Origin of the sequence: Mangrovibacter plantisponsor (assembly GCF_003182475.1) — a bacterium.
GTDB classification, from domain to species: domain Bacteria; phylum Pseudomonadota; class Gammaproteobacteria; order Enterobacterales; family Enterobacteriaceae; genus Mangrovibacter; species Mangrovibacter plantisponsor.
The window spans coordinates 1-110169 of sequence record NZ_QGTS01000015.1; the positions used below are offsets into that span (position 1 = coordinate 1).

General features: G+C 50.1%; 108 protein-coding genes, 3 tRNA genes, 1 rRNA gene and 2 pseudogenes. 58 read left to right on the top strand and 56 right to left on the bottom strand.

The window, feature by feature from the left end; genetic code table 11:
- The 3 genes from DES37_RS20380 to DES37_RS20390 form a co-directional block, all read left to right on the top strand.
- A partial coding sequence (locus DES37_RS20380) for a fumarate hydratase C-terminal domain-containing protein (protein WP_211320572.1) occupies positions 1 to 129 on the top strand: 129 nt, incomplete at its 5' end.
- Positions 130 to 590: 461 nt separating this feature from the next.
- Positions 591 to 1397: a hypothetical protein gene (locus DES37_RS20385; RefSeq protein WP_110027608.1), complete on the top strand. Its 807-nt coding sequence runs from the start codon at positions 591 to 593 to the stop codon at positions 1395 to 1397.
- Between the two features lie 23 nt (positions 1398 to 1420).
- The gene (locus tag DES37_RS20390; protein ID WP_110027610.1) at positions 1421 to 2362 is read left to right on the top strand and encodes a GGDEF domain-containing protein; all 942 of its coding nucleotides are present in this window, start codon (positions 1421 to 1423) and stop codon (positions 2360 to 2362) included.
- 257 nt (positions 2363 to 2619) lie between these two features.
- On the opposite strand, the gene DES37_RS20395 is transcribed toward DES37_RS20390, so the two are convergent.
- The 7 genes from DES37_RS20395 to DES37_RS20425 all read right to left on the bottom strand — a co-directional run bounded on the left by DES37_RS20395 (position 2620) and on the right by DES37_RS20425 (position 9514).
- Positions 2620 to 3831: a Bcr/CflA family multidrug efflux MFS transporter gene (locus DES37_RS20395; RefSeq protein WP_051691264.1), complete on the bottom strand. Its 1212-nt coding sequence runs from the start codon at positions 3829 to 3831 to the stop codon at positions 2620 to 2622.
- Positions 3832 to 4101: 270 nt separating this feature from the next.
- Positions 4102 to 4611 carry a hypothetical protein gene (locus tag DES37_RS20400; protein WP_110027611.1) on the bottom strand — a complete coding sequence of 170 codons (510 nt, stop codon included), beginning with the start codon at positions 4609 to 4611 and terminating at the stop codon, positions 4102 to 4104.
- Between the two features lie 134 nt (positions 4612 to 4745).
- Positions 4746 to 5363 carry a LysE family translocator gene (locus tag DES37_RS20405; RefSeq protein WP_036104212.1) on the bottom strand — a complete coding sequence of 206 codons (618 nt, stop codon included), beginning with the start codon at positions 5361 to 5363 and terminating at the stop codon, positions 4746 to 4748.
- 96 nt (positions 5364 to 5459) lie between these two features.
- Complete coding sequence (locus DES37_RS20410) at positions 5460 to 6191, bottom strand: class II aldolase and adducin N-terminal domain-containing protein (protein ID WP_110027613.1); 732 nt, start codon at positions 6189 to 6191, stop codon at positions 5460 to 5462.
- 42 nt (positions 6192 to 6233) lie between these two features.
- Positions 6234 to 7070: an ABC transporter substrate-binding protein gene (locus tag DES37_RS20415; protein WP_110027615.1), complete on the bottom strand. Its 837-nt coding sequence runs from the start codon at positions 7068 to 7070 to the stop codon at positions 6234 to 6236.
- Positions 7071 to 7091: 21 nt separating this feature from the next.
- Positions 7092 to 7964 carry a phytanoyl-CoA dioxygenase family protein gene (locus tag DES37_RS20420; protein WP_110027616.1) on the bottom strand — a complete coding sequence of 291 codons (873 nt, stop codon included), beginning with the start codon at positions 7962 to 7964 and terminating at the stop codon, positions 7092 to 7094.
- 29 nt (positions 7965 to 7993) lie between these two features.
- Complete coding sequence (locus DES37_RS20425) at positions 7994 to 9514, bottom strand: amino acid ABC transporter permease/ATP-binding protein (RefSeq protein ID WP_110027618.1); 1521 nt, start codon at positions 9512 to 9514, stop codon at positions 7994 to 7996.
- A 514-nt stretch (positions 9515 to 10028) separates the two neighbouring features.
- Between DES37_RS20425 and DES37_RS20430 the strand changes: the two genes are divergently transcribed.
- The 6 genes from DES37_RS20430 to DES37_RS20455 all read left to right on the top strand — a co-directional run bounded on the left by DES37_RS20430 (position 10029) and on the right by DES37_RS20455 (position 15765).
- The gene (locus tag DES37_RS20430; RefSeq protein WP_036104226.1) at positions 10029 to 10949 is read left to right on the top strand and encodes a LysR substrate-binding domain-containing protein; all 921 of its coding nucleotides are present in this window, start codon (positions 10029 to 10031) and stop codon (positions 10947 to 10949) included.
- A 178-nt stretch (positions 10950 to 11127) separates the two neighbouring features.
- Complete coding sequence (locus DES37_RS20435) at positions 11128 to 12396, top strand: flavin-containing monooxygenase (RefSeq protein WP_110027620.1); 1269 nt, start codon at positions 11128 to 11130, stop codon at positions 12394 to 12396.
- Between the two features lie 33 nt (positions 12397 to 12429).
- Positions 12430 to 12864, top strand: coding sequence for a RidA family protein (locus tag DES37_RS20440; RefSeq protein ID WP_064596318.1), 435 nt, complete (start codon positions 12430 to 12432; stop codon positions 12862 to 12864).
- Positions 12861 to 13535, top strand: coding sequence for a DUF1028 domain-containing protein (locus DES37_RS20445; protein WP_110027621.1), 675 nt, complete (start codon positions 12861 to 12863; stop codon positions 13533 to 13535). Before DES37_RS20440 ends, DES37_RS20445 begins: the two co-directional genes overlap by 4 nt.
- Positions 13528 to 14691, top strand: a complete 1164-nt coding sequence (gene argE / locus DES37_RS20450) for an acetylornithine deacetylase (RefSeq protein ID WP_110027623.1) — start codon at positions 13528 to 13530, stop codon at positions 14689 to 14691. Before DES37_RS20445 ends, argE begins: the two co-directional genes overlap by 8 nt.
- Before the next feature lie 123 nt (positions 14692 to 14814).
- On the top strand, positions 14815 to 15765 hold the full coding sequence (locus DES37_RS20455) for a Gfo/Idh/MocA family protein (protein WP_110027625.1): 951 nt from the start codon (positions 14815 to 14817) through the stop codon (positions 15763 to 15765).
- Positions 15766 to 15798: 33 nt separating this feature from the next.
- Here DES37_RS20455 and DES37_RS20460 read toward each other — a convergent pair whose 3' ends face one another.
- The 5 genes from DES37_RS20460 to DES37_RS20480 form a co-directional block, all read right to left on the bottom strand.
- Positions 15799 to 17199: an efflux transporter outer membrane subunit gene (locus DES37_RS20460; RefSeq protein WP_110027626.1), complete on the bottom strand. Its 1401-nt coding sequence runs from the start codon at positions 17197 to 17199 to the stop codon at positions 15799 to 15801.
- Between the two features lie 3 nt (positions 17200 to 17202).
- Entirely contained in the window at positions 17203 to 20304 is a 3102-nt protein-coding gene (locus DES37_RS20465) for a multidrug efflux RND transporter permease subunit (protein WP_110027627.1), read from the bottom strand.
- On the bottom strand, positions 20304 to 23504 hold the full coding sequence (locus tag DES37_RS20470) for an efflux RND transporter permease subunit (RefSeq protein WP_110027629.1): 3201 nt from the start codon (positions 23502 to 23504) through the stop codon (positions 20304 to 20306). The genes DES37_RS20465 and DES37_RS20470 overlap by 1 nt, the downstream gene beginning before the upstream one ends.
- Positions 23501 to 24730 carry an MdtA/MuxA family multidrug efflux RND transporter periplasmic adaptor subunit gene (locus DES37_RS20475; RefSeq protein WP_036104259.1) on the bottom strand — a complete coding sequence of 410 codons (1230 nt, stop codon included), beginning with the start codon at positions 24728 to 24730 and terminating at the stop codon, positions 23501 to 23503. Before DES37_RS20475 ends, DES37_RS20470 begins: the two co-directional genes overlap by 4 nt.
- A 321-nt stretch (positions 24731 to 25051) precedes the next feature.
- On the bottom strand, positions 25052 to 25855 hold the full coding sequence (locus DES37_RS20480) for a class I SAM-dependent methyltransferase (RefSeq protein WP_425451729.1): 804 nt from the start codon (positions 25853 to 25855) through the stop codon (positions 25052 to 25054).
- Between the two features lie 124 nt (positions 25856 to 25979).
- On the opposite strand from DES37_RS20480, the gene DES37_RS20485 reads away from it, so the two are divergent.
- The 24 genes from DES37_RS20485 (at position 25980) to DES37_RS20595 (ending at position 48247) form a co-directional block, all read left to right on the top strand.
- Positions 25980 to 26759: a helix-turn-helix transcriptional regulator gene (locus tag DES37_RS20485; RefSeq protein WP_110027632.1), complete on the top strand. Its 780-nt coding sequence runs from the start codon at positions 25980 to 25982 to the stop codon at positions 26757 to 26759.
- 352 nt (positions 26760 to 27111) lie between these two features.
- Positions 27112 to 27498 carry a lipoprotein gene (locus tag DES37_RS20490; RefSeq protein WP_036104265.1) on the top strand — a complete coding sequence of 129 codons (387 nt, stop codon included), beginning with the start codon at positions 27112 to 27114 and terminating at the stop codon, positions 27496 to 27498.
- Positions 27499 to 27568: 70 nt separating this feature from the next.
- Positions 27569 to 28627: a class I SAM-dependent methyltransferase gene (locus DES37_RS20495; protein ID WP_110027634.1), complete on the top strand. Its 1059-nt coding sequence runs from the start codon at positions 27569 to 27571 to the stop codon at positions 28625 to 28627.
- Between the two features lie 72 nt (positions 28628 to 28699).
- Complete coding sequence (locus DES37_RS20500) at positions 28700 to 29422, top strand: beta-ketoacyl synthase chain length factor (protein ID WP_110027635.1); 723 nt, start codon at positions 28700 to 28702, stop codon at positions 29420 to 29422.
- Positions 29419 to 30222 (top strand): lysophospholipid acyltransferase family protein, encoded by an 804-nt coding sequence (locus tag DES37_RS20505; protein WP_110027637.1) that lies wholly within the window; start codon positions 29419 to 29421, stop codon positions 30220 to 30222. The genes DES37_RS20500 and DES37_RS20505 overlap by 4 nt, the downstream gene beginning before the upstream one ends.
- Positions 30203 to 30460 carry a phosphopantetheine-binding protein gene (locus tag DES37_RS20510; protein WP_036104525.1) on the top strand — a complete coding sequence of 86 codons (258 nt, stop codon included), beginning with the start codon at positions 30203 to 30205 and terminating at the stop codon, positions 30458 to 30460. The genes DES37_RS20505 and DES37_RS20510 overlap by 20 nt, the downstream gene beginning before the upstream one ends.
- 13 nt (positions 30461 to 30473) lie before the next feature.
- Positions 30474 to 30734 (top strand): acyl carrier protein, encoded by a 261-nt coding sequence (locus DES37_RS20515; RefSeq protein WP_036104276.1) that lies wholly within the window; start codon positions 30474 to 30476, stop codon positions 30732 to 30734.
- A 51-nt stretch (positions 30735 to 30785) separates the two neighbouring features.
- Positions 30786 to 31319: a COG4648 family protein gene (locus DES37_RS20520; protein ID WP_110027729.1), complete on the top strand. Its 534-nt coding sequence runs from the start codon at positions 30786 to 30788 to the stop codon at positions 31317 to 31319.
- On the top strand, positions 31316 to 32680 hold the full coding sequence (locus DES37_RS20525) for an AMP-binding protein (protein WP_110027638.1): 1365 nt from the start codon (positions 31316 to 31318) through the stop codon (positions 32678 to 32680). The genes DES37_RS20520 and DES37_RS20525 overlap by 4 nt, the downstream gene beginning before the upstream one ends.
- Positions 32667 to 33020, top strand: coding sequence for an ApeI family dehydratase (locus DES37_RS20530; RefSeq protein WP_110027640.1), 354 nt, complete (start codon positions 32667 to 32669; stop codon positions 33018 to 33020). The genes DES37_RS20525 and DES37_RS20530 overlap by 14 nt, the downstream gene beginning before the upstream one ends.
- Complete coding sequence (locus DES37_RS20535; RefSeq protein ID WP_110027642.1) at positions 33011 to 34702, top strand: glycosyltransferase family 2 protein; 1692 nt, start codon at positions 33011 to 33013, stop codon at positions 34700 to 34702. Before DES37_RS20530 ends, DES37_RS20535 begins: the two co-directional genes overlap by 10 nt.
- A 3-nt stretch (positions 34703 to 34705) precedes the next feature.
- On the top strand, positions 34706 to 35128 hold the full coding sequence (locus tag DES37_RS20540) for an acyl-CoA thioesterase (RefSeq protein ID WP_036104298.1): 423 nt from the start codon (positions 34706 to 34708) through the stop codon (positions 35126 to 35128).
- On the top strand, positions 35125 to 35730 hold the full coding sequence (locus tag DES37_RS20545) for an outer membrane lipoprotein carrier protein LolA (RefSeq protein WP_110027643.1): 606 nt from the start codon (positions 35125 to 35127) through the stop codon (positions 35728 to 35730). Before DES37_RS20540 ends, DES37_RS20545 begins: the two co-directional genes overlap by 4 nt.
- Positions 35717 to 38026, top strand: coding sequence for an MMPL family transporter (locus DES37_RS20550; RefSeq protein ID WP_425451730.1), 2310 nt, complete (start codon positions 35717 to 35719; stop codon positions 38024 to 38026). Before DES37_RS20545 ends, DES37_RS20550 begins: the two co-directional genes overlap by 14 nt.
- Positions 38023 to 38610: a DUF3261 domain-containing protein gene (locus DES37_RS20555; RefSeq protein WP_110027646.1), complete on the top strand. Its 588-nt coding sequence runs from the start codon at positions 38023 to 38025 to the stop codon at positions 38608 to 38610. Before DES37_RS20550 ends, DES37_RS20555 begins: the two co-directional genes overlap by 4 nt.
- A gap of 1 nt (position 38611) precedes the next feature.
- Positions 38612 to 39781, top strand: a complete 1170-nt coding sequence (locus DES37_RS20560) for a beta-ketoacyl-[acyl-carrier-protein] synthase family protein (RefSeq protein WP_110027648.1) — start codon at positions 38612 to 38614, stop codon at positions 39779 to 39781.
- Positions 39778 to 40254, top strand: coding sequence for a hotdog family protein (locus DES37_RS20565; protein WP_110027650.1), 477 nt, complete (start codon positions 39778 to 39780; stop codon positions 40252 to 40254). Before DES37_RS20560 ends, DES37_RS20565 begins: the two co-directional genes overlap by 4 nt.
- The gene (locus DES37_RS20570; RefSeq protein WP_110027651.1) at positions 40251 to 40982 is read left to right on the top strand and encodes a 3-ketoacyl-ACP reductase FabG2; all 732 of its coding nucleotides are present in this window, start codon (positions 40251 to 40253) and stop codon (positions 40980 to 40982) included. The genes DES37_RS20565 and DES37_RS20570 overlap by 4 nt, the downstream gene beginning before the upstream one ends.
- The gene (locus tag DES37_RS20575) at positions 40979 to 42208 is read left to right on the top strand and encodes a beta-ketoacyl-ACP synthase (protein ID WP_110027653.1); all 1230 of its coding nucleotides are present in this window, start codon (positions 40979 to 40981) and stop codon (positions 42206 to 42208) included. The genes DES37_RS20570 and DES37_RS20575 overlap by 4 nt, the downstream gene beginning before the upstream one ends.
- Before the next feature lie 384 nt (positions 42209 to 42592).
- Complete coding sequence (locus DES37_RS25530; RefSeq protein WP_036104321.1) at positions 42593 to 42685, top strand: YoaK family small membrane protein; 93 nt, start codon at positions 42593 to 42595, stop codon at positions 42683 to 42685.
- A gap of 308 nt (positions 42686 to 42993) precedes the next feature.
- Complete coding sequence (locus tag DES37_RS20580; protein WP_110027655.1) at positions 42994 to 46173, top strand: HD domain-containing phosphohydrolase; 3180 nt, start codon at positions 42994 to 42996, stop codon at positions 46171 to 46173.
- A 175-nt stretch (positions 46174 to 46348) separates the two neighbouring features.
- The gene (locus DES37_RS20585; RefSeq protein ID WP_245930150.1) at positions 46349 to 46801 is read left to right on the top strand and encodes a cyclophilin-like fold protein; all 453 of its coding nucleotides are present in this window, start codon (positions 46349 to 46351) and stop codon (positions 46799 to 46801) included.
- Positions 46802 to 46973: 172 nt separating this feature from the next.
- Complete coding sequence (locus DES37_RS20590) at positions 46974 to 47465, top strand: (R)-mandelonitrile lyase (RefSeq protein ID WP_110027657.1); 492 nt, start codon at positions 46974 to 46976, stop codon at positions 47463 to 47465.
- Positions 47462 to 48247, top strand: a complete 786-nt coding sequence (locus tag DES37_RS20595) for a carboxymuconolactone decarboxylase family protein (protein ID WP_110027658.1) — start codon at positions 47462 to 47464, stop codon at positions 48245 to 48247. Before DES37_RS20590 ends, DES37_RS20595 begins: the two co-directional genes overlap by 4 nt.
- Before the next feature lie 306 nt (positions 48248 to 48553).
- On the opposite strand, the gene ymcF is transcribed toward DES37_RS20595, so the two are convergent.
- Positions 48554 to 48736: a cold shock small protein YmcF gene (gene ymcF / locus DES37_RS25945; protein WP_110027660.1), complete on the bottom strand. Its 183-nt coding sequence runs from the start codon at positions 48734 to 48736 to the stop codon at positions 48554 to 48556.
- Between the two features lie 19 nt (positions 48737 to 48755).
- A complete protein-coding gene (gene cspE / locus DES37_RS20605) occupies positions 48756 to 48968 on the bottom strand; it encodes a transcription antiterminator/RNA stability regulator CspE (RefSeq protein WP_036104338.1) in 213 nt (70 codons plus the stop codon).
- A 323-nt stretch (positions 48969 to 49291) separates the two neighbouring features.
- Between cspE and DES37_RS25950 the strand changes: the two genes are divergently transcribed.
- Positions 49292 to 49483 (top strand): YnfU family zinc-binding protein, encoded by a 192-nt coding sequence (locus tag DES37_RS25950; RefSeq protein ID WP_110027661.1) that lies wholly within the window; start codon positions 49292 to 49294, stop codon positions 49481 to 49483.
- A 100-nt stretch (positions 49484 to 49583) separates the two neighbouring features.
- Here DES37_RS25950 and DES37_RS20615 read toward each other — a convergent pair whose 3' ends face one another.
- Entirely contained in the window at positions 49584 to 49976 is a 393-nt protein-coding gene (locus tag DES37_RS20615; protein ID WP_110027663.1) for a YybH family protein, read from the bottom strand.
- Positions 49977 to 50024: 48 nt separating this feature from the next.
- Positions 50025 to 50915 carry an oxidoreductase gene (locus DES37_RS20620; protein ID WP_110027665.1) on the bottom strand — a complete coding sequence of 297 codons (891 nt, stop codon included), beginning with the start codon at positions 50913 to 50915 and terminating at the stop codon, positions 50025 to 50027.
- A 295-nt stretch (positions 50916 to 51210) separates the two neighbouring features.
- Between DES37_RS20620 and DES37_RS20625 the strand changes: the two genes are divergently transcribed.
- Positions 51211 to 51363 (top strand): DUF1427 family protein, encoded by a 153-nt coding sequence (locus DES37_RS20625; RefSeq protein ID WP_110027667.1) that lies wholly within the window; start codon positions 51211 to 51213, stop codon positions 51361 to 51363.
- On the opposite strand, the gene DES37_RS20630 is transcribed toward DES37_RS20625, so the two are convergent.
- Both DES37_RS20630 and DES37_RS20635 read right to left on the bottom strand, forming a co-directional pair.
- A complete protein-coding gene (locus DES37_RS20630; RefSeq protein ID WP_110027669.1) occupies positions 51360 to 51836 on the bottom strand; it encodes an NUDIX hydrolase in 477 nt (158 codons plus the stop codon). The two genes, DES37_RS20625 and DES37_RS20630, sit on opposite strands and share 4 nt — an antisense overlap.
- 116 nt (positions 51837 to 51952) lie before the next feature.
- Positions 51953 to 52894: an AraC family transcriptional regulator gene (locus DES37_RS20635; protein WP_110027670.1), complete on the bottom strand. Its 942-nt coding sequence runs from the start codon at positions 52892 to 52894 to the stop codon at positions 51953 to 51955.
- Between the two features lie 159 nt (positions 52895 to 53053).
- Here DES37_RS20635 and DES37_RS20640 point away from each other — a divergent pair, with 159 nt between their 5' ends.
- Positions 53054 to 53887 carry an oxidoreductase gene (locus DES37_RS20640; protein WP_110027672.1) on the top strand — a complete coding sequence of 278 codons (834 nt, stop codon included), beginning with the start codon at positions 53054 to 53056 and terminating at the stop codon, positions 53885 to 53887.
- A gap of 112 nt (positions 53888 to 53999) precedes the next feature.
- On the opposite strand, the gene DES37_RS20645 is transcribed toward DES37_RS20640, so the two are convergent.
- A complete protein-coding gene (locus tag DES37_RS20645; RefSeq protein ID WP_110027674.1) occupies positions 54000 to 55394 on the bottom strand; it encodes a glycoside hydrolase family 28 protein in 1395 nt (464 codons plus the stop codon).
- Between the two features lie 333 nt (positions 55395 to 55727).
- On the opposite strand from DES37_RS20645, the gene DES37_RS20650 reads away from it, so the two are divergent.
- The 4 genes from DES37_RS20650 (at position 55728) to DES37_RS20670 (ending at position 58686) form a co-directional block, all read left to right on the top strand.
- The gene (locus DES37_RS20650) at positions 55728 to 56174 is read left to right on the top strand and encodes a hypothetical protein (RefSeq protein WP_110027676.1); all 447 of its coding nucleotides are present in this window, start codon (positions 55728 to 55730) and stop codon (positions 56172 to 56174) included.
- 54 nt (positions 56175 to 56228) lie between these two features.
- On the top strand, positions 56229 to 56690 hold the full coding sequence (locus DES37_RS25770; RefSeq protein WP_211320571.1) for a transthyretin-like family protein: 462 nt from the start codon (positions 56229 to 56231) through the stop codon (positions 56688 to 56690).
- Positions 56691 to 57037: 347 nt separating this feature from the next.
- The gene (locus DES37_RS20665; protein ID WP_110027679.1) at positions 57038 to 57517 is read left to right on the top strand and encodes a hypothetical protein; all 480 of its coding nucleotides are present in this window, start codon (positions 57038 to 57040) and stop codon (positions 57515 to 57517) included.
- Between the two features lie 491 nt (positions 57518 to 58008).
- Positions 58009 to 58686: a hypothetical protein gene (locus DES37_RS20670; RefSeq protein ID WP_036104394.1), complete on the top strand. Its 678-nt coding sequence runs from the start codon at positions 58009 to 58011 to the stop codon at positions 58684 to 58686.
- A gap of 272 nt (positions 58687 to 58958) precedes the next feature.
- Here DES37_RS20670 and DES37_RS25685 read toward each other — a convergent pair.
- The 5 genes and pseudogenes from DES37_RS25685 to DES37_RS20695 all read right to left on the bottom strand — a co-directional run.
- A pseudogene (locus DES37_RS25685) lies at positions 58959 to 59090 on the bottom strand (type II toxin-antitoxin system YafO family toxin); the annotation flags it as partial.
- 214 nt (positions 59091 to 59304) lie between these two features.
- Positions 59305 to 59790, bottom strand: coding sequence for an Hcp family type VI secretion system effector (locus DES37_RS20680; RefSeq protein ID WP_110027681.1), 486 nt, complete (start codon positions 59788 to 59790; stop codon positions 59305 to 59307).
- An 18-nt stretch (positions 59791 to 59808) separates the two neighbouring features.
- Positions 59809 to 60141, bottom strand: a complete 333-nt coding sequence (locus DES37_RS20685; RefSeq protein WP_064596412.1) for a DUF1493 family protein — start codon at positions 60139 to 60141, stop codon at positions 59809 to 59811.
- A complete protein-coding gene (locus DES37_RS20690) occupies positions 60135 to 60593 on the bottom strand; it encodes an STM2901 family protein (protein WP_110027731.1) in 459 nt (152 codons plus the stop codon). Before DES37_RS20690 ends, DES37_RS20685 begins: the two co-directional genes overlap by 7 nt.
- Positions 60594 to 60886: 293 nt before the next feature.
- Positions 60887 to 61450, bottom strand: coding sequence for a recombinase family protein (locus tag DES37_RS20695; RefSeq protein WP_110027683.1), 564 nt, complete (start codon positions 61448 to 61450; stop codon positions 60887 to 60889).
- 247 nt (positions 61451 to 61697) lie between these two features.
- Between DES37_RS20695 and DES37_RS20700 the strand changes: the two genes are divergently transcribed.
- Together DES37_RS20700 and DES37_RS20705 are read left to right on the top strand one after the other, a co-directional pair.
- On the top strand, positions 61698 to 62138 hold the full coding sequence (locus tag DES37_RS20700; protein ID WP_110027685.1) for a hypothetical protein: 441 nt from the start codon (positions 61698 to 61700) through the stop codon (positions 62136 to 62138).
- Positions 62135 to 62503, top strand: a complete 369-nt coding sequence (locus DES37_RS20705; protein WP_110027687.1) for a hypothetical protein — start codon at positions 62135 to 62137, stop codon at positions 62501 to 62503. The genes DES37_RS20700 and DES37_RS20705 overlap by 4 nt, the downstream gene beginning before the upstream one ends.
- Positions 62504 to 62541: 38 nt before the next feature.
- Here the strand turns inward: DES37_RS20705 and DES37_RS20710 are convergent, their stop codons facing one another.
- Positions 62542 to 62928, bottom strand: coding sequence for a hypothetical protein (locus DES37_RS20710; protein ID WP_110027688.1), 387 nt, complete (start codon positions 62926 to 62928; stop codon positions 62542 to 62544).
- 596 nt (positions 62929 to 63524) lie between these two features.
- On the opposite strand from DES37_RS20710, the gene DES37_RS20715 reads away from it, so the two are divergent.
- Positions 63525 to 65819 carry an AAA family ATPase gene (locus DES37_RS20715; protein ID WP_110027690.1) on the top strand — a complete coding sequence of 765 codons (2295 nt, stop codon included), beginning with the start codon at positions 63525 to 63527 and terminating at the stop codon, positions 65817 to 65819.
- Positions 65820 to 65910: 91 nt separating this feature from the next.
- On the opposite strand, the gene DES37_RS20720 is transcribed toward DES37_RS20715, so the two are convergent.
- The 4 genes from DES37_RS20720 to proB all read right to left on the bottom strand — a co-directional run bounded on the left by DES37_RS20720 (position 65911) and on the right by proB (position 70495).
- On the bottom strand, positions 65911 to 67851 hold the full coding sequence (locus DES37_RS20720) for a site-specific integrase (protein WP_110027692.1): 1941 nt from the start codon (positions 67849 to 67851) through the stop codon (positions 65911 to 65913).
- A gap of 87 nt (positions 67852 to 67938) precedes the next feature.
- Positions 67939 to 68014: transfer RNA gene (locus tag DES37_RS20725), tRNA-Thr, on the bottom strand.
- Between the two features lie 113 nt (positions 68015 to 68127).
- Positions 68128 to 69381, bottom strand: coding sequence for a glutamate-5-semialdehyde dehydrogenase (gene proA / locus DES37_RS20730; RefSeq protein WP_110027693.1), 1254 nt, complete (start codon positions 69379 to 69381; stop codon positions 68128 to 68130).
- A 10-nt stretch (positions 69382 to 69391) separates the two neighbouring features.
- A complete protein-coding gene (proB, locus tag DES37_RS20735; protein ID WP_110027695.1) occupies positions 69392 to 70495 on the bottom strand; it encodes a glutamate 5-kinase in 1104 nt (367 codons plus the stop codon).
- A gap of 287 nt (positions 70496 to 70782) precedes the next feature.
- Here proB and phoE point away from each other — a divergent pair, with 287 nt between their 5' ends.
- Positions 70783 to 71862 (top strand): phosphoporin PhoE, encoded by a 1080-nt coding sequence (gene phoE / locus DES37_RS20740; RefSeq protein WP_110027696.1) that lies wholly within the window; start codon positions 70783 to 70785, stop codon positions 71860 to 71862.
- A gap of 99 nt (positions 71863 to 71961) precedes the next feature.
- Here the strand turns inward: phoE and crl are convergent, their stop codons facing one another.
- The 3 genes from crl to gpt form a co-directional block, all read right to left on the bottom strand.
- Complete coding sequence (gene crl / locus DES37_RS20745) at positions 71962 to 72363, bottom strand: sigma factor-binding protein Crl (protein ID WP_036104434.1); 402 nt, start codon at positions 72361 to 72363, stop codon at positions 71962 to 71964.
- 57 nt (positions 72364 to 72420) lie between these two features.
- Positions 72421 to 73665: an esterase FrsA gene (gene frsA, locus DES37_RS20750; protein ID WP_110027698.1), complete on the bottom strand. Its 1245-nt coding sequence runs from the start codon at positions 73663 to 73665 to the stop codon at positions 72421 to 72423.
- Between the two features lie 111 nt (positions 73666 to 73776).
- Entirely contained in the window at positions 73777 to 74235 is a 459-nt protein-coding gene (gene gpt, locus DES37_RS20755; protein WP_036104439.1) for a xanthine phosphoribosyltransferase, read from the bottom strand.
- Between the two features lie 267 nt (positions 74236 to 74502).
- On the opposite strand from gpt, the gene pepD reads away from it, so the two are divergent.
- Positions 74503 to 75960, top strand: a complete 1458-nt coding sequence (gene pepD / locus DES37_RS20760) for a beta-Ala-His dipeptidase (RefSeq protein ID WP_110027700.1) — start codon at positions 74503 to 74505, stop codon at positions 75958 to 75960.
- Positions 75961 to 76204: 244 nt separating this feature from the next.
- Here pepD and dinB read toward each other — a convergent pair whose 3' ends face one another.
- From dinB to DES37_RS20800, 8 genes are all read right to left on the bottom strand, one after another.
- The gene (gene dinB / locus DES37_RS20765; protein WP_036104445.1) at positions 76205 to 77260 is read right to left on the bottom strand and encodes a DNA polymerase IV; all 1056 of its coding nucleotides are present in this window, start codon (positions 77258 to 77260) and stop codon (positions 76205 to 76207) included.
- 445 nt (positions 77261 to 77705) lie between these two features.
- Positions 77706 to 77930 carry a (Na+)-NQR maturation NqrM gene (gene nqrM, locus DES37_RS20770; RefSeq protein ID WP_170123802.1) on the bottom strand — a complete coding sequence of 75 codons (225 nt, stop codon included), beginning with the start codon at positions 77928 to 77930 and terminating at the stop codon, positions 77706 to 77708.
- A 14-nt stretch (positions 77931 to 77944) separates the two neighbouring features.
- Positions 77945 to 79168: an NADH:ubiquinone reductase (Na(+)-transporting) subunit F gene (gene nqrF / locus DES37_RS20775; RefSeq protein WP_110027702.1), complete on the bottom strand. Its 1224-nt coding sequence runs from the start codon at positions 79166 to 79168 to the stop codon at positions 77945 to 77947.
- Between the two features lie 12 nt (positions 79169 to 79180).
- Positions 79181 to 79777: an NADH:ubiquinone reductase (Na(+)-transporting) subunit E gene (gene nqrE / locus DES37_RS20780; protein WP_036104456.1), complete on the bottom strand. Its 597-nt coding sequence runs from the start codon at positions 79775 to 79777 to the stop codon at positions 79181 to 79183.
- Between the two features lie 6 nt (positions 79778 to 79783).
- Positions 79784 to 80422, bottom strand: a complete 639-nt coding sequence (locus tag DES37_RS20785; RefSeq protein WP_036104458.1) for an NADH:ubiquinone reductase (Na(+)-transporting) subunit D — start codon at positions 80420 to 80422, stop codon at positions 79784 to 79786.
- Complete coding sequence (locus tag DES37_RS20790; protein WP_110027703.1) at positions 80415 to 81209, bottom strand: Na(+)-translocating NADH-quinone reductase subunit C; 795 nt, start codon at positions 81207 to 81209, stop codon at positions 80415 to 80417. Before DES37_RS20790 ends, DES37_RS20785 begins: the two co-directional genes overlap by 8 nt.
- Entirely contained in the window at positions 81202 to 82440 is a 1239-nt protein-coding gene (locus tag DES37_RS20795; RefSeq protein WP_110027704.1) for an NADH:ubiquinone reductase (Na(+)-transporting) subunit B, read from the bottom strand. Before DES37_RS20795 ends, DES37_RS20790 begins: the two co-directional genes overlap by 8 nt.
- A gap of 2 nt (positions 82441 to 82442) precedes the next feature.
- Positions 82443 to 83786, bottom strand: a complete 1344-nt coding sequence (locus DES37_RS20800) for a Na(+)-translocating NADH-quinone reductase subunit A (protein ID WP_110027705.1) — start codon at positions 83784 to 83786, stop codon at positions 82443 to 82445.
- Between the two features lie 508 nt (positions 83787 to 84294).
- Here DES37_RS20800 and dpaA point away from each other — a divergent pair.
- A complete protein-coding gene (gene dpaA / locus DES37_RS20805) occupies positions 84295 to 85032 on the top strand; it encodes a peptidoglycan meso-diaminopimelic acid protein amidase (RefSeq protein WP_110027707.1) in 738 nt (245 codons plus the stop codon).
- Here the strand turns inward: dpaA and DES37_RS20810 are convergent.
- Together DES37_RS20810 and lpcA are read right to left on the bottom strand one after the other, a co-directional pair.
- Positions 85003 to 85770: a class II glutamine amidotransferase gene (locus DES37_RS20810; protein WP_110027709.1), complete on the bottom strand. Its 768-nt coding sequence runs from the start codon at positions 85768 to 85770 to the stop codon at positions 85003 to 85005. The genes dpaA and DES37_RS20810 overlap by 30 nt on opposite strands.
- A gap of 81 nt (positions 85771 to 85851) precedes the next feature.
- Entirely contained in the window at positions 85852 to 86433 is a 582-nt protein-coding gene (gene lpcA, locus DES37_RS20815; RefSeq protein WP_036104476.1) for a D-sedoheptulose 7-phosphate isomerase, read from the bottom strand.
- A gap of 226 nt (positions 86434 to 86659) precedes the next feature.
- Here lpcA and fadE point away from each other — a divergent pair, with 226 nt between their 5' ends.
- Positions 86660 to 89104, top strand: coding sequence for an acyl-CoA dehydrogenase FadE (gene fadE, locus DES37_RS20820; RefSeq protein WP_110027711.1), 2445 nt, complete (start codon positions 86660 to 86662; stop codon positions 89102 to 89104).
- A gap of 135 nt (positions 89105 to 89239) precedes the next feature.
- Entirely contained in the window at positions 89240 to 90013 is a 774-nt protein-coding gene (locus DES37_RS20825; protein WP_110027713.1) for an amidohydrolase, read from the top strand.
- A 45-nt stretch (positions 90014 to 90058) separates the two neighbouring features.
- Here the strand turns inward: DES37_RS20825 and uraH are convergent, their stop codons facing one another.
- From uraH to DES37_RS20845, 5 genes and pseudogenes are all read right to left on the bottom strand, one after another.
- Positions 90059 to 90394, bottom strand: coding sequence for a hydroxyisourate hydrolase (gene uraH, locus DES37_RS20830; protein WP_036104483.1), 336 nt, complete (start codon positions 90392 to 90394; stop codon positions 90059 to 90061).
- Positions 90391 to 90888 carry a 2-oxo-4-hydroxy-4-carboxy-5-ureidoimidazoline decarboxylase gene (uraD, locus tag DES37_RS25955; protein WP_281271493.1) on the bottom strand — a complete coding sequence of 166 codons (498 nt, stop codon included), beginning with the start codon at positions 90886 to 90888 and terminating at the stop codon, positions 90391 to 90393. The genes uraH and uraD overlap by 4 nt, the downstream gene beginning before the upstream one ends.
- Positions 90889 to 90900: 12 nt before the next feature.
- Positions 90901 to 92133: pseudogene (hpxK, locus tag DES37_RS20835) on the bottom strand (allantoate amidohydrolase); the annotation flags it as partial.
- Between the two features lie 11 nt (positions 92134 to 92144).
- Entirely contained in the window at positions 92145 to 93389 is a 1245-nt protein-coding gene (locus DES37_RS20840) for a pyridoxal-phosphate-dependent aminotransferase family protein (RefSeq protein ID WP_110027714.1), read from the bottom strand.
- Between the two features lie 212 nt (positions 93390 to 93601).
- Positions 93602 to 94441: a MurR/RpiR family transcriptional regulator gene (locus DES37_RS20845; RefSeq protein ID WP_036104487.1), complete on the bottom strand. Its 840-nt coding sequence runs from the start codon at positions 94439 to 94441 to the stop codon at positions 93602 to 93604.
- Between the two features lie 113 nt (positions 94442 to 94554).
- On the opposite strand from DES37_RS20845, the gene DES37_RS20850 reads away from it, so the two are divergent.
- From DES37_RS20850 to hpxZ, 4 genes are read left to right on the top strand one after another with little or no spacing between them, the layout of a single operon-like run.
- Positions 94555 to 96141, top strand: coding sequence for a gamma-glutamyltransferase family protein (locus DES37_RS20850; RefSeq protein ID WP_036104489.1), 1587 nt, complete (start codon positions 94555 to 94557; stop codon positions 96139 to 96141).
- Positions 96142 to 96150: 9 nt separating this feature from the next.
- Complete coding sequence (hpxX, locus tag DES37_RS20855) at positions 96151 to 96339, top strand: oxalurate catabolism protein HpxX (protein ID WP_110027716.1); 189 nt, start codon at positions 96151 to 96153, stop codon at positions 96337 to 96339.
- Positions 96336 to 97733, top strand: coding sequence for an AtzE family amidohydrolase (locus tag DES37_RS20860; RefSeq protein ID WP_110027717.1), 1398 nt, complete (start codon positions 96336 to 96338; stop codon positions 97731 to 97733). Before hpxX ends, DES37_RS20860 begins: the two co-directional genes overlap by 4 nt.
- Complete coding sequence (gene hpxZ, locus DES37_RS20865; protein WP_110027719.1) at positions 97720 to 98103, top strand: oxalurate catabolism protein HpxZ; 384 nt, start codon at positions 97720 to 97722, stop codon at positions 98101 to 98103. Before DES37_RS20860 ends, hpxZ begins: the two co-directional genes overlap by 14 nt.
- A 42-nt stretch (positions 98104 to 98145) precedes the next feature.
- Here the strand turns inward: hpxZ and puuE are convergent, their stop codons facing one another.
- From puuE to DES37_RS20880, 3 genes are read right to left on the bottom strand one after another with little or no spacing between them, the layout of a single operon-like run.
- Complete coding sequence (gene puuE, locus DES37_RS20870; RefSeq protein ID WP_110027721.1) at positions 98146 to 99102, bottom strand: allantoinase PuuE; 957 nt, start codon at positions 99100 to 99102, stop codon at positions 98146 to 98148.
- 17 nt (positions 99103 to 99119) lie between these two features.
- A complete protein-coding gene (locus tag DES37_RS20875) occupies positions 99120 to 99872 on the bottom strand; it encodes an aspartate/glutamate racemase family protein (RefSeq protein WP_036104501.1) in 753 nt (250 codons plus the stop codon).
- Positions 99869 to 100588 carry a GntR family transcriptional regulator gene (locus tag DES37_RS20880; protein ID WP_110027722.1) on the bottom strand — a complete coding sequence of 240 codons (720 nt, stop codon included), beginning with the start codon at positions 100586 to 100588 and terminating at the stop codon, positions 99869 to 99871. The genes DES37_RS20875 and DES37_RS20880 overlap by 4 nt, the downstream gene beginning before the upstream one ends.
- A 145-nt stretch (positions 100589 to 100733) precedes the next feature.
- Here DES37_RS20880 and DES37_RS20885 point away from each other — a divergent pair, with 145 nt between their 5' ends.
- Together DES37_RS20885 and DES37_RS20890 are read left to right on the top strand one after the other, a co-directional pair.
- Positions 100734 to 102218: an NCS1 family nucleobase:cation symporter-1 gene (locus DES37_RS20885; protein ID WP_036104506.1), complete on the top strand. Its 1485-nt coding sequence runs from the start codon at positions 100734 to 100736 to the stop codon at positions 102216 to 102218.
- A 239-nt stretch (positions 102219 to 102457) separates the two neighbouring features.
- Positions 102458 to 102838: a hypothetical protein gene (locus tag DES37_RS20890; protein ID WP_036104508.1), complete on the top strand. Its 381-nt coding sequence runs from the start codon at positions 102458 to 102460 to the stop codon at positions 102836 to 102838.
- A gap of 322 nt (positions 102839 to 103160) precedes the next feature.
- On the opposite strand, the gene DES37_RS20895 is transcribed toward DES37_RS20890, so the two are convergent.
- Positions 103161 to 103237: transfer RNA gene (locus tag DES37_RS20895), tRNA-Asp, on the bottom strand.
- A 124-nt stretch (positions 103238 to 103361) separates the two neighbouring features.
- On the bottom strand, positions 103362 to 104090 hold the full coding sequence (gene dnaQ / locus DES37_RS20900; RefSeq protein WP_110027737.1) for a DNA polymerase III subunit epsilon: 729 nt from the start codon (positions 104088 to 104090) through the stop codon (positions 103362 to 103364).
- On the opposite strand from dnaQ, the gene rnhA reads away from it, so the two are divergent.
- On the top strand, positions 104044 to 104616 hold the full coding sequence (gene rnhA, locus DES37_RS20905) for a ribonuclease HI (RefSeq protein ID WP_170123803.1): 573 nt from the start codon (positions 104044 to 104046) through the stop codon (positions 104614 to 104616). The genes dnaQ and rnhA overlap by 47 nt on opposite strands.
- On the opposite strand, the gene DES37_RS20910 is transcribed toward rnhA, so the two are convergent.
- Positions 104595 to 105335, bottom strand: coding sequence for a class I SAM-dependent methyltransferase (locus DES37_RS20910; protein WP_036104512.1), 741 nt, complete (start codon positions 105333 to 105335; stop codon positions 104595 to 104597). The two genes, rnhA and DES37_RS20910, sit on opposite strands and share 22 nt — an antisense overlap.
- 37 nt (positions 105336 to 105372) lie before the next feature.
- Between DES37_RS20910 and gloB the strand changes: the two genes are divergently transcribed.
- Together gloB and mltD are read left to right on the top strand one after the other, a co-directional pair.
- Positions 105373 to 106128: a hydroxyacylglutathione hydrolase gene (gloB, locus tag DES37_RS20915; protein ID WP_110027726.1), complete on the top strand. Its 756-nt coding sequence runs from the start codon at positions 105373 to 105375 to the stop codon at positions 106126 to 106128.
- Positions 106129 to 106197: 69 nt separating this feature from the next.
- On the top strand, positions 106198 to 107562 hold the full coding sequence (mltD, locus tag DES37_RS20920) for a murein transglycosylase D (RefSeq protein WP_036104516.1): 1365 nt from the start codon (positions 106198 to 106200) through the stop codon (positions 107560 to 107562).
- Positions 107563 to 107651: 89 nt separating this feature from the next.
- On the opposite strand, the gene DES37_RS20925 is transcribed toward mltD, so the two are convergent.
- Positions 107652 to 108458, bottom strand: coding sequence for an endonuclease/exonuclease/phosphatase family protein (locus DES37_RS20925; RefSeq protein WP_036104521.1), 807 nt, complete (start codon positions 108456 to 108458; stop codon positions 107652 to 107654).
- Between the two features lie 210 nt (positions 108459 to 108668).
- On the opposite strand from DES37_RS20925, the gene yafC reads away from it, so the two are divergent.
- Positions 108669 to 109601: a DNA-binding transcriptional regulator YafC gene (gene yafC / locus DES37_RS20930; RefSeq protein ID WP_110027727.1), complete on the top strand. Its 933-nt coding sequence runs from the start codon at positions 108669 to 108671 to the stop codon at positions 109599 to 109601.
- A 136-nt stretch (positions 109602 to 109737) separates the two neighbouring features.
- On the opposite strand, the gene DES37_RS20935 is transcribed toward yafC, so the two are convergent.
- Together DES37_RS20935 and rrf are read right to left on the bottom strand one after the other, a co-directional pair.
- Positions 109738 to 109814: transfer RNA gene (locus DES37_RS20935), tRNA-Asp, on the bottom strand.
- Positions 109815 to 109896: 82 nt separating this feature from the next.
- A 5S ribosomal RNA gene (gene rrf, locus DES37_RS20940) occupies positions 109897 to 110012 on the bottom strand.
- Positions 110013 to 110169 lie beyond the last annotated feature (157 nt).

The following is a 110169-nucleotide window of genomic DNA, read 5'->3' on the forward strand; positions in this document are numbered from 1 at the left end:
GAACTGGGTATGGAAGCTATCTGGAAAATCGAAGTGGAAGATTTCCCGGCGTTTATCCTGGTGGACGACAAAGGTAACGACTTCTTCCAGCAGATCACCAGCAAATGCAATAACTGTGGAATGAAGTAACCCACAGGGCAAAGCGTTCATGGCTCACTACGGTGAGCCATCAGATTGATGAAAAAGAAGGAAAAAACGTGGTTTTTCCTGCTTTTTAGTTAGCAGCCGAAAATCAATAAATTGATTTTCCTGGTTTTTTATTGGGTGACATCCTCTCGTTCTGTGCGGACATAAGGTTTGTCATCAGACTCATGGCTCACTACGGTGAGCCATATTTTTGGGGAAAACAGGCAAGGCAAATCTGCGAGAAGGTTATTTCACTGCGCGTCATCAGGCAAACCACAAGACGTACTAACGCCTTTATTTTTATCAATATTTAACACTATTCACCCATCCTGCCTATGGCTCTACTATTTCCGCCACGGCATAATTTCCCTCACGCCACCTGACAATACTAATAACAGGCTGGAACACGCTTTGCCTGCTCACCAATTCACCTGCTACATCAGCAATAATGGATAATACAAACCATGTCTGACGCACACTTCGCTCCGCCCTTGTTTATTCAGGAAAAAAATGAAGAAGACATCAATCTCGCTCTGACTCCCTGGTTTTGTAACACGCCCAATGGGCCAGTCTGGGTTGCCGAACCCGCTCCCGAAATAGTGCGAGTGGAAGCTGCGCCTGATAACCCCGCAACTGCCATTGGCACACCTTATGTGGTGGCGGATATTGTGAAAGTGACGCCAAACCCACCCTGGGGCACAGAAACACAGTTAGGATTTAGTGCAGCAGAAGTGGTTTTTGAACCTTTTTGGGCAACCCCGGCGATTGCAGCTGCTTTTGGTGCAACGCTGATTCAACCAGGGCAGGCGATTCAGATTTCCAGCCCGGTAAGCCCATTACAATATGTAGAGTATGATTATGGTGTATTTGCCGGCCACTGGTCACCGTATCAGGGCACAGGGAATACCTTACTCACTGTTTCCTGTACCGACCTTGAACACCACGATTTTCCCCATGTATTCGCTTCAACAGACCCGCTACAACCTCTGGTGGTTTCAGTAGGCCGTTACTGGCCTGAACAATCTATTATCCGTGTCGCAGACCTGTGGGTAAAACAGGGCGACGCATTGTATATTCCTCCCAAGCCAGCACTGCCGAATCAGGTTTGTCTTGATTTGCATAATAACCGTAACTCGGCACTGGCATGCTGGGGTAATATTCAGCAAAACAGCATAACAACTCACACGCTATTACAACAAAACAACGGGTACTTCTACTGGTACTGGAACGCTCTGGCAACAGTACACAGTCGTCCGGTAATGCCCGGTTAATTTATTTTTTTGGAGAGTGTTTTATGGCAGACATCAGTGAACTCACCAGCGATAACGCAGTATATAAAACGTTACTGGAATCGACTCTGGCTATCCCGTGGAAAATAGACTGGTCAACCATGTCATTTGCCTATATTGGCCCACAAATTGAGCCGCTGTTAGGCTGGGAACAAGCCAGTTGGGTTTCAGCCGAAGACTGGGCGACGCGTATTCACCCTGAAGACCGGGAGCGTGTGGTCAACTTCTGCATTGCCCAGTCTCAGGCTGGCGTGGATCATGAAGCTGATTACCGGGCACTGACAAAAGATAACGGATACGTGTGGATCCGCGATGTTGTGCATGTGGTGCGCAAGGAAAATGGCGATCCAGACAGCCTGATTGGCTTTATGTTTGATATCAGTGAACGGAAGAAAACAGAAGAAAAGCTCATCGCGCTGCAAAAAGAGCTCGAAGCCTTATCTTACAAAGACGGTCTTACTGGTATTGCCAACCGCCGCCGCTTTGACGCCACGCTCGCCGTGGAGCTGGAAAGCGCCCGCCGCAGCAAAGCGCCTTTGTCACTGCTGATGATGGATATCGACTTCTTCAAACAATTTAATGATATGTACGGCCACATTCAGGGAGACCAGTGTTTGATCCGTGTAGCGCAAACCCTGAGCCTTGCCCTTGAAGGCCCGCGTGACCTGGTTGCCCGCTATGGCGGTGAAGAGTTTATTATTATTCTGCCTGGCGCTGATGCTGTTATGGCAGGCAATATTGCAGAGCGCTGCCAACGGCTTATCGCTAAACAGGCCATTGAACATAAAGGTTCACCACACCAGGAGCTTGTTACCACCAGCATTGGTTGCCTCACTGCTATGCCAGATGAATCATTAAAACCAACAGAGTTCCTGCGCAAGGTGGACCAGTTACTCTACAAGGCCAAACAAAATGGCCGTAACTGTATTGAAAAACAGTCGCTGTAACTCATGAAGGCCACACTATGTGGCCTTGGGTCGGAAGACAAACCTCATGTCCGCACAGAGCGAGAGGATGTCACCCAATAAAAAACCAGGAAAATCAATTTATTGATTTTCGCCCGCTAACTAAAAAGAAGGAAAAACCACGCTTTTTCCTTCTTTTTCATCAATCTGAAGGCCACACTATGTGGCCTTTTGGCATTAACGGCGAGCAGCCTGCTCGCCTTCTTTCTGACCAGCAATGCCCTGTGCGTAATTGCCACTCAGGCAGCCGTACGTTTTGCTTTTGCAGGTAATACCACCAGAAAACTGGCAAGCGTGAACAAGGCAATAATCCAGGCCATTGTCCAGGGTGTGCCATCGCGGAAGAAAGCCAGTAACAGTGATGAAATAATACCGCTGCCATATTGCAACGCCCCAATCAAAGCAGAGGCGGCACCAGCGATATGTGGCACTTCATCCAGCGCAGCCGCTGTGGATGTTGCCGCGATTATCCCGTTCATAGAAAAGAAGATAAAAACGGTAATCACAATACTGGCTACCCCGCCAATATTCAGCTTTACCAACACAGACAGCGCGATTGTCGCGATCACAGCAATTACACTGGCTCCTTTCAACAGGCTCTCCAGAGAATGGCGGACAACCAGGCGGCGGTTCACCACGCTCATGGCCATAACACCCAGAATGTTCACCGCAAACAACCAACCATAGTGCTGTGGGTCAATGCCAAAGTAATGGATATAAACAAAGGGTGATCCGGTAATAAACGCGTAAGCCGCCACGTAATAAAAGGTAAGGCTCAGGGTATAACGCATAAAAGCGGTGTTTTTCAGTAACGAGAAGTAGTTATGAAAAGCATTCCCCAAAGAAGCTCGGGTGCGTTTTTCCGGACTGAGGGTTTCTGGCAACCACACCAGTGAAACGAACATCACCCCACCAATCACCGCAAGTAGCCAAAAAATGGAATGCCAGGTACTAAAGCGGATAATTTGACCACCCAGTAATGGTCCGGCAATAGGTGCTACAGCCATGACCAGCACCAGTGTCGATAACATTTGAGCGGCCTGGGTTCGGGTAAACAAATCACGAATCATAGCCCGGGCCAGCATCGGGCCGGTACAGGCTCCCAGCGCCTGAAAAACACGCCAGAACACAATCTGGGTAATATTTTCTGACATAGCACAACCGACGGAACCCACAGCGAACAGCACCATACCAATAAACAACGGCAGGCGGCGCCCGAAATGATCGCTAATTGGCCCCCAGATCAGTTGTGCGATGGTAAAGCCCACTAAAAAGCCGGTTACAGTAAGTTCAGCATCACCCTGTAAGTCCCGCGCCATTTGAGGCATTGCAGGCAGGTAAATATCGGTTGAAAGCGAAGTAAAAGCCATTAATGCGCCAAGAATGGCAATAAAGGCGACGGGTGTTTTTGCGGGGGAAGCAGTGCCCACCACAGGTTTTGCATTCATCATTATCTCTGTTTTATTTTCAAAAGCAGGTGATGCCCCGGGCCTGCAACAATAATAAACGGGCACAGCGCTATTGTACGTATTCATCCCTGGTGGATAATCCAGGGAAATCAACATGTGATTATGAATTTAAATCATTAATCTGGCTGCCGAAGGGAGTGAATGGTTAACAGAAAACGCCCGTAGCCAGTGACGGCACCAGACAGGGCGTTGCCCTTTGGCTATGGAGAAAGAGGAAAAAATACAAAAGAAAGGGATGGTATGCTACAACGGTTAACTGAACCATGCAGACACCCCGGCGACAACGGCCAGGGAAGCAGGAACAATAGTTAGTATCAGCACCGTTTGTTTGTGTATAGCCTTATGTAACATACCCGAAAACTCACCACGAAAACCGTTTATTTCACCGCGCATGGCGGCCATTTCGCCACGCAACTCCTCACGCAACTCACCCATTTCACCGCGCAACTCCTCACGCAGCTCACCCATTTCACCGCGCAACTCCTCACGCAGCTCACCCATTTCAGCACGTAACTCCTCACGCAGCTCACCCATTTCAGCACGTAACTCACCACGCAACTCGGTAATATCAGATTTAGTAGCAAACTGTTCAGAGCGTGTGGTTAATGCTGCAAGGTTTACACGGATATCGGCGACATCAACTTCGAGCTTCCCCACCCGCAGGCCGAGATTCTGCAAAAAATAATCCCGTGAGCCCTGATGTGGGTAGTGATTTTTGACACGACAGACACGCACACTGGTGATTTTGGGCGTAATACTCATACGTTATGTTTCCTTACCTGAACACACTCTTCCTGTTAAAAGGAATTATCCCCTGTTTCTTGACAGGGGAAAATAGTGCTTCGAATAACTCTGCAATTCTCATCGCAGAAAAAACACGCAAGAATGAAACAGTTTCAGGAAGATGCAGCGAGACGCGCAGCAAACAGCAAAAACAAACCACCGGTAATGCGGTTAAGCCAGCGAGCCACAACGGGCTTTTTCAGGATATGGGCCACACGGCGTGATGCATTAATAAGCGTGAGTGACCAGAGTGTCCCCAACACCACATGAATGGATACCAGCAAGAAAGTCCACTCTACCGGATTGTGCCCCGCCGGGATAAATTGCGGCAAAAAAGAGACATAAAACACACCGACTTTAGGATTCAACACGTTGCCCAGCATCCCACGGATAAACCAGTTACTGTGCCGGGCTGTTCCCTCACCTTCGTTTAATTGAGGCGTTACAGGAGTACGTAACATATGAAAAGCGAGCCAGCATAAATACACCGCACCGGCCCACTTCAACAGCATATAAGCCAGTTCAGAAACAGCCAGTAATGCCGCCAGGCCAAATGCGACCATCGCGCCCCAGATAAAGCACCCAGTATTAATCCCCAGCGCGGCCATAAACGCTTTCCGGCCACCTTCAAGGGTTGCAGTGCGTAAAATCAGTGCGGTATCAAGACCAGGCGTGATTGTCAAAAGTGAGGCGGCAAGGGAATAGGCAAGAAGGGAATCAGTGACCGTCATTTTCGAGCTCCGAAAGAGTGGAAATTACATAAATCCCCCCGTACAGACAAGCTCTTTATACAAAAAAATCTCACGCCCTTCCATGGGCCGCGATAATCAATCAAGCAAAGATGGGTCCTGGCGAATCATCAGTTGTTTCATTTCTTCAAAATGCTGGCGTGAAAAATCGGCAATTTTCTCCCAGTCTTGTGCTGTTTTTTCCGCAACTTCATCAGCAAGTACGCACAGCGGTTGCCCGGTGGACCAGGCGGTAACCAAAATCTGGCAGGCCCGCTCAAGTGTCCAGATATCATCAAATGCTTCGCCAATATCCGGCGCTGTCACCAGAACGCCATGGTTGCCCATCATCAGGCGCTTGTTACCTGCCAAAAGCCCGGCCAGGCGTGCGCCTTCCTGTACTGTATCAGCCATGCCACCATACAGTGAATCGAAAGAAACACGGTTAAAGTAACGCGCCGTATTCTGGTCGATTGGCGGAATATGCGGGTGCGCCAGGCAGGCAACACTGGTGGTGTAGACCGGGTGTAGATGCAATACCACTTTGACATCAGGCAAACGCTGGTGAATTTGCCCATGAATAGCCCACGCCGTTGCATCCACATCCTCACGCTGTGCCGCTTGCGGGTCATCAGCATGTAATAACAGCAAGTCACTGGCCCGAATGCGGGAAAAATGCATCCACTTCGGGTTCAGTAAAAACTGTTTTCCATCTGGCGATAACGCCGCACTGAAGTGATTGGCAACCGCTTCATGCATACCTTCATGCGCAATGATACGGAATGTGGCAGCCAGGTCGATACGCGTTTGTTCTTCATGAGAAAGCGCCATAAATTACCTCACCTTACAGGAAACGAAGAAAACCGGGAGCTGTTATTGAGCCTGTGGCATCAAGGTGTTCAAGTCTTCTTCCGTAGGGGCCTGGAAGTTATATTTTTTGAGCAATGCAGCGTACTCCGGTGTTTTTTGATATGCCGCCAGCGCTTTTTCCAGTGCCTGTTTGACTTCCGGGTTGCCTTTTTTCACACCAAAACCATTCAACACTGGGTAGATAAGTGTGTCGGATGAGATAACAATACGATTACCCAGTTTGGCCGTAACACCACGGGCCACAGCCGCATCTGTTATCTGCGCCTCAACAGCATGAGATAATAACGCCTGGGTGGTTTGTGGATCGGTGGTGAATTCGCTCAGCGCAATAGGTTTCAGCCCTTTTTTCACGCAATAGTCGTCAGACAGCTTATGTAACTGCTGGAGCCAGGAAGTGGCTCCCATTGAACCAATTTTGTGACCACAAAAATCCTCAGGTTTTTTAGGCTGATAACTGCTGCCTTTCAATGCAAGAATGGACTCACCACTTTTAAGATAAGGCACCATGTCAATAACTTTCAGGCGTTCAGCGGTGATATACATTGACGAGTTGGTGATATCAAAACGCCCTCCCTGTAAACCGGGGATCAGGTTAGGGAAACGGGTATCCAGGTTTTCAGCCTTGCGCCCCATCACTTTCGCCAGGCCATTAAGAAATTCAATATCAAACCCGGCCGGATGGTTATTTTCCATGTATTCATAGGGGTAAAACGTCATGTCGGAACCCGCAATAATTTTCCCTGGCTGCATAAATGCCAGTGAACTGAATGACGCCATAGCGGTGGCCGCGCCAACCAGGCATAAAACAACAGGGCGAAGCGAAGTGCGTAGCTGTTTCATAAAACCTCCAAAGATAAAATATCAGGCACTGGCAAGATCGTTTCCGGCCTGTTGAACAAAAAAGGATGCGCCACGGGGTTTTTGCGGCAAACGTAACTGGTTGTCTGTACTGCGAATCAGGCCGCTTTCTTCACCCGCAACCAGTGTGCCGGTATGAATACTGGGTAACGGGTTTTCGCCATAAGGCAACGCATCTTCAGCGGCGTATACCGTAATGAATAACGTTCGCGGGTGTTCCGTTTCATTCGGGCTTGATGCATGCAGCAACCGGGTGTGCATAAAGCACACTGAGCCAGAGGGGCCAAAGCAAGCTACAGGCTCCTGGCAATGTTGTGCGACAACGGTCTCTTCCACAGCCCCGGTAAATTTTCCATTCTGCCAGTGAGACCAAAGCGGGCCATTGTGGCTGCCAGGGATCACGTTAAGCGGGCCGTTTTCTGGCGTCACATCGCTGACCATCAAAAGCGCCGTTATCAGGCTGTCATTGCTATGAGGCGTAAATAAAAAATCCTGATGCCATTTCACCTGTGTCGCAGTGTGCGGCAATTTGGAATTGATTTTGCTGTGATGAAACCGCGTGCCGTTATGGCCGATTAACTGGGCCGCAATCTCTGCCATACGTGACTTCAACGCAGTTTGCAGGTAAGACCCGGAAATCTCGGTTGGTGATGTTACCCGGCGTAAAGAAGGGTGTTCCGGGCTATGGTCACTTTCCAGGTCAAAGCGAGCTCGCCCATCCAGTGTCTCTCCCCAGGCATTATCATGATGACGGCTGTCTTCCACCCAGTTATCAAAATCTTTTTGCAATACATTGATTTCACTGGCGGTTAATACGTTTTCGACTACCAGAAAACCTTGTTGATGAAACTGTTCAATTTGCCACTGTTCAATCACAACATGTTCCTCTCAAAATACAGGGTTCATTAAGCAAGGGAGACATCTTTCAGGAACGCACCAACACGTGGGTTCTGCCCCTCACGCAATACGGCAGGTGTGTCATCGCAAACCACACGCCCTTTCTCCATAAAGACAATTCGGTCAGAAACTTTGAACGCAAAATTCATTTCGTGGGTCACGATAACCATCGTTATCCCTTCATGGGCGAGAGCTTCAATAACCTGTAAAACTTCGTTAACCTTTTCGGGATCAAGTGCCGATGTAGGCTCATCAAACAGCATGATTTGAGGGCGCATCATCAGCGCGCGGGCAATCGCCACACGTTGTTGTTGCCCGCCAGAAAGTTGGTGAGGGTATTTCCACGCGTGTTCCAGCATGCCAACTTTATTCAGCAGTTCGCAGGCACGTTGTTTTAATTCAGATTCAGGGGCCAGGCGGTGATAACGTGGCGCCAGCAACAGGTTATTCATCACAGACAGGTGCGGAAACAGGTTAAAGCTCTGGAACACCATACCGATATTCAGGCGGTGTTCAGCATGCTCTGTAAAACGCGGTTTCTGCCGGTTACTCCGGTCAAGATGAATAAAGGGCTGGCCATTGATTTTAATTTCCCCGTTATCTATCTGTTCCAGGCCGTTCAGCAGGCGAATAAGAGTGGTTTTCCCGGAGCCTGACGGGCCTATGACCGACACCACTTCACCCGGGTGAATGTTCAGGCTCACGGCCCCCAACACTTCCACATTGTTGTATGCTTTTTGCAGTTTGAATGCCTGCAAGGCGGGCCCGTCTGTTGCACTGACCGGGCGATTTACGCTACCCGCCTGCTGTGTTGCCAGTGCCAGCATGGAGGCATCAACTTCACGGCTGGTATTGCGCTGGGTAACATCCAGGTAACGCTCCAGTTGTTTCAGCAGGAAATCAAATACCGTAACAATCAGCACATAATAAAATGCAACCGCTGCCATGGTTTCCATCACCAGGAAGTTCTGCGAATAAAGCCGCTGCCCTACCATCAGGATTTCGGTCAGGGAAATAACCGACACCAACGAACTGAGCTTAACAATCGCGATATATTCATTTGCCAGCGCGGGTAATGCCACGCGCAATGCCTGGGGAATGACCACGCGCCATTGAATACCGGCATAACGTAACCCCAGAGCCCTTGCAGCTTCACTCTGCCCTTTCGGAATAGACAACAACCCACCACGATGAATCTCAGCCACATAAGCGGCTTCACTCAGGACCATAGCAATCAGACCAGACCAAAATGGGTCACTGAGAACCACGGAAGACCCGGGAAAAGCCTGAGGCAGGTTGTAGACAAAAATAAGCAATACCAGTAACGGCATACTGCGAAATAACCAGATATACCCCCGTGCAGGCAGGCGTAAAAATAAATGAGAGGATTGTTTCGCCAGGGCAAGAAGAAAACCAAATACAATACTTGCCCCCCAGGTCAAAAGACTGAGCTTAATAACAGTCCAGGTGGCTCGCCAAAAGTCTGCATCACTGAACAGACTCAACATGTAGTTCCAGTCAAAAGTCATGGGCTATTTCGCTCATTTAAAATAATGGAATTACGCGATACCCCATGGGCAATAATGGGGCATTTACCGTAATCAGCTTTGAATTACACTATGTCGGCACTCCTGCGATGGTGGCAACTAGTAAATTTTTTGCCTTTAACTTTAAAAAAACTATGCAGACTGGTTAACACGTAGAAAACAGGCAAATATTTACACCCACACATAATCAACAATAAAAAAACAATTACACACATAAAAAAACGCATACCCTAATTAAACATTAAAACGCACAACCAGGGTGCAATTAATGAATCAAATAAGGGCATGCGTATTATTTTAGTGCAAAATAAAAAATAACCTTGAGAAACCACCTCCTCAATTACGTTCACCACGTAAAAAGGCCAGAGAAAGTAATGTATTCATAAGCCAGAGAATAATGGTGGCGGTATGTTCACTGGCATGATGCTTGCAAGACTGGTTAGCCTGAAACTATACCGATTAAGTCAGTAACAATATTTAATAAATGGTCCCTGCTATGACACGTTTTACACTTAAGCAACTGAAGTATTTCGTCACTGTCGTTGAGACAGAGAGCATCGCCGAAGCTTCACGACAACTACATATCGCTCAACCTTCCATTTCCATCGCGATTAAAAATCTGGAAGATACTTTCGACCAGCAACTGTTTATTCGCCACCATGCACAGGGAGTATCCCTGACTTCTGGCGGTCGCCGTTTTTATGAAAAAGCCAGAGAGTTACTCCGCCTTTCTTACGAGTTTGAGCAGAACTCCCGGGCAGATAAGGATATGGTTTCCGGTACTATTTCAGTCGGTTGTTTTGAATCTGCAGCCCCCTTGTATATGCCCAAACTGGTGGCAGGCTTCACCAAAATCTATCCGGAAATTACTATTCAGTTGTATGACGGTGAGCAACATGAATTAATGCACGGTCTGCACCGTGGGCGCTTTGACCTGGCATTTTTATATGATCTTGAATTAGGCAACACCATTCACAAAGAAGTGCTGAATGCGCCACATAAACCTTACGCTCTGCTTCCTGAACGCCACCGGCTGGCAAACCGCAAAAGTGTTACTTTGCAGGAATTAAGCCGTGAACCCATGATTTTATTGGATGCCGTACCCAGCAAAAATTATTTTATCAACATCTTCAAAGAAAAAGGATTTAACCCGGAAGTCGCTTACAGCTCACCTTCAATTGAAATGGTGCGCTGTATGGTCGCCCAGGGGTTGGGTTTTTCCGTGCTGGTTACCCGGCCTTGCTCAGATATCACTTATGACGGAGAACGCCTGGTACAAATGGATATTGATGATGAAATGCCAGCCTCTACACTTATCATGGCCTGGTTACAAAATAACGAACCCACGCGCCCGGCACAGTTATTTATGGATTACTGCCGTAACGCTGAATTACAACCGGCGCCCACCAGCCACTAAATAAATGACGATTAAATAGATACGTCAGCGCTGGCGTATTTATTTACACCTGATTGCCTCATAAATTTCTATTCAGACACTCGTTTTATAATAATTTACCGTAACAGCTGAGTTACATACTCTGGTTTTTATCAACATCGGCCAGGTTGCCGATTCATGGTAATTGAAGGACCCAGAGATGACAGAAAACGTAATAACAACAGATACGCTGGTTGTAGGCGCAGGCCAGGCTGGCGTGGCAATGAGTGAACATTTAACCCGCCTGGCAATACCGCACCTGGTTGTGGAAAAAAACCGTATCGCAGAAGCCTGGCGCAGTGGGCGCTGGGATTCTCTGGTCGCCAATGGCCCCGCCTGGCATGACCGCTTCCCGGGGATGACCTTCCCCGGCAGCCACCCGGACAGCTTTGTCGCTAAAGAACAAGTGGCTGACTACTTTGTCGCTTATGCCGACAAATTCAAAGCGCCCATTCGCACTGGTGTGGAAGTGTTCAGTGCCACACGCCTTAAAGGGCGCCCGGGGTTCAGGGTTGAGACATCGCAAGGCATTATTGAAGCACAGCGTATTGTCTCGGCTACCGGGCCTTTTCAGCGGCCGGTTATCCCCGCCATCGCGCCGCAAGACAGCGCACTCCTGCAACTCCACTCAGCTCAGTACCGTAACCCGGAACAACTGCCAGATGGCGGTGTGCTGGTTGTGGGAGCCGGTTCCTCCGGGGTGCAAATTGCCGATGAACTGAACCGTGCCGGGAAAAAAGTGTGGCTCTCCGTTGGCGCACATGACCGGCCACCACGCACCTACCGTGGCCGGGATTTCGTATGGTGGCTGGGCGTGCTGGGCCTGTGGGATGCAGCAGCAAACCAGCCCGGCAAAGAGCATGTCACCATTGCGGTGAGTGGTGCCCGCGGCGGGCATACCGTCGATTTTCGCCAGCTTGCTCACCAGGGCATTACCCTGGCGGGCCAGACTGAAGGTTTTAATCAGGGTGTGGTGGCTTTCCAGGATAACCTGGCAACACATATCCGCACAGGTGACGAATCTTACCTCGCCCTGTTGGATGCCGCAGACCTGTATATTTCCCGCCACGGGCTGGACTTGCCGCCAGAGCCAGAGGCCCGCTATTTCATGCCAGACCCGGATTGCATGACTCACCCGGTACGTACCCTGAATCTGCAACAAGCCGGTATCAGCACCATTATATGGGCAACAGGCTACGCCACGGATTTCAGCTGGCTCAAAGTGGGCGCCTTTAACCAACAAAACCAGCCTCAGCACCACCGGGGGGTATCCAGCGAGCCAGGCGTGTATTTCCTGGGGCTGCCCTGGTTGTCCCGTCGCGGTTCCACTTTTATTTGGGGAGTGTGGCACGACGCGAAATATATTGCCGACCAAATCGCCATTCAGCGCCAGTACCAGCACTATCGCCCGGATGATACCGAGGCCTGAGCCCCTTTACCCTTTGTGAACAGGAAAACTATCATGCCAACACATACACGCATCCGGATGTTTAACACGAAAGAAACCTACCCAAACCAGGTTTTGGATAATGACCTGTGCCAGGCAGTGCGCGCGGGCAACACCATTTATGTACGCGGCCAGGTCGGAACAGACTTTGCCGGTAACCTGGTTGGGCTGGGCGACCCGCGTGCCCAGGCTGAGCAGGCGATGAAAAATGTGAAGCAATTGCTGGCAGAAGCTGGCAGTGATTTGTCACACATTGTGAAAACCACCACTTATATTACTGACCCGCGTTACCGTGAAGCCGTCTACCAGGAAGTGGGCAAATGGCTGAAAGGTGTGTTCCCGATTTCTACCGGCTTAGTGGTTGCAGGGCTTGCCCAGCCACAGTGGTTGATGGAAATAGATGTCATTGCCGTTATTCCTGAAGATGAAATGGCACAGGAGGTGAAATGACACTCTCAATCAGCGCGCGTTGCCCGGAAACCGGGCAACTGGGCATTGCCATTAGCTCATCAAGTATTGCCGTCGGCTCCCGTTGCCCCTGGTTGTTGTCGGGCGTGGGAGCGGTATCCAGCCAAAACATTACCCTGCCCTCGCTGGGGCAACAGATCCTGGCAAAACTGTCAGAAGGCCTGGCACCAGAGCAGGCCATGCGGCAAACCCTGGCTGAAGACCGCTTTCGCGAATATCGCCAGGTCGCCGTGATCGATGCCAGCGGTACAACAAGCGTATTTAGTGGCGAGCAAACTTTAGGCATTCACCACACGGTTCAGGGAAACAACTGTGTTGCTGCCGGCAACTTGCTGGCCAACCCGCAGGTTATCAATGCCATGGTAGAAGCATTTGAATCCTCCACCGGGGAACTGGCCGCCCGGCTGATTACCGCGCTTCAGGCAGGTATCAACATAGGTGGCGAAGCAGGAAGTGAGCACTCAGCAGCCGTTAAAGTGGTGGATGATTACACCTGGCCGGTGGTGGATTTACGGGTGGACTGGGCAGAGCAGGCACCGGTAGAAGAATTGCTGGCGTTGTGGCAGGCCTGGGAGCCACAAATGGATGCCTACATTACCCGGGCGCTCGACCCGCGTGAAGCGCCCAGCTACGGTGTGCCTGGCGATGAGTAACCCGATGCGGGAAATTTTGTCCCAATTGCTGGCTTTCGATACCACCAGCCGGGAATCCAACCTTGCGCTGATTGGTATGATTCGTGAGTTTTTGGTAGCTCGCGGGGTTGCGGTTCAGTTGTTCACTAATGAAAGCGGGAGCAAGGCCAACATGTATGCACGTATCGGCCCGGACGGCCCTGGCGGTGTGATGCTTTCCGGCCATACCGATACCGTGCCGGTGGACGGGCAGAACTGGTCGGTTCCGCCATTTATGCTGACAGAACAAAATGGCCGCTACTATGGGCGTGGCAGTACCGATATGAAAGGTTTCCTCGCCTGTATGCTGGCCTCTGTTGATACCTTTTTATCTTCGCCATTACGCATGCCTTTACACCTGGCCTTTTCCTACGACGAGGAAGTTGGCTGCCTGGGCGTTCGCAGCCTGGTGGACTGGCTGCGTAATGCACAGGACCGCCCCGCAATGTGTATTATTGGCGAGCCAACAGAAATGCAGCCGGTATACGGGCACAAGGGGAAACTGGCAATGCGTTGCCAGGTTCATGGTCATGCCTGCCACTCTGCACAGGCACCCGAAGGGGTAAACGCCATTAGTTATGCCGCAAAAGTTATTGCCCACCTGGGAGAACTGGGTGAGCAACTGGCATTACACCAGGACAACCGCTTTTCCCCGGCATTCAGTACTGTGCAGGTGGGTACCATTCAGGGTGGCAGCGCGCTAAATATCGTACCGGAAAACTGCGCTTTTGATTTTGAAGTACGCTATTTGCCTGGTGTTCAGGTGCAAACCGTAGCGGAGAAACTGCAGGCATGGACCAGGCGCACGCTGGTTCCGGAAATGAAGCAGGTGGCAGGCGACAGTGAGATAACCTTTCACACCCTGAGCCATTACCCCGGCCTGCTGGCAGAGACCCAGTCTGAATTTGCCCGCCTGCTGTCTGGCTGGTGTGGCAGTGAGTCTTTCTCAACTGTCGCTTTTGGTACAGAAGCGGGTTTATTTCATGAAGTGGGTATCGCCACACTGATTTGCGGCCCGGGCAGTATGGCACAGGGCCATAAAGCCGATGAGTTTGTTGCCATTGAACAACTCGATAACTGCATGCTGATGCTGAAAAATCTGTTCGACTGGATGAAGAACCCGGACGCATCTCCTTAACCTGCACCACAAACCTGTATGACAGCTTTTGTAATTTTGCTTAAGCTGTCACATAGCTTTTCTCTTCAGACCGCTAAACTAACGCCAAATATTGTCACGCTCACTGACACAGGAGTCTGTTTCATGTCTGGTCTGGTTAACTGGGGCATTCTGGGTTACGCCCGCATCGCAAGAAATTCACTTATTCCGGCTATCAGCCGCGCCGCTAATGCACATTTATACGGCGTAGCTTCGCGTAACAGTGCGCAACTTCCCGATGGCGAGTGGGATAAAAGCTACCCGGATTACGCCAGCCTGCTGGCCGATGAAGCAATTGATGCCGTATATATTCCCCTGCCCAATTCACTGCATAAAACCTGGGTGATACGCGCACTGGAAGCCGGGAAGCACGTTCTGTGTGAAAAACCGTTAGGCCTGACCGCCGAAGAAGGCAACGCGATGCACAAGGCCGCGCAACAACATGGTCGCATCCTGATGGAAGCCTTTATGTACCGCTACACTCACCGGATGCAGGCGGTAAAATCCGTGCTGGAGAGCGGTGTGCTCGGCGATATTCGCCATATCAATGCCACTTTCCGTTTCCTGTTAAACCGGCCTGGCACCATAAAAATGCAGCCCGCTTTAGGTGGCGGTGCCCTGTACGATGTGGGTTGTTACCCGGTGAATTTTGTCGGTATGGTCACCCAACGGGTACCGGTTCGTTGTGAAGTATTATGTGAGATGGACAACGGCGTGGACACACAACTGTCGGCGCTTTTGCAATATGACGACGGGCTGATAGCCAATATTCACTGCGGGTTTAACAGTTTTGGCAGCAATTTTGCCGAAATTATTGGCACTAAAGGTTTACTGCGTATTGACGACACATTCCAGGACAATGCCGGCGATATTTGGCTACATACCGACGAAGGTAGCCGCGCAATCCCTGTTGAGGAGTCTGACCGTTATCTGGCGGAAGTCAGCCAGTTTTCAGCCACTGTGCTGAAGCAGCCTGCGCATTGCCTGTCCCTGGAAGAAAGTATCCGTAACCTGCAAGTTCTGGATATGATCCGGGCAAAAATGCCCGGTTCATAAGAGAAAGTGACGACATCAGGTGGAAGTGAAGGTTCATTGTGTAGCCTGCCAACCACCGCCCAATGCGGCTATCAGCGCCACGCTGGCAACCCACTGGGTGCTTTGCAAAGACAGCAGGCTTTGCTGTTCAGACAGACTACTGTTTTCTGTGGTGGCGACATCCAGGTAGTCAATCATGCCAGCGTCATACTGGTTGCGTGTTACCCGGGCTGATTCCTTCGCGGCGGCTGTGGCGTTCTGTTGCGCCACCACTTCCTGCTGCAATGTATTCAGTTCAACCAGGTAATCCTCAACTTCCTGCATACCTTCCAGCACGGCCTGGCGGTAGTTTGCCACGCTGGCGTCATAGGCTGCTCTGACCTGGTCTACTTGTGCCGATGTCGCGCCAAAATCCAGTAATGTGCCGCTTAACTCCGGCCCAAGGGACCAGACCCGGTAAGGTAAAGCAAACAGGTTGTGGAACACCGACGACGACGTGCCGCCGCTGGCACTCAGCGTCAGGTCTGGGAAATAGCCCGCAATCGCCACGCCCACCGCGGCATTGGCTGCTGCCATTTCCCGCTCTGCATATGCGATATCCGGGCGGCGTTGCAGTAATTGGGACGGCACCGCCTGGGGCATCGCTGGCAAAGTGGCATCCAGTTTTGCCACCGGCAGGTTGAACCCGGCTGGCGCTTTGCCCATTAATAATGCGATAGCGTGCTCAAGCTGAGCACGCTGCCACTGGTAATCCAGCGCGGAAGCCCGGGCGCTTTCTAATTGCATTTGCGCCTGTGCCAGAGTGGCGCGTGATTCCGTCCCGGCACCATATTTGTTTTCGATCACAGTAAGATAACGCTGGTAAGCCGCCACACTCTGTTGGTACAGAGCGATTTTTTCATCCATTACCCGCAACTGAAAATAATCCTGCGCCAGTTCAGACTGGGCACTGAGTGTCATGTTCGCCAGTTCGGCTGCGCTGGCCTGGGCACTTGCTTTGTTCTCTTCCAGCGTGCGGCGCAGTTTGCCCCATATATCCAGTTCCCAACTGGCGCTCAGCTCCGCCTGATGGCTGTTGCTGGTGGTGCGTTGCCCGGTAGTACTGGAACGGCTGCCGCTACGGGTTGAGCTGGCATCATAGCTTACCGAAGGCAATAGCTCGGCGCGCGACTGTGCCGCCAGCGCCAGCGCTTCACGGTACTGCGCTGCATAACTGGCAATATTCTGGTTGGAGATAACCACCTGAGTCAGCAGCCCGTCCAGTACCGGGTCATGGTATACCGACCACCAGGCACCTTTGTTTTTATCATCCTGCGGCGCGGCCTGTTGCCACCCCTGCGCTTCTTTATAATGCAGCGGCATGTTGACTGCCGGGCGGTGATAATCCGGGCCCACAGCACAGCCGCTTAACACCAGCGATAACGCCAGAGCAGTGATTCGCAACGTTTTTTTCATCAATTAAGGTTCCACATGGCGTAAACGGTGCCATCTGCGTTTTGTGGCACGGCTGAGGCTGTCCAGCCAAAGATAAACCACCGGAGTGGTAAACAGGGTTAATAGCTGGCTGAGTGCAAGCCCACCGGCAATTGCCAGCCCCAGCGGGCTGCGTAAATCGGCATCTCCACCGCTGCCCAGCGCCAGGGGTAACGCGCCAAAAAATGCAGCCAGCGTGGTCATCATAATGGGGCGAAAACGCATCAGGCACGCCTGGGTTATCGCCTGCTGGGGGGTTATGCCCTGGCGTCGTTCAGCATCCAGCGCAAAATCAATCATCATGATGGCGTTTTTCTTCACAATGCCTATCAGCAAAATTATCCCAATCAGCGCTATCACGGTGAGTTGTGTATTGGTCAGCAGAAGCAGCAGCAAAGCCCCTACCCCTGCGGAAGGCAGTGTGGACAGAATCGTCAACGGATGAATATAGCTTTCATACAATACGCCCAACACGATGTAGACCGCCGCCAAAGCAGCAACAATTAACCACGGCATGGTGGCGGTCAGTTCACCAAAAGCTTTTGCCGTTCCCTGGAACCCGGCCTGAATGGAAGACGGCAAACCAATTTTCGCCAGAGCCTGTTTAATCAGCACCTGAGCCTGTTCCAGTGACACACCATCATTAAGGTTAAACGCGATAGTACTGGTGGCAGACTGGCCCTGGTGAGCAACAGAAAGTGGCGCATTTCCACCGACAAATTTTGCAAAAGCCGATAACGGCACGCGGTCGCCGTCGTCGTTCACCACGTACAGTTCTTTGAGGATCTCCGGGTCGCGGGTGTAGTCATCAGCCAGTGTCATCACGACATGGTACTGGTTCAGGGTGTGGTAAAGGGTGGCTATCTCGCGCTGGCTGAAGGCATTATTGAGCATGGTATCCAGCATACTGACATTAACCCCCAGGCGCGTTGCCTGGTCACGGTCTATCTGAATCACCACTTCCTGCCCACCGGTTTGTGAGTCTGAATCAACACTATTCAGTTGTGGAATAGCTGCCAGCGCGGCCTGCACTTTCGGCGTCCAGGTGCGTAGCAGATCCAGGTCATCGGCCTGTAAGCTGTACTGGTATGAGGCATTGGCACTCCGCCCGCCAATATGCAAATCCTGCGCGGCCATTAAAAACAACTGTGCACCGGGAATGTTACGGGTTTTGGCGCTCAGCCTGTTTGCCACTTCTGTCGCCGTGGCAGAGCGTTTATCAAAATCTTTCAGGCGCACAAAGAAGTTAGCGGAGTTACGTGAACCAAACATGCCACCACCCATAGATGACATCACGCTTTCTACTGCCGGGTCTGATTTGATGATATTGGTGAACATCAGCATTTTGGGCTTCATTGCCTGGAATGAGATGTTCTGGTCTGCCCGCAGTGCGCCCATCAGCAGGCCGGTATCCTGGTTGGGGAAAAACCCTTTTTGCACTACCGAATAGAGAAACAGGTTCAAAAGTACGGTGAGTAATAAACTCAGCATGGTGAGTTTCTGGTGTTTCATCACCCAGTCCAGCCCGCGCGAATAGGCAGCAAGCAGGCTGTTAAGCTGGTTTTCAATAAACTGGTAAACCGGGTGCGGGCGCTTTGTGACAGCAGGTTTGGCTTTCAGCAGACGCGAGCACAGCATGGGCGTCAGGCTGAGGGAAACAAACATCGAAATCAGCAATGAGACCGTCAGAGTAACGGCGAATTCCCGGAACAGGCGGCCCACAATGCTGCCCATCAACAAAATAGGAATAAATACTGCCACCAGCGAAACCGTCATAGACAACACAGTAAAGCTGACTTCTTTAGCGCCACGCAACGCCGCACGCAACGGGCTCAGGCCAGATTCAATATGCCGGGCAATGTTCTCCAGAACCACGATGGCATCATCCACAACAAACCCGGTGGAAATGATTAATGCCATCAGTGAGAGGTTATCCAGGCTGTAACCCAGCATATACATCACCGCACAGGTGCCTATCAGGGAGACCGGCAGAGCCAGAGCGGGAATGATAACTGCCTGAACATTACGCAAGAACACAAAGACAACCGCTATCACCAGTAACACAGCTATCAGCAGGGTTTCTTCGGTGTCATACAACGATGCCCGCACGGTTGGCGAGCGGTCCACCACCAGTTGTAACTGGGTATCTGCTGGCAGGTCTTTACGCAGGGCGGGCAGCTTCGCTTTAATGGCATCAATCGTTTCCAGCATGTTAGCCCCGGCCTGGCGGGTTATACCCACCATCACCGACGGCGTGGCATTCAGGAAACCCGCCTGGTATTTGTCTTCCACTGAGTCATAAACACGGGCGACATCACTCAGCCGTATCGCCTTACCATTCTGATAACTGACTACCAGGTCGCGGTATTGCGCGGCTTTATCTAACTGACCATTGCTGTCCACCACCCAGGACTGGGTTTTGCCCTGTAACATGCCTTTTGGCTGGTTGGTGGTGCTGTTTGCCACCGCCTTGCGCACGGTATCAAGCGAAATGCCGAAGTGGGTCAGTTGCTGGGGTTGCAGGTCAATACGTACTGCGGGTAACGCACTGCCCATCAGGGAAACCTGGCCCACCCCCTGAACCTGGCCCATTGCCTGCTCAATTTTACTTTCGGCCAGGTCGTAGAGCTCACCCGGGCTGCGGCTGCTGGAGGTTAAAGCCAGCATCACAATAGGCGCATCGGAAGGGTTGGCTTTGCGGTAAGTCGGCAACGATTCCATGCTGCTGGGCAGTAAACTGCGCGAGGCGTTAATTGCAGCCTGGACATCACGCGCCGCGCCGTTGATATCGCGATCCAGTTCGAACTGCAAAATAATATTGGTTGACCCCTGAGAACTGCTGGAAGTCATCTCCGTGATACCGGCAATTTGCCCCAGAGCACGCTCCAGTGGAGTGGCAACCGTTGCCGCCATGGTTTCAGGGCTGGCACCAGCCAGGCTGGCGCTGACCATGATGGTGGGGAAATCCACCTGGGGCAATGGAGCCACCGGCAACAAACGGTAACCCAGCCCGCCCAGCAGGAGAATAGCCAGAGTGAGCAACAACGTTGCCACCGGGCGGAAGATAAAGAGCCGTGTCAGGTTCATTATTCGCCCCGGGCCTGTTGCTGGCGGCGTTTAACCCAGGCAGAACCACGCTGGGCAAGGCCATCAAACCACAGGTATATCACTGGCGTGGAAAACAGCGTCAGTACCTGGCTGACAATCAGCCCGCCAACAATAACCAGCCCCAGAGGCTGGCGCAGTTCAGCCCCGGAGCCAGATGCCAGCATCAGTGGCAGTGCGCCCAGCAATGCCGCCATGGTGGTCATCATAATAGGGCGGAAACGTAACAGGCATGCCTGATGAATCGCTTCCCGGGGGCTCAGGTGCTGGTGGTGTTCGGCTTCCAGCGCGAAGTCGATCATCATGATCGCATTCTTTTTCACAATGCCTATCAGCAGAATAACCCCGATCAGTGCTATCAGGCTGAACTCCGATCCTGCCAGGATCAGGGTCAGTAATGCCCCCACGGCGGCAGACGGCAGTGTGGAAAGAATCGTGACCGGGTGAATAAAGCTTTCATACAGGATGCCCAGCACCACATACATGGTCAGTAACGCGGCGAGGATCAACCACAGTGTATTGCTGGTTGCACTCTGGAACGCTGCGGTTTCTCCCTGGTAACGCAAGGTGATTCCGCCGGGCATCTGGAGTTGCTGGCTGGCATCGCTGATAGCCTGTTGTGCATCATCCAGCGAGTAGCCTTTGTTCAGGTTAAACGACACCATCACCGCCGGGAACTGATTAAGGCGCATGTGCATCAGTGAACCAGTGCGTTCATGAATGGTAGCAATGGATGTCAGTTTCACCATTCCCGTGGTGCTGGTACTGGTATCACTGGTTGAATCACTACTGGAGGACGAACTGCTCGTTGAGCTGGTGCTTCCAGAAGTGGTGTCGGAGGTGGAAGTCGTTGTGGACGGCTGCAACCAGATGTCATCAAAAGAGGCCGGTGATTGCTGGTATTTCGGCGCCACTTCCAGCACCACACGATACTGGTTCGCCTGGGTAAAAATGGTAGAGACCAGGCGCTGGCCAAATGCATTGTAGAGCGCGGTATCCACATCGGAGGCGGTAATACCGTAACGGGCTGCTTTGTCGCGGTTCAGTTCAACCCAGGCAACACGCCCCTGGTCCTGCAAATTACTGACTACACCATTAAATTCCGGGCGTTTTTGTAATGCTGCCACCAGTTTGGGTGTCCAGTCCGCCAGGTCTTCACTGTTGGCATCATCCAGCGTGAACTGATACTGGCTGGGTGTTACCTGGTCATTGACTGTCAGGTCCTGAGCCGGTTGCAGGTAGAGCTGGATCCCGGCTACTTGCTTCGCAGCCTGTTGCAACTGGCTAATCACCACATCAGCTTTGTCATCCCGCTCATCAAAGGATTTCAGGTTAATTTGAATACGCCCGCTGTTCAGGCTGGTATTACTGCCATCAATCCCAATAGTGGACGATAAACTTTCCACAGAAGGATTTTGCAAAATGATTTTCGCCAGTGCCTGCTGGCGTTTTGCCATTTCATTGAATGATACATCCTGAGAGGCGACTGTAACGCCCTGGATCAGGCCGGTATCCTGGGTGGGAAAGAACCCTTTAGGAATCGCGATATACAACACCGCCGTTAGCACAAAGGTTCCAAGTGCAACCAGTAAAGTCAGTTTTTGGTGGTTGAGCACCACAGTCAGTAACCGGTCATAGCCCCGAATCAGGCTGTCAAAAACTTCACCACCTTTGCGGGAAAAGCGCGATTGCTGTTCCGGGGGAATATGGCGCAGCAGGTAGGCACACAGCATTGGTGTCAGTGTGAGTGACACCAGCATGGAAACCAGAATGGAAACCGCCAGCGTAATGGCAAACTCGCGGAATAACCGGCCAACCACATCGCCCATAAACAACAGTGGGATCAGCACGGCAATCAGGGAGAAAGTCAGTGAGATGATGGTAAAGCCGATTTGCTGCGAACCTTTCAGTGCCGCCTGCATTGGGGTTTCCCCCTCTTCAAGGCGCCGGGAAATGTTTTCCACCACCACAATGGCATCATCAATAACAAACCCGGTGGCAATAGTCAGCGCCATCAGCGACAGGTTATTCAGGCTGAAATCCGCGAGGTACATCACCCCGAAGGTGCCCACCAGCGATAACGGCACCGCCACACTGGGAATAAGCGTGGCAGCGACATTGCGCAGGAACAGGAAGGTCACCATGACCACCAGCGCTATCGACAGCATCAGTTCAAACTGCACATCATGAATAGATGCGCGGATTGTCTGGGTGCGGTCAGACAGCACGGTCATCTTCACGCCATCAGGCAACGCGGCCTGAAGTTTGGGTAACTGAGCTTTGATGTTATCCACAACCTGAATAACGTTAGCGCCCGGCTGGCGTTGCACACTGATGACAATGGCCGGGTTGTTGTTCGCCCAGGCGGACTGAAACGTATTCTCCGGCCCTTCTTCAATATGCGCGATATCTTTCAGGCGCAACGCCGCGCCGTTTTGATAAGTGAGGATCAGGTTGCCGTATTCTGCCGCCGTGCGCAGCTGGTCGTTGGCGTCAATAGTCACTGAGTGATATTTACCGTCAAACCCACCTTTCGAGCCATTCACATTACTGTTGTTAATCAGTGTGTTGACATCTTCCAGGGTCAGCCCGTGGGCAGCAAGCGCTTTGGGATCCATCTGCACCCGGATGGCAGGCTGATGCCCGCCAGCCAGTGTCACCATCCCCACCCCGGAGATTTGTGACAACTTGAGTGCCACACGGGTATTCACCAGGTCCTGCACGGTGGTCAGCGGCAGTGAATCTGAGCTGGCAGCCAGGGTGATTACCGCGCTGTCTGCCGGGTTTACCTTTTTGTAGGTTGGTGGGTTAGGTAAATCGCTCGGTAACAGATTATTCGCCGCATTGATAGCAGCCTGAACTTCCTGCTCCGCAACATCCAGCGACAATTCCAGGCCGAATTTGAGCGTGATTATTGACGAACCACCAGAGCTGGTGGAAGTCATCTGGCTCAGGCCCGACATTTGGCCCAACTGGCGTTCCAGCGGAGAGGTCACCGACGAAGCCATCACATCCGGGCTGGCACCCGGGTAGAGTGTGGTGACCTGTATCGTGGGGTAATCCACCTGTGGTAACGCAGAGGTGGATAAAAAGCGGTAGGCAAAGATCCCGGCAATCAACACCCCTACCATGATTAACACGGTAGCGACCGGCCGCAGTATAAACAGGCGTGACGGATTCATTTGGCCTCAGGCGCGGTTTTGGTTTGTGCTTCATCCACCACGGAGACTTTGCTGCCGTTAGTCAGACGATCAATCCCTTCGGTAACAACCCGGTCTCCGGGCGAGATACCTTTCAGTATCGCCTGCTGGTCATCATTCACTTGTGGCCCGGCGGTCACCGCTTTGCGTGTAACGGTATTGTCTTTGTTGATAACAAAGACAAAATAGCCTTCATTACTCAACTGTAATGCCTGGCGTGGGATCACCGTAGCACCTTTAAGCATGCTGGTTTGCAGGCGCAGGTTCACAAACTGGTTGGCGTATAAACTTTCATCCTGATTAGGGAAAATAGCTTTCAGTTCAACGGTTCCGGTACTGGTATCAATCTGGTTGCTGATAAATTTAACCTCGCCGGTTCCCAGTGCCGTGGTGTTATCCTGGTCAAACGCCGTTGCCGGCAAACTTTGGCCGTTATGCAGTGCTTTGACCAGTACCGGGATATTGCTTTGCGGCACACTGAATGTCACCGCTGCGGGTTGCATTTGAGTAATAGTAACCAGGCCTGTGCTACTGCTGCTTTCCACCATGTTACCCGGGTCTACCAGGCGCAACCCCACGCGGCCACTGACTGGTGCGGTAATGCGGGCATATTCCAGATCCAGTTTGGCGCTCGCTATTTGGGCTTCATCTGACGCAACCGCCCCCCGGTATTGCCCAACAGTCGCTATCTGGCTGTCGAGGTCCTGGCGGGCCAGTGAATCCTGCGCATAGAGTTTGCGGTAGCGGGCCAGAGTCAGTTCTGCGCTGTTTAATAACGCTTTATTTTCGCTGAGCTCTCCCTGGTACTGGTTCAGTGTTGCCTGGTATGGCCGCGGGTCTATCTGCGCCAGCAACTGCCCGGCAGCCACTTTCTGGCCTTCGGTGAAATAGACTTTTTCCAGTTGCCCGTCTACCCGGCTGGTAACAGTAACAGAAGCATTAGGAATCACTGTTCCCAGTGCATTCAGGTAGAGCGGCACATCGGCGCTGGTTGCCACACCGCCATGAACCAGCGTGGTACCACCGCCCATCATCCTCATTCCCGGGCCGCCTGGCCCACCAGGACCACCAGCCCCACCTGGCCCACCAACGCCTTTGCCACCAGGGAGTAAACGCCAGACAACGCCAGCAACGATTAACACCACAATCAAAATAATCAGCCATTTCAGCCAGCGTGCGCTCGCAGACCGGGAAGTATTCGTTGTCATTGGACTCTTCAGGTGAATGAAAAAGGAATATGTGTTGGAAAAACAGCGAAAAAGTTTATCACTCGAACCTTATTCACTGCACAATCTATATCGACCAGATTTGTCCTGGTTTCAGTGGGAATTTCATAGAGGAAAATCTGAAGAGCATTAAGCACAAAACAATATCCCCCTTAAATTACACATCACTTAAGCCAGACTGCACCAGATGTGGGCCAGTGTAAATCAGGGGGCTACTGTTACAGGAAACTTTGAAGTTAATTAGCTCCTGAATATTTCAAAATAATTCAAAAAACAACAAAAAGTAACTCACAGAGATAACCGTCAGGCACTGGTCTGCGCCATGAACATAATGGTGTCTGAGGTAAAAGAGCCGTCATCCTGAAATGCAAAATGCTGGCGGACTTCTTCCGGAGCCGTGACCTGCATTGCACGAATGGCGTCAGATAACACCGGTGGCGTTTTCATGCGCGCAATCCAGGTGGTAAATTCCAGCGGCAGGCGGTCACACACCAAGTGTTTGGTCATCAGCCCACTTTCACTGGCAAACTGCATCCATTCACTTTGGCTGTAATTACGCACATGAGACGGATCACGCAGAATTTCGATAGTCTGCAACCAGGTATCCAGTAACGGTGAGCCAGGCGAGACGATATCCATCATAATAAACATACCACCGGGCTTCAGCACCCGTTTTACTTCCCGCATCGCTTTGCCGACATCGTGCCAGTGATGAGCGGAATAGCGGCTGATGACAACATCAAAACAACCATCACTGAATGGCAGTACTTCCGCCATTCCCTGGCTTACCTGAATATTTCCCAAACCACGGGCACGGGCTGCCTCGCTTACCACTGCCAGCATTTGTTCTGATAAGTCATAAGCAGTAACCTGCGCCACTTTTTCTGCTGCCACAAAACTGGCGTGGCCTGCGCCGCAACCTAAATCCAGCACACTTGCCTGGTTTTTTTCTGCCAGCCACTCACCCAGGCGCACCAAATCCGCACCGGCAGAATGTACCTGGCTGGTTAAATATGCCTGAGCCTGTGAGCCAAATTGTTGGCCGGTTAATACATGATGTTTTATCGCCATCGCTATTACCTTTTTGATTGTATGTGTACAGGTCATTACTCCAGTTACCCACAAAACCGCATGTGCAAAACGCGTTATCTCAGGGGTTGAGGTCACTATAGAGAAGTGTTTATATTGGTACAATATTGCCATTTATACTGGTATTAACAGGTACTACTTAATGCAAAACACGTTATTTTCAGGGCCAAAAGCACTGGGGGCATTTCTGCGTTCAGTGAGGGAAAACACCGCCCCGGCAGATATTGGCCTACCGGCCATGGGGCGGCGGCGCACCAAAGGGTTGCGCAGGGAGGAAGTGGCGCAATTAAGTGGTATCAGTACCACCTGGTATACCTGGATTGAACAGGGCCGCGATATCGTTGTGTCCGCACAAACCCTGGCTAATATTGCAGAAGTGCTGAAGATGAAGCCCTCTGAGCGCCAGTATTTATTTCACCTGGCACTAAAAAGCGACCCACAGGAAGAACAGATTCAGGTAGTAGAAGAGGAAGTGCTGGCATCTGTGCACCAGGTGGCCTCACCCTGTTATTTACTGGATATCACCTGGAATATGCTGGCATGGAACAGTGCGGCGCAGGTACTGTTTACAGGCTGGCTGGGCTCAGAGCCACGGCCCAACATGATGACGTTTATGTTCCAGCACCCGTTGTCTCAAACGCTGGTTTGCAACTGGGAAAACCGGGCCAGCAGAATAGTGGCAGAATTAAGGGCAGATACCATGCATTACCAGCATGACCAGGGGCTGAATGCCTTTGTCAGCCGCATGAATAATGAAAGCGAAACCTTCCGTGAATACTGGTCACGCCAGCAGGTTGTGGTACGTGAAGGCGGTGAGCGCACATTCCGTAATGCGCAAGGGGGCTTGCAGCAGTTCCGCCAGGTTTCCTGGCAATTAACCAGCAACCGCTCAGTAAAAATGATTATGCTAATGCCGGAATAAGCCAGTATTATTTTCACAGGCCAGGGGAAAGCATCTTCGCCTCGCCAAATAACGCTATTTGCCCGGAGACCCTGTGCTGCTTTCAATGTTCCCCCTTACAAATACTTAATAAAAAAACTTTCTCTCCCGTTTAGTTATTTTATATCAATACACTTTGTGAATTAATATCATAGCGGGGCAATTTCATTTTACCTTTCAGCACAGATACACTCGCCAGTCACCTACTAAATATAGCACTCACAGAATAAACCTTTCTGCCGATATGATTATCCAGGATTATAAGTGCCGATTACTTTGCTAATCAGGCCATATCATTACCATATTATTTTTTGATTCTATTAATGGGGTTCGCATGAAAAAGATCGTTAAATGGTTAACTGCTTTTGCAGTTATTGGTGCTCTGGCAGGGTGTGCCCGTACTGCGCCAATTGATAATGTCAATGCCACCGTCAGCGCCGGTCATTCGGCTGAACAAGTCAAAAGCGCTATCTTGAAGGCTGGCATTCAGCGCCAGTGGGTAATGAATGAGACTTCACCTGGCGTTATCACTGCCCGCCAGCAATCCCATGGGCATGTTGCAGAAGTGCGTATCACCTATTCCGCAAACAGTTATGCCATTAATTACGTAAGCAGCATTAACCTGCGCGCATCCGGCGGAAGAATTCATAAAACCTATAACCGTTGGATCGGTAATCTGGACCAGGATATTCAGTTAAACCTGGCCGGCAGTGCTATGTAAGCACTGACAGACACTAACCGGGCACACTGCCCGGTTGTCTACTTTGAGACTGTTTACAAGGTTATTCTTGATGTACGAGCAGGATACACTCAGCGCGCTGGATGCCATTACCGAAGCACAACGGATAGCTTTTGCTCCCATGTTATTTCAAACCGCATTATGTTTGCGTAATTCGGGGATCCTTGCCTTGCTGGATAAACAAGGACCGGCAGGGGCAACACTGGAAAAAATTGTTGAAGAGAGCCCACTCAGTGAATATGCGGTCAGCGTTTTGCTGGATAGTGGCTTAAGTGGCCGGATTATTACCCGCAAAGCATCCTGCTATTACTTATCTAAAGTTGGGCATTTTCTGCTGCACGACCCAATGACCCGCATCAACATGGATTTCACTCAGGATGTCTGTTACCAGGGCATGTTTTATCTTTCCCAGGCGCTGGAAGAGACACAACCTGCAGGCCTGAAAGTGTTCAGTGATGAACCAACGATTTACCCGGTGTTATCTCAACTCCCCTCGCCTGCCCGGGAGAGCTGGTTTGCGTTTGACCATTACTACTCAGATATCGCATTCAATACCATTCTGCCGCTCATTTTTTCCGCAAAACCACGTACCTTATTTGATATCGGCGGAAATACCGGAAAACTGGCGATACGTTGTTGTGAATACGATGAAAATATCGCCGTCACTATTTTGGATCTGCCACAACAAATTGCGCTGGCACGCAAAAATATCGAAAAAGTGGGATTTTTCCATCGGATTCATTGCCACGAAATTGATATGCTCAGTAACCAGCCCCTGCCTGATGGCGCAGATATTTGGTGGATGAGCCAATTTCTGGATTGTTTTTCACCCGAACAAATTGTTGCTATTTTAAGCAAAATAGCCCGAATAATGAAGCCGGGTGCGCAATTGTATATAATGGAACTGTTTTGGGACGTACAAAAATTTGAGGCCGCAGCCTTCAGCCTGAATGCCACTTCGTTATACTTCACCTGTATGGCAAATGGTAACAGCCGTTTTTACAGTTTCGAAAAATTTAATCACTACCTTGAGTTAGCAGGGTTCCAGGTAAAACAACGCCATGACAATTTGGGTATCGGGCATACCTTATTGATATGCGAACCTTTTTAATACCTTAATACGCGGCAGGCTTTGAGAATGGTCTGACCTACCAAATAACAGTTTTATCGCAGAAGCGCGTTGATGAAATTTGCACTTGATATTATTGACTGGCAGGCACGGGCACCAGGGCTTAGCGAAGCAGCAGAGTGGTTACACTGGGCACAGCACCCCTGTGGCATAGACCCGAACGCGCCCCAGGCAAAACTCACCGCATTACCCATGATGACCGCCAGGCGCCTGAATTCCGGGAGCAAACTGGCGGTTGAATGCGGGCTTAACATGTTAAGTAAGCACAGCATTGACGCCGTGCTTTATACCAGCCGCCACGGCGAACTGGAGCGCAATTACCGTATTCTGAATGCGCTGGCAGATGGCCAACCCGTCTCGCCAACTGATTTTGCTATGTCTGTTCATAATTCTGCGGTTGGTAATCTGACTATTGCTGCGCGCCAACCCGCTGTAACATCTTCATTATCTGCCGGTATGGATACTTTCCAGCAAGGGTTGTGTGAAGTTATCTGCCTACTGCAGGCCAGTTACCAACGCGTATTGATTGTCGATTTCGATGGTGCTTTGCCGGAGTTTTACCACCCAGGTATGCCTGCCACGATGCCATGCTGGGCATTTGCTACCGCACTGGTGATTGCGCCGGGGCAAGAACTGTCCTGCGAAACAACCTGCGATGCTGATGGCTCCGAAGCCGCGTTACCGCAAAGTTTACAATTTCTGCAGCATTACCTGCGTGGCGAACCCGAATTCAACATACCTGGTGAGCGCTTAACCTGGCACTGGAGCCGTTCATGAAATGGCTGAACCAGGCCTGGCGGCTGGTGACAACCGGGTTGTGTTTTGCACTGTTTGGCCTGGGTGGCCTGGTGTTGTCTTTAGTCTGGTTTAATTTGTTGTTGATTGTTGTGCGTAACAAAGACCAACGACGCAGTCTGGCCAGGCGCAGTATTTCTGCCTGTTTTCGTTGTTTTTTATTCATAGCAAAATACACCGGCACGCTAAATTATCGCATCGAAGGTGCCGATATATTAAAACAGGAGCGCGGTTGTCTGGTGGTAGCAAACCACCCAACACTGATTGACTATGTTTTGTTGGCGTCAGTAATGCCGGAGACTGACTGTCTGGTTAAAAGCCGGTTATTGAAGAACCCCTTTGTCAGTGGTGTAATTCGGGCGGCTGATTACCTGATTAATAGCGAAGCAGACACGTTATTGTCTGAAAGCCAGAAGCGGCTGGCACGGGGAGAAACCTTGTTGATTTTTCCTGAAGGAACCCGCACGCGGCAAGGGCAGGACATGGTGTTACAACGTGGTGCCGCAAATATTGCTGTACGTTGCCAGTGTGATTTACGTGTCGTGACAATCCATTGTAGCGAACACCTGCTCGATAAGCAGAGCCACTGGTATAACGTTCCGCCCACAAAGCCCGAATTTACCGTATGGGTAAAAGAACGCATTGCGGTAAAACCCTTTACTCATGCCGATGCTCAAGTGCCAACACGGGCTGTAAGGCAACTTAATAAGCACCTTTTACAGAAATTACAATTAGTTAATGATCCATTTTTGGGGATGAATGATGCAAGCGCTTTACCTTGAGATTAAAAATCTCATTATTAATACACTGAATTTAGATGAACTCACAGCCGACGATATTGATACAGAAGCCGCTTTGTTTGGTGACGGTCTTGGCCTTGATTCTATTGATGCACTGGAGCTCGGCCTGGCGGTAAAAAACCAGTACGGTGTCGTATTGTCTGCTGAAAGCGAAGAAATGCGCCAGCACTTCTATTCCGTCGCGACCCTGGCCGCGTTTATCAATTCCCAACGTTCCTGAGAATGCATTCATCATGACTGAACAAACTGACCAGAACGCAATCTATCAGGAAGTTTCGGCACTGCTGTGCAAATTGTTTGAGATAGATGCAGACAGTATCACCCCTGAAGCCCGCCTGTACGAAGACCTTGAGCTCGACAGCATTGATGCCGTTGACATGATTGTGCATGTGCAGAAAAAAACGGGCAAAAAAATCAAACCGGAAGAATTTAAGGCTGTTCGCACGGTGCAGGATGTTGTTGATGCCGTTGAACGGTTAATGAAAGAAGATTGATTTGCCGTGCGGCATTTTTATCAACGGTTGCTGGTGCTGATAACGGCATTAATGCTGCTGGCATGGCCTTTTCTCGTCTGGTTTGGTCTGGCACATAACGGCCTGCACTGGTTGCTACCCGTAATGGCATTACTGTTAGTTTTTCGCCTCAGGCAAGTCCGGCGAAGAACAGGCCCTCTGCGCCTTGTGGCACTGAGTGTAGCCGCCGCCGGGTTAGTGCTGTGCGTTGCCAGTTTTGTGTTACGCACTCACCAGTTACTGCTTTTCTACCCCGTCGTTGTCAACCTGGTCATGCTGGTGCTGTTTGGTGGTTCACTTTTTACAGCCATGCCGCTGGTTGAGCGCATTGCACGCCTGAAAGAGCCTCAATTGCCGCCGGAAGGGGTACGGTACACTCGCCGGGTCACACAAATCTGGTGCGTATTTTTTGTCGCTAACAGCAGCATCGCGCTCGGTACAGCGCTGTCAGGGAACCTGGCGCTCTGGACCACCTGGAACGGGCTAATTGCTTATTTTCTCATGGGCGGTTTAATGGCTGTTGAGTGGCTGGTGCGCCGCAGGGTAATGAAACGAGAAAGACCATGACACACACACTTCCCTTGTCTCAGTGGCTGGGTAATACGCGTGCTGACGCAACCCTCATTGCCTGGCTCGGCGATAATACCTGGACACAAGCCAGGCTGCGCTACGATGTCGCACTGCTACTGGCCCAGCTCAATAACCACCCGGGTGAGCGCTGGGCTCTGTGCTTTGAAAACAGTTACTTGTTTATTGTTGCGTTACTGGCAACGCTCTGTGCGCGAAAGATTCCGGTTATTCCCGGCCATTCCCGTGTCGCATTGCTGAAAGAACAGTGTGTGTTTTTTGACGGGATACTGAGCGACAAACCCCTGTCATGGCCTGAAAACTTGCTGGTTGTCTCCTCGTCTGGTGAAGCAACGATTACACAGCAACCACCACTTCCCATTATTGATGATGACCAGTTTCTCGAGCTGTTTACCTCAGGCTCAACCGGGCAACCGAAACGGGTTGTAAAGCGTATTGCCACACTGGACCAGGAAGCCCGTATCCTTGCGGCCCGGTTCGCGCCACATATGACAGATTGCCGGGTTGTTGCATCGGTGGTTCCTCAGCATTTATACGGCCTCACCTTTCGTATTGTTCTGCCCATGGCGTTAGGCCTGCCACTCCATGCAGCCATGCTGTATTACGCAGAGCAACTGACGGCGTTAAACCCGCAGTACCGTTATGTATTTATCAGTAGCCCGGCATTTCTTAAACGCCTGGATAACCAGTTGCCCGCACCACAAGTGGCAATGACGTTTTCCGCTGGCGGCATGCTGCCCTGGCATGATGTGCAATATACCCGCGACTGGCTGGGTCAAACTGTCGATGAAATCTATGGCAGTACGGAAACCGGGATTTTAGCGTGGCGGCACAGAGAACAGGACCAACAACCATGGGTTCCCTTCCCGGGTGTTTATTTTGCGCATCAGGCCGAGAAATACATTGCCCATTCCCCACTGATTGACAACCCGTCAGGACTGATACTGGACGATATGCTGGCACTCAATGATGACGGCAGTTTCCAGTTATCCGGACGGCGGGGCCGGGTAGTGAAAATCGAAGAGAAACGGGTTTCATTAACCGAGGTTGAGCAGCGCCTGCTGGAACTGGATGGTGTGAAAGATGCCGCTGTAATCCCGGTATCCCGGGGTGGCCGCCAGGGCATTGGAGCCTTGCTGGTGCTGGATGAAGAACATGGTTCGTTATGGTGTTCATCCAATAAAAAAACGCTGGAATTCGCCTGGCGGCAGGCTTTATTGCCATGGCTTGAACCGGTTGCCATACCGCGTTACTGGCGAGTGATTCAAGAAATTCCGGTCAACAGCATGAATAAACGTGTCTACGGGCAGTTGCAGGAGCTATTCCATGAAACCTCGTGAAATTGCACGCACGGCTGTACAGCCCAATGAGAAAGAGTTTGTGCTGGCCCTTGACCCTGAACTGTTTTGGTTTCGCGGGCATTTTGCCATACAACCTTTATTGCCAGGCGTGGCCCAACTTGACTGGGTGATGCATTACGCCATAACAGAACTGGCTCCTGGCTTTCGTTTTCTCAGCATTCAGAATGTGAAATTCCAGTCGCCACTGCTACCTGGCAACATTGTCACCCTGGCTATTCGCTGGCTTCCTGAAAAGCAAATGCTTACGTTCAGTTATCACCGCCATGATGGTGATGAACGCCATGCAGCCAGTAGCGGGAAGATAAAACTATGCCGTTAGACTTCTCACCCTGCGTTGTCATTCCTTGCTATAACCATGGCGCAATGATGCCGGGAGTATTGTCGCGTCTGGCTCCTTTCGCTCTGCCCTGTTTTATTGTGGACGACGGAAGTGATTCTGCCACACAGAGCCAACTGGAATCGCTGGCGAACGACAATAGCCATGTGCAACTGATTCGCATGCCACAAAACGCAGGCAAAGGCGCGGCCGTGATCCACGGCTTAACTGTGGCGGCACAACAAGGTTTTACCCACGCGGTACAAGTCGATGCCGATGGCCAGCACGCCATTGAAGATATTCCTGCACTGCTGGCGCTGGCGCAGCAATATCCGGGCGACCTGATTTCCGGAACGCCCATTTATGACAACTCCATTCCCCGTTCGCGGCTATATGGCCGCTGGATAACCCACGTATGGGTTTGGATAGAAACCCTGTCGCTGCAACTGAAAGACAGCATGTGCGGGTTCCGCGTTTACCCAATTGCCCCAACGTTACGCCTGGCAAACCAGGTGACGTTAGGCAAACGGATGGACTTTGATACAGAAGTGATGGTTCGCCTCTACTGGCAAGGCCACAACAGCCATTTTGTCCCAACCCGCGTGACCTACCCGGAAGATGGGTTATCCCATTTTGACGCGTTTAAAGACAATGTGCGTATCTCGTGCATGCACACGCGCCTGTTCTTTGGCATGTTGCCACGCTTTCCTGCCCTTCTGCTGCGCCAGCGCCGCACCCAGCACTGGGCAAAACAACAGGAAGTGAGTGGGCTGTGGGGAATGCGTATCATGCTGAAGGTTTGGCAGTACCTTGGGCGCAACGCGTTCTCGGTTTTGCTGTGGCCGGTGGTCGCGGTTTACTGGCTGCTGGCGCGCCGGGCGCGTGCTGCATCGCAGCAGTGGCTGAGCCGGGTAAGAACACGCCTGGCGGAACAACAACGCCCGGAGCCGCCGCGCCTTAACAGTTATTTTCACTTTTTGCGCTTCAGCCAGTCCATGCTGGATAAAATTGCCAGTTGGCGAGGTGAATTGCAGCCAGGTAAACAGATTCAGTTCGCCCCCGGCGCGCAGGAACACCTGGACTTAACCTCACCTCAGGGCAAATTATTACTGGCCTCCCATTTGGGCGATGTTGAAGTCTGCCGGGCACTGGCTCAGTTGCAGGGTGACAAAACCATCAATGCCCTGGTCTTCCATGAAAATGCACAGCGGTTTAAACAAATCATGGAAGAGATGGCGCCTCAGGCGGGGCTGAACCTGATTCCGGTCAATGATATCGGGCCAGAAACCGCCATGCTGCTCAAAGAAAAACTCGACCAGGGTGAGTGGGTTGCCATTGTGGGTGACCGCCTGGCCGTTAACCCACAACGTGGCGACTGGCGGGTCACCTGGAGCAACTTTATGGGGCATCCGGCACCCTTTCCGCAAGGGCCATTTATTCTGGCTGCCATTATGCGCTGCCCGGTTTTCCTGCTGTTTGCCCTGTCGCAACACGGGCAACTGTGCATCCACTGTGAACCATTCGCCAACCCGCTATTGCTCCCCCGGGGCAACCGCCAGCAGGCATTACAGCAGGCAATTGACCGTTACGCTGAGCGGCTGGAGCATTACGCCCTCCTGTCGCCACTGGACTGGTTCAACTTTTTTGATTTCTGGCGCCTGCCTGACGCCGACGATAAGGAGTAACAGGTGTTAAACAACCCACGTTTCACCACGGAAGTCACGCTGACCATTCCTTTTCATGATGTCGATATGATGGGTGTGGTGTGGCACGGAAACTATTTTCGGTATTTCGAAATTGCCCGGGAAGCGTTACTCAACCAGTTCAATTATGGTTACCGGCAAATGAAGGAGTCCGGTTATGTCTGGCCCGTGGTTGATACCCGGGTGAAATACCGCGATGCACTGACTTTCGAGCAAAAAATTCGCGTGCGGGCCCAGGTAACCGAATACGAAAACCGCCTGCGCATCGACTACCAAATTTTTGATGATGCATCAGGGAAGCGCACCACCACGGGCTATACCATTCAGGTTGCCGTAGAAGAAGCCAGCCGGGAAATGTGTTTTATCAGCCCGCCGGTGCTGTTTGAACGTATGGGAGTTACGCAATGAAATACTGGGCACTCGTCTTCATTCTGTTCAGCCATTTTACCTGTGCCATTACGCTGGATGAGCTACAACAGCGTTTCACGCAAACGCCGGTTATCCGTGCGCATTTTCAGCAAACCCGTACCATCAAAGATATGCCACAGCCGTTGTTATCTCAGGGTGACATGCTGATTGCCCGTGACCAGGGGTTGTTATGGGACCAAAAATCGCCCTTTTCTATGTTACTGATGCTGAACAATACCCGTATGGTGCAAATCATTAACGGGCAGCCACCACAAGTGGTTACGGCTGAAAATAACCCGCAAATGTTTCAGTTCAACCATTTGTTGCGCGCACTGTTTCAGGCCGACAGAAGCGTACTGGAACAAAACTTCCGCCTTGATTTTCAGGATAAAGGCCAGGGGCGATGGTCATTACGCTTGCAACCCATCACTACACCGCTGGATAAAATTTTCACCTCAATTGACCTGGCCGGGCAGACCTGGCTTGACAGTATCCAACTCTACGACAAGCAAGGCGACCAGACCCGGATTGTGCTTTCTGACCACCGTTTAACGCCCGCAACATTAACCGATGAAGAGCGTAAACGCTTTGACGAACACTAATTCCCGCGCCCCGGCTTACTTGTGGGGGGCGTTGTGCCTCGCCATGCTGGCGGTATTACTCTGCATTCTGCCGGGAGCCAAAATAAACAGCAGCGTGCTGGCGATGCTGCCAGAACAGGCCACTGGCAATATGCCACCGGCACTGAACGATGCATTTGTCACGCGCCTCGACAGGCAACTGGTGTGGTTGGTAAGCCCGGGCAAAGCAGCGCAGCCTCAGGCCGCCCGGTTCTGGCTGAATGCCCTGCAACACAACCCGTTATTCAGCAAGGTAAAAGGGCCAATGGACGCGGCCAGTCAGCAAGCCTGGGGCACGTTTTACTGGCAACACCGCAATGAGCTGATTGACAGTGCGACAAGGCAACGCCTTGAGCAGGGTGGCAGCGCGCAGGCGCAGTGGGTACTGGCACAGCTTTACTCGGCATTTTCCGGGGTCAGTGCCAAAGAGTTGCATAACGACCCACTGATGCTGATGCGTGGCGCGCAGTTAGCACAAGCGCAAAGCGGCCAGAAACTCCGCCTGATGGATGGCTGGCTGGTTACCCAGGATGACCAGGGGCGTTACTGGTATTTACTACATGGCGAACTGGCAGGCCACGCTTTTGATATGCACCAGAACCACCAGCTTGTCACCACGCTGGCGGCACTGGAACAACAGTTGAAAGCCGCTTACCCCGATGCCCGGCTGCTCTCCCGGGGCACCGTCTTTTACAGTGATTACGCCAGTCAGCAAGCCAAACGGGATATGTCCTCTCTGGGCACGGTGACCATTATTGGTGTGTTACTGCTGATTTTTGCCACTTTCCGATCACTACGCCCATTACTGTTATGCCTGCTCTCCATTGCCATGGGTGCGTTGGCCGGCACACTGCTGACCCTGCTTATCTTTGGTGAGTTACACCTGATGACGCTGGTAATGAGCATGAGCATTATTGGGATTTCAGCTGATTACTCGCTCTATTATTTAACTGAGCGCATGGTGCATGGCGAAACCGTAACCCCATGGGAAAGTCTGGCCAAAGTGCGTAATGCCCTGCTGCTGGCATTATTGACCACCATTGCCGCATACCTGCTGATGATGCTCACGCCCTTCCCGGGAATACGCCAAATGGCGGTGTTTGCAGCTGCTGGTTTAAGTGCATCCTGCCTGACAGTTCTGTTCTGGCACCCGTGGTTAAGCCAGCGGCTGCCTGTTCGCCCGGTGCCTGCGATGGCGTTGTTGCTGCGCTGGCTGGCTGCATGGCGGCGCAACAACATACTGCGCATTGGGCTGCCTTGCGGGCTGTTTTGCCTGTGTCTGGTGGGCCTCAGCCAGGTGCGCATCGATGATGACATCACGCAACTCCAGGCGCTGCCACAGTCATTACTCACTCAGGAAAAAATCATTACCCGGCTAACCGGGCAAAGTCTCGAACAAAAGTGGTTTGTGGTTTATGGCAAAAATGCCCAACAAACACTGGAACGCCTGGAAGCCCTGAAGCCCGAACTGGATAAAGCCCGGCGACAAGGGGTTATTCACCAGTATCGCACTGTTGGCCTGAATTCATTAAAGCGGCAGGCTGCAGATTTAGCGCTGCTGCACCAGGCGGCACCCTCGGTAGAAAAGGCGCTAAGCCAGGCGGGGATTACGTCGTTCACGCCAGACCTGACGCCCATGCCGGTTACCGTACCTCAATGGCTGGCGAGCCCGGCAAGTGAAGGCTGGCGGTTGATGTGGATGACGCTTCCTGACGGAACCAGTGGTGTTCTGGTACCGGTAGACGGGGTGGATGCCCAAACGAGTGTGGTTATGGCAGGCATTGCACAGCAATTACCCGGTGTGAGCTGGGTGGACCGTAAAGTGGCTTTCGATACGCTATTTTCCCATTACCGCACGGTGCTTACCCGCTTATTACTGGTGGCGCTGGCAGTCATTGCAGCCAGTGCGATACTCCGCCAGGGGTTACGTAAAGGCCTGGTCACCCTGGTTCCGTCGGTGCTGTCGTTAGGCTGTGGCCTGGCCGCACTGGCGTTCAGCCAGCATGCCGTAAACCTGTTTTCATTACTGGCCCTGGTCCTGGTTCTGGGGATTGGGATTAACTACACCCTGTTTTTCAGTAACCCGCGCGGCACCCCGGTAACCTCATTGCTGGCAATCACGCTGGCAATGCTGACCACATTATTAACCCTCGGCATGCTGGTTTTCAGCACGACGCAGGCCATCAGCAGCTTTGGTATTGTCCTGGTCAGTGGCATTTTCTCAGCATGGCTGCTCTCCCCACTTGCCATGCCCCATAAAAAGAGAAAAGTGAAATGATTAAACCTGTGTTGTTCTCTACCTTCTTGTGCCTTGCCACCACGTTAATCAGCGGGTGCAGCTACCACAATAACGCAAGTGTTGCCGGCCGTCCTCAGGCCTGGCTGGAGCCAGGTACCCGTATCACGCTACCCGCGCCGGGCATTTCTCCGGCAGTTAATTCCCAACAATTGCTCACCGGGTCTTTTAACGGGAAAACTCAGTCACTGTTGGTGATGCTGAATGCTGACGATAAAAAAATCGCGCTGGCAGGGCTGTCATCTATTGGTATTCGTTTATTTTTAGTGACCTATGACAAAACAGGGTTGCATACCGAACAGTCGATAGTGGTTCCACAATTGCCGCCGGCAAGCCAGGTACTGGCAGATGTTATGCTCAGCCACTGGCCACTCAGTGCATGGCAACCACAATTACCCCGCGGCTGGACACTGCAGGACAGTGGCGATAAACGCGAACTGCGTAACGCTAAAGGGGCATTAATCACCGATATTACCTATATACAACGCAAAGGCCGCCGTGAGCCAATAAGCATTGAGCAACACGCGTTTAAATACCACATCACCATTCAATACCTGGGCGACTGATATGATTTATATTTCTGCCATCGGTGTGATTAATGCACTGGGGAATACCGCAGCCGAGGTGGCACAACACCTGGTGCTGGGTAAATCCCCCGGCATGCGCCCACGTGACGGGTGGTTGTCCGGCCACCCGCAGGCGGTGCTGGGCGGAGTGGACGGTGAGCTGCCAGTCATTCCCGAGACATTCCATGCGCATCACACCCGCAACAACCAGTTGCTGCTGGCGGCACTGGCGCAAATCCAGCCCACCGTTGACCAGGCTATAGCACAATACGGACTGGAACGAATTGCTATTGTGATGGGTACCAGCACATCCGGGCTGGATGAAGGTGACCAGCATGTGCGCCTGAGCCGCACAGGCCAGCCCAGCGAGCACTGGCGTTACCCACAACAAGAGCTGGGTGACCCTTCGCGCTTTCTCAGTAAATGGCTTGGGACCACAGGCCCGGCATTTACGCTGTCCACCGCCTGTTCGTCCAGCGCACGGGCTATTATCAGCGGGCAACGCCTGCTTGCGGCGGGCCTTGCCGATATTGCTATTGTTGGTGGTGCTGACACGCTGAGCCGTATGCCGGTTAACGGGTTCCATAGCCTTGAATCGCTCTCACCAACGCTGTGCCAGCCATTCAGCCGTGACCGAAGCGGCATCACCATTGGCGAAGGTGCGGCACTGATGGTGCTGACCAAAACACCACAGGATCTCGCATTACTGGGGGTTGGGGAATCCAGCGATGCCTGGCATATTTCCGCGCCGCACCCGGAAGGAAAAGGTGCGATTCAGGCAATCCAACAGGCACTGGATAATGCCGGGCTGTCTGCAAATGAGATTGGCTATATCAACCTGCACGGTACCGCCACCCGTCTTAACGACCAGATAGAATCGCGGGTAGTACATGATTTATTTGGCGACAAAATACCCTGCAGCTCCACCAAACACCTGACCGGCCATACGCTGGGAGCGGCAGGCATTACTGAAGCAGCACTGAGCGCCCTGATTTTGCGCCAGAGGCTGCCTTTACCAGCCCAGAACTTTACGCTTTCGCCACTCGACCCGGAATTACCGCCCTGTGGCATTCTGCGGCAGTCACAGCCTCTGGTACGCCCCATCATCCTGTCGAACTCTTTCGCCTTCGGAGGAAACAACGCCAGTATCATTTTAGGGAGAACCTCATGAACAGCTACCAGCCACCCGGCAACTATCTGCCGCATGAATCCCCCATGATGCTGTTGGATGAAGTAGTCAGCGTGACCGATAACAGTGCCGATTGCCGGGTCGCTATTCATTCGGCAGGGGTTTTAGCGCCTTTTCTGACTGAGACGCACACCCTGCCGGGTTGGTACGGGCTGGAGCTGATGGCACAAACCGTTGGGGTCTGGTCTGGCTGGCACCGCCAGCAACGTGGCCAACAAAGCATTGCGCTGGGTATGGTGCTGGGCGCTCGCGAATATACCTGCCCGGCAGGTGAATTCCCGGCTGATGTGATACTGGATATCCATGTCAGCCTGCTGATGCAGGATGCCCGCTTCGGCAGTTTTGAATGCACTATCCACCACCTTAATCAAAACCTGGCTACCGGGCGCATTAATACTTTCCAGCCCGATAGCCAGGAATTAGCTTCACTTTTTCAACAGGGAAATACGCCATGAAACGTTCCGTGCTTGTCACTGGTGCCAGTAAAGGCATAGGCCAGGCCATTGCCCGGCAACTGGCGGCAGATGGTTTTATTGTTGGAGTGCATTATCACAGCGATGCCTCTGGCGCGCGTGCCACGCTGGATGCCATTGAACAGGCTGGCGGCCAGGGGCGGCTTTTATGTTTTGACGTTGCCAACCGCCAGCAATGCCTGGAAATCATTGAACAGGATATTGAGTCTCACGGTGCCTGGTACGGGGTGGTGAGTAATGCCGGGATCACGCGGGATGGCGCGTTTCCCGCCCTGAGCGATGACGACTGGGACCGTGTTATCCATACCAATCTGGATAGCTTTTACAATGTTATCCACCCCTGCATTATGCCTATGATCAGTGCCCGCCAGGGCGGAAGGATCATTACGCTGTCTTCAGTTTCCGGGGTGATGGGCAACCGTGGGCAAGTGAATTACAGCGCCGCAAAAGCAGGTATTATTGGCGCGACCAAAGCCCTCGCCATTGAGCTGGCAAAACGCAAAATCACTGTCAACTGCATTGCTCCCGGTTTGATTGATACGGGAATGGTCGCACTTGAAGAAGCCGCCATGAAAGAAGCCATGTCCATGATCCCCATGAAACGAGTGGGGCAAGCCGAAGAGGTTGCCGGGCTGGCCAGTTATTTAATGTCTGATATCGCTGGTTATGTCACTCGCCAGGTGATTTCTATAAACGGAGGTATGTTATGACAAGACGTGTTGTCATTACTGGCATGGGTGGAGTAACCGCGTTTGGGGAAAGTTGGGCAAGCGTTGCCAGCCGCTTACTGGCAGGCAAAAATGCAGTACGTAAAATGCCGGAATGGCAAGTTTACGACGGGCTGCATACCTTACTGGGTGCGCCAATCGATGATTTCACGCTGCCAGACCATTACACACGTAAACGCATTCGCGCCATGGGGCGGGTTTCACTGCTCTCTACCCGCGCTACTGAACTGGCACTGACTGAAGCCGGGCTGGTTGATGACCCGGTACTCACCAGTGGGGAAACCGGCATCGCTTACGGCTCATCTACCGGGAGCACCGGGCCAGTGAGTGAGTTCGCCACCATGCTCACAGAAAAGCACACCAATAATATTACCGGCACCACCTATGTGCAGATGATGCCACACACCACCGCCGTGAATACGGGGTTATTTTTTGGCCTGCGCGGGCGCGTCATTCCCACCTCCAGTGCCTGTACATCGGGCAGCCAGGCCATTGGATATGCCTGGGAAGCTATTCGCCACGGGTACCAGACCGTTATGGTGGCCGGTGGTGCTGAAGAGTTGTGCCCATCTGAAGCCGCGGTCTTTGATACGTTATTCGCCACCAGCCAGCGTAATGACGCGCCGCATACCACCCCTTCCCCATTTGACCAAAACCGCGACGGGCTGGTCATTGGTGAAGGTTCAGGCTCGTTGATTCTTGAAGAACTGGAACACGCCAAAGCCCGCGGTGCCACCATTTATGGTGAAATTGTTGGGTTTGCCACCAACTGCGATGCGGCACATATCACTCAACCGCAGAAGGCCACCATGCAAGTGTGTATGGAAAAGGCATTAAATATTGCCGGATTATCTGCCAGCGATATTGGCTATATTTCTGCACACGGCACAGCCACAGACCGTGGGGATATAGCTGAAAGCCAGGCCACCGCAGCAATTTTTGGAAATAAAACGCCGATTTCATCGTTAAAAAGCTATTTTGGGCACACCCTTGGCGCATGTGGTGCACTGGAGGCCTGGATGAGCCTTGAGATGATGCGGGAAGGATGGTTTGCACCAACCATTAACCTGCACCAACCAGATGAGCAGTGCGGTGAGCTTGATTACATTATTGGCGAAGCCCGCCACATTGATTGTGAATACCTGCAGAGCAATAACTTTGCCTTCGGTGGTATCAACACATCCATCATCATTAAGCGCTGGGCCTGATTGTGTTGCGCACCCGGGTAATGGTTCGCCGGGTGTGCCACCAACGGAATAAGCATCCCTTATTAAAGACATGCCCCGGAGACCGCGTGGCTATCCTCAGACATACGAAAGCGGGTAATAAGACCACTTTCTATGCAGATATCGAGTACAAATTCAGTTTCAGTCAGCTTCTGCGTTTTTTTAACGCGTGATGCAAGCTCACCAATAGCAACCAACGGTGCTGTTTTAGCAGGTTTTTGAGAGCAACTGGCACGCCACCCAACACACTACCCAATGTAGATGATTGCCATCCTGATATGCGCAATTTATTCTGGTAGAATGTAACTGTCATTTAACAATAAATGGCCGTTACCACACTGACTTCATTTACGGGGAGATATCGGTATGAAAATTGGGATACTCTTCCCGATTGCTATTTTTTTCGTGGCTGTCGTTTTTATTACCTGGTTTGTGGCAGGCGGTTACGCCACCTCATAAAACCGGTCACCACAGCTTTGCCCTGCACTGCGGGGCAGAGTTATTCCCTTCTGCATTTCCCGCGTTGTAATTGACTACCCGCTGAGTCACAAGGCTTTTTTTGCTACATCACCCATATGCGTGATGGTATCCGCGCTGAACTCATCTACAGTTAAATAGTGAGCTGGTAATAAACAGCCAGTTACCACGGCGCGTTCCCCTCAGCAAAATTAACTACCCAATATCATGGGTGTATCAGCCATGCTGTCTGCCGGGCTGAATGCACGAAATGAAAATGGATAAAACAATGCGCAAGAAGGCTACGGACTATGCTTGAAAAACTTCGTCATGCCAAATTCAGCATGAAGCTAACAGTTGTCACTATTTTTGTTGCGTTATCGCTGTTAATTATTGCTGTTGCCCTGGCAATGCAGTTTTATTTTGCCCAGTCGTTTGCCAAGGATGCCGCCCGGACTTTATTTACCCATACTGCACTTAATGTCAGTGATAAAATACATTCACTGGACAGCGAAACCAGCGGCCTGACCACGCTGTTTGCACAATTTCCGGGTCTGGAAAAGCAAGACACATCCCAGCCTCTGCGCCCCATCACACCAGCCATGGCCCAGGCAATACGCCAGCACCCGCAGGTTTATGCCATTTATATTGGCTATGGCAATGGCGATTTCTATGAATTAATTAATCTCAATAGCAGTAAGAATTTACGCACTGTATTAGGGGCAACGGCAAAGGACCGCTGGCTGATAGTCAATATCCGCAACACGCCTGCAGGCGGGCAGCAACAATCCAGTTTTTATGACGATGCTTTCACATTAACTCACCAGAAACAAAGCACCAGCCAGTATGTCGCAAATTCCCGGCCCTGGTATCTCAATGCCATGGCAAGCGGCACCACAATAAAAACTGAGCCTTATGTATTTCATACTACGCAATCTTCCGGAGTGACGTTTGCCCGGCGTATAGGTACCAGCCAAAATGTCCTGGCTGTCGATATTTCACTGGATACGTTATCGGTCTTTCTGCAAAACAACCGCTTATTTAAACACAGTGAAACCTTTATTTTTGACAGTGATGGTAATGTCTCTGCGCAATCACTCAGCCTGCAACCCGGGCACACAGCAGAGCAGGCCAGCCCCATTCCCCTTACGCCTGAAGAAACTCAGGCAGTAGCCCAAATGGGCACAGTACGCGTAGCTAATGAGCTTGACTGGGCACCTTATGACTTTTCCTGGAGCGGCACACCTCAGGGCTATGCTATTGACCTGATGAACATGCTGGCGGCAAAAACCGGGTTAAAGCTTGAATATATAAACGGTTTTGACTGGAACACTCTGACTATGATGTTCCAAAAGGGTAAGCTGGATGTGATTCCTGCTATTTTCCAGACACCCCAACGAACAGAATGGGGGTTGTTTACCCAATCCTGGCAGACAGCACCACCGGCATTAATTACCCGGGTCAATGCCCGGCAGCTTAATACACTGCCGCGGTTACAGGGCAGGACGCTGGCTATACCTGCGGGCTGGTCGCTGGCAGAAGAGGTGCTCACTCACTTTCCCCAAATAAAGCTGATGAGCGTGGAAGATTCACTGGCTGCCTTACAGGCTGTCGCCGACGGGCAGGCCGATGCGGCGCTGGAAACCCGGGATGTCGCCCGTTATCTTACCGGGCTGTACAGCATTCCGGGGCTGAAAATTCATAACCCGGTGCCGTTATTTTCTGGCAGCAACAGTTCCGCGTTGTCGATGCTGGTAAGCGCCGATAAACCACTATTACGTGATGTACTGAATAAAGCCATTCAGTCTCTTACTCCGGAAGAAAAAAACACACTGGCAAAACGCTGGCTGACCGACAGCCCCTCTTCGGCAATGCAACGCACTCTGGTTGCCGGTATTGTGCCCTCACCTGCGTTTGTGAGCCTTGCCGCACAGGCAAACAATACCCACACGGCAGTATCACAAGACGTGGTTATCGATGGCAGCCGCTATACGCTGTTTGTACAGCCCGTTGTATCGAATGCCGGGCAGAATCACTACCTCGGTATTATGGTGCCAACAGACGTGCTGCTCGGCCCTTACATGAAAAAAGTGTACCTGTCCCTGGCAATCACGTTGCTGTGCCTTGCTTTGTTGGCGCCAGCAATACTGTACCTGGCAAGTATGATTGTCACTCCGGTACGCCTGCTGTCTCTGGAAAATAAAAAAATTCGCCAGCGGCAATTTCGCGATGTACGCCCGGTACCGAGCCGCATTAATGAACTGCACCATTTATCTGACTCGATTTACAACATGGCGCTCTCTCTGGAAGCCTATCACGCCAACCAACGGGCGCTGATGGATGCCTTTATTCAGTTAATTGCCAAAGCCATTGACCAGAAATCCCCCTACACCGGGGGCCACTGCGCACGGGTGCCGGTTATCGCCATGATGCTGGCTGAATCCGCCGATAAAAGCCAGCTCCCGGCCTTCCGGCAGTTTCACTTTGCCAATGAAGACCAGTGGCGTGAATTCAGAATCGCCGCGTGGTTACATGACTGCGGGAAAGTGACCTCCCCCGAACACATCATTGATAAAGGCAGTAAGCTGGAAACTATCTTCAACCGCATTCATGAAATTCGTACCCGGTTTGAAGTGTTATGGCGCGATGCAGAGATCCGCTACTGGCAGGGCAAAGCGGCGGGCGAGCCAGAAGACGCGTTACAGGCTGCCCGGCAGGCCCGGCAACAACAACTGACGGACGACTTTGCGTTTATCGCCCAGAGTAATATCGGTTCAGAATTTATGAGTGACGATAAAATCACCCGCATTCGTGAAATTGGCGCGCAAACCTGGACCCGCCACTTCAGCGACCGGGAAGGCCTGTCACCAGAGGAGTCAAAACGCCTGGCGCATATAGCTGAAAAGCCACTGCCCGCTGAAGAAAAACTGCTGGACGATAAACCAGAACACCTCTTTCCCTGGATAAAAGACCCGGCCATTTTACTGAGCAACGACATGAAAATGACCGCGCCCCCGATGCAGGCCAACCTCGGGGAGATCCATAACCTGTCAATTCAGAAAGGCACGCTGACAGAAGCAGACCGCTACCGGATTAACGAACATATCATCGCCACAATACGGATGCTGGAATCGTTACCTTTCCCTAAAGAGTTGGCGCGGATCCCTGAAATTGCTGGCGGCCACCATGAAACATTAAAAGGCACAGGTTACCCGAAAAAACTGACGGCGGAGAAGTTGTCACTGGAAGCCCGCATACTGGCTATTGCCGATGTCTTTGAAGCACTGACTGCCGGAGACAGGCCTTACAAAAAAGCCAAAACACTGAGTGAAGCCATCAATATTTTGCACATGATGGTGAAAGATGAGCACCTGGATAAAGACCTGTTTGAATTGTTACTCTCCAGCGGTATTTATCAGCGCTATGCCGAACAATACCTGGAGCCAGGCCAGTTAGATGACGTAGATATTCAGCGTTACCTGAAAGCGTAATTCACCGCTGTGGAAGGGTTCTCCACGTGGCCTGACAAGCCACGTGAACCTGCATGGGCAGGCAAGCCAATTCATGAAATTCCTTCATTATTCTATTCGTATATCTGCTATTCATTAAATAAACCTGCCCTGTTTACAATGGCTCATTGTTAACCGGCACCAGGCAGGAGTTTTAATGCGGCTGTTAACCACCATGGCTATTTCCCACCTGCTACTGTCCTGGCTGTTCATAGCACTGCCAGCCAGCGCATCCACCACCTTGCAAGGGGATACCATGAAATTACACATTATTACTAATAACCAGCTGATTACCGCCACCCTCAACACAACACCGGCAGCGCAGGCATTTGCCAAACTTCTGCCACTCACACTGACACTAAAAGATTACGCTGGGGAGGAGAAAATCAGTGACTTACCTGTTCGCCTGCCCACAGACGGTTCCCCTGCGGGTACTGCGGCCCACAAAGGCGACATCATGGTTTACGCCCCCTGGGGAAACCTGGCGCTGTTCTATAAGAACCATGGTTACGCAGCAGGCCTGGTGAAATTAGGGCAGCTCGATAACCCTGACGAACTACCGGCTAAACCGGCCTCTTATACAGCCAGGTTTGAACTGGCTGGCGAATAAAAAACACACGAGTCTGCAAGAACAAGGTTGTTCTGCATATCCGTTGGTGAACGAGCACCATCAGAATACTGGCACAGCCTACATGCTGGTCAGAATATTATGGGGAATCATTAGGTTACCCCGTTTCGCGAATCAAACAGAACTGACGTTCTTTTCATAACAGGAGAGTATGATGATCCGCTTTACCTCTGCAGTAGCTGCACTTGTTATGTTCGCTGGCGTATCTGCCCATGCAGAAACATCGCCACATATGTCCATCTCATCGAGTGGTAGCCGGGCATATATTGCCGGCCCTGAAGCCACCTTCACAGGCAAGGCCTGGATAGACCCGTTATTCCTTTCCCCTAAAACTCCGCAACGTGCCAGTGCAGGTTTAGTCACCTTTGAGCCAGGCGCACGCTCGGCATGGCATACCCACCCGCTTGGGCAAACACTGGTCATTACATCTGGCACTGGCTGGGTTCAGGAATGGGGTGGCGAGAGAAAAGTGGTGCATGCTGGCGATGTTGTGGCATGCCCGCCAGGAGTGAAGCACTGGCATGGTGCTACCGACAAAACCGGCATGGCGCATATCGCCATTCAGGAAATAGATGACTCGGGCAAGAATGTTGAGTGGCTGGAAAAAGTCAGTGATGAACAATACAACCCGGTGGCCGCCCAATGAAAACCGTCACAGCCATGTTATGCATAGCCATGCTGGGCCTGGCGGGGTGTGCCCCAAAAGACACAAGCAGGAGTTCTTTACCTATGACAGATAAAACCCAACAGGCCGTTGCTGAAGTTGCACCTGCAATGGCGGCTTATTCAGATAAATTTATTCAAGATTTATGGAACCGCCCGGCGTTATCGCACCGCGACCGCAGCCTGGTAACACTGGCAGCGCTAATTAGCCGGAAAGACACCGCAGAGCTACCCCATTACCTGAATGTAGCGCTGGACAGTGGTGTAACGCCAACGGAAATCTCAGAGACTATCACTCACCTGGCCTTTTATGCAGGCTGGCCCAATGCGTCTTCTGCCGCCGTTGTCACTCGTGACGTTTTTCAACAACGCCATATTGATACCTCCAGCCTGCCGGGCGCAGACGTTGCGTTCCTGCCACTGGATGAAGTAACCGAGAATAAACGCGCCACGATGGTTGAGGCCAACTTTGGCAAAGTATCTCCGGGTGTAGTGCAGTACACCACGGATGCCCTGTTCCGTAACCTGTGGCTGCGCCCGGGCCTTGCTCCGCGCGACCGTAGTCTGGTTACCGTGAGTGCGCTGGTTACCGCGGGGCAGGTGGCGCAAGTGCCTTACCACCTGAATAAAGCCATGGACAACGGACTGACTGAAACCCAGGCCTCAGAAGTGCTGACTCAACTGGCCTTTGTTGCCGGCTGGCCGAATATTTTCTCCGCCCTGCCGGTATTTAAAGACGTTTTTGCATCACGCCACGCGGCATAACCCCGCGTAATTAACTGGCCGGGGTATCGTTCGTTCCGGCCGGTTTTCCCGGGACACCACTACCTCTCTGCAACAGTGAAACAGCACAGCCTTTTCACTGGTAAAAAACACTCACCCGCCTGATACGGGCAATATAGCGATGATCTTAGGGAAAAAACCCAGGCAGAGTAAGGCGCAATACGCGAATAGAGTAATGAGATAGTTTCATTAATCAGGCTGTAGCAGAAGAGAGAAAAAAAGCTCAGGAACCCGCAGAATTGCGGTATAGCAGGCATTAAAAAACCCGGTATCAGAACCGGGTTTTTGCTATTGGTGAATATTGACCTGTGCTGCGTTCACTTTATTGATAAGTGAACAAACAGTTGAGCCAGACACCATATCCGCTTTGCAAAAAATGCATTTCGCACCAAACGGGTTGCCGTGTTTAACATCGAAAGATGACACACGATACTGCGAACCCTGGCAGCGTGGGCAACGGAGATGCCCCAATACAGGACGAATGATGTCCTTAGAGTGCTACCACGTTTACAGCAGACGGGCCTTTCTGGCCATCTTCTACTGAAAACTCAACTTTCTGGCCTTCAGCCAGAGTACGGAAGCTGTTGCTCTGAATTGCGGAAAAGTGTACGAATACGTCTTTGCTGCCATCTTCAGGAGAAATAAAACCAAAACCTTTAGTTTCGTTGAACCATTTAACGGTGCCGATAATTTTGTTAGACATGTTTTTTACCTTATTAATTAAACATTTTACTTAAATGATTTAATTACAGATATCAATCGGCGTGTTACAGAGAAGACTCAAGAAGAAGGGGTACTCGCAGGAATACACTTTAGAAATGAGGACTACTTTTCGAACGACTTATAATGATTCTGTGTATCAAATCGGTGCTGATTAACGCATACATCTTCCAGGATAACAAGGGTTATTTTTTTATTTACACTTGATTGACTGTTTCACAGGCAAAACAAATATCTGCACAAACTTCTGGGATTACACAGGCCAAACACGTTAAGCTGTAGGCAGTTAATCACAGAAGAAAATCTATGCAAAACATTAAAAAAAACACTCAAAAATCCTTCCTGGTCTCTATCGAATGCCCAAAATGTGCTGAAAAATCAGAGCACAGCACAGCCCGGGTAAATAAAAAGAAAACGCTTATTTGCCCATTCTGTAACGCTCTTTTCCTGCCACCTGAAACTCACTCAAGGCCCGCGGTTTTTTCCCTGAAAAAATAATCTGATGCAGTAAAATTTGTTGCCATAAACTGGCGGCTGACGCCTGCCTGTTATTTATACAGGCAGGCGCGGATTTAACCGGCCAGATTCCCGGCGATAATCAGCCCAACAATGCCGTACCGTAAGAATTATCAATGGTACATAGCCAGTTTTCTGCTCCATACTGGCGAAAAACGTAGGTTGCACGCCGGCTTTCGGTTACGGTGTTGCCCGCTGAATCCGGGTAATGCAGCACCGTTTCCATAATCACCAGAGCGTCACCACCGCCTTCAATAACCTGCATATTGCCCTGCTCCACCGTCAACTGGTGGTGAAAGTGTTCGGCAATCGCAATAAACGCCTGTTTTATTTTTTCTTTACCCTGAACCACCATACCCGGCTTAATCACCAGCGTTGCGTCATCGGCATAGTAATTCATCAACACATCAAAATTACGTTCAGAAATTGCCTGGTCGCAGGCTTTGATAATGCGGCGTAACGGGTGCCTGTCCATACTTATTCTCCCTGGTTGTTATCTACTTCCCCTGGCAACACTTGTGTATTAGCCCGGCCCGTCGCTGCCTGCAGCCAGAAGCGGCACAATCACGTCGCTTATCGGCGTGGGGATACCATGAACCCGCCCATAACGCTGTATCACGCCATTGCGGATATCCCATTCGAGAGTTTGCCCGGCCACCCGGTCGGCCAGAATAGAGGTGCCTAAATCAGCCGGGGCATTTTGAAAGCGCGCGACTATTTCCGCCGGTACCTCATCGCTAAGCTGTGCGCCTTCGGCACGCGCCACCTGCAGGCACTCACGCAAATAGGCATATGCCAAAGCGGTGATATCGGGCCGGGTGAACATACCCGCCCGGCGGCCAGACAGCACCATCAACCCGGCAACGGCATTCTGCAGCAATTTACGCCAGGCAATAGTGGTGAAGTCTGCCGCGACATCCACCTCGCACCGCGTCCCTTCCAGTGCGGCCAGCACTACAGCCGTGTGCGGTGTTTCTGGCAGCGTCAGGCGTGGTTTTGCCCGCAACCAGACCGAGTAATCAGGCTCACGCTGAGCAGGGAACCACACAACCGATGGCAGCACCGCCACCCCGGGCAGATATTCAGCAAACTGCGTTTTCTGCTCAACCCCATTTTGCAGCGCGCAAACCACCGTGTTTTCATCACACAGGGCAGACAACCACGGCGCTGTTGCAGCCATTTGTGTGGTTTTCACCGCAACAAACACCAGCGAGAAAGGCTGTTTCACCTCTGAAGGGTTGGTTAATACCGGGCCAGGTACGACAACCTGCCCGTCGTCAGTACGCAAAGTGAGTTGTGCATGGGCAGTACGCCCACAAATAACGGGTGTGCGCCCCACTTCATGGAGTGCTGCCGCAACAGTGGTGCCAATTGCGCCAGGGCCGATAAGTGCAATACTGGATTTGGCTGACATCCTCTTCTCCCCTGATTATCTGCCACCGCGCAGGTGGTCTGAGCGATATAAAACCATCTATACCACGGGAAGATGACAAAAACGATGCTCCTATTCAGCGTTCAGTCACCGCATTATGTTAGTAACTATGACAACAACGCTTTCTGCTGGCATTTTGAACCCCCATATCAACGGCAACTTCCGTTGCAGAGAAGATTAACTACTGGAAGTTGGAGAATGCAAAAACACGCAGTTTTATAGCGGCACAACTGGACACCTTCCTGAATGCTGTTTACCGCCGCCTGGGAGAATAACGATGGAAAACCTTTGGGCGCTGTTAGCAGGGCTAATCATGGGGGGCAGTTTCGCCTTTTTAAAACTGCCCATTCCTGCCCCACAAAACCTGCCGGGTATTTTAGGGGCTTTTGGCGTATTTATTGGCGCCGTGCTGGTTCAGCACTTTCGCTAATCCCCCTGCCGGGCACCCAACGGGGGGAACACACCGGCACCAGACAGGATTTGGATAATGTCTGCCGGGTAGATTATTTCCGGGCTGCCAGCCAGCGCCTGCATACTCCACCAGCGGTGTTGTTTCATGACTTGCTGTTCGTGGTGGCTCCAGCCTTCATGGCTGATTTCGCTGTTACCTGCCCGTATAACAAAAAAGCATTCATTTGCCAGAACACGCTCCCCACTGGGTAACAGCATTTCGAAAGCGCTTTGTGCAACCGGCTCGCCAACGGTGTCCCGTATTATGCCGGTTTCTTCGCGCAACTCCCTGACTGCGGCCTGGGCAAAAGACTCCCCATCTTCAACACCACCGCCAGGTGTGGCCCAATAGCCCTGCCCTGCAAGGGCATCATCGTTGTGCTCGAAACGAAACAGTAAAACCTGATGGGCCGGGTTGATAATTAACAGCCGGGCAGAAGGCCGGGTTCGCATAACAGCAATATCCTTAATCACCAGAGTTATTTTCAGCCCCGAAAAACAGCATTCAGCACTTTTCAGAAAAGGCGCGCGGGTAAACCGGGGATACTCAGTTTACGCAACCGGTGGGGTTAATGTGAAGAGACAAAGACCGAAGGCGTGGCCGGTGCCGGCAGCGCAAAATTGTGCTTCATCCGCGCTATCTCATGGCTGGGCGACAGGCCAAACAGGCGTTTAAATTCGCGGCTGAATTGTGACAGGCTTTCATACCCAACCTGAGCACAGGCAGCAGATGCAGTCAGGTTGTTTCTCAGCATCAGCAGCCGGGCCTGGTGCAACCGGGTTGATTTCAGGTACTGCATTGGTGAGGTATCTGTTACGGCCTTAAAATGGCTGTGAAAGGTTGGCTGGCTCATACCCGCTTCTTTCGCCAGTGCCGCCACATCCAGGCGCGACGCATATTCCGCATGGAGTTTGCGTAACGCTTTCGCCACTTTACCAAACTGCCCCTGCATGCCCAGTGCACTGCGCAACGTTTCCCCCTGCGCGCCGGTAAATACCCGGTAATAAATTTCTCTCACCATCGCCGGGCCAAGAATTTCGGCATCCAGCGGGGAAGACATCACCTGCAGAAAACGTAACACCGAAGCGCTCAGTTGTGAGTCCATGGGGCTGGACACCATACTGCGCGGGGGAGCCGCCGGGCTTTTCCCCCGGCCATCAAGCGCCAGCATCAGCTCGGCCGCCAGGCGGAAGTCCAGCCGCATATAAATCGCCAGCATCGGCTCTTCAGCACTGGCATCGGTTTCCATCGTAAAAGGCACTGGCACGGACACCATCAGGTAGTGCCGGGCATCATATAAATAGACATCCCGCCCCAGGAAACCACGCTTGCGGCCCTGGACAACAATCACAATACCTGGCTCATATAACACCGGTGTACGCAGAAGCGGGCGGTTGGACCGTAAAAACCGCACGTCGCCCAGCGGCGTGATGTTGTAGCCTTCCTGCGGCGTTAACTGGCCCAACAGCGCCACCATCTGGCGGTTTACTTGTGCAGAAGTCATGGTCATAGCAAAGCCCTGGCAACGTGACGGGTATTCAGCATCTCATTCAATGGCTGTTGGTGTCCAGCCAGGTCAGAGGAACAGGCAAACCTTACAGAGGAACCGGGATACCGCTGCGATGCTCTGAATTCTATCCTGTGTATCCCTTTTGACCAGGAGCGAACCATGAACTCAGCAAAATTACTTTTTATTACCGGTGTGAGTAGCGGCTTTGGGCAGGCGCTTGCCAAAGAAGCACTTAAAGCCGGGCACCGTGTGGTGGGAACAGTACGCACTGAGCAGGCAAAACAGGCATTTGACGCCCTGGCCCCGGGCCAGAGTTTTGGGCATATTCTGGACGTAACCAATGTCGCGGCCATTGGCACACTTGCCACCACGATTGAACAGGAAATCGGTGCGGTTGATGTGCTGGTGAATAATGCCGGTTACGGGCATGAAGGCGTGATGGAAGAATCACCGCTGAGTGAAGCCCGCCACCAGTTTGACGTCAATGTCTTTGGCGCTGTCGCAGTGATTAAAGCGTTTCTGCCTTATTTCCGGGCGCGCCGGGCGGGGCGCATTCTGAACATTACTTCGATGGGCGGTTTTATTACCATGCCAGGCATCAGCTATTACTGTGGCAGTAAATTTGCCCTGCAGGGGATTTCTGAAACCCTGAGTAAAGAGCTCAAGCCATTTAATATTTTCGTGACTGCGGTTCAGCCGGGTTCATTTCGTACTGACTGGGCGGGGCGTTCGATGGTGCGTTCTGCGCGCACCATCAGTGATTACGACGCAAGCTTTAACCCAATACGGGAAACGCGTGAAAAACGCAGTGGGCACCAGCCTGGAGACCCGGCAAAAGCCGCCAGCGCGATGTTGCAGTTAATTAACAGCCCTGAGCCGCCGGTTTCACTGCTATTGGGCAGTGATGCCGTACAACTGGTGCGGGAGAAGCTCCAACAAATGCAGCACGATATTGACCACTGGGAAGCATTAAGCCGCTCTACAGATGGGTAACTTCCCCCATAAAGCTGGGGTGGCTCAGGTTGCAGAATAACCGGACGCCAGCCCCGTGGCGGGCATGGGCATGATACACTCCGCCCGCCACTGAACCCGGCCTGTCAGGGCGTTACTCTGTGATTTTGGTACCGGCATCCTGTTTGATAGCGGGGCCAGTTTTCACGGTAAGCACTAACCCGGATGTCGCCAGCTCTGCATTACGAACTCGCAGGCCCTGGTCTGCAGTAATATTCACATTCACAAAGTGGAAACCGCTTAAAGGGGCTTCCGGCGTGCCAATAATATACGCCGCTGCGTGGCTGTTCCCTGTCGAAGTCAGGTTCTCCACCGTAATATTGCTGAAGTGAGGTGTTTTGTATTTATCAAAGGGTTGCTTTGGGTCAGTATCTGGCGGGTAAATCTGCTCGCCCAGGGTAAAGCCCCCGGCTTTCAGCATTTCATCCACTTCGGTTTGCACAATTGGCGCAGCTTTGTAATACGCAGAGAACACCAGAGGCACTTCGACATCATGCATACGGGTATTCCGGTAAGTGACATTTTTTACTTCGCCACCTTTGCCGCGCGGGCTCTTAATACGAATACCGTACATTGAACCTTCAAAGGTATTATTTTCCACCAGAACATTATTAACACCGCCCGAAGTTTCACTACCAATGGATATTCCACGCCCCTGTTTAAGGGTATTATTCGCGATATAAATATTATCAATCACGCCATCCGGGAAGCGGGGATCCGGTTTCTCTGCTTTGATCGCAATATGGTCATCGTTGCAATCAATGTAATTGTTAGTGATCCGGATATTGCGGCTGTTTATTGGGTCAATGGCATCGGTGTTTGGTGCATGCCATGGCGATAAAATATGCGTGCCATTCACGGTGATATCATGGGAATAACGCATCACAACATGAAAGCTGGGCGAGTGAGTCAGCGTTACGCCATCAATCAATACCTGGCTGGCGTTTTTAATATAGATAAGCCTTGGGCGATCTGTGCTGCCTTTTTTCCCGGTTTTACGGATATTCTCACGCCAGCGTTCCCACCAAACTGCGCCCTGCCCGTCGATAGTGCCTTCACCGGTAATAGCCACGTTTTCAGCATCCGCAATACTAATGAACGGCAACCAGCCATTCTCCGCTTCGGCATACTTTTGCTGTGGGTTTGCCCGGTAAGCCTCTGTCTCTGTAGAAGCAACCAGCGTTGCATCCTTCATTAGCTTTAACTGGATATTACTTTTCAAAAATAGCGGGTTGGTCAGGTAATTTCCGCGGGGAACCAGCACTGTACCGCCCCCGGCCTGCGCACAGTCATCAATCGCTTTCTGAATCGCTTCTGTATTTAACGCAATTTGCAGGCGCTGCCCCTGAGCACCATATTGGGTTATATCACAGACTTTATCCGGGAATGTTAAGGCAAGTACCGCAGGTTGCGCAGCCAGAGAAGAAGGCAGGTAAGCTGAACCCGCCATACACACAGCAAGTAATGGTAACGCCATTTTGTTATGCATACATAAATCCATTATTGAAATTAAGTTTCAATAAAATAACACCTTAATTTTAATATTATACCCAGCGGATCACTCTTTATTCAGATTTGTTATTTTCCCTAACCACAGGATAAAAACTGTGAGCGATATAACTGGCTTTTTGGGCAATTGCCTATGGATTTTTCAATAAAAATAAGACTATGCCTGGCTGGCTTACCCGGATGATACCTTCCCTTTCAGGGCGTTGCGGGCCATAATTGCAGTTATCATACACAGTGCTGGCGATGCCCGGTTCATTACCTGAATACACTATTCAGATGCCGCCAGTATATTTCCAGTTATACAAGGATGTTGATGAATAAGTTTTTAGAAAATAAATGGAGTTATGCAGGCATGTTGTTGGGTGCCTGTGCGCTGATACTCAGTATTTTTCATTTCACCGCAGGGCCGTTTACTTCCCCCGCGCAGTCACTTGAACGCACGGTTGCCGAGAAAGTCTCTGCCGTTAAAAGTGGGATAATCGCTGGCCTGAAAGGGCAAGAGCCCCCCGCCCCCGCCAAAAAACACTGGCCCAATATTGATACAGTGCTGACTAACGCAAGCATTGGCCTGGCCGCGGTTGCGCTGCTGTGTGCCTTTATTGGCGGGCTGTGCAAAGAGAGTTCCTGGTGCGTGAACGGTGCACTGTTTTTTGGCAGCAGTACGCTGGTGTTTTACGCCTTTCTGGTATGGGCTGCGCTGGTATGCACGCTATTGATCTTGTTTATTATTGTTTCCTTTTTTACTGGCCCACCATGCTGACCAGTATATAGCCGCCTGTGACAGAACATTTCACCGTTTGCTAAAGGATTTGCCATGCCCGCCACCGCCATATTGCTCTTCAGGTATGCCGTGCTGATTATTGCCAGCCCACTGTTACTGAGCGGCTGCCTGCACCACCAATATACCAGCCCACAAATTGAAGGCACGCTAAGCCATGCCGGGAAACCGTTAGCCGGAGCCACGGTATCTGTCACTGATTTTGGTAAGAAAATTGTTTCGTCGCAAACCGATGCCAACGGGCATTTTGCCCTGCACCCGGAAGGTAACTGGCAGGTATTTATTCCCATTGGGCCACAGGATTTGTATCTTCACTGGACTTTGGTACTGGATCAACCTGAAGGGGAGCTTAGCCTGTACGATGGTTACCGCGCAGGTGGCGTGTTCGATGGCTATTCAAAAAGTGATAACCTGGTATTGGCCTGCGACACCGCAAAGCCCGTCGACAACCCACTGGAGCCTGAAGCCAAAAACTATTGCCTGCCAGTCTCTCCATAACACCGCCAGGCCTTCTGGCCTGAATTACATGTAATTTCAGCAAGTTTTGCGAGCATGGCCGCAGGCGTTTGCTTGCCAAAAATCAGCAAAAACAGTATTTTTCCCCGGCACCTGCATAATCAGGTGCCGGGATTGGAACCCCGAATTGCCAAAGAGCACAAGTCACGTTTTACGTGTTACTCTGTGTCGCGCTCGCTCGCCCTCATTATGGTGAGTTGGGCAGGGGAACCGAAAGGTTCGCCGGGTTCTTTGGTGTCCGGTAGTTCCAACCCTGCTCAGCTCACCACCAGCAGAGATTGGAACCTCTCGGTGGTGTAAAGGTAATAACCACCAAAGAGGATGCCCTTATGGCTACAACCCCAGCTTTTACTCACTCTTTACTTACCCTGCCCGTTAGCGACCAGACAGAGTTCACCGTACTGGCACGCCACTGTGAACACCTGGCAGATACCCTGCTGGAATGTGCTGATCCACTGTTACGCCTGGCACTGTGTGAAAGGCTGAATACCAGCCTCAGCCTGTTACGCCCCACATTGCTGGAACCTGTTCCCGAACATTTGGCTTACTGCCTGACAACAGACAGTATGGCAACAGAAAACCCGGAGCCAGCCGCTGCCGGTTTCGTGCCAGACAGCGAACAACTGTGTGATTATGCACTGGCGTTATCGCAACTGCTGGCATGCCATACACTGCCACCAGGTTGTACACAGCCACTGCACGGGTTACTAAACGATGTGGTCAGCCAGTTCGCCAGCCTGTTATGCGCCCCGCGCTGGCGCAACACGCCACAAGGCAGAGAGTGGATTGACGCACCTGGCAGCGAATAACACCTGTTGCTCGTGCAGGTAAAATAATAGATAAAACAGGGCTGCGTAATAGTGGCCCTGTTTGTTACCTGGCAGCTTTATGTATTCTTAATATCAACAGAACTCTTGATATATATACCACCTTCATCCGGATGCTACATATATGCTGGTGCGGGGATTTAATCACCTCTTGTTTTAGATAACATTTATTATCTGAATATAAATTTTAACAGCAATAGCTGCCCCCCTGCGCTAAACAACAATTACCAACTAACAGCGATTAACAATAAAAATTTAGCTTTGGATAATTTAAACAACCAATTAGCCGTTCAAAAAAGAACAGTGATATAAAATAGCCTGCCATTCAGGAAAATTTTTCATATCGCTAAAAACAGATTAAAGATATCGCCATTCTAACCGTTATACATACGGTACTCCCGGCTCAGGGAATAACATCACTGGCAATATTGATAATAACAATCATGCTGTCATTTATATAGGGAAAGTAACAAGTGAAAAACAATCTATTAATAACCGGCGTGCTGTCTTTAGCTTTTCTGACCGGATGCGCAGGGAATCTTCACCCACATACAGTACAAGCGGCTAACGGTAGTTCCGTGCAAGTGGCGACTATCTTTGTACCAACGGAATTGAACAATAACCGCTACGCAGATACCGCATTGCGTGAAGTGACTCCAGCTCACGCGGGCACCGGAATGGGGCTAGCAATAGCCAGTGCCATATTGGGTGGTGGTATCAGCACCAACTCTTTTGATAAGAACAACTACAAAGGCACTAGCATCGATTCCCTTCCTGAACCCACATCCCGTTACTTTGGCCCGAAGGCCGAAACCAAAATTCAGGAATGGCTGGCGAAAAATGGCAACGGCAATACCTGGAGCCAGCCACTGTTTATTGCTGCATCAGAGTGGTCGCTGGTGTACACCAATTTATCTGCCAATGACAGTAACTACGATTTAACCTACCGGGTTAAGTTCTATAAACGCCCGGAAGGTGGAAATATGTTCAGTACTTATGTGGTATCGGAATGTGCGCCTGCCCATGTCACGGCAACACTGGGCGACTGGCAGGCAAATGGCTATGCAAAAGTAACTCAGGAAACAGAGAAAATGATGGATTTCTGCCTGCTTGAGTTGGAAAGCCAGCTACCACGCCTGTTAACAAAATAATGCTGTGCGACAGACCCGTTGCCCCACATGACTTCCCCGGCTACCCGCTTCTGGTCTGTCGCCTGAATTTTTTGTTTCGGTTCAGCGAAATTTTATATTTCCAGCATGAATTCAAGCTGGCGGTGAGTATAAGCATACTTATTTTTGTTCCACGCAATTGTTGAGACTTCCGGTGTTTCAGCTATAAGCCGGTACTCATCCTGTAGTCCCTCCAGTTTTTATGCTGGCAGGGGCTGAGGCTGTTAATATAGGCGCGGTCATCATCATAGATGGGCATCACGACCAAAGGTATCTGGTAAGACTCCATCCTCTTTATAGGAAAGAAAATCCGCCGCCAAATCATCAAGCTCCTGTTGGCTCAATTGCTGGCGAATCAGTGCTGACTTAAAAATCCTTATACTCATTCCGTGAACTTGGTCAGATCCTTGTCAGAGGCGTTTTGCAGCAGTTTCTGCCCACTATCCGCAATATCACTTAAACGTTCAGCAGATGGCCTGAATCGCGCAGCTACAGAAAGTTTCAATCAGTGCCTGAGCGTATTGTGAAAGAGTTGCAGAGCTATGTTGAGCTAATAAGCTAAAATGGAAAAAGGGGCTAAAATCCCCTTTGTTTATGCTGTTAGGCTTGTTTCTTCTCGTTCCACGCATCAGAGTGAAGAATGTTACCCTCTTTATAAAGATGGGTAATTTTCTCATAGCTCAAGGAAACATCTTCCATGTGCCCTGTACCTGTTACGTTGCGGGTATCGTGCATAACAGGACTATGGCTAACCACTTTCACATTTTCTAAAGTGATCGTGTAATAAATTTCCTCTTGTCCACTGTAGTTAATCCGGTAGAAATTGAACTCCGCACTTTTCAGCGTTTGGCCTGAAGCAACAGCCTTAAACAAATACGGTGATGAACTATCGATCTCTTTAGTGAAATTAAAAGAGCAGTGTTGACGGCTACCAGTAACTTTGCCAGTGAGGGGATCTGTGGGAATAACAACGCCATGCTGCAAACTGCGTAATTCTATGCTTCCATCACGTCCGTGAACATCGCAAGATCCCATAATCTGGGAACCGCCATCATCTTTTAAGATTAGGTGAACAGGTACAGCCATTTATTAAGCTCCTTGCTATTAGTCGTATAACCATTTCCCGGCTTTAGCTGACTCGATCAGCATACCGATAGTGAAATCTGGAACGGGGATCGGGGGAAATTTCTTGAACGGATTCCATGAAAAAGGCTCGTCAGGGTAGTATGTTTCAATCTTAAATTGGCCTCTTTCCACCTGAAACTCTTTAAAAAATTCGTCCATCAAATCTTCAGCTTCACCAACATCTAACAGCATGTCAGTATCAAAATCAGTGTCCCTCGTTAACAACCTTTGCTTTTTCTCGTTGTTAAATAAATAAACACCATTGTAGCGCCTTGCCAATTCAAAAATACGTTGCTCAATGTCATCTACCATAATTTATCGTTGCCCCGTGCTATGCGGTTATAGTCACGTATAGCGCAGTAGGTGATCTGTGACACATCAGCCAATAAAATAATTTCACCGACAAGGGGAATAGTTCGCCCTACAAAGGTACTCACTTTCGCTACCATTCGCCGCTCTACCGTCCAGGGCGTATAACCACCAACCCAAGTTGGCAACTTTATCCCATAAGGAAATTTTGCGGTCTTGAAAAACTTCCGCATTGTTTTTGATACTCGCGAAGTACCTTCTTTTGTGCCTTTGGGTTTCGTTCGGGTTTTCTGGTTATTGACACCACTGTAAAGGGCGACCACAGCCACAACATCATCAATCCCAAAATGATCCGCTGTTGTTTCGCAGAAAATCATGAAAAACAATTCAGAGGCGGTAAGATTTGATTTTCCCGCATAAAAGTACGTTCCGTTTAGCTCTTCTACTGTATCCACCAGTAACCCTATAATTTCTAATGAGTTGCGCACTTATCGTACACCTATGCAATCGGATAGGGGAAAATTTCTTCCGGGAAAATTCTGATTCTGTGTAACGAAATGAGGTTGATAAACCAGATCAGAACATCGTATTAACTGCCCGGTTAATTTGATCTCTGCTTCTTCTTCCTGCTTTTAAGCTAACCAGGATTTACCCTCTGGAGTTGCCAGAAAAAGGCATTTTGCAGAACAGTCTATCTCATGCACCACATCCCCGGTCACGTTCAGCGCTACTGTCAGCCATCCATCGGCTAATTTCGGAGTGTTGTTGACATAGTCGCTCTGGAAACACCGTATTCACGCGCTAACGCACTGATACTGGTCCCGCTATTCTTTTTCTCTATAATCGCCCTACGGGCTTCTGGTGCGATTTTCGACGGTCTGCCCAGCTTCTTTCCTTCAGCTTTTGCTCGTGACAGCCCCGCCTGAGTGCGTTCAATAAGTAGGTCACGCTCCATTTCCGCAACGGCTGCCAGCATAGACAACAGAAGCTTACCGGCAGCAGAAGTGAGGTCAGTAGTTCCAAGCTGGTGGACGATCACCTTGATATTACGCTCTGCCAGTGCCCTGACCGTCTGGAGAATATCAATCGCATCACGTCCCAGACGGTCTAGTTTTGCAACTACCAACGTTTCACCATCGCGAATTTTGCTAAGCATTTCAGAAAACGCTTTACGTTGCATAGCCGGAACCTTCCCACTGACGATATCGGCAAACCAATAGTCAATTTGCCACCCAGCTTGCTCAAGCTCAAGTCGCTGGTTCTCAGTATCCTGCTGCGTTGTTGAAACACGCCCGTAGCCAAAAGTAGCCATTGTTATCTCCCCATCTGACCCCTGCCAGAAAACGAGGCCAACATTAGGATGGCCTGTCAGAAAAGCCAAGGCTATTTTTCCAACAGTGTGAAAGCGTGCGATTGGGAGGTGCCAGAAAACGGTCGATTGTTGGCAAATTTAATAACTATTATGAGAATTTTTATTGTGGCGATCATGTTAAGACCTGCACTACTATACAGTTAGACAATTCAATTTGTGCAACATCAAGCCCTCCAGGAGAAACGTTTTGAGCAATACTGACAGTGAACAACTTGATGAAGTAACACCAAATACGCCAGGAGTCACACCAGAACCACCTGCACCTAAATCGAGAGCTTATGAGACATTAAAAAGACCGCTTAGCGAAAAAGAACTACTCAATATTGGCAGTGTTAATTTGATGATCGACGATATACATAGAATGGAGAATGAGATTAGCTCACTAAAATCCTTCCAAGATAAATTTCATGAAAAAGATAAGAGTGAAGCAATTTTAAAGGAAAAACTTACTGCTTATAAACTTAGCGAAATAGCATATAATGTTTCCATCAGCATGGGAGCTTTATTTATTGGTATTGCGATAAAACTATGGGATATAGAAATTTACGGAAAACTCTCCTTAGGAGCTGGAATTATTCTCTGGCTATCTGGTAGTGCAATGAAACTCGGGAGGATGATAGCTAAATGACTATAGAAATAAAATATGTAAAGGACTCTGGCGACATCAAAAAAGAACGTTTAGTTCTTAAAGTAGTTTCCGATGATCAAATTGGGAATTATGTTACATTCGACACAACATATTTTGATGATGGCACTGTTTCAAACTCAATGAGACACTCCTTCTGGTTTCCTGATCGAGAGGTCAAAGAAAATGACCTAATCATCGCATATACCAGAAACGGACAGGACTCAAGAGTTGAAAATAAAAATGGAACCACTTCACACTTTTTCTATATGGGGTTGGATAAATCCATTTGGAATAAAGATGGAGATTGCGCGGTGTTAATGAAGATTGCATCATGGCAACATAAAAAAATAAACAAAACAAATTAAAAAGCATTAAAGTGCCAAGTATGGACTTGGCACTTACTCTAAAATATTTTATTTAGAATCTCGGCTTGAATTATTGGATGAAATTCCTCATACATTGTATTCATACGAACGTTATTCTTTTCTTTAGGTTTTGCCACTCTAAATGATTCAGTAACCAACCACTTTATATTTCTGCCGATTGACACGACATTGCTGATTTCCATAATCGTTTCATTCATTACTACACCAATAGCCTTCACGATAATATATTTACTAGAAGGAGGTGCGGATTTTATATATATGAAATCACCAACCTTCAGCGTTTTTATGAATTGGTGTAATTCAGGGGCATCCTCAACATCCCATCCAGGGCCAGCAATATTATTAGATATAAACAACTCACTCACATCTTCATCATAATAAGCACCAATAGCATAGATAGCCATAAAATCTCTCACAATTTAAGTTTCGAACAACTCTTACTGATAGGTTAGTCAATAACCATACCAACATAAAGCACAAATATCACAGTCGACGAACATTCACAAAGAATAGAGAGTATTACGGAGGAAATCAGCATCCTCCTACATTGACGCAACGATATCAATACCCTGTAGTTTGGAAACTCCCTGTATGTTCTCCGATTCCTAATAACTGATTCGCGATGTTGACAGCTTTGTAAGTATGGCTGCGAGTGCAATTGTGGCCTACGTGATATGCTGAACTTGTTTTGATAGCCTCCATATACCGCACTTCAAATCCTACTCTACCATCAAAAAAGCGATAGATTCGTTGTGTGAGCTTTAGGGCAAGAGAGATAACCCGCTCATTCGTGAGCTGCTCCCCTTAAACGGAGATGAGATCACAATTGCTGAACTGATACGCTATGATACTGATGTCTTGAATAGATAACGTTTTTTTGGCATATATCAAATCATTGAACCATAAAACTATCGCAACACATACAAATAATAGAGTATTTTTATTCGTAAAGTCTGTATGAGAAAAACTGGCATAGATATAATCACTCAAGGTTACTACTATGATGCAAAGCATTGACTTACTTAGAGACTACGGAATTTTCAGAAATTACATCAAAACTGATGCAAAAGATTTTGGAAGGCTTAATTTAATATACGGTTGGAATGGAAGCGGAAAATCAACATTATCGTCGCTTTTTGAACAGATAGAAAACCATCAGAACACTAGATACCCTAATTCAACCTTTTCTATAAAAACCTTCGAACAAGGAACGATAACAAAAGATAACATTTCCGCAAATAATTTAAACCTGAAAGTATTCAATCAAAGTTTTATAAACAAAAACATTGACTGGAACAACTCAGTAAAAAGTATTTTGTTGATAGCTCAAGAAAAAATTGAAGAGAAGAAAAAATTAGAGGAATTGAGAACATCTTTAGATAAAAAAACAAAAGAGTATGTTAGAAGAAAAACAGCGAATGATAAACTTACCGATGAACTTCAAAAGTTCCTAACGGATGCAGCTAAGAGAACTAAAACAAGTTTACAAGTCATTGATACCAGTGACTCGAGATTTTTAAGCTATAACAGAACAAAACTTGAAAACTTCATCACGTCAAATGTTGATCTAATAAAAAAAGAAGATTCAATCCTAGATATAAATGAAGTGGCAAGGTTAACTAAAGCAGCAAATCCCACACAAAAACCAGCAATTACAACCAAAATTCCGAGCGTAGATTCTTCCTTACTAAAAAAAGCACAAGATAGGTTAAATGAACTATTCAAACAATCAGTAACAAATAAAGTTATTGAGAGTTTGAAAAACAATCAAGATATACAATCTTGGGTTTTTAGTGGGTTGAATTTAAATCTAGGTAGTGATAGTTGTCATTTTTGCGGGAACAAGATATCACAAGAGCGAATCGATGAATTAAACGCACACTTTAATGATGAATACAGAAACTTCTCAGGAACCCTAGATAAAGCTAAAACATGGTTAGCAAGCCAATTCATTGTGTTAGTAAACAACAGTGACATTGATATTTATGACGAACACAAAGATCTTCTAAAAGAAAAGTCATCACTCCTTAAAGATGAGGCTGAAAAAATAAACAGCTACATCAATGAATGGGAGAAAACATTAGATGAAAAAATAACAAACCCTTTCAATATTAATCTCTTTGCTGTTGAAATACCAAATTCATTATTTGTTAACTTCAATCAAACTGCAACCGATATTAATAAGATAATAGAGTCGCATAATAAAAAATGCAAAGACTTCAAAGAGGAAACTAATAAGGTAAAGTCTAAACTTGAGTCACACTATGCGGCATCGGAGGTAAACGCGTTCGATTACTTCAAAAAAATGTCAAACCGCGACTCGGAAACAAAAAATTTACTGACAAACGATAATGATCTAAAAGGAATAAAAGCAGAAATAAAATCCATTGAAGATTCATTATCAAATGAAACCATAGCAGCAGATATTTTCAACAAACATCTACACGGTTTTCTTGGTCGCTCAGAATTATCTCTCCAATTTAATAAAGAAAAAAATGGATACGAAATACTCAGAGATAACCAAATTGGACATGCACCTAATCTTAGCGAGGGTGAAAAAACTGCCATAGCTTTGATTTACTTTATAACAAAACTAACAGAGAATGATAATAAAATCTCCGACAGCATCATCGTTTTCGATGATCCCGTTTCGAGTTTTGATTCAAACCATCTATTTCATTCATATTCATTTATAAAAACGTATTGTAATGATGCAAAGCAACTTTTTTTACTAACTCATAACTTTACGTTTTTCAAATTGGCACGTGACTGGTTCAACACAAACAATAAAAACAGAAAAAGAAAAGAAAAAGTTGAAAACGCATTTTTCTATACCATTGAACCCAGTGCTGTTACGCCTCGCTCATCTGCAATATGTAATGCTGACCCGAGTTTAATTGATTACAACTCAGAATATCATTATATCTTTGATACTTTGTATAAGCATAAAGAACATCCTCGACTAACTCGTGAGCAGGCATTCTTTACAGCAAATCTATCTCGTAAATTGTTAGAATCATTTTTAAACTTCAAATACCCAAAACATAGATCAGATTTATCACAACTAATGGATGTTGCTGCAAAAAATTGTATTGCCTTTGATAGCAATAAAAAAGAAAAGGTTTATCGCTTTATTAACAAATATTCCCATAGTGCTGTTATCGAAATGAATGAAGATATTGCTGAAAATTTAATAGGTGAAGGCACAAACGTAATCGGAGACATCTTTTTATGGATAGAAGAAATTGACAAGGTTCATTATGATGAAATGGTAAGTGTTTGTCAGAAAAACTGATAGTTGCATCCCCCCAACTTTTGCGGGGGATGCAATATTATAACAAACAAATTAAATCAAAAAGCTAACAAAAAAACACTCAAACTTATGTTTATTGTTTAAGTTTACGCTCTCTATTATTTCTTTTAATTTGTAGCGCATCAGCTACAGCAACCACACCATCTTCGCAAACAAATGGAGCAACTTCCGGTAGCCCTAACGTAACGTTCTCAAGCACAGCATAAAGGGCTGCTGGTGGATGATCTTTGCTATACCGATTCTCTGTCTCGCCAGAACCGCGGATATGTCCAACAAACTGCGCACGCGTCTCGCTGTCGATTCCAGCTTGTTTGAGCCTGGTAGAAAACGTGTGGCGGAATGAATGAAAAGATTTTTTGCTGTCTTTTTCAAAGCCTAACCGTTCTTTGAGCAACGAACGGTTAAACCAGTCAGAAGCCTTATCGCCGTATCCTTTTACAGAGTGGTAAGGAAGCTCTGGAAATAAACGCTCATGACCTGCTTTCTTCAAAGCTTCACAATAGCGGATTAATCCAAATTTGAGTAATGTCGGATGCAACGGTATTTTTCTTCGTGAATTAATCGTTTTCAGTGACTGATCGGCCCGTTCGTTGCTGATTTCAAAGAAATAAAACCCGGTAGCATCCTGCTTAATATCATCTAGATAAAGTTGACATAACTCATTTATCCTCGCGCCGGTAAAAAAGCCAATTAGCGGTAGCCAGTAATGAAATGCACGATAATGATGGAATTGCCCCTGACTGTTTTTATCGACAGTCCCACGCTTATACCAAGGCATACCAAAAATAGCGTTTAAATCCTCATCAGTGAAATCAGATTTGAAATCCTGATCCATCTTTTCATTTTCAACAGGTGCAAAGAATTTATTCGCAGGAGACTTAATAAAAATGCCTTCTCCATCAGCCCACTGGAAAGCCTCGAAGAGAATTCGCATATATTTACGAACGGCATTATCGCTCATTAGAGGGTCGCCATTCTCTTTTGCCTTGCCAATCAATTCATGAGCATCATTGATTTTATATCTTATTTTCGCCAGATCGCGCCTTGCAGGTATCGACCTTAGTAAGCTCTCATACTTACGGAGGAAGTCACGGTCAACCTTTTCAAGCGTTGAATCACCCATGACTTCAAGGAGTAAGCCAAAACCTTCCCGGACTCGATTCTCTGCCTTTTCCGTGAATTTCCCTCCGCGCTTGTAGCGAATATATTTTTCACATAACTCACTCATTTTCACTGAGTAGTATTTACGATTTACATATTCATTATCCGGTATTGATGAGGGCAATAATACAGAGGTAATTGCTTTTGGTTTCTCAGGCATGATTGGAGAAACTGCGGTGCTATGTGACAGCCAAAATAATCGTAATCGCTCGGCTTGCACACGATGAATCATTAATGAACCAGGCGAGATTTCGACACCGGGAAAGTCAACGAACCAGGCGGCTTTGGGTGAAGCCTCTGAGGATTTAAATGCGGTTTCTGCGTCTAGCGGCTCGCCAGCGATAATCTGACGTAATATACGTGAAGTAACCAAAGGCTGGATATAACCGTTAAGAGAACCTCTGGTCCCGATGTTAATGGCACTATCGATGATAAATCCTGAAGCCTCAGGATCATCCTCATCAACGAGTGAAAGGTCTTCCACATAGTAAGCAGGATGCCCATCAGCAAGCCAAAAAAGTGGGATATTCGTATCAAGTAGACGCTGCGCCACTTGTTGCAGGGAAGCGCTCGTTAAACCGCAAAATTCAGTGAGGCTGATCATTCCTTCTCCAGCCAAAGCAGGCGCACTGCTTACCAACTTTTCTCTATCCAATTTTTGATACTCACCCAGACATCGCTGCCAGACAACCAATAGACCTGCGGCAATCGCTCGCGCTTTTCTGATGTCGTTTGTTTCTGTTGAAGCGTGAATCTCACGCTGTCCCGTGTAGAGACGGTATCGGGCGGGAACTGCAATACGGACAACATAAATACCGCTGCTACGGCGATACAGATTATCACGTTGAGCCATCGGCTGTAGGGCCTCTATGTAGGAGAGGCTACGCGATTTCACTCTGAATGGATTTAATTTTAACTAAATCAATAAGATAGAAATGACTGGTGCCGATAATAGGAGTCGAACCTACGACCTTCGCATTACGAATGCGCTGCTCTACCAACTGAGCTATATCGGCACTGCAGGATGTGGTTACGAGCGTAACTCACGGGCAGCAAGGTTAAAACTAACCGGGGGATGCGTCAATAACTCTGTGAATCAAACGGCTATTTTTGCATCACCCCGGCTATATCACGCACGAATTGTATCGTCGCCGTAACCAATCCACTTATAGGTGGTTAGTGCTTCCAGGCCCATCGGGCCACGGGCATGCAGTTTCTGTGTGCTGACAGCCACTTCCGCGCCCAGGCCAAACTGCCCGCCATCGGTAAAGCGCGTAGAGGCATTCACATATACCGCAGAGGAATCCACTTCATTCACGAAACGGTCGGCATTGCGCAGTGTGCGCGTCAGAATTGCGTCGGAATGCTGCGTGCCATGCGCACGGATATGGTCGATGGCATCGTCCAGGCCGCTTACCAGCTTCACGTTCAAATCCAGCGACAGGAATTCGTTGTCGTATTCTTCCGCCTTTACAGGCACAACAGCAGCCGGGCCGGATGACAATGCCGCCAGCGCTGCAGCATCGGCATGCAGCGTTACACCACGCTGTGCCATTACGTTACTGAGTTCTGGCAGGAAACGGGCTGCAATTGCCGTGTGCACCAGCAGCGTTTCAACCGTATTGCAGGTGCTGGGGCGTTGTGTTTTGGCGTTAACAATCACGTTCAGGGCCGGGGTAATATCGGCAGACTCATCGACAAAAATATGGCAGACACCAATTCCGCCGGTGATCACCGGAATAGTCGATTGCTCGCGGCACAATTTATGTAAGCCAGCACCACCACGTGGGATCAGCATGTCGATATACTGATCCATGCGCAGCATTTCATTGACCAGGGCGCGATCCGGGCTCTCAATGGCCTGTACAGCGCCCGCAGGCAACCCACAGGCTTCAAGTGCAGACTGAATAACCCGCACAGTTGCGGCGTTGGTGCGCCAGGTTTCTTTCCCGCCACGCAGGATCACGGCATTACCGGTTTTCAGGCACAGGGAAGCAACATCCACAGTCACGTTGGGGCGGGCTTCATAAATAACGCCCACTACGCCCAGGGGCACACGGCGGCGCTCGATGCGCAGGCCGCTGTCCAGCATGCCACCATCAATCACCTGCCCTACCGGGTCTGCCAGGCGGCACACCTGGCGAACATCATTGGCAATACCGCTTAACCGCGCAGGGTTGAGTTGCAGGCGGTCCAGCATGGCTTCACTCAGGCCGTTGTTACGGGCTTCGGCGAGGTCCTGCTCATTGGCGGCAAGAATGGTTGCAGACTGCGCTTCCAGGTTGTCGGCAATCATTTCCAGCGCAGCATTCTTTTCCCGGGCAGATAACTGCGCCAGGCGGTAAGACGCGGCTTTGGCCGCTTTACCCATATCTTCCAGCATCCGGCGTTCCTTATTTGACTATCATATCGTCGCGGTGAACGGCGACAGGACCATACTCATAACCAAGGATGGCGTCGATTTGTTGTGAGTGGTGGCCAGCAATACGGCGCAGCGCATCACTGTTGTAGCGGCTGACGCCGTGGGCCACATCGCGCCCGTCCAGGCTGCGAATGCGAATAACTTCACCACGGGAGAAATTGCCAGTCACCTCTTTGATACCTTTCGGCAGAAGCGAGCTGCCACGGGATTCCAGCGCATTGAGCGCGCCATCATCAATGATCAGTTCACCCGCCGGAGGCGCACCAAAAATCCAGCGTTTGCGGTTTTCCAGTGGTGTATCTAAAGGATGGAAACGAGTACCAACTGAGATACCTTCCATCACATCGCTGATAACCCCGGGTTTGCTGCCTGCGGCAATCACCACTTCAACACCAGCCCGCCCGGCGACATCGGCCGCCTGCAGTTTGGTGCTCATGCCACCGGTGCCAAGGCCAGACACACTGTCACCAGCAATAGCCCGCAATGTGTCATCAATGCCATGCACTTCTTTAATCAGTTCGGCGGTGGGGTTATTGCGTGGGTCTGCTGTGAACAAACCTTGCTGGTCGGTCAGGAGCAGTAATTTATCTGCGCCAGCAAGAATCGCGGCCAGTGCGGATAAATTGTCGTTATCACCCACTTTAATTTCCGATGTAACGACGGCGTCGTTTTCGTTGATAACCGGTACAATGCGGTTATCCAGCAAAGCACGCAGTGTGTCGCGCGCATTCAGAAAACGCTCACGATCTTCCATATCGGCGCGGGTCAATAGCATTTGCCCTACATGAATACCGTAAATAGAAAACAGCTGTTCCCACAACTGAATCAGCCGGCTCTGCCCCACTGCCGCCAGCAATTGTTTGGACGCAATGGTCGCGGGCAATTCCGGATACCCCAGGTGTTCACGCCCTGCCGCAATAGCGCCAGAGGTTACAATCACAATCCGGTGCCCGGCACTGTGTAACTGCGCGCACTGGCGCACTAATTCGACAATATGGGCTCGGTTCAGGCGGCGGGAGCCGCCAGTTAATACACTGGTTCCCAGTTTAACCACCAGTGTCTGGCTATTACTCATGGTGTTCTGCCGTTTCAACAAATAAAAAGAAAAACTGATGACGTTGTAACAGGACTCGCGAGCCTTGCCAACAGGCAGCGGGGAAAACAACGGAAAAAGAGCAAAATGAGGAAAAATACCGGGTAATGTTTACATGTTAATGACAGTAAAAATAAATGACAAAATTTTAGAATTTTCCTGCAAATGTCATAAATCTTTCATCGCCGGACGTTAAAAAACTCCCTGTTTTCTCCGGGCTCCTCTTGCCCGCGATTGTGGCGCGTTAAAAAACAAAACAGGAAAGACCAATGAAAAAGAGCACTTTGGCATTAATGATGATGGGCATTATGGCAGCTTCCGCTTCACACGCAGCTGAAGTTTACAACAAAGATGGTAATAAACTGGATTTGTACGGCAAAGTGAAAGCTGAACACTACTTCAGTGACGATTCCAGTAAAGATGGCGACCAAACCTACGTGCGTCTGGGCTTCAAAGGCGAAACCCAGATTAACGACCAACTGACTGGTTATGGCCGCTGGGAAGAACAGTTTGCTGGTAACCAACCAGAAAGCACCTCCAGCCAGAAAACACGTCTGGCGTTCGCCGGCCTGAAATTCGCTCAGTATGGCTCACTGGACTATGGCCGTAACCTGGGTGCGCTGTACGATGTAGAAGCCTGGACCGATATGTTCCCGGAATTCGGCGGTGATTCCTCCGCGAAAAGCGATAACTTTATGACCCAGCGCTCAAGCGGCCTGGCGACTTATCGCAATAACGATTTCTTCGGCATGGTTGATGGCCTGGATTTAACCCTGCAGTACCAGGGTAAAAACGAACGCGACACAGTAAGCAAAGCAAATGGCGATGGTTTCGGCTCTGCCCTGACTTATGCCATTGGCGATACTGGCCTGAGCGTTGGCGGTGCATATACCGTTTCTAACCGTACTCTGTTGCAGAAACAGCAGGTACTGGGTACTGGCGATAAAGCCGAAGCCTGGGCAACTGGCCTGAAATATGACGCCAACAATATTTACCTGGCTGTGATGTACTCCGAAACCCGCAATATGACACCAATCAGTGGCACGTCATCCGCCTTTACGGGTGCAGCGAACAAAACGCAAAACTTTGAAGCTGTTGCGCAATACCAGTTTGATTTCGGCCTGCGTCCTTCTATTGGTTATGTTTCCCAGAAAGGGAAAGATATCGAAGGGATTGGCGACCAGGACCTGGTTAACTATGTCGACCTGGGCGCTACTTACTACTTCAATAAAAACATGTCCGCGTTTGTTGATTACAAAATCAACCAGATTGATAAAAACGCGAAAACTACTGCCCTTAAAATCAGCACCGACGACATCGTGGCTGTGGGGATGACTTACCAGTTCTGATGGCATTAAAACAGCCCGCCAGAGACATGGCGGGCAGCAATACCACTGCTTCCCCCCAATAGCGCCCTGCTTGCTACTGGGGTTTTTTTATAGAGCAGTTCAGGCAGAAAGCCGGACTGGCTTTTCGTCGAAGTCTTCGGCGGGGAGCAACTTGATATTGAAGGAATCCAGTAGTTTGGTGAGGTTGGCATGGAAGGTACGCAGCGTTTTCTCAATTTCCTCGTTCGCGTTTTTATCTTTAACGGGAGAGGGATTCCAAACACCTTCCTTATCAAATAAGCCAAATTGATAGGTGTAGGCGAAGTGTGTATCAAGCGCTTCTACTTGCATCCACCAGCCCCAGAACTCGCGTTTCTCAGGGGCAGGTTTCACGTTAACGCACACCGCCAGGCAATCAAAAAAGAAACGGTTCTCGTCACACTGTTCTTCACGCAAATACGGGCCAAGGGCAGCAAATTTTTTTAGCAACCGGCCCCGTGGGTGTCCACCTGGTAACGTCATTTTAGTCTCCTTTAGTCGTTCAAATGTTTTACCAAATAAACAGAATTTATCAATCCTTTAACCCAGGCGTTTACTGATCCAGTCGACAATATCGCTCAGTGCTTTATCAAAGTTGCGGTAAACCGGGTTAAACGGTATTGCAAGCAGCTTACCATCGGAAGATGACGACGCGATTAAACGTGAATCTTCCTCCGGGCTGAACGGGTCATTATCCCAGTAGCCAGAAAGCATTGGTGTGGGGCAGCGACGCCCAAGCAAACCCTGCGTTTTCAGTGAGTAGCGATTTAACTCCGTGCTTAAAATAGCATTGGTGGCGTTCATCATGCCCAGGCGGCTGGCTAACACATCAATATACATATCCGGAATATTGCGCTGGCGTTGCGGGTCACTCAGCAGGCTGTGCACCACCGGCCCAAGGCAGGCCACGGCTTTCAGGCGCGGGCTTTCCAGGTAAGCCAGCCGCACGGCCACATTGGCACCAAAACGGAAGCCAAAAGCGGCAACCCGGGTGTGATCAACCCAGGGAATATTGGTGAGGTGCTGCAGAACATGCTGGTGAAGCTGGCTGGAATCCTGGTTCAGCTTCCATTTAGATGAAAAGCCAATTGAAGGCATATCAATTGTCAGCATCGCAATACCGCGCGGCGCAAAGTAACGGGAGTACAGTTGGTAGTAATCACTTTGCAGTGCATCCAGCCCGCCGCACATCAAAATCGTCGGCCAGGGGCCTTCGCCTTCCGGCATATGCAAAAAGCCAGTTATAGCGCTGCCGCCAGGAATGCGAAATTCAAGCTGGCGTAATTCACCATGCAGCCGCAGAGTGGCCTCTTCGTAGGCACGGTTAGCCAGAGTTTGCGCCTGTTCTGCCAGCTCATCGCCTTTCAGGTGAGGATAAGCTGCAATGCTGTACAGGTTCGCGGCTTTGAGCCAGAGTTTGCCTGATTGCGCGTTATTTTCTTCCTGAGTCGCCTGTTGTTGCCAGGACATCGCCTGGCGGGACCATTCGTAAATCCAGTTCCCACTGCGATAACCAATGACGGTGTCTATCCAGTCGTTGCGAGTGCGCTCAGCATCACAGGCGGCGATACGGGCCTGCACTTCAATGATTTCTCGTGGGTCCACTCCACGCCAAATCCACATCAGGCGGTTTATCATGCGGTACCAGTGAGGCACCGTTGACCCATCCAGAGTGGACTCAACCATGAGTGGTTTATCATTACGAGGTCGCTGCACCAGAGTGGATGTTTCCGGGTGCTTAAAACGGGGCTTGAATAACGAAACGCTGAGGTTTTCCTCTGACATAATGACGGCCTCCATGAACAGGTCATGTTGCCTATTGTATCTTGTCAGGCGCTAAAAAAAACAAACGCCCGACAAACGGGCGCGTGTTTTTACCAAACTGATGATGCCAAATTAACGGCCAGCTAACGGCGGTACGAAGACAACGCCCATATCCCACGGCTGTTCAATCCAGGTATCCTGTGGAATATCAATTTCGTAATCGTCTACCAGCGGTTTACCCGCAGGTTTGGCAAAAATGGTAACAAAATGTGCTTTCGGGTACATTTCGCGAATCGCAACCGCAGTGCCACCGGTATCAACCAGGTCGTCGATAACGATAAAGCCTTCGCCATCGCCTTCAGCGCGTTTCAGTACTTTCATTTCACGCTGGTTGTCATGGTCATAGCTGGAGATACACACGGTATCAACATGGCGAATGCCCAGTTCACGTGCCAGCAGCGCGCCAGGCACCAGGCCTCCGCGGCTCACAGCAATAATGCCTTTCCACTGTTCAGCTGGCAGCAGGCGGCTTGCCAGTTTACGTGCGTGAATCTGCAGCATGTCCCAGGTGACAACGTATTTTTCGCTCATGTGAATGTCCCGGCCAGTAAAAACGGCTTAAAAAGTGTTCAGGGGAAAATTGGGTTGCGCGAGATTATAGAGATCTGGCGCACTAAAAACCAGTGTTGCGCAATGCCCCGCAGTTTTTTGTGCCCAGAAACACCCCCACCCAGATAATATAATGGTATTCTCACGCCAACGTGCAAGTATCGGTTTCCTGCAAGTTACCGGTGCTTTTTATTTGCTTAATCCGGGCTGTCAGCATTCACTGGCAACCCACTGTCAAGGAGACTCGCCGTGTCTGAACTGTCCCAGTTATCTCCCCAACCTTTGTGGGATATCTTCGCGAAAATTTGTTCTATCCCTCACCCTTCTTACCATGAAGAACAGTTGGCTGAACACATCCTGTCCTGGGCAAAAGACAAAGGACTGCACGCAGAGCGTGATCAGGTCGGGAATATTTTGTTGCGTAAACCAGCCACCAAAGGTATGGAAAACCGCAAGCCTGTCGCATTACAGGCTCACCTGGATATGGTGCCACAGAAAAACAACGACACTGTTCATGATTTTACTAAAGACCCGATTCAGCCGTGGATTGATGGCGAATGGGTAAAAGCCCGTGGCACTACGCTGGGTGCAGATAACGGTATCGGTATGGCTTCAGCTCTGGCTGTTCTGGCTGACGACAGCGTTGAGCATGGCCCGCTGGAAGTGTTACTGACCATGACCGAAGAAGCCGGAATGGATGGCGCGTTTGGTCTGCAACCGGGCTGGTTACAGGCTGATATCCTGATCAACACAGATTCCGAAGAAGAAGGCGAGATTTATATGGGCTGCGCCGGTGGGATTGATTTCATCACCACGTTGCCATTAAGCCGCGAAGCCATTCCAGCTGGTTACCAGGCGTTTAATCTGGTGCTTAAAGGCCTGAAAGGCGGCCACTCCGGTGGCGAGATCCACGTGGGTTTAGGTAACGCAAACAAATTGCTGGCGCGCTTCCTGAGCGATAATGCACGTTCTCTGGGCCTGCGCCTGGTGGAATTCAGTGGCGGCACGCTGCGCAACGCTATCCCTCGTGAAGCTTTTTCTGTAGTTGCTGTTGCAGAAGGCCAGGTTGCGGCATTCAAACAACAGGTTGAGTCTTACCTTGCCACACTGAAAAATGAGCTGGCTGCTGTTGAGAAAAACCTCACTATCCTGCTGGAGCCAACTACTACGGCGAATACCGCTCTCACTCGTGAAAGCCAGGACAAGTTTATCAGCCTGCTGAATGCCACACCGAACGGTGTTATCCGCAATTCAGACGCCGTTAAAGGCGTGGTTGAAACTTCTCTGAATGTCGGTGTAGTAACAATGGAGCAGGGTAAAGCAGAAATTATCTGCCTGATCCGCTCACTGATCGACAGCGGGAAAGATTACGTCGTCAGCATGCTGACTTCTCTGGGCGAGTTAGCTGGTGCCGATATTGTCGCCAAAGGCAGTTACCCGGGCTGGCAGCCAGATGCCAATTCACCGGTAATGCACCTGGTGCGGGAAACTTACCAGCGCCTGTTCAACAAAACGCCAAATATCATGGTAATTCACGCAGGCCTGGAATGCGGTTTGTTCAAAAAACCCTATCCGGACATGGACATGGTTTCTATTGGGCCAACCATCACTGGTCCACACTCGCCCGATGAGCAAGTGCATATCGAAAGCGTGGGCCAGTACTGGGTACTGCTGACCGAGCTGCTGAAATCAATCCCGGCTAAATAAGCTCCCAACGCCCTGTTAACACAGGGCGTGCAGATTGATGAAAAAGAAGGAAAAAACGTGGTTTTTCCTTCTTTTTAGTTAGCAGCCGAAAATCAATAAATTGATTTTCCTGGTTTTTTATTGGGTGACATCCTCTCATTCTGTGCGGACATGAGGTTCGTCATCAGACCCAACGCCCTGTTAACACAGGGCGTTTTTTATGCGCCATGGCTTTACAGGCATGGTGCTCTAAAGGTTAATGCGGTTACAGCCCCAGCACTAACTGGCGTTCCAGTTGTGGGTCCAGTAATGTTACATGCAACCCCACCAGCCGTACTCCCCGCCCACCCCGGCGGCTTTCCCAGGTTTTGCGCGCGGTATCCAGTAAGTCTGCTTTATTCAGGCTCGGCCAGATATGTTCCTGGGTGGTTAACTGAAAATCGTTAAACTTCAGTTTGATGCCCTGGCGGGCAATCCGCAGGTCTGGTTTTACTTTCGCCAGGCGGCGCTCCAGTTCAGGGTAAAGCTGCTCAATAATGTCCGCACAGGCCTGCCAGTCATGAATATCTTCTGCCAGCGTGCGCTCCACTCCCACTGATTTACGCTGCCTGTCGTTACTGATAGCGCGCTCATCAATGCCGTGGCTGCGCTCCCACAAAACCCGGCCAAACTTGCCAAAACGGCGTAACAGTAGCGCAAGGTCACTCTGCTGAACGTCCGCACAGGTGAGTAAGCCCATACTTTCCAGTTTCCCTGCTGTCACTTTACCCACGCCGGGGATTTTCCCCAGTTTAAGGGTTGCGAGGAACTCAGGCACCTGCTGGGGAGTTATCACGTACTGCCCGTTGGGTTTATTCAGGTCTGAAGCTATTTTTGCCAGAAATTTAACCGGAGCCACACCTGCAGAAGCGGTTAGCTGCAGTTCATTAAAAATCGTCTGGCGAATTTCCTGAGCAATCAAGGTTGCCGAACCCTGGCAGAGGGCGCTGTCCGTAACATCCAGATAGGCTTCATCTAATGAAAGGGGTTCGATCAGGCTGGTATAACGAGAGAAGATCGACTGAATATGCCGTGACGCTTCTTTATAGGCCTCAAAACGCCCGGGTAGTAATGTAAGTTGAGGGCACAGCTTCAGCGCGGTGGCAGTAGGCATAGCACTGCGCACACCGAATTTACGCGCAACGTAATTCGCGGTGCTGATAACGCCACGTCTTTCCCGGCTGCCCCCTATTGCCAGGGGAATATCGCGCAGCGCCGGGTTATCGCGCATTTCGACGGCTGCAAAAAAGCAGTCCATATCGACATGTATTATTTTACGCATTTCCCCTCCGATTACTGTGTAAATATACAGCATATTTATTGACTGTGAGAAGTGTAATAGTGATTTTCTTACCGGAAGTGTGGGGGAAAGTTAGTATGTGCTTACATTTCAGTAATAAAGCAGCTAAACGCAGGCATGGCCTGCTGTGAGCAACGCCTGTTTGAATCAGGGTTATGTATGCGTTTTGCTCCGCCCAGCCTGCCTGTTGTGGCTACTGGCTGGCCAGTTACACGGCACAGAGAGGCTGAGCTGCATAGCTGACCCGCCGTAAGGGGCTGAGTGAAGGTTTCCAAGAAAGGTCAGTAAAAGGAGCATGGCCAAAGAGATCAGGTGGATGATTGCGGTTAAGATAAGGGGAAAGCAGTAAAAGAAACCGATTCAGAACAATAATTGATACAGTTACTTACCTGCCCGGTTCAGCGAACAGGTAAGTAAAGGCTTACTTTCAGAGAATACGTGCTTTTTCACGTTGTGCTGCCCGAACTTCTTCAGCCATACGCTTTTTACGCGCATCACAAGGTTCCGGGCAGTTACACACTTTTTCCAGCCCCAACGTCGTTATGCCACCGCAACTCCCCTGGATTGCCTTGCGCTTAAACAACCAGCCAAGAGACATCCCCAGAATAACCAGTAAAAAAATGGCAAATGTGGCTACAAAAACAGTGAGCACTTTTCTTCCCCTTATCAGCCGCCGAAATCATCCAGCATGATGTTTTCGTCTTCCACACCCAGGTCTTTCAGCATACGAATGACAGAGGCATTCATAACTGGTGGCCCGCACATGTAAAACTCGCAGTCTTCAGGTGCTTCGTGATCCCGCAGGTAGTTTTCATAAAGAACATTGTGGATAAACCCGGTGTACCCTGTCCAGTTGTCCTCTGGCAGCGGTTCAGACAACGCAACATGGAAAGTGAAATTCGGGTTATCCCGTGCGAGCTGTTCAAACTCGTCCTGGTAGAACATCTCACGCATGGAGCGCGCACCGTACCAGAAGCTGATTTTACGCTTGCTGCTAAGGCGTTTTAACTGGTCGAAAATATGAGAACGCATTGGCGCCATTCCCGCACCACCACCAACAAATACCATTTCTGCATCGGTTTCTTTGGCGAAAAACTCCCCAAATGGCCCGGAAATCGTCACTTTATCGCCAGGCTTGAGCGACCAAATATACGAAGACATAATGCCCGGTGGGACATCAGGTTTTGCTGGCGGCGGCGTGGCAATACGCACGTTCAGCATGATAATGCCTTTTTCATCCGGGTAGTTCGCCATGGAATAAGCACGAACACAGGGTTCTTTCACTACCGAGCGGTAACGGAACAAATTGAATTTATCCCAGTCGCCACGGTATTTTTCTGGTACATCGAAATCGCTATACGCCACTTCATGCGGGTCACACTCAATCTGAATGTAACCACCAGCCCGAAACGGCACATCTTCACCGTCTGGGATCCGTAGCTTCAGCTCTTTAATGAAAGTGGCCTTGTTATCGTTAGAGATAACTTCGCATTCCCATTTTTTAACCCCGAAAATTTCTTCCGGAAGCTCAATTTTCATATCCTGCTTTACTGCAACCTGGCAGGCCAGGCGGCAACCTTCACGGGCTTCACGTTTCGAGATATGGGAAAGCTCGGTAGGCAGAATATCGCCCCCACCTTGCTTGATTTTCACCCGGCACTGGCCACATGAGCCACCACCGCCACAAGCAGATGAAACAAAAATGCCCTGCCCGGATAACGTATTCAGCAGTTTGTCGCCAGCTGCCGCACGAAACTGTTTGTCAGCATCGCCGTTTACTTCAATCAGAACGTCACCAGAGTTGACCAACTTTGATTTTGCAAAAAGAATCAACAGCGCCAGCGCCAGGACAATCAGCGTAAACATTACTACGCCAAGAATAATTTCCATACATTTCCGCCCTTATAGCTGCACACCAGAGAAAGACATAAAGCCCAATGCCATTAACCCGGTGGTGATAAAGGTAATGCCCAGACCACGCAACCCTGCGGGTACATTGGCATACTTCATTTTTTCACGAATACCTGCCAGAGCAACAATCGCCAGCATCCAGCCCATACCGGAACCAATGCCATAAACAATGGATTCCCCAAAGTTGTAATCACGCTGCACCATGAACGAAACACCACCGAAAATGGCGCAGTTCACCGTGATTAACGGCAGGAAGATCCCCAGGGCGTTGTAGAGCGCAGGGAAAAAGCGATCCAGGATCATTTCCAGAATCTGCACCAGTGCCGCGATCACCCCAATAAAAGTAATGAAGTTCAGGAAGCTGAGATCCACACCACTAACCAGCGCACCATCACGCAGGACCAGGTTGTAGACCAGGTTATTCACCGGTACAGAAATGCCCAGCACCACCGTAACGGCAATGCCCAGGCCAAACGCCGTGGAGACTTTTTTGGATACAGCCAGGAAGGTGCACATGCCAAGGAAGAAGGCTAACGCCATGTTCTCCACAAAAACAGCGCGGACAAACAAGCTAATATAGTGAGCCATTGGCGGTTACTCCTTTTCCTGCTGAGCGGGTTTGAGGGTACGAATTCCCCAAATCAGCAGGCCAATGATGAAAAACGCACTGGGTGCGAGCAAAAACATGCCATTTGGTTGGTACCAGCCGCCGTTTTGTACGGTTTGCAGTACAGTGACACCAAACAGTTTCCCGCTGCCAATCAGTTCACGTAAGAAGCCAACGATAATCAGAATGACGCCGTAACCCAGGCCATTACCGATACCGTCCATAAAGCTTGCCAGTGGCGGGGATTTCATTGCATAGGCTTCAGCACGGCCCATCACAATACAGTTCGTGATAATCAGGCCGACGAATACTGATAATTGCTTGGAAATTTCGTAAGCGAAAGCCCTGAGCAACTGGTCCACGACAATCACCAGTGATGCAATAATCGCCATCTGCACGATGATACGCACACTGTTAGGAATATGATGGCGGATCAAGGAGATAAACATACTGGAAAACGCTGTAACCAGCGTTACAGCCAGCGTCATTACAAACGCAGTTTCCAGCTTGGTGGTCACTGCAAGTGCAGAGCAGACCCCAAGAATTTGCAATGCGATCGGGTTGTTATCCACTAACGGAGAAACAACTACCCGTTTAATTTCTTTCAAACCAGCAGCATCAGCCATTGTTCAGCCCCCCTTCCTGGACATGTTTCAGGAATGGCCCAAAACCTAATTGACCTAACCAAAAATCGAAAGTGTGTTGCACACCGTTTGAGGTCAGCGTTGCACCTGATAAGGCATCCACACCGTGTTTATCACCTTGTGGAGCACCACCTTTCACTACGCGAATGGCAGGTTTACCACTATCATCAAACAGTGTTTTCCCCACCCACTTTTGCCGCCAGCTCGGGTTTTCCACTTCACCACCCAGCCCCGGGGTTTCTCCCTGGTCGTAATAGGTGATGCCTTTCACAGTGCGGCCGTCGATATCCAGCGCTACAAAGGCGTACATCATGGACCACAGACCGTTGCCATACACCGGCAACACTAATTCCTGAATTTTGTTGTCTTCACCTTTTACCAGGTAAATTTCAACCAAATTACTGCGCCGCTTAATGCCAGCCGGGTCTTGTGAAGCACTCAACGCAATACTCTGGTCGGCGGAACGCAATGCCGCTGCCTGGTCAAATGACGCAGGATCTTTGTCTGTTAACTGACCACTTTGCAAATTCAGCAACCGTGGTTCAATGCGCGAGCTGTAAATTTGCTTCACAGCGTCACTACTCATGCCCGGCTGTACCAGACCAGCAACATCCAGAATATTACGTTGCTTATCCAGCAACTTTTGTTCCTGCTGGCGCGGTTTTAACCCTACGGCAGAACCTGCCACCACAACGGAACAGGCCAGACAAAGTAGCAGCACAACCAGCAATGTCTTGCCGATGCTATCGTTACCTTTTTTCTCAGCCACGAGATTTCCTCCGTTTGATGTTAGCCTGCACTACCAGGTAGTCGAACAACGGCGCGAAGAGGTTAGCAAACAGAATTGCCAGCATCATACCTTCCGGGTAAGCCGGGTTAACTACCCTAATCAAAACACACATGACGCCAATCAGCAGGCCATAGCTCCATTTGGCTTTGTCAGTAAAAGAAGCGGAAACCGGATCAGTTGCCATGAACATCATGCCAAAAGCGAAACCACCCAGAACTAAATGCCAGTACCACGGCATCGCGAACATGGGGTTCGTGGCAGAGCCAATCAGGTTGAATAAGGTTGCGGTCGCTATCATCCCAACAAACACACCAGCCACAATGCGCCAGGAAGCCACGCGGCCAAACATGATGATGGCCCCACCAATGATTATCATCAGTGTAGAGACTTCACCAATGGAGCCAGGGATGTTACCGAGAAAGGCGTCGAGCCAGGTGACCGGCTGACCTGTAGTGACATTAACCAGCGCCTGCCCACCGTGGCTTGCCCACTGTGAAAGCGGTGTGGCACCAGAGAAGCCATCGGCAGCAGTCCAGACCAGATCGCCTGAAATCTGCGCTGGGTAAGCAAAGAAGAGAAATGCACGCCCGGCCAGTGCAGGGTTGAGGAAGTTACGCCCGGTGCCGCCAAAAATTTCTTTGGCGATCACTACACCAAACGAAATCCCCAGAGCCGCCTGCCACAAAGGCAATGTGGGCGGGACAATCAGCGCAAACAGAATCGAAGTAACGAAGAAACCTTCGTTCACTTCATGCTTGCGAATAATGGCAAACAGCACTTCCCAGAAACCACCGACGATAAAAACAGTCAGGTAGATGGGAACAAAGAAAACGGCTCCCAGCAGCATCATGCTTAACCAGCCAGCATCGGGTGCGAAACTCACTCCCAGCCACTGGGCGACAGTATAATGCCAGTCACTGGCAATAACCTGTTGCAGTTGTTCAGGAGAATAGAGTTTATTAAGCGCCGGGATAGTTTGCTGCCCAACGTTGTACATTCCCCAAAACATGGCTGGAAACACAGAGAACCAGACCAGAATCATCATGCGCTTCAGGTCAATGGCATCACGAATATGCGATGCGCCTTTAGTGACTGTGCCTGGTGTATAGAACACCGTTGCCGTTGCTTCAAACAGGGGATAAAACTTCTCCAGCTTGCCGCCTTTAGTAAAATGCGGCTCAATCTTTTCAAATAACTGTTTTAAGCCCATGGTTATCCTTCCTGCTCGATACGGGTTAATACCTGGCGTAATACCGGGCCATATTCATATTTTCCCGGGCACACATAGGTGCACAATGCGAGGTCTTCTTCATCCAGTTCAAGGCACCCTAACGCCTGAGCGCCGTCTGTATCGCCTGCAAGCAGGTCGCGTAACAGCAAGGTGGGCAGGATATCAAGAGGCATCACACGCTCGTAGTTACCAATTGGCACCATTGAACGCTCACCACCGTTGGTATCTGTCGAGAAGTTAAACAGTTTATGCTTCAGGAAGTGGCCCAGAGTGGTACGGGTAATTGAGAATTTGTCTTTACCCGGCATGACCCAGCCGAACAACTCTTTCTCGCGCCCTTCAAGTAATACCGATACCTGCAAATGAAAACGGCCTAACCAGGCATGTGGGCCTTGTGCAATGTGCCCATTGAGAACAGAGCCTGACAGAACACGGTTTTCACCTTCGGCCAGTTCGCCTTTTACCAGTTCTTCCAGTGAGGCACCAAGGCAGGTACGCACCAGGCGTGGGTTATTCACCTGCGGGCCACCCAGTGCCACAACGCGTTCACAAGATAATTCCCCATTGATAAACAGCTTACCAATGGCAATAACATCCTGGTAATTCAGGTGCCAGACCTGTTTTTGAAGGCTTACCGGTTCAAGGAAATGAATGTGAGTGCCCGGCAGACCTGCGGGATGAGGCCCGGCGAATTCGTTAAACGTAACCTGGCCAGACGAATGCCCACCAAGTTTGCCACCACTTGCCTGGCAAACATGCACTTTGCCTTTGGTCAGGCGGGCAAGTACCGACAACCCGGCATTAAACATTTCCCGTTCACTGTGAATAATCAGTTGTGGGTCTGCGGCAAGGGGATTGGTATCTATTGCTGTAACAAAAATAGCCAGAGGTTCTGAACCAGGCGTGGGAGCTTTACTAAACGGGCGTGTACGTAATGCTACCCATAACCCAGAAGCCAGTAACTGTTGCTCTACAGCTTCCCGGGAGAGTTCGGCGAGGTCATTCGGTTCATAGTGGTTAAAGGTAACCTGCTCAGAGCCTTCAACTTTAATGACTACTGACTGCAACACGCGCTGTTCACCACGGTTAATGGCAACCACAGTGCCACTGGCAGGTGCAGTAAAAATAACCCCGGGATTTTTTTTATCTTCAAAGAGTGGCTGCCCTTTACGGACCTGATCGCCTTCTTTGACTCGCATAGAAGGGCGCATGCCGACATATTCTTCGCCGAGCACTGCCACATGACTGATGGCGGGGCCATCATAAATTTCCTGGACAGGCCGGCCTGCGATGGGCAGGTCGAGACCTTTTTTAATTTTAATCATATGGTTATCACGCAATTTTTAACGTAATTCCGCCAGCATAAAGCCACTGACGCCAGAGTAGTGATGAAAGGTGATACAGCCTGAGGGTTAAGAGAAGGAGGAGTGCAATGCAGTAAAATACTCACGGCGCGCCTTTTACCAAAGGGTGTGTGCCGTTTGTGAATCCCAGGAAAGCGTCCTTTCTTATCTTATCCACCGGCTATCAATCAACTCACCGGATTTTACTATTAATCTACTTTTGACCCGCAAGATAGTACCATTAATCGCGTGCCTTGCATGCCAAAAACCCAATCCAAAATCAGGGAGTGAGAACAAACTCGCAAAGTGCAGAATAAAAATGTGCATGTCATAACAACCATTACACAATTATCTGCCAAACAGCCCTCTCCAGGGCTTGCGAAAATTAACAGTGGTGCTAATGTGAGCCCGATCAGGCAGAATAATCTGATTTTGGGTCTTCTTAGCCAATCTGGCGATGATTTTCAGGTTTATCAAGGAATATAGCAGTATGCGTAAAATCGCACTTGTATTTGCGATGCTTCTGATGCCCCTCTTGTCGTTTGCCAGTGACATTTCCAGTGGCACGATGGCAAAACCAGCCAGCACAGAAATGAAAAAGCAGTTAATGGGCTCCCCGGTTTATATCCAGATTTTCAAGGAAGAACGCATTCTTGAGCTGTACGTCAAGATGGGCGAACGCTATCAGTTGATGAACAGCTACCGCATCTGCAACTATTCTGGCGGCCTGGGGCCAAAACGGCGTATGGGCGATTTTAAAAGCCCGGAAGGTTTCTATTCTGTTGGGCGCAACCAACTAAAGCCTGACAGCCGCTTTTATAAAGCGATTAATATTGGCTTCCCTAACACCTATGACCGGGAACACGGGTATGACGGTAAGTACCTGATGATCCACGGTGCCTGTGTATCTATTGGTTGCTATGCAATGACGAACTCGAATATTGATGAAATATTCCAGTTTGTTACCGGTGCTATTATTTTTGGGCAACAGCAGGTTGAGGTGAATATCTTCCCATTCCGTATGACAGACGCCAATATGGCGCGTCATAAATATTCTTATTACATCAAGTTCTGGGAAGAACTGAAACCAGGTTATGACTATTTTGCCAGGAACCACCAGCCACCAGCGGTTTCAGTGGTTAATGGCCATTATGTTGTGGGCGCGCCCAATATGAACGCCACCCAACCGCAACTGGCCTCAAACTACACGGTCTCCCAGGCAAAATAGTGCCCATGAACCGGGCTCAATTTGAGTCCAGGTTTCATTACCGGTTAAAGGCTGTGTAGCAATAACAGTGACCACATCATTCGGTGTGGTCTCTTTTTGGAAGTCGATTTCTACATCCTGATCCAGTAAGGTCGCTACGCCAAAGGGTGCGCGCCGGGTTATCCAGTGTAACCGGGTAGAACAATAGGCCATAACATAGCGCCCGTCGGATAACAGCATATTGAATACGCCTTTTTCCCGCAGTTCCCCCGCAAGCTGTGCAATGTAACGAAACACCGCAGGCATGTTGCCAGGCGTGCGCGGGTAACGCTGGTTAAGTTTGTGCAGTAACCAGCAAAAAGCATATTCGCTGTCTGTTTCGCCTACCGGGCGAAAATGCCCTGTATCCAGCGAATGGTAGCCTTTCAGTTGCCCATTGTGTGCATATGTCCAGTTACGCCCCCATAACTCACGGGTAAAAGGATGAGTATTCTCCAACGCAACTTTGCCACGATTAGCCTGACGAATATGGGCAATGACCGAGCATGATTTGATGGGATATTCCTGCACCAGGCGGGCAATGGGCGAACGGAAACTGGGTTGTGGATCTTTGAAGGTCCGGCACCCTTTTCCTTCGTAGAACGTAATTCCCCAGCCATCTTTATGAGGACCGGTTCCGCCACCACGCTGAACCAGCCCGGTAAAACTGAAGCAAATATCGGTGGGCACATTCGCGCTCATCCCGAGCAATTCACACATAAAACACCTCACACCTGCCAGCGGCACAACACGAAAATGCCTGTGCCGCCACGAGCTACTGCGCCATTGCCCTTAGGCGGCTCAGGCTTTTACCATCTCTTTTTCAATTAGCTGAATCAGAATATGGATAACTTTAATATGGATTTCCTGAATACGATCAGCATAACCAAAATGCGGCACACGAATTTCCACATCAGCGCTGCCCGCCATTTTGCCGCCATCTTTACCCGTCAGCGCAATGACTTTCATTCCTTTCGCTTTTGCTGCTTCAATCGCTTTAATCACGTTGCCAGAGTTACCGGAAGTGGAAATACCTAATAATACATCCCCTTCCCGGCCAACAGCTTCTACGTAACGGGAAAAGATATACTCATAACCGAAGTCATTGCTCACGCAGGAAATATGGCTGACATCAGAGATAGCGATTGCCGGGTACCCCGGACGGTTTTCACGATAGCGCCCGGTGAGTTCCTCTGCAAAATGCATTGCGTCACAATGCGAACCGCCATTACCGCAAGAGAGCACCTTGCCCCCGGCTTTGAAGCTGTCTGCCAGCATCACTGCCGCACGCTGAATGGAATGAATATTTTCTTCATCTTTCAGAAAGTTAGCCAGAGTTTCGGCTGCTTCATTCAACTCACCACGAATCAAATCCTGGTACATAAGGAATATCCTTCAGTATTAAAAATATCAACCCGAAGTTTACCGGATAGTGCGAACAGCGAGAAGCGCTGCTGCCCGGATGTGCCCTTTTTTTTCAGGCTCTGACAATGAACATTGTGAACCAGGTTGTAATTATTTTGTAAATAGATTGATAAAGAAATGCACATCCACTACAACCATAATTACATCAAGTGGTCAGACCTCCTACGAGAAGGGAGCTTTTCTTATGTTGATATTGAGTATTGTTGCAACGTTTGTTTTGCTCGGTGCACTGTTTTATCACCGCCTGTCGCTGCCGCTGAGTAGCCTGATTTTGTTGCTATGGACCGCAGGTCTTGCTGCCGCCGGGCTTTGGTCTGCCTGGGTGCTATTACCGCTATTGATTATGCTGGTGCCATTCAATTTCGCACCAATGCGCAAATCGTTGATTTCAGCGCCAGTATTTCGCACTTTCCGTAAAGTCATGCCCCCTATGTCGCGTACCGAAAAGGAAGCTATTGATGCCGGTACCACCTGGTGGGAAGGTGACCTTTTTCAGGGAAAACCTGACTGGAAAAAATTACATAATTACCCACAGCCTGTGTTAACCCCTGAAGAACAGGCATTTCTGGATGGCCCGGTGGAAGAAGCCTGCCGCATGGCAAACGACTTCCAAATAACCCATGAAATGGCAGATCTCCCTCCAGAATTATGGGCTTACCTGAAAGAACACCGTTTCTTCGCGATGATTATCAAAAAAGAGTATGGCGGCCTGGCTTTCTCGGCTTACGCGCAGGCTAAAGTATTGCAAAAGCTCTCTGGTGTTTCTGGCATTCTGGCTATTACGGTTGGCGTTCCCAACTCTCTGGGGCCGGGTGAATTGCTGCAACACTACGGTACTGAAGAGCAAAAAAACCATTACTTGCCGCGCCTGGCTCGTGGCCAGGAGATCCCCTGCTTTGCGCTCACCAGCCCGGAAGCCGGGTCTGATGCGGGAGCAATTCCGGATACTGGCGTTGTCTGCATGGGTGAATGGCAGGGTAAGCAAGTGCTGGGCATGCGCCTGACCTGGAATAAGCGCTATATCACTCTGGCCCCAATTGCCACGGTTCTTGGGCTGGCATTTAAACTTTCAGACCCGGATAACTTACTGGGCCAGGAAAAGGAACTGGGCATTACCTGTGCCTTAATTCCAACCTCGACACCTGGTGTGGAAATTGGTCACCGCCACTTCCCGCTGAACGTACCTTTCCAGAATGGGCCTACACGCGGTAACGATGTATTTGTCCCCATTGATTATATTATTGGTGGCCCGAAAATGGCGGGCCAGGGCTGGCGTATGCTGGTTGAATGCCTGTCTGTCGGGCGCGGAATTACCCTGCCATCCAACTCAACGGGTGGCCTGAAATCTGTTGCAATGGCAACCGGCGCTTATGCGCATATTCGCCGCCAGTTCAAAGTCTCTATTGGTAAAATGGAAGGGATTGAAGAAGCACTGGCGCGCATTGCCGGTAATGCCTGGGTGATGGATGCCGCTGCCTCATTAATTACTTACGCGATTGTACTGGGTGAAAAACCGGCTGTGTTGTCGGCTATTGTGAAATACCACTGCACCCACCGAGGCCAGCGCTCGATTATTGATGCTATGGATATTGCTGGCGGCAAAGGCATTATGCTGGGTGAATCCAACTTCCTTGCCCGGGCTTACCAGGGCGCACCGATTGCCATTACAGTGGAGGGGGCCAATATTCTGACCCGCAGCATGATGATCTTCGGCCAGGGCGCGATTCGTTGCCACCCGTATGTGCTGGATGAAATGGCAGCTGCCCAAAATAATGATGTGAACGCGTTCGATAAACTGCTTTTCCGTCACATTGGCCATGTGGGTAGCAATAAAGTACGCAGCTTCTGGCTGGGCCTGACAAATGGCCGCACCAGTGCAGCACCAACACGCGATGCCACCCGCCGCTATTACCAACAAATGAATAAGCTGTGCGCTAACCTGGCGTTACTGTCGGATGTGTCTATGGCAGTTCTGGGCGGGAGCCTGAAACGCCGTGAGCGTATTTCGGCGCGGCTTGGCGATATTCTCAGCCAGTTGTATTTAGCCTCTGCGGCGTTGAAGCGCTACGAAGACGAAGGCCGTCACCAGGAAGATTTACCGCTGGTGCACTGGGGAGTTCAGGATGCGCTTTATCAGGCTGAGCAGGCCATTGACGACCTGTTACGTAACTTCCCGAATAAAGCCGTTGCCCGTTTGTTGCGTGTAGTGGTGTTCCCGCTTGGCCGCCGTCATCAGGCGCCCTCTGACAAACTGGACAGCAAGGTTGCGCAAATTCTGCAACAACCCAGTGCGACCCGTAACCGCCTGGGACGCGGTCAGTTCCTGGAGCCGTGCGAACATAACCCGGCAGGCCTGATGGAAGCCGCACTGCAGGATGTGATTGCCGCTGAGCCAGTTCATAAACGGATATGTGAAAGCCGGGGTAAAAACCTGTCGTTTACCCGCCTTGATGCACTGGCAAAATCAGCACTGGCAGCCGGAGAAATAACGGAAGAAGAAGCGCAAATTTTGCAACAGGCGGAAGCCAGCCGGTTACGTAGTATTAATGTTGATGAGTTTGAACCAGATGCACTGGCGACTCAGCCGGTAAAGTTTCACGAGCCCAGCCATAAAGACCAGGCTGCCTGATTTGCACTAAATCCGTTACCACTGTTACACATACCGCAAACCGCACCTGGCAACAGGTGCGGTTTTTATTCGCGGTCAAACGCGTTATTGTCTGATACAGTGTGATAATCGCTGAATAAATGTGGAGCGCTGACGGTGTCTGGTTTGAAAATTACCCTGTTGCAACAACCGCTGGTCTGGATGGATGGTTCCGCCAATTTGCGCCATTTTGATGTGGTGATGGATAAGCTGTCAGGGCGGGATTTGATTGTCCTGCCTGAAATGTTTACTACCGGCTTTGCAATGGAAGCCGCACAGCAGTCCATGCCTGAAGCTCAGGTTATTGAATGGATGAAAGAAAAGGCCAGCCAGTGTGACGCAATGGTTGCCGGCAGTGCCGCCTTGCAAACCGAATCAGGGCCGGTAAACCGCTTTTTATTGGTTACTCCTCAAGGTGAAGTCAGCCATTACGATAAACGGCACTTGTTCCGCATGGCAGATGAACACCAGTATTATCAGGCCGGGAATGAACGGGTAATTGTTGAATGGCGTGGCTGGCGGATTTTGCCGTTAGTATGCTATGACCTGCGTTTCCCGGTGTGGTCTCGCAACCACGGTGATTACGATTTGGCTCTGTATGTTGCCAACTGGCCTGCCCCCCGCTCACAGCACTGGCAAACGTTACTGGCTGCCCGGGCCATTGAAAACCAGGCCTGGGTTGCCGGTTGTAACCGGGTGGGAACCGATGGCAATGGTCACCATTACCGGGGCGACAGCCGGGTTATCTCACCACAGGGGGAAATCATTGCCTCCTGCGATCCTCACCATGCGGCCCGGATTGATGCCGAGCTCTCACTCACTGCGTTGCAGGAGTACCGGGAGAAATTCCCGGCCTGGCGCGATGCAGATAACTTCACGCTTAACCCGTGATGCACGCCCTCTCATGCACTGGCATGAGGGGGTTTTAGCCTGCATTCAACTTCCCCGGTAGGTTGACCATGACCAGGGTGAAATCAAAAAGGGCAAATGGTAGTGCAGATTATCTGCCGGTAAAATCAGGTCAATTTGCGCTACCGGGTAGAGCGTTTCACGTTGTGTAACCGCGAAATACTCACCAGTTTGCGCAACCAGCCGGTACTGCCCGGGTCCTAATTCCCCGCCACCGAGGTTTTTCAGGCGGCCATCGGTATCTGTTTCACCCTGCGTTAACGTTACCCACTCGCCAGACTGCAGCTGTTCCAGGCGAATCAATACACCCACAGCCGGTTTCCCGATAGCCGTATCCAGAATATGTGTGCTGAGCGTACTCATGGTAAGAAAACTCCTTCAAGGCGTAGTAACGTAATCTGCCGTAACTGCTCCAGCGCTTCCAGGGTTTCTTGTTCCGGGTTCGACGCCATCCGGCGCTGTAACGCCTGCAAAATCTCGTGCCCGGATAACCCTTTTGCCCGAATCAGGAAAACTCGCCCAAAGCGTTCTTCGTAATCGGCATTTCCTTTTGCCAGCGCTTGTGCGAGCGCCTGGTCTGCAGTATTCACTGCAGCCTGTTCGCCGCGAGATAGCTGTGCTTCTTCACTCTTCCCTGTTGGCCGCTCGCCAATGCGGGGGTGCGCACTTAGCGCCAGATTAAGCTCTGCGGTTTGCCAGCAGTCAGCTAATTCAACAGCATGCTTTTTCAATGCAGTAAACGACGAATAAGGGCGGCCGGCAACCAGTGCCTCCTGCCAGGCCGGAATTGCCACACAAGCCTGAACCATAGCCTTTGCAGCCTGGGTATCAGCCTGGTTAAACCGCGCCAGTGGCATTGAGGTTTCTGCAACTGAGCACACCGCCTGGCTCCATGCTTTCATCGCAACAGCAACATCAGCTTCAGTTATCGATTCTGCCGGATGATGGCTGATGCCTTTCTCACAGCGCACAAACAACATACCGACTGGCCAGCGCTCCGCGACAGCAATAGCATCATGCCCTGCTCCGCTCGGCAGAGAAAGTGCTTTGCCCTGTGCAGAAGCAACCGCTTCACTCAATGCCGCCTGTAATACCGGGGAACATGGTGTTGCCGGAATAGAATAGAAAGTGTCGTGGGTAAAGGACAACCCTCGCTGGCTGGCGATGGTTTCTGCCTGTGCCAGCAGTTGCGACAGCAATGCATCCCGGCTGGCATCCGATGGGCTGCGAATATCCAGTGTCAGTTCCACTGAGCCAGGAATAACATTGACGGCCCCAGGCAGACAGTTAACAGTACCAACCGTTGCTACATTGTCGCCACCGCTTGCCAGTGTTACCTGTTCCACCTGGTGGATCCACGCTGCAGCAGCGGCAAGTGCGTCATGGCGATGCGCCATCGGTACTGTGCCGGCATGCCCGGCCTGGCCGGTAAAACAACAACGCAAACGGTGAGCACCATTGATTGCTGTCACCACGCCCAACGGGAGCAAAGCCTGTTCCAGAACCGGGCCTTGCTCGATATGCAATTCAAGGTAGGCGGTAAAATCCTCCTGATTACGTGCCGCCATACCAATTCTTGCCGGGTCAAGACCGGCCTGTACCATCGCCTGCGCAACAGTAATACCTTCACTGTCCTGGCACTCCAGCCAGTTTTCCGGCCAGGTTCCTGTTATCCCCCGGCTCCCCAGCAGGGTGATGCCAAAGCGCGTGCCTTCTTCGTCAGAAAATCCAATAACTTCAATTGCCTGGTTCAGGCGCTTTCCTTGCTGGTTAAGCCAGTCAACCACTTCAATGGCTGTCAGTACCCCCAGCATGCCATCATAGCGCCCGGCATTTCTGACAGTATCCAGGTGTGAGCCCAGTAATACAGCGCTCGCACCTTCTGTTGCGCCTTCATAGCGGCCACAGATATTTCCAGTGGCATCCTGCCAGGTAGTCATACCCGCCTCTTCCATCCAACGGGCAACTTGCTGATTTGCGCGTAAATGTTCAGGCGACAGGAAAACCCGGGTGAGTTGCCCCGGGGTTTGAGAAATTAACGCCAGCGTATCGCTGCGCGCCATGATGCGGCTGGCCGCCTGGCGGGATTGTTCGTCGGGCATTGCCATCACTGTCATGGGCGCGCCTCCGCGTCATAGATATCCCATGCAGCCTGCATTGCCGCACCTTGCGTGGTACGAAAGCCATAGCGGTTAAGCACGGCTTCCAGCGCTGCCAGTGTCTGTAGCACACAATCTTTACGGGCGTTATAGCCCATGGTACCAATACGCCAGATTTTGCCCTGCAATGGGCCAAATGACGTGCCAATTTCAATATGGAAGTCTTCCAACAGTGTTTTGCGTACCGCTTCACCATGAACATTTTCCGGAATAACCACACCCATTACATTGTTCATTTTATTGGCGATATCACCAAATACCGACAGACCCATTCCCTGAATGCCAGCTACCATGGCCCGGCCATGTAACGCGTGGCGGGTAATAATGTTGTCCATGCCTTCTTCCAGCATAATGCGGGCGCACTCGCGTGCGGCAAATAACATGCTGGTCGCTTCAGTGTGGTGGTTGAGGCGCTCTGGCCCCCAGTAATCCATGATCATGCCCAGATCAAAATAGTTGGACCAGATCATTTCATCGTCACCATCTTCATGAGATGCACTGCGGATCCCCTGTTCGATGCAACGGCGCTTGCTGATGACACTCGCCATTTCAGGGCTGAGCGTTACCGGAGAACTCCCGGAAGGCCCGCCCAGGCATTTTTGTAACCCGGCGGAAACAGCATCCAGACCCCACGCATCTGCCTGCATCGGGTTACCACCCAGTGAAGCTGTGGCATCGGTGTAAAACAACACGCCATGACGACGGCAAATTGCACCTAATTCTTCCAGCGGCTGTAACATTGTGGTTGAGGTATCGCCCTGGACTGTCAGCAGCAAACGGGGTTTCACCTGCCGGATAGCATCTTCAATTTGATCCGGGGTAAATACTTCTCCCCAGGGAACTTCAATGGTATGCACTTCTGCATGGCATCGCCGGGCAATTTCACACAACAAATGGCCGAAACGACCAAAAACAGGCACCAGAACTTTATCGCCAGGGCGAATTGCTGAAACCAGCACGGCTTCAATACCGGCACGAGATGTGCCATCCACCAGCATCGTCCACTGGTTTTGGGTGCGGAAGACACCGCGGTATAAAGCCATCACTTCATTCATGTATCCCGTCATCACCGGATCATACTGGCCGATCAGTTGGCTGGACATAGCACGTAAAACGCGAGGGTCAGCATTAATTGGCCCCGGTCCCATCAATAACCGGTGAGGAGGATTGATTTGTGGATATAGCTGGGTGTCGGACATGATGATTCCTTTGATATAGGCAATTCGCAGTGAAACAAAAGATTCTTAATAAAAAGTTCTGCAACTAATGTGCCATAGCGAAACAAAAACAACCAGCACCATAACTACAGGTAAAATCTTTATTTTTCAGAAAAGTTATTGGCAGGAGTAATAAGAGGAAACGACCCAAAAACGAACACTATCGTGGTGCATCAGCACCACAATAGTGCAATTCAGCGCTGTTCCAGTTCATCCAGAGAACCATACAGCTCCGCAATCTGATGAATACGTTGCCTGCCATCTGCCAGGCTGTGGTGTAACAATGCATTTGCCAATAAATTTACCAGGCTCATTGCACTGCTGTAGCAATCAAATGCCGAAACACTGTCGAGCGGGGCTTCAAGGTGCCAGCCACCAACACCTTTCAGAGTGCTGGCCTGCGGCTCACTGATAACCAGCAGCGGAATACCACGCTGCGCCAGGTCATTGAGTATTGGGCGGATAATGCGTGGGCGGCGGCGAAAGGCCACCATAACAACGCAATCACCAGGGCTGATGTCCACCAACTCTTCAGACAAAGTTTGCCCAGGCTGAGGAAGTACATAGACATTTCCACGGCTTTGCAGCAATTGCTGGCGCAGGTGCAGAGCCACAGGCCAACTATTACGTAAGCCAATAATCAGAATACGTTTTGCAGCCCCCAAAGCAGCAATAATATCGCTGAATTGTGTAGCATCAAGGGTGTTAACCCAGTGCGTCAGGTTAGCCATTTCTTGTTTATAGTGGCGTGCCAGCAGGGTGTTGCCCTGTACCGCATCACGGTTTTCTGTCAGGGGCATCCCGCTTTGGCGCAAGGTACGTAATTCATCACGCATTACTTTGTAACGGTCATACCCCAGGCGTTTAAACAGCCTGCTGACTGTTGCCTTCGAAACCCCGCTCAGCCTTGCCAGTTCAGCACTGTTATAGCTTATCAAATCATCGAAGTGATCCATGATAAACCCGGCCACTCGCTGTTCCTGTGGGGAAAGCTGGGCATAGCTGGCCCTAAGACGTTCATCCAGTTGTTTCATGGATTCTCCTGTAACTTTTGTTGCAACTGACCTGAGTATAATGAAACATTTCGCGTCATTCTGGAACGCCTCTTGCTTAGTATTAATGTCCCCCTGAGCAAGAGACAGAAACGATGATACAAAGCAACATGGCCCCTTCAGGTATGGCTGTTACGCCACACCACCTGGCGAGTGAAACCGCCCTGTCCGTATTACGTCACGGCGGTGACGCAATTGAAGCCATGGTGGCTGCGGCTGCCACTATTGCTGTCACCTACCCACATATGAATGGTATTGGTGGTGATGGCTTCTGGTTAATCGTTCCGCCTGAAGGCGAGCCGGTCGCCATAGACGCAAGTGGAGCAGCAGGTTCACTGGCCTCAATGGAATTCTACGCCAGTGAAACACATATTCCGCACCGTGGCCCTCGTGCTGCACTAACCGTGCCAGGTACTGTGAGTGGGTGGCAGGAAGCACTGCTGATTTCACAGGAATTAGGTGGTGGGCAACTTCCTCTTTCCCGTTTACTGGCTGACGCCATTCGTTATGCTGCAGATGGTATACCTGTCACACAATCACAGGCGATTGCCACTCAGGGAAAATACCATGAGCTGGCAAATGTGCCGGGTTTCGCACAAACATTTCTTTCCCGGGGTGAAGTACCTGTTGCGGGAAGTCGTTTTTGCCAGCCACGCCTGGCGCAGACGCTAACCCGTTTAACTACTGAAGGGCTGGACAGCTTCTACCGAGGCCCCCTTGCCAACCAGATGGCTCAGGAGCTGGAAGAGTTAGGGATCCCTGTTACCCTGCAGGACCTGGCCTCACACCGGGCTCGCCGCCGGTTACCATTGCACCTGGCCCACCCACAAGGTGATGTCTATAACCTTGCGCCACCCACTCAGGGGCTGGTTTCGCTGGCAATTCTTGGTATTACTGCCGGGATGGAAATGGCACAGGCGAACGAAGTACAAACCATTCACCGGATTGTTGAAGCCACGAAAAAGGCATTTTCTCTGCGGGATCAGTATATTACTGATCCTCGCCATGTTACCCGCCCGGTACAGAGCCTGCTTGATCCGGAAAACTTAGAAAATATGGCAGCTGAAATAGATGATAACCAGGCTGCCCCCTGGGGAACCGGTAAAGGCCCGGGAGATACAGTATGGATGGGCGTTATTGATAATAACGGGTTAGCTGTTTCTTTTATTCAGAGCATTTACCATGAATTTGGCAGTGGCGTGGTACTGCCTCAAAGCGGTGTGCTGTGGCAAAACCGTGGGGCAGCATTCAGCCTGGATCCCCAACATATTCTGGCCTTATCGCCCGGCAAGCAACCTTTTCACACACTTAACCCGGCAGCCGTTCGCCTGGCTGATGGCCGGGTAATGGTGTACGGCTCAATGGGAGGTGACGGGCAACCACAAACCCAGGCCGCGCTGTTTACACGCTATGTACTGCAAGGTGTACCACTTCAACAGGCCGTTTCTGCTCCCCGCTGGCTACTGGGGCGCACATGGGGGCAATCCTCCGACAGCCTGAAACTGGAGAACCGCTTCAGCCCACGGACATTTGAAGCCTTGCGTGCCATGGGCCACGAAGTGGAAGCACTGGATGACTTCAGCGAGGCCGTTGGCCATGCCGGCGCAATTGTGCGCCATACCAACGGTATGCTGGAAGGTGCTTACGACCCACGCAGTAATGGCAGTGCCGCCGGATTTTAAGGAGAGAACATGCAAACAACCGATTTTGACTGGCCTGGCTATATTGCGTTAATGGCCCAAATACTGGATATGCCGCTGGATGATGCACGCCGGGCAGAGCTTGAAGTACAGTTGCGCCGCATTAATACGATGGCGCAACCATTAATGGACTTTAAACTGGACCAGCGCCAGGAAGTCGCCGGGGTATATCAGTTATGAGTTTGCGGATTAGTGATATTCAACAAGGCCTGCGCGAGAAATCATTTTCTGCGACTGAGCTAGCAACACAGGCACTTGCAGGCATTGAACGCATTAACCCAACGCTCAACGCGTTTACCCATGTTACCCACCAGCGTATGCTGGATGAAGCGGCACAGACAGACCAGTGCATTGCTCGCAATGAGGCTCTCCCCCCACTTGCTGGTGTTCCTTACGCTGTTAAAAATTTATTTGATATTAGTGGGATAACCACTCTGGCCGGAGCCCGGTTATTTCGTGATAACCCGCCAGCCAGCCATGATGCTTTCGCCATCAGGCAATTGCAGCACGCAGGGGCGTCCCTGGCCGGGGCACTCAATATGGATGCATATGCCTACGGCTTTACTACCGAAAACACACACTATGGGGCAACCCATAATCCCCATGATCTTAGCCGGGTCGCCGGAGGGTCTTCTGGCGGTTCTGCTGCTGCAGTTGCTGCCGGGCTGGTGAATTTCTCATTGGGCACTGACACCAATGGGTCAATTCGTGTGCCTTCCTCGTTGTGTGGCATTTTTGGCCTGAAACCGACCTTTGGCCGTCTTTCCCGTAGTGGGAGCCAGCCTTTTGTCGCGAGCCTTGATCATATTGGCCCCATGGCGCGCCATGTGGAAGATCTGGCCCTGGTCTATGATGCGCTTCAGGGCGATGATCCTCATGATCACTTTCAGGCGCGCCGCGCCCCGGCATTAATTGGGCAGTACCTGACACCGGAACGGCCTTTACGTTGCGCTGTTCTGGGCGGTTATTTTGATACCTGGTGCGATAACAATGCCAGAGATGCCGTCAGCCGGGTTGCCAGAGGATTACAGGCAGCAGAGAGCATCACACTGCCGCAGGCTGAAATGGCGCGTTCAGCCGCTTTCCTGCTTTCTGCAGCTGAAGGCGGGAACCACTATTTACCTTTGCTGCGCACCCGACCGGAAGAATTTGAACCGAACTCCAGAGACCGCCTGCTGGCAGGTGCGATGACACCTTCAGCCTGGTACACCCAGGCACAACGCTTCAGGGCCTGGTTCCGCGATGTGACACTCCCGTTATTTAATGACTTTGATATTCTGATTGCCCCGGCCACGCCTTGCTGTGCCACTGAGATTGGCCAGCAGACCATGCACATTAACCAGTGTGATTTGCCAGTAAAAGCCAGTATGGGTATGTTGACTCAACCGATTTCATTTTTGGGTTTACCTGTTGTAACCGTTCCCCTCATCACAACAGGCGGCCTGCCCATTGGTGTACAACTGATTGGTGCTCCGTGGCAGGAGAAACGCTGCCTGCAGGCTGCGCAGTCACTTGTTTTACAGAATATTTGCCAGGCAACGCCGGCACAGGGAGTGTTCCATGAACAGAGATAACATCGACAGACAGGCTATTTTAAACGAGGTCACCGCCGCGTTTTATCGCTATGAGCAGGCGCTGGTCAGTAATGATGTCGAGGTGCTGGATGAGCTCTTTTGGGAGGATCCGCGCACTGTGCGTTATGGCGCAACTGAAAATCTTTACGGCATCGCCGAGATCCGGGCCTTTCGCCAGGGGCGTTCTCCCAAGGGGCTGGATCGCACGCTGCGCAATACCACTATCACCACATTTGGCGAAGATATGGCGGTAACCTGCACTGAGTTCACCCGTGAGGGCAGTGAGAGTATTGGCCGCCAGATGCAAACCTGGGTGAAGTTTCCGTTTGGCTGGCGGATTGTCGCCGCCCATGTCAGTAAAATGGGCTGAGTTGTTAATTAGGGGATGGCCGGTGAAGCCACCCCGAGTTTATTACTTCTGCCACGGATGCGTTTTTATCCAGTGGTCAGCAATATCCTGCCTGCGGCATACCCAGACATCATCGAAGCCCTGAATATAATCAAGGAAACGTTGCAGTGCCCGGAAGCGGCCTGGGCGGCCTAATAACCTGCAGTGCATACCCACTGACATCATCTTCGGCGCATGTTCGCCTTCTTCGTATAACACGTCAAAGCTGTCTTTAAGGTAAGTGTAGAACTGCTCCGCTGTATTAAACCCTTGTGCGGTGGCGAAGCGCATGTCGTTCGCATCCAGCGTATAAGGCACAATCAGATGGGGTTTTACCGTGCCATCCTGGCAAGTTACTTCACTCCAGAAAGGCAAGTCGTCGCCATAATAATCACTGTCGTACTGAAAACTCCCTTGTTCAACCACCAGTCGCCTTGTATTCGGGCTGTCGCGCCCGGTATACCAACCCAGTGGCTTTTTACCAAACAAGTTTTCCAGGGTTTCAATTGCCTGCAGCATATGCTGGCGTTCTGTTTGTTCATCAATATTTTGATAATGAAGCCAGCGCCAGCCATGGCTGACCACATCATAGTCGGCATTTTTGATTGCCTGGACGACTTCCGGATTACGCGCCAGCGCCATCGCCACACCAAAAATAGTCATGGTCAGCCCACGGCGTTGAAATTCGTTGTGGATACGCCAGAAACCCGCTCGCGAACCATACTCATAGAGCGAATCCATCGACATATGCCGGTCCGGGTAGCTGGCCGCACCAATGATATCTGACAAAAACTGCTCTGAACCAGAGTCGCCATGTAATACGTTGTTTTCACTGCCCTCTTCATAATTAAGGACAAACTGAATCGCCAGGCGGGCACCACCAGGCCAGTGTGGATGCGGCGGTTTCCCTGCATAACCGAGCATGTCGCGCGGGTAGTTTTGTGTAAAAGGCCAGGGGTTATTTTCTTGTTCTGATTGCATACCTTACTTTCCTCTTTCTACATCACAGATGGGTCATTGAAGATTGCATACGGGCCAGTTAGTGGTTTGGGATTGGGCTTTGCCAAATCCCCATGCTTGCTGGTGCCAAGCCCCAGGCCAAGCAGGGCTTCAACCATTTTGACCGCAGCACTCACGCCATCAATGACTGGAATACCCAGTTCATGGCTAAGCTCACGAGCCAGGTTTGCCATTCCGCCACAACCCAGCACAATCGCGCCACAGTTATCCTGTGCTTTGGCCTGTATACAACGCTCCCGAACCTTTTGTTGAGCAAAACCCGTGCCATCCTCTAAAGACAACACCGGTAAATCAATAGCATGAACCGCCTGGCAGTGCTGTTCGAAACCATACTGCCGTAATAAATGGCGGGCGATAATCACTGTACGTGGCAATGTAGTAACAATGGAAAAACGTGTCGCAAGCAGTGTTGCCATATGCATAGCCGCTTCTGCTATGCCAACCACCGGCCCGGTTGCCAGTTCACGTGCAGCCAACAACCCAGGGTCACCAAAGCAGGCAATAATATGCCCGTCCACCCCGGCCCGCTCCCCCAGAGTAACCTGCTCAAGTACTCCCATCGCCCCAATAGCTTCATCAAAGTGGCCTTCAATAGACGGAACGCCATGAGAGGGGCAAACGGACAAAATTTCAGTCCCCGCACTGGCAACCATACGGGCCGCCTCGCCAATAGTCTGTGTCATTGCAAGGCTGGTATTGGGGTTAATCACCTGAATACGCAACGTGGTCATCTGTTTGCCTCTTGTATACCAAACAAGCGCGTGAAGTCAGGAACCGTTTCACCACTTCGTTCAAAATGCAGGCTGTGGAGGATGTCTTCGAAGTGCTGTTGCATACACAATACCAACCTGTCCGTGTCTTTTTGGCGTAACGCATTAATCAACACACCATGGTCATCACACCGGCAACCCTGTTGCCATGGTGCTCCCCAGGCCGCAATCACTAATGAGGAACGCTGGGTCAGGCGAGTCAACGTCTCCACCATCACGGCATTGCCTGAAATAGCATGGAGTTGAATATGGAACTCCGCAGAGTAACGAATTGCTGCCGCACCATCATGTTCACGATGAGCCTGTTCTTCACGCTGAGTGATGTTTTCCAGCGCGGCAATATGGGGAGGCTGAATATGTGCCACGACATCAGGCAAATTGGCACATTCAAGTAACGCGCGGGTGCGGAAGATCTGTTTTGATTCTTCTACGCCCGGGCTTGCCACAAACGCACCACGCCGGGGCGTCATCGTAACCATTTGCACTGTTGCAAGGCGGGTCAGCACCTTTCTGATCCCCGTCCGGCTCACACCAAAGGCTTCAGCCAGCGCTTCCTCAGGAAGCTTACATCCAGGGGGAAGTTGATGCTCAACGATTGCCCGCATTAGTGATTGCCATATTTCTGCTTCTTTATCTTGTTGCTCTTGCTGGGGTTGCCCCACATCCTGCAGCCTCATTCATTACTCCCGTACACAATGCATTTTCTATCTTGTATACAATATCTATAAAATAAGTACACAAAAAATGTGAACCTGGCCTGGTTCCTGCAATGGTTATCGCACAAACCATCATCACCTGCTATCAAGTAAAGGAGCAGAATCCATGCCAAACGTTCACCATACAACTGCTGATAACCCCAATGCGGGCTACAGCCCAAAATTGTGTAATGAAGATCTGGCGCCCACTCGCCAACAACGCTGGACCTGGTACAACATATTTTCATTCTGGATGTCTGATGTTCACAGTATGGGAGGTTATGTTGTTGCCGCCAGTTTCTTTGCCTTAGGTTTATCAAGCTGGCAAGTACTGCTGTGCCTGTTGGTTGGTATTTGTATTGTTCAGGTATGCGCTAACCTGGTAGCTAAACCCAGCCAAATGGCTGGCGTGCCTTATGCCGTGATCAGCCGCCAGGCTTTCGGGGTATTTGGTGCCAATATTCCGGCAGTAATTCGTGGTTTGATTGCGTTTGCCTGGTACGGCATTCAGACATACCTTGCAGCGAATGCACTGATGTTGGTTATCCTGAAATTTTGGCCTTCCCTCGCCCCAATGACACAGGATCACTTTCTGGGCCTTTCACATCTGGGCTGGATTTGCTTTGGCATTATGTGGGTACTGCAGGCGATGGTGTTCTGGCACGGAATGGATGCTATTAAGCGGTTTATTGATGTGGCTGGCCCGGCCGTATATGTTGTGATGATGTGTCTGGCCGGTTGGATCCTTTACCAGACCGGGCTGGATGGCATTTCTTTCACGCTGTCCAGTAAAACACTCAGCCCTTCAGCCCAGGTGTGGGAAATGATTACCGCAACTGCGCTGGTTGTCTCCTATTTTTCCGGGCCACTACTCAATTTCGGTGACTTCTCCCGTTATGCGAAAAACATGAATGAGATTCGCCGTGGTAACCGTTGGGGGCTGCCATTTAATTTCCTGTTATTTTCCATTGTTACTGTCATTATTGTTTCTGGAACACAATCATTATTTGGCAAAATGATTACCGACCCTATTGAGACAGTCAGCCATGTGGGAAATAGCGTGGCGATGGCGATAGGTTTGCTGACAATGATAACTGCGACTATCGGGATTAATATTGTCGCTAACTTTGTTTCACCGGCTTTTGACTTCTCCAACTGCTCTCCCCAAAAAATCAGTTTTCGTACCGGGGGCATGATTGCTGCAGTGGGTTCCGTGTTATTGACACCGTGGAATCTGTTCCAGTCACCAGAGTTAATCCATTACACACTGGATGTTCTGGGCTCTTTTATTGGGCCGCTGTTTGGGATCTTGCTTGCTGACTTTTATTTGATTAAGCGTGGCACAATTAATGTGGATGCTTTATTTAGCGTATCTCAGGAAGGCCCGTACTGGTACAACAAGGGGTTCAACCCGAAAGCGATTGCAGCATTGATTCCTTCCGTCGTGGTTTGCCTGGTTATCAGCTTTATCCCGTCATTACACGCGGTGGCAAATTTCAGTTGGTTTATCGGTGCGTTTTTGGCTGCTGGCAGCTACCGCTGGATTGCACGTAATGACCGTGTTGAAAATTCCGATACACTGACTAAGGTAATTACTGCACATCAGGAATAACATATCGTTGATGGTGCCAGAATAGCTACTCTGGCATCATCAACACTCTGTTTATCTGATTAACTGGCAGAATAAATTTCCCTATTCAAAATATCCCCCTCTCGAAAAAGTTAACTCACCCACCTTAAAAGAAAATTATTGATATTTATCAAACAACAACCAAACATAGCTATGTTATAAACCCTACCCGACAAGCACTCATGCATGCCGCACTCTCCTTCACTTTCAGGAAATAATTAATGGCTGTTAAAATCAATATGGAAAACCCGAAAACGGGTGAGCATTTACATGGCTTCTATGGTTTTTCATGGACAACGTTTTTCTTCGGTTGTATTCCGGCTCTTTTCCGAAAAGATTTTAAAACGTTTATAGGGGTATTTATTATTTTACTCATTCTGGCATTAGTCACTATGGGTATAGGCTCTACGGTTGCCATGATTGTCTGGGCATTTATGTATAATAAGTACTACACAACAAATCTGATTAAACGTGGTTTCCAGTTCGCCGGAACACATACTGAAAATGAACTGGCTTCAAGTAAGTTGGGGCTGACACTGAATCCGGACAACTGCAAAACCTTTACGCAGAACGCCCCGACTTCACAAATTATTTCTAAATAAAACGCCAAAACCGATAAGTCACCACGGTTGTTGGTGACTTTCGTATTCTCGCAATAGTTATCTATTCAGCTAAATTGTTGTACCCATAGCAATAGCAGGCTTCTTTCTGCCTTCACACAAACTCGCTATCCAGAATAGTCAGCCTGGAGCAATCAGGGTGTCTTCAGGCAAAGCAAGATATTGCTTCACCGGGTATTGCCTCACAATGGGAAAGTAACTCTTTGCCATACAGGCAGGCTGCAGCAAAAGTAAACGAACAAACTGAGGGATGCTTCGTAAATGAAAAAGCGCCATGTTAAAGATTAACATGGCGCTGAAATAGTGGCGGAACGGACGGGACTCGAACCCGCGACCCCCTGCGTGACAGGCAGGTATTCTAACCAACTGAACTACCGCTCCGCGATTGTTCCCCGTCGGGAACGATGCGGATATTACGGATACCTGGCGGAGGCGTCAACGCTTTTTCTTTCTATTTTGGCTGGTTGGCGCAAAATTCACCTGAATGGCCGGTTTTTGCACATCATCACGCACGCCACATACAACTGCCGCCTTTCTTCTGAACCAGGTCCAGACGTGATTCATGCGCCACACACTCTTCATCTGTCGCTCTGACGATTTTCAACCCACCAGCGCGCACTACGCGTTGTATACCTGTTGAGTCTGCGGCCTGCCGGGCATCGCCTTCCATCGCAAATTTGATACTGGTTTGCCCACCGGTCATGGTCAGGTAGACATCGGCCAGAATCTGGGCATCGAGTAATGCCCCGTGCAGCGTTCGTTTGCTGTTATCTATTTCGTAGCGCGAGCACAAAGCATCCAGGCTGTTACGTTTGCCAGGGAACATACGCCGCGCCAGGGCCAGACTGTCCGTGACTTTACAGAATGTCTCTGTTTTGCCAATACCCTTATTGAGCATACCGAACTCATAATCCATAAAGCCGATATCAAACGACGCATTATGGATGACCAGTTCCGCCCCACGGATGTAATCGAGAAAATCATCGACAACATCGGCAAATACAGGCTGATATGCGAGGAACTCATCTGAAATACCGTGAACCATAAAGGCTTCCGGATCCACTAAACGGTCAGGCTTGAGATAAATATGAAAGTTGTTACCCGTCAGGCGGCGGTTAATCACTTCAACAGCACCAATTTCGATAATACGGTGCCCTTCGTAGTGCGCCCCTACCTGGTTCATACCTGTGGTTTCAGTATCGAGAACGATCTGTCTTGTGATTTCTGTGCTCATAGCGCTCGTTTGTGTCAGACTTAGTTTTTTCTTCAGACCCGGGAAGTTTACCAGAATGCGTAAACAGGTAGAAATTTTCACCGATGGCTCCTGTCTAGGGAACCCAGGCCCAGGTGGCTACGGTGCGATTTTACGTTATAAACAACACGAAAAAACCTTCAGTGAAGGATACTACCTCACAACGAACAATAGAATGGAGTTAATGGCGGCGATCGTAGCACTTGAAGCCATTAAGGAGCACTGCGATATCACGCTGAGCACCGACAGCCAGTATGTTCGCCAGGGGATTACCGCCTGGATCCATAACTGGAAAAAACGTGGCTGGAAAACTGCTGATAAGAAGCCAGTCAAAAATGTGGATCTGTGGAAACGGCTGGATGGCGCACTTAGCCAGCACAACATTAAATGGGAATGGGTAAAGGGCCATGCCGGGCATCCTGAAAATGAACGGTGTGACGAACTGGCCCGAACAGCCGCGGGTTCGCCATCACAGGAAGATACAGGCTACTTATCAGAAAACGGTTGATCCGACGAATTTCGGTACTGGCGGGATGCAGTTACCGCCGGCCGCAACGATGCCCGTGATTTTCTTGCAGACATAGGGTTCATCGTTAATGGGATGGTTCGTTTACGTGCCACTATTAACTGCATGCAACCCAGTGCCGGGAGGTGAGTGGAGAGTAACCGCCCACCTGACCGGTGCCAGGGGAGAACATGGAAACGTTTGTAATGCAGCACTTCAAAGTTAAGCAATGAAAGCCAGTCCAGTTGGCGAACCAGAGTAAACATTCGGCTCTGGGTTGCACCTTTGTTCCTGCGAAATGGCATTACTTTACCCATACCCAGCAGGCTGACAGGATTAAACCCACTCAGGATCAACCAGCCATCGTCGATCAATATACGATCGACTTCTCTGAGCAAACGATGTGGATCCTGGCACCAGGAAAGACTATGGGCTAACAAGCAAGCGTCGACAGATTTTGCGGCAAAAGGCAGTGCCAGAGGGTCTGCAACAACATGGAGTGCATGCCCCTGCATTGCCACATTCACCTGATGTGATATGGAGCATTCACTGGTATTGATTTCTGCGCTTAAATTCCCCAGTTTAATCAAATGGAATCCGAACATTTTGCCAAGCCAGGGTTGCACCTGCCGTTCAAGCGCTTCACGATAGTATTCACCCCAGGGCAATTCAGCCCATTGTCCGGGCGCCTGGAGTGGCAAAGGTGTCCTTGCCGGTTTCATTAAAACCTTCCATCTGAGAGCATTACCGAGGTCATTTATGAATCTTACCAGTATTCCTGCATTTCAGGACAACTATATCTGGGTACTCTATAACGACATGGGTGAATGCCTGGTTGTCGACCCGGGTGACGCCAGACCTGTACTTGACACAGTGGCGAAATTTGGCTGGAAACCTGTTGCGATTTTGCTTACACACCACCATGCCGACCACACAGGCGGTGTGGCTGAATTATGTGCAACATGGCCAGAGTTGGTTGTTTACGGGCCAGAAGAAACCAGGAGTAAGGGCGCCACTCACATACTGGCTGGTGGCGATAAACTCTCATTATTGGGGCTTGAGCTTGACGTAATATTCACACCCGGTCACACTTTAGGACATATCTGTTATTACAGTTCTCCTTATCTATTTTGCGGTGACACGCTTTTTTCTGGTGGGTGCGGAAGGCTTTTTGAAGGCACACCAGCCCAGATGTACCAATCCCTTAGCACATTAAACCAACTACCCGCTCAAACATTAGTCTGTTGTGCCCATGAATACACCCAATCAAATATTAACTTTTCCTTAAGTATTCTTCCGGAAGATGAAGCAATAGTTAAATACAGTAAGGAAGTTAATGAGTTACGTAAAAAAAGGCACTCTTCCCTCCCCTCCACGCTGGAAAATGAGCGGCGAATTAATCTTTTTTTACGAACAGATGATGCTGTTTTAATTGAAAAAATTAGAGATGAAACAACTTTGCAACAACCTGAACAATATTTTGCCTGGTTACGCGCAAAGAAAGATAACTTCTAAATCCAGGGTTGAGTTATTTTGCAGTCGCAGGTATCATCGCTCGTCTTTTAAGCAACTATTGACACACACATGAAGGCAAAAGCGATTCTAATCGCCTCTGTCCTGCTGGTTGGGTGCCAGGCGTCGAAGCATGACGGGCATATTCAACAGCACGCACAGAGCCTTTCTGCGGCTGGTCAAGGAGAAGCAGGAAAGTTCGCAGGTCAGGCGGACAGCGCGCAATGGTTGAACGATGGTACTTCCTTTGCGCATGATCAGGACCTGTGGACCTTCATTGGCAACGAGCTAAAGATGGGGATTCCGGAAAACGCCCGGATTCGCGAACAAAAACAGAAGTATTTGAGTAATAAGAGCTATCTCCACGATGTAACTTTACGGGCAGAGCCGTATATGTACTGGATAGCCGGGCAAGTTAAGAAACGTAACATGCCGATGGAACTAGTACTACTACCCATAGTGGAGAGCGCTTTTAACCCCCATGCAACGTCTGGTGCTAATGCCGCAGGCATTTGGCAAATCATTCCGAGCACGGGAAGGAACTATGGTTTAAAGCAAACTCGTGAGTATGATGCGCGACGTGATGTGGTAGCTTCCACAACCGCCGCGTTGGACATGATGCAACGCCTTAACAGCATGTTTGGCGGTGACTGGCTATTGACGGTTGCTGCGTATAACAGCGGCGAAGGCAGGGTAATGCGTGCAATAAAAGCGAACAAAGCCCGTGGGAAACCAACGGATTTTTGGTCACTTTCTTTGCCACATGAAACGCGTGTCTATGTTCCCAAAATGTTAGCGCTGAGTGAGATTTTCAAAAACAGTCAGCGTTATGGTGTTCGCTTACCTACGCCGGATGAAAGCCGTGCGTTGGCAAAAGTGAAAGTATCCAGCCCTGTTCAGATGGACCAACTTGCCGAAATGGCGGGTATGTCGCTTAAAAAGCTGAAAGCATTCAATGCGGGTTACAAAGGGGAAGTATTAGGCAAGAGCGGCCCGAAATATGTCATGGTGCCACAAAAGCATGCGGATGAACTTCGTAGCTCTCTCGCCGCGAATACATTCGATGCAATGCAGTCGTCTCTGGTCGCAAGCAATAGCAGCGCCGCGTATACAGTACGCCGCGGTGATACGCTTTCTACCATTGCAGCTCGTTTGAATGTTTCCGAGCGCGATTTGCGGGCGTGGAATAACCTGACATCCAGCAAGATAAACATTGGTCAGACCCTGCAAACAGGTACGCTGAACAGTGATTCACGTCTGGTTAAAAATGACAGCATCACCTATCGCGTTAAAAAAGGTGACTCGCTGTACAGCATAGCCAGGCGGCATGGCCTCAACATTAATGATGTCATGCGCTGGAATAAGGATGTTGATGCGATTAAGCCTGGTGACCAGTTAACCTTGTTTGTTAGCGACGGAACCAAACCCGACTCCTGAGGGGGCGGACTCACGGCATAAGCATCATGCCTGCTAAACCACCTGTAGTGATATTGCTGCCATGCAACGTATCAACACAGGTGGTTTTTTTATTTTATCTTGCCTGGTTTGTGTGGGTTAAATTCGACTAACAATGGGTTATGGTCAGATGCCTGAGTAACCAGAACAGACGCATTCGCCACATTCAGGCCACGATAAAAGACAAAATCCAGTGGGCGCCCAAAAGCTCTTTTCCGCTGGTCATCTTTAAAACGTACTTCTCGCAGTGACATTTCTCGGGCAAATCCATATAACGCACTGATCCTGGGGCGGCTCCACGCATTGAAATCACCCGCCATAATGACCGGCCCATTATGATGTGCCATTTGTTCCCGGATGGGGGCTAATTGTTTGCTGTACACGTCCACACCCAAAGTAAAGTTGATGGCATGAATATTAACAACCATCAGCATCCGGGTATCAGGTAGCGGGTAAACAGTGACCAGAGCAGACTTGGCAAGCCGCAGAATGGGCTCTCTCTCGCGCAGTGGGCAACAGTAAATAGGATGAGCAGAAGAGAGAGTCATCACGCCTGAAGGGTGTTGAGGCAGGATCAAGGCAGGTACCTGGTCGGCTGCAAGGTAATTCGAAGTTGCGAAATCAACCAGTTCAGGCGTTGTCTGGGCTTCCTGCAATAACACCAGGTGTGCATCTTTACCAAAATTCTTCAGTACCGACAGCCACTCATTGCGTTGTTGTTTAAAAATATTCCATACCAGAATACGTATCCGCTCCTCGCTGGTAAGCGGAACTCCGGAAGGAAGCGCCTGACCAATGCTCGAAAACGCCCCTGGCGGCAAAATTCTCTCCGCAGGCTGGCCTGCGACATAACGCATGGCATAGGTCGGTTTACGCACGTGACAACACACCTTTTCGTTTCACTGCACACAACATGTTAGCAGTCTTTTCAGTTATAGAATTTTTAGCAGTCAGTTTCAATCATCCACTGACTTTGATGCGGCAAGATACGCTATTTCAGTATTTTCATTGCCAGTCGATGCACATGCAGGGTACTTTTATCACCAAATTGCCCATAAACTGATTTAACTATTGCCATGGAGGCAATAATGAAAACAAATTCTGAGGAACTCGGGGTTTTTGTCGCAGTTGTGGAAAGCGGGAGCTTCAGCCGCGCTGCAGTACAACTTAACCTGGCGAATTCAGCAGTCAGCAGAGCAGTTAAACGCCTCGAGATGAAATTGGGGGTTAACCTGCTCAACAGAACTACGCGCCAGTTAAGCCTGACAGAAGAAGGTAAACGTTACTTCCGACGGGCTCAGCATATCCTTCAGGAGATGGCAGACGCCGAAAACGAGCTGCAGGAGACTAAAGAGACACCGGCAGGGACATTGATTGTTGATGCAGCGACACCCGTGATATTGCATTTGCTCGTTCCTCTGATTAAACCTTTTCGCGAGCGCTACCCACAAGTCACACTATCGCTGGTTTCTTCTGAAACCTTTATCAACCTGATTGAACGCAAAGTAGATGTTGCCATTCGTGTAGGTAACTTATCGGATTCAAGTTTACGCGCCCGGCCGTTGTTTAACAGCTATCGCCGTATAGTCGCCACACCAGAATATTTGGCAGTAAATGGTACGCCTCAAACGCCTGAAGATCTGGATGCACATTGCTGTATTGGATTTTCCGAGCCGTTATCCCTGAATTCATGGGCGGTACCGGATGAGAATGGCCAGTTGAGGCAAATTAGCCCGGCGCTAACCTCTAACAATGGTGAAACTATCAAGCAGTTGTGCCTGGGTGGGAATGGTATTGCCAGCTTATCGGACTTTATGGTCGATGAGGAAATAACTCAGGGCCGGTTAGTTGAGGTTTTGCAGGCACACAAGTTAGCAGTACCCACACCTTTCAGCGCCGTTTACTACAGTGACCGGGCCATTAGTGCACGTATCCGTGCATTCATTGATTTTCTTACTGAGCGCTTTGCGGATAAAGCGGTTCTGAATGCACAATTATTGCAAGTGAAACAGAAGGGCTAAAATGCTGCGAAAAACATGGTGGTTGTTTTGTTATAGCCACCATGTCCAGCCACTGAATAGAAACTAAAAACAGTTTATGGGGATATAAGTGATAAAAACAAAAAACCCCTGAGTATCCTCAGGGGTTAATAATAATTGGCGGAACGGACGGGACTCGAACCCGCGACCCCCTGCGTGACAGGCAGGTATTCTAACCAACTGAACTACCGCTCCACCGAATTTTTCTGCAACAGCCATTAAAATGGCTTATTACTTTTTCTTTCCACACCCGCGTAACGCGAATGTTTAAATTGAAGCCTGGCAGTTCCCTACTCTCGCATGGGGAGACCCCACACTACCATCGGCGCTACGGCGTTTCACTTCTGAGTTCGGCATGGGGTCAGGTGGGACCACCGCGCTGTTGCCGCCAGGCATATTCTGTTTTATTCACCGCCTCACGGCCATGAATATTATCCGTTAACAAGCTAAAAATTTCGTCTCTCACACCAAAACATCTTTGGCGTTGTAAGGTTAAGCCTCACGGTTCATTAGTACCGGTTAGCTCAACGCATCGCTGCGCTTACACACC

What these genes read in the sequence shown, in the direction of transcription:
- DES37_RS20625 (WP_110027667.1), top strand. Translation starts at nt 51,211, where the DNA reads ATGGAAAACCTTTGGGCGCTGTTAGCAGGGCTAATCATGGGGGGCAGT.
- DES37_RS20890 (WP_036104508.1), top strand. Translation starts at nt 102,458, where the DNA reads ATGGCTGTTAAAATCAATATGGAAAACCCGAAAACGGGTGAGCATTTA.
- proA (WP_110027693.1), bottom strand. Translation starts at nt 69,381, where the DNA reads ATGCTGGAAGATATGGGTAAAGCGGCCAAAGCCGCGTCTTACCGCCTG.
- DES37_RS20645 (WP_110027674.1), bottom strand. Translation starts at nt 55,394, where the DNA reads ATGCATAACAAAATGGCGTTACCATTACTTGCTGTGTGTATGGCGGGT.
- DES37_RS20395 (WP_051691264.1), bottom strand. Translation starts at nt 3,831, where the DNA reads ATGATGAATGCAAAACCTGTGGTGGGCACTGCTTCCCCCGCAAAAACA.
- DES37_RS20615 (WP_110027663.1), bottom strand. Translation starts at nt 49,976, where the DNA reads ATGGACAGGCACCCGTTACGCCGCATTATCAAAGCCTGCGACCAGGCA.
- DES37_RS20585 (WP_245930150.1), top strand. Translation starts at nt 46,349, where the DNA reads ATGCGGCTGTTAACCACCATGGCTATTTCCCACCTGCTACTGTCCTGG.
- DES37_RS20565 (WP_110027650.1), top strand. Translation starts at nt 39,778, where the DNA reads ATGAACAGCTACCAGCCACCCGGCAACTATCTGCCGCATGAATCCCCC.
- DES37_RS20575 (WP_110027653.1), top strand. Translation starts at nt 40,979, where the DNA reads ATGACAAGACGTGTTGTCATTACTGGCATGGGTGGAGTAACCGCGTTT.
- DES37_RS20560 (WP_110027648.1), top strand. Translation starts at nt 38,612, where the DNA reads ATGATTTATATTTCTGCCATCGGTGTGATTAATGCACTGGGGAATACC.
- DES37_RS20555 (WP_110027646.1), top strand. Translation starts at nt 38,023, where the DNA reads ATGATTAAACCTGTGTTGTTCTCTACCTTCTTGTGCCTTGCCACCACG.
- proB (WP_110027695.1), bottom strand. Translation starts at nt 70,495, where the DNA reads ATGAGTAATAGCCAGACACTGGTGGTTAAACTGGGAACCAGTGTATTA.
- DES37_RS20400 (WP_110027611.1), bottom strand. Translation starts at nt 4,611, where the DNA reads ATGAGTATTACGCCCAAAATCACCAGTGTGCGTGTCTGTCGTGTCAAA.
- phoE (WP_110027696.1), top strand. Translation starts at nt 70,783, where the DNA reads ATGAAAAAGAGCACTTTGGCATTAATGATGATGGGCATTATGGCAGCT.
- DES37_RS20460 (WP_110027626.1), bottom strand. Translation starts at nt 17,199, where the DNA reads ATGAAAAAAACGTTGCGAATCACTGCTCTGGCGTTATCGCTGGTGTTA.
- mltD (WP_036104516.1), top strand. Translation starts at nt 106,198, where the DNA reads ATGAAGGCAAAAGCGATTCTAATCGCCTCTGTCCTGCTGGTTGGGTGC.
- DES37_RS20650 (WP_110027676.1), top strand. Translation starts at nt 55,728, where the DNA reads ATGAATAAGTTTTTAGAAAATAAATGGAGTTATGCAGGCATGTTGTTG.
- dnaQ (WP_110027737.1), bottom strand. Translation starts at nt 104,090, where the DNA reads ATGAGCACAGAAATCACAAGACAGATCGTTCTCGATACTGAAACCACA.
- DES37_RS25530 (WP_036104321.1), top strand. Translation starts at nt 42,593, where the DNA reads ATGAAAATTGGGATACTCTTCCCGATTGCTATTTTTTTCGTGGCTGTC.
- cspE (WP_036104338.1), bottom strand. Translation starts at nt 48,968, where the DNA reads ATGTCTAACAAAATTATCGGCACCGTTAAATGGTTCAACGAAACTAAA.
- DES37_RS20680 (WP_110027681.1), bottom strand. Translation starts at nt 59,790, where the DNA reads ATGGCTGTACCTGTTCACCTAATCTTAAAAGATGATGGCGGTTCCCAG.
- DES37_RS20715 (WP_110027690.1), top strand. Translation starts at nt 63,525, where the DNA reads ATGATGCAAAGCATTGACTTACTTAGAGACTACGGAATTTTCAGAAAT.
- DES37_RS20885 (WP_036104506.1), top strand. Translation starts at nt 100,734, where the DNA reads ATGCCAAACGTTCACCATACAACTGCTGATAACCCCAATGCGGGCTAC.
- nqrE (WP_036104456.1), bottom strand. Translation starts at nt 79,777, where the DNA reads ATGGCTCACTATATTAGCTTGTTTGTCCGCGCTGTTTTTGTGGAGAAC.
- DES37_RS20710 (WP_110027688.1), bottom strand. Translation starts at nt 62,928, where the DNA reads ATGGCTATCTATGCTATTGGTGCTTATTATGATGAAGATGTGAGTGAG.
- DES37_RS20640 (WP_110027672.1), top strand. Translation starts at nt 53,054, where the DNA reads ATGAACTCAGCAAAATTACTTTTTATTACCGGTGTGAGTAGCGGCTTT.
- dpaA (WP_110027707.1), top strand. Translation starts at nt 84,295, where the DNA reads ATGCGTAAAATCGCACTTGTATTTGCGATGCTTCTGATGCCCCTCTTG.
- DES37_RS20405 (WP_036104212.1), bottom strand. Translation starts at nt 5,363, where the DNA reads ATGACGGTCACTGATTCCCTTCTTGCCTATTCCCTTGCCGCCTCACTT.
- DES37_RS20535 (WP_110027642.1), top strand. Translation starts at nt 33,011, where the DNA reads ATGCCGTTAGACTTCTCACCCTGCGTTGTCATTCCTTGCTATAACCAT.
- DES37_RS20840 (WP_110027714.1), bottom strand. Translation starts at nt 93,389, where the DNA reads ATGTCCGACACCCAGCTATATCCACAAATCAATCCTCCTCACCGGTTA.
- DES37_RS20860 (WP_110027717.1), top strand. Translation starts at nt 96,336, where the DNA reads ATGAGTTTGCGGATTAGTGATATTCAACAAGGCCTGCGCGAGAAATCA.
- DES37_RS20510 (WP_036104525.1), top strand. Translation starts at nt 30,203, where the DNA reads ATGCAAGCGCTTTACCTTGAGATTAAAAATCTCATTATTAATACACTG.
- DES37_RS20455 (WP_110027625.1), top strand. Translation starts at nt 14,815, where the DNA reads ATGTCTGGTCTGGTTAACTGGGGCATTCTGGGTTACGCCCGCATCGCA.
- DES37_RS20500 (WP_110027635.1), top strand. Translation starts at nt 28,700, where the DNA reads ATGAAATTTGCACTTGATATTATTGACTGGCAGGCACGGGCACCAGGG.
- DES37_RS20845 (WP_036104487.1), bottom strand. Translation starts at nt 94,441, where the DNA reads ATGAAACAACTGGATGAACGTCTTAGGGCCAGCTATGCCCAGCTTTCC.
- DES37_RS20695 (WP_110027683.1), bottom strand. Translation starts at nt 61,450, where the DNA reads ATGGCTACTTTTGGCTACGGGCGTGTTTCAACAACGCAGCAGGATACT.
- DES37_RS20590 (WP_110027657.1), top strand. Translation starts at nt 46,974, where the DNA reads ATGATCCGCTTTACCTCTGCAGTAGCTGCACTTGTTATGTTCGCTGGC.
- DES37_RS20410 (WP_110027613.1), bottom strand. Translation starts at nt 6,191, where the DNA reads ATGGCGCTTTCTCATGAAGAACAAACGCGTATCGACCTGGCTGCCACA.
- DES37_RS20505 (WP_110027637.1), top strand. Translation starts at nt 29,419, where the DNA reads ATGAAATGGCTGAACCAGGCCTGGCGGCTGGTGACAACCGGGTTGTGT.
- DES37_RS20385 (WP_110027608.1), top strand. Translation starts at nt 591, where the DNA reads ATGTCTGACGCACACTTCGCTCCGCCCTTGTTTATTCAGGAAAAAAAT.
- crl (WP_036104434.1), bottom strand. Translation starts at nt 72,363, where the DNA reads ATGACGTTACCAGGTGGACACCCACGGGGCCGGTTGCTAAAAAAATTT.
- DES37_RS20580 (WP_110027655.1), top strand. Translation starts at nt 42,994, where the DNA reads ATGCTTGAAAAACTTCGTCATGCCAAATTCAGCATGAAGCTAACAGTT.
- DES37_RS20705 (WP_110027687.1), top strand. Translation starts at nt 62,135, where the DNA reads ATGACTATAGAAATAAAATATGTAAAGGACTCTGGCGACATCAAAAAA.
- uraD (WP_281271493.1), bottom strand. Translation starts at nt 90,888, where the DNA reads ATGCCACTGGCGCGGTTTAACCAGGCTGATACCCAGGCTGCAAAGGCT.
- gpt (WP_036104439.1), bottom strand. Translation starts at nt 74,235, where the DNA reads ATGAGCGAAAAATACGTTGTCACCTGGGACATGCTGCAGATTCACGCA.
- yafC (WP_110027727.1), top strand. Translation starts at nt 108,669, where the DNA reads ATGAAAACAAATTCTGAGGAACTCGGGGTTTTTGTCGCAGTTGTGGAA.
- DES37_RS20530 (WP_110027640.1), top strand. Translation starts at nt 32,667, where the DNA reads ATGAAACCTCGTGAAATTGCACGCACGGCTGTACAGCCCAATGAGAAA.
- DES37_RS20425 (WP_110027618.1), bottom strand. Translation starts at nt 9,514, where the DNA reads ATGACTTTTGACTGGAACTACATGTTGAGTCTGTTCAGTGATGCAGAC.
- DES37_RS20475 (WP_036104259.1), bottom strand. Translation starts at nt 24,730, where the DNA reads ATGACAACGAATACTTCCCGGTCTGCGAGCGCACGCTGGCTGAAATGG.
- DES37_RS20810 (WP_110027709.1), bottom strand. Translation starts at nt 85,770, where the DNA reads ATGTGTGAATTGCTCGGGATGAGCGCGAATGTGCCCACCGATATTTGC.
- DES37_RS25770 (WP_211320571.1), top strand. Translation starts at nt 56,229, where the DNA reads ATGCCCGCCACCGCCATATTGCTCTTCAGGTATGCCGTGCTGATTATT.
- nqrF (WP_110027702.1), bottom strand. Translation starts at nt 79,168, where the DNA reads ATGGAAATTATTCTTGGCGTAGTAATGTTTACGCTGATTGTCCTGGCG.
- DES37_RS20785 (WP_036104458.1), bottom strand. Translation starts at nt 80,422, where the DNA reads ATGGCTGATGCTGCTGGTTTGAAAGAAATTAAACGGGTAGTTGTTTCT.
- DES37_RS20570 (WP_110027651.1), top strand. Translation starts at nt 40,251, where the DNA reads ATGAAACGTTCCGTGCTTGTCACTGGTGCCAGTAAAGGCATAGGCCAG.
- DES37_RS20850 (WP_036104489.1), top strand. Translation starts at nt 94,555, where the DNA reads ATGATACAAAGCAACATGGCCCCTTCAGGTATGGCTGTTACGCCACAC.
- DES37_RS20545 (WP_110027643.1), top strand. Translation starts at nt 35,125, where the DNA reads ATGAAATACTGGGCACTCGTCTTCATTCTGTTCAGCCATTTTACCTGT.
- DES37_RS20595 (WP_110027658.1), top strand. Translation starts at nt 47,462, where the DNA reads ATGAAAACCGTCACAGCCATGTTATGCATAGCCATGCTGGGCCTGGCG.
- DES37_RS20480 (WP_425451729.1), bottom strand. Translation starts at nt 25,855, where the DNA reads ATGACCTGTACACATACAATCAAAAAGGTAATAGCGATGGCGATAAAA.
- uraH (WP_036104483.1), bottom strand. Translation starts at nt 90,394, where the DNA reads ATGAGTACGCTCAGCACACATATTCTGGATACGGCTATCGGGAAACCG.
- DES37_RS20485 (WP_110027632.1), top strand. Translation starts at nt 25,980, where the DNA reads ATGCAAAACACGTTATTTTCAGGGCCAAAAGCACTGGGGGCATTTCTG.
- DES37_RS20515 (WP_036104276.1), top strand. Translation starts at nt 30,474, where the DNA reads ATGACTGAACAAACTGACCAGAACGCAATCTATCAGGAAGTTTCGGCA.
- DES37_RS20430 (WP_036104226.1), top strand. Translation starts at nt 10,029, where the DNA reads ATGACACGTTTTACACTTAAGCAACTGAAGTATTTCGTCACTGTCGTT.
- DES37_RS20635 (WP_110027670.1), bottom strand. Translation starts at nt 52,894, where the DNA reads ATGACCATGACTTCTGCACAAGTAAACCGCCAGATGGTGGCGCTGTTG.
- dinB (WP_036104445.1), bottom strand. Translation starts at nt 77,260, where the DNA reads ATGCGTAAAATAATACATGTCGATATGGACTGCTTTTTTGCAGCCGTC.
- hpxZ (WP_110027719.1), top strand. Translation starts at nt 97,720, where the DNA reads ATGAACAGAGATAACATCGACAGACAGGCTATTTTAAACGAGGTCACC.
- DES37_RS20525 (WP_110027638.1), top strand. Translation starts at nt 31,316, where the DNA reads ATGACACACACACTTCCCTTGTCTCAGTGGCTGGGTAATACGCGTGCT.
- DES37_RS20630 (WP_110027669.1), bottom strand. Translation starts at nt 51,836, where the DNA reads ATGCGAACCCGGCCTTCTGCCCGGCTGTTAATTATCAACCCGGCCCAT.
- DES37_RS20800 (WP_110027705.1), bottom strand. Translation starts at nt 83,786, where the DNA reads ATGATTAAAATTAAAAAAGGTCTCGACCTGCCCATCGCAGGCCGGCCT.
- fadE (WP_110027711.1), top strand. Translation starts at nt 86,660, where the DNA reads ATGTTGATATTGAGTATTGTTGCAACGTTTGTTTTGCTCGGTGCACTG.
- DES37_RS20470 (WP_110027629.1), bottom strand. Translation starts at nt 23,504, where the DNA reads ATGAATCCGTCACGCCTGTTTATACTGCGGCCGGTCGCTACCGTGTTA.
- DES37_RS20495 (WP_110027634.1), top strand. Translation starts at nt 27,569, where the DNA reads ATGTACGAGCAGGATACACTCAGCGCGCTGGATGCCATTACCGAAGCA.
- DES37_RS20465 (WP_110027627.1), bottom strand. Translation starts at nt 20,304, where the DNA reads ATGAACCTGACACGGCTCTTTATCTTCCGCCCGGTGGCAACGTTGTTG.
- DES37_RS20880 (WP_110027722.1), bottom strand. Translation starts at nt 100,588, where the DNA reads ATGAGGCTGCAGGATGTGGGGCAACCCCAGCAAGAGCAACAAGATAAA.
- DES37_RS20520 (WP_110027729.1), top strand. Translation starts at nt 30,786, where the DNA reads ATGCTGCTGGCATGGCCTTTTCTCGTCTGGTTTGGTCTGGCACATAAC.
- DES37_RS20875 (WP_036104501.1), bottom strand. Translation starts at nt 99,872, where the DNA reads ATGACCACGTTGCGTATTCAGGTGATTAACCCCAATACCAGCCTTGCA.
- DES37_RS20390 (WP_110027610.1), top strand. Translation starts at nt 1,421, where the DNA reads ATGGCAGACATCAGTGAACTCACCAGCGATAACGCAGTATATAAAACG.
- DES37_RS20665 (WP_110027679.1), top strand. Translation starts at nt 57,038, where the DNA reads ATGGCTACAACCCCAGCTTTTACTCACTCTTTACTTACCCTGCCCGTT.
- DES37_RS20490 (WP_036104265.1), top strand. Translation starts at nt 27,112, where the DNA reads ATGAAAAAGATCGTTAAATGGTTAACTGCTTTTGCAGTTATTGGTGCT.
- DES37_RS20440 (WP_064596318.1), top strand. Translation starts at nt 12,430, where the DNA reads ATGCCAACACATACACGCATCCGGATGTTTAACACGAAAGAAACCTAC.
- frsA (WP_110027698.1), bottom strand. Translation starts at nt 73,665, where the DNA reads ATGTCAGAGGAAAACCTCAGCGTTTCGTTATTCAAGCCCCGTTTTAAG.
- puuE (WP_110027721.1), bottom strand. Translation starts at nt 99,102, where the DNA reads ATGCAATCAGAACAAGAAAATAACCCCTGGCCTTTTACACAAAACTAC.
- DES37_RS20445 (WP_110027621.1), top strand. Translation starts at nt 12,861, where the DNA reads ATGACACTCTCAATCAGCGCGCGTTGCCCGGAAACCGGGCAACTGGGC.
- argE (WP_110027623.1), top strand. Translation starts at nt 13,528, where the DNA reads ATGAGTAACCCGATGCGGGAAATTTTGTCCCAATTGCTGGCTTTCGAT.
- DES37_RS20910 (WP_036104512.1), bottom strand. Translation starts at nt 105,335, where the DNA reads ATGAAACCGGCAAGGACACCTTTGCCACTCCAGGCGCCCGGACAATGG.
- DES37_RS20795 (WP_110027704.1), bottom strand. Translation starts at nt 82,440, where the DNA reads ATGGGCTTAAAACAGTTATTTGAAAAGATTGAGCCGCATTTTACTAAA.
- DES37_RS20685 (WP_064596412.1), bottom strand. Translation starts at nt 60,141, where the DNA reads ATGGTAGATGACATTGAGCAACGTATTTTTGAATTGGCAAGGCGCTAC.
- hpxX (WP_110027716.1), top strand. Translation starts at nt 96,151, where the DNA reads ATGCAAACAACCGATTTTGACTGGCCTGGCTATATTGCGTTAATGGCC.
- DES37_RS20415 (WP_110027615.1), bottom strand. Translation starts at nt 7,070, where the DNA reads ATGAAACAGCTACGCACTTCGCTTCGCCCTGTTGTTTTATGCCTGGTT.
- DES37_RS20620 (WP_110027665.1), bottom strand. Translation starts at nt 50,915, where the DNA reads ATGTCAGCCAAATCCAGTATTGCACTTATCGGCCCTGGCGCAATTGGC.
- DES37_RS20720 (WP_110027692.1), bottom strand. Translation starts at nt 67,851, where the DNA reads ATGGCTCAACGTGATAATCTGTATCGCCGTAGCAGCGGTATTTATGTT.
- gloB (WP_110027726.1), top strand. Translation starts at nt 105,373, where the DNA reads ATGAATCTTACCAGTATTCCTGCATTTCAGGACAACTATATCTGGGTA.
- lpcA (WP_036104476.1), bottom strand. Translation starts at nt 86,433, where the DNA reads ATGTACCAGGATTTGATTCGTGGTGAGTTGAATGAAGCAGCCGAAACT.
- DES37_RS25950 (WP_110027661.1), top strand. Translation starts at nt 49,292, where the DNA reads ATGCAAAACATTAAAAAAAACACTCAAAAATCCTTCCTGGTCTCTATC.
- DES37_RS20435 (WP_110027620.1), top strand. Translation starts at nt 11,128, where the DNA reads ATGACAGAAAACGTAATAACAACAGATACGCTGGTTGTAGGCGCAGGC.